The organism is Pseudoalteromonas sp. N1230-9 (assembly GCF_032716425.1).
Taxonomy (GTDB): Bacteria; Pseudomonadota; Gammaproteobacteria; order Enterobacterales; family Alteromonadaceae; genus Pseudoalteromonas.
Window position 1 is genome coordinate 912,672 of the sequence record NZ_CP090419.1, and the last position, 115,343, is coordinate 1,028,014.

General features: G+C 41.3%; 102 protein-coding genes, 7 tRNA genes, 1 other RNA gene and 1 riboswitch (2 of these 111 cut by a window edge). Of the genes, 82 read left to right on the forward strand and 28 right to left on the reverse strand.

Going from position 1 to position 115,343, the window contains the following annotated elements:
• A protein-coding gene (locus LY624_RS04295) for an Ig-like domain-containing protein (RefSeq protein WP_341803932.1) crosses the window boundary here: on the reverse strand, positions 1-218 show its beginning. 2,842 nt of this gene lie to the left of the window's left edge; 218 of the gene's 3,060 nt are visible here — the first part of the coding sequence; it begins with the start codon at positions 216-218; its stop codon lies off the left edge, out of view.
• 498 nt (positions 219-716) lie between these two features.
• Between LY624_RS04295 and LY624_RS04300 the strand changes: the two genes are divergently transcribed.
• From LY624_RS04300 to cyoE, 6 genes are all read left to right on the forward strand, one after another.
• Entirely contained in the window at positions 717-1,136 is a 420-nt protein-coding gene (locus LY624_RS04300; RefSeq protein WP_062570268.1) for a hypothetical protein, read from the forward strand.
• A 237-nt stretch (positions 1,137-1,373) separates the two neighbouring features.
• Positions 1,374-2,288: a ubiquinol oxidase subunit II gene (gene cyoA / locus LY624_RS04305; RefSeq protein ID WP_130151029.1), complete on the forward strand. Its 915-nt coding sequence runs from the start codon at positions 1,374-1,376 to the stop codon at positions 2,286-2,288.
• A gap of 2 nt (positions 2,289-2,290) precedes the next feature.
• Complete coding sequence (gene cyoB, locus LY624_RS04310; protein WP_341803933.1) at positions 2,291-4,279, forward strand: cytochrome o ubiquinol oxidase subunit I; 1,989 nt, start codon at positions 2,291-2,293, stop codon at positions 4,277-4,279.
• Positions 4,276-4,911: a cytochrome o ubiquinol oxidase subunit III gene (cyoC, locus tag LY624_RS04315; RefSeq protein ID WP_193988422.1), complete on the forward strand. Its 636-nt coding sequence runs from the start codon at positions 4,276-4,278 to the stop codon at positions 4,909-4,911. Before cyoB ends, cyoC begins: the two co-directional genes overlap by 4 nt.
• The gene (gene cyoD / locus LY624_RS04320) at positions 4,911-5,270 is read left to right on the forward strand and encodes a cytochrome o ubiquinol oxidase subunit IV (RefSeq protein WP_237119628.1); all 360 of its coding nucleotides are present in this window, start codon (positions 4,911-4,913) and stop codon (positions 5,268-5,270) included. Before cyoC ends, cyoD begins: the two co-directional genes overlap by 1 nt.
• A 142-nt stretch (positions 5,271-5,412) precedes the next feature.
• A complete protein-coding gene (cyoE, locus tag LY624_RS04325; RefSeq protein WP_130151033.1) occupies positions 5,413-6,297 on the forward strand; it encodes a heme o synthase in 885 nt (294 codons plus the stop codon).
• A 72-nt stretch (positions 6,298-6,369) separates the two neighbouring features.
• Here cyoE and LY624_RS04330 read toward each other — a convergent pair whose 3' ends face one another.
• The 5 genes from LY624_RS04330 to ettA form a co-directional block, all read right to left on the reverse strand.
• Positions 6,370-8,220 carry an Ig-like domain-containing protein gene (locus LY624_RS04330; RefSeq protein WP_237119627.1) on the reverse strand — a complete coding sequence of 617 codons (1,851 nt, stop codon included), beginning with the start codon at positions 8,218-8,220 and terminating at the stop codon, positions 6,370-6,372.
• Positions 8,221-8,337: 117 nt separating this feature from the next.
• On the reverse strand, positions 8,338-9,246 hold the full coding sequence (locus LY624_RS04335) for a histone deacetylase family protein (protein ID WP_341803934.1): 909 nt from the start codon (positions 9,244-9,246) through the stop codon (positions 8,338-8,340).
• 53 nt (positions 9,247-9,299) lie between these two features.
• Entirely contained in the window at positions 9,300-9,665 is a 366-nt protein-coding gene (locus LY624_RS04340) for a PilZ domain-containing protein (protein ID WP_341803935.1), read from the reverse strand.
• A gap of 35 nt (positions 9,666-9,700) precedes the next feature.
• Positions 9,701-10,192, reverse strand: coding sequence for a TlpA disulfide reductase family protein (locus tag LY624_RS04345; protein ID WP_341803936.1), 492 nt, complete (start codon positions 10,190-10,192; stop codon positions 9,701-9,703).
• Between the two features lie 116 nt (positions 10,193-10,308).
• Positions 10,309-11,982: an energy-dependent translational throttle protein EttA gene (gene ettA, locus LY624_RS04350; protein WP_130151038.1), complete on the reverse strand. Its 1,674-nt coding sequence runs from the start codon at positions 11,980-11,982 to the stop codon at positions 10,309-10,311.
• Between the two features lie 246 nt (positions 11,983-12,228).
• Here ettA and LY624_RS04355 point away from each other — a divergent pair, with 246 nt between their 5' ends.
• From LY624_RS04355 to metH, 3 genes are read left to right on the forward strand one after another with little or no spacing between them, the layout of a single operon-like run.
• Positions 12,229-13,176 (forward strand): homoserine O-succinyltransferase, encoded by a 948-nt coding sequence (locus LY624_RS04355; RefSeq protein WP_105181396.1) that lies wholly within the window; start codon positions 12,229-12,231, stop codon positions 13,174-13,176.
• A complete protein-coding gene (locus tag LY624_RS04360) occupies positions 13,166-14,233 on the forward strand; it encodes a homocysteine S-methyltransferase family protein (RefSeq protein WP_341803937.1) in 1,068 nt (355 codons plus the stop codon). Before LY624_RS04355 ends, LY624_RS04360 begins: the two co-directional genes overlap by 11 nt.
• Positions 14,234-14,242: 9 nt before the next feature.
• Positions 14,243-16,873, forward strand: a complete 2,631-nt coding sequence (gene metH, locus LY624_RS04365; protein ID WP_341803938.1) for a methionine synthase — start codon at positions 14,243-14,245, stop codon at positions 16,871-16,873.
• A gap of 251 nt (positions 16,874-17,124) precedes the next feature.
• Here the strand turns inward: metH and LY624_RS04370 are convergent, their stop codons facing one another.
• The 4 genes from LY624_RS04370 to flgA all read right to left on the reverse strand — a co-directional run bounded on the left by LY624_RS04370 (position 17,125) and on the right by flgA (position 19,304).
• Positions 17,125-17,550 carry a hypothetical protein gene (locus LY624_RS04370; RefSeq protein ID WP_341803939.1) on the reverse strand — a complete coding sequence of 142 codons (426 nt, stop codon included), beginning with the start codon at positions 17,548-17,550 and terminating at the stop codon, positions 17,125-17,127.
• Positions 17,551-17,738: 188 nt separating this feature from the next.
• On the reverse strand, positions 17,739-18,167 hold the full coding sequence (gene flgN / locus LY624_RS04375; protein WP_228074417.1) for a flagellar export chaperone FlgN: 429 nt from the start codon (positions 18,165-18,167) through the stop codon (positions 17,739-17,741).
• Entirely contained in the window at positions 18,164-18,466 is a 303-nt protein-coding gene (gene flgM, locus LY624_RS04380; RefSeq protein WP_130151041.1) for a flagellar biosynthesis anti-sigma factor FlgM, read from the reverse strand. The genes flgN and flgM overlap by 4 nt, the downstream gene beginning before the upstream one ends.
• Before the next feature lie 76 nt (positions 18,467-18,542).
• Positions 18,543-19,304 carry a flagellar basal body P-ring formation chaperone FlgA gene (gene flgA, locus LY624_RS04385; protein ID WP_341803940.1) on the reverse strand — a complete coding sequence of 254 codons (762 nt, stop codon included), beginning with the start codon at positions 19,302-19,304 and terminating at the stop codon, positions 18,543-18,545.
• A 104-nt stretch (positions 19,305-19,408) separates the two neighbouring features.
• Here flgA and flgB point away from each other — a divergent pair, with 104 nt between their 5' ends.
• The 42 genes from flgB (at position 19,409) to LY624_RS04595 (ending at position 55,950) form a co-directional block, all read left to right on the forward strand.
• On the forward strand, positions 19,409-19,780 hold the full coding sequence (gene flgB / locus LY624_RS04390; RefSeq protein ID WP_062570290.1) for a flagellar basal body rod protein FlgB: 372 nt from the start codon (positions 19,409-19,411) through the stop codon (positions 19,778-19,780).
• Positions 19,781-19,782: 2 nt separating this feature from the next.
• On the forward strand, positions 19,783-20,199 hold the full coding sequence (gene flgC, locus LY624_RS04395; RefSeq protein ID WP_062570291.1) for a flagellar basal body rod protein FlgC: 417 nt from the start codon (positions 19,783-19,785) through the stop codon (positions 20,197-20,199).
• Positions 20,200-20,203: 4 nt separating this feature from the next.
• Positions 20,204-20,860, forward strand: a complete 657-nt coding sequence (locus LY624_RS04400; RefSeq protein ID WP_193988435.1) for a flagellar hook assembly protein FlgD — start codon at positions 20,204-20,206, stop codon at positions 20,858-20,860.
• A 17-nt stretch (positions 20,861-20,877) separates the two neighbouring features.
• The gene (locus LY624_RS04405; protein ID WP_341803941.1) at positions 20,878-22,239 is read left to right on the forward strand and encodes a flagellar hook protein FlgE; all 1,362 of its coding nucleotides are present in this window, start codon (positions 20,878-20,880) and stop codon (positions 22,237-22,239) included.
• A gap of 11 nt (positions 22,240-22,250) precedes the next feature.
• Positions 22,251-22,991, forward strand: a complete 741-nt coding sequence (locus LY624_RS04410; protein WP_062570294.1) for a flagellar basal body rod protein FlgF — start codon at positions 22,251-22,253, stop codon at positions 22,989-22,991.
• 15 nt (positions 22,992-23,006) lie between these two features.
• Complete coding sequence (gene flgG / locus LY624_RS04415) at positions 23,007-23,792, forward strand: flagellar basal-body rod protein FlgG (protein ID WP_062570295.1); 786 nt, start codon at positions 23,007-23,009, stop codon at positions 23,790-23,792.
• A 5-nt stretch (positions 23,793-23,797) separates the two neighbouring features.
• On the forward strand, positions 23,798-24,517 hold the full coding sequence (locus LY624_RS04420) for a flagellar basal body L-ring protein FlgH (protein ID WP_341803943.1): 720 nt from the start codon (positions 23,798-23,800) through the stop codon (positions 24,515-24,517).
• A gap of 9 nt (positions 24,518-24,526) precedes the next feature.
• On the forward strand, positions 24,527-25,636 hold the full coding sequence (locus LY624_RS04425; RefSeq protein ID WP_341803944.1) for a flagellar basal body P-ring protein FlgI: 1,110 nt from the start codon (positions 24,527-24,529) through the stop codon (positions 25,634-25,636).
• Between the two features lie 15 nt (positions 25,637-25,651).
• On the forward strand, positions 25,652-26,128 hold the full coding sequence (locus LY624_RS04430; protein ID WP_341803945.1) for a rod-binding protein: 477 nt from the start codon (positions 25,652-25,654) through the stop codon (positions 26,126-26,128).
• A 5-nt stretch (positions 26,129-26,133) separates the two neighbouring features.
• On the forward strand, positions 26,134-27,468 hold the full coding sequence (gene flgK, locus LY624_RS04435; protein WP_341803946.1) for a flagellar hook-associated protein FlgK: 1,335 nt from the start codon (positions 26,134-26,136) through the stop codon (positions 27,466-27,468).
• A gap of 9 nt (positions 27,469-27,477) precedes the next feature.
• Positions 27,478-28,377: a flagellar hook-associated protein FlgL gene (gene flgL, locus LY624_RS04440; protein ID WP_130151048.1), complete on the forward strand. Its 900-nt coding sequence runs from the start codon at positions 27,478-27,480 to the stop codon at positions 28,375-28,377.
• A gap of 24 nt (positions 28,378-28,401) precedes the next feature.
• Positions 28,402-29,430: a flagellin gene (locus tag LY624_RS04445; RefSeq protein WP_341803947.1), complete on the forward strand. Its 1,029-nt coding sequence runs from the start codon at positions 28,402-28,404 to the stop codon at positions 29,428-29,430.
• Positions 29,431-29,618: 188 nt separating this feature from the next.
• Positions 29,619-30,458, forward strand: a complete 840-nt coding sequence (locus LY624_RS04450) for a flagellin N-terminal helical domain-containing protein (RefSeq protein ID WP_130151050.1) — start codon at positions 29,619-29,621, stop codon at positions 30,456-30,458.
• A 100-nt stretch (positions 30,459-30,558) separates the two neighbouring features.
• The gene (gene fliD, locus LY624_RS04455; RefSeq protein ID WP_130151051.1) at positions 30,559-31,851 is read left to right on the forward strand and encodes a flagellar filament capping protein FliD; all 1,293 of its coding nucleotides are present in this window, start codon (positions 30,559-30,561) and stop codon (positions 31,849-31,851) included.
• Positions 31,852-31,862: 11 nt separating this feature from the next.
• Positions 31,863-32,255, forward strand: coding sequence for a flagellar export chaperone FliS (gene fliS, locus LY624_RS04460; protein WP_062570303.1), 393 nt, complete (start codon positions 31,863-31,865; stop codon positions 32,253-32,255).
• A gap of 276 nt (positions 32,256-32,531) precedes the next feature.
• Positions 32,532-32,843 carry a hypothetical protein gene (locus LY624_RS04465; protein ID WP_341803948.1) on the forward strand — a complete coding sequence of 104 codons (312 nt, stop codon included), beginning with the start codon at positions 32,532-32,534 and terminating at the stop codon, positions 32,841-32,843.
• On the forward strand, positions 32,843-34,258 hold the full coding sequence (locus LY624_RS04470; RefSeq protein ID WP_341803949.1) for a flagellar hook-length control protein FliK: 1,416 nt from the start codon (positions 32,843-32,845) through the stop codon (positions 34,256-34,258). The genes LY624_RS04465 and LY624_RS04470 overlap by 1 nt, the downstream gene beginning before the upstream one ends.
• 16 nt (positions 34,259-34,274) lie before the next feature.
• Positions 34,275-34,712: a flagellar basal body-associated FliL family protein gene (locus LY624_RS04475; RefSeq protein WP_130151054.1), complete on the forward strand. Its 438-nt coding sequence runs from the start codon at positions 34,275-34,277 to the stop codon at positions 34,710-34,712.
• 9 nt (positions 34,713-34,721) lie between these two features.
• Entirely contained in the window at positions 34,722-35,444 is a 723-nt protein-coding gene (locus LY624_RS04480; RefSeq protein ID WP_130151055.1) for a FliA/WhiG family RNA polymerase sigma factor, read from the forward strand.
• 18 nt (positions 35,445-35,462) lie between these two features.
• Positions 35,463-36,326 (forward strand): flagellar motor stator protein MotA, encoded by an 864-nt coding sequence (gene motA, locus LY624_RS04485; protein ID WP_130151056.1) that lies wholly within the window; start codon positions 35,463-35,465, stop codon positions 36,324-36,326.
• Positions 36,327-37,319, forward strand: a complete 993-nt coding sequence (locus LY624_RS04490) for a flagellar motor protein MotB (protein ID WP_237119609.1) — start codon at positions 36,327-36,329, stop codon at positions 37,317-37,319.
• The gene (locus tag LY624_RS04495) at positions 37,312-37,701 is read left to right on the forward strand and encodes a PilZ domain-containing protein (RefSeq protein WP_341803950.1); all 390 of its coding nucleotides are present in this window, start codon (positions 37,312-37,314) and stop codon (positions 37,699-37,701) included. The genes LY624_RS04490 and LY624_RS04495 overlap by 8 nt, the downstream gene beginning before the upstream one ends.
• 27 nt (positions 37,702-37,728) lie before the next feature.
• Positions 37,729-38,613, forward strand: coding sequence for a FliM/FliN family flagellar motor C-terminal domain-containing protein (locus tag LY624_RS04500; protein WP_130151059.1), 885 nt, complete (start codon positions 37,729-37,731; stop codon positions 38,611-38,613).
• 7 nt (positions 38,614-38,620) lie between these two features.
• Positions 38,621-38,950: a FliM/FliN family flagellar motor switch protein gene (locus LY624_RS04505; RefSeq protein WP_341803951.1), complete on the forward strand. Its 330-nt coding sequence runs from the start codon at positions 38,621-38,623 to the stop codon at positions 38,948-38,950.
• A 3-nt stretch (positions 38,951-38,953) separates the two neighbouring features.
• The gene (gene fliP / locus LY624_RS04510) at positions 38,954-39,706 is read left to right on the forward strand and encodes a flagellar type III secretion system pore protein FliP (RefSeq protein WP_062570313.1); all 753 of its coding nucleotides are present in this window, start codon (positions 38,954-38,956) and stop codon (positions 39,704-39,706) included.
• Positions 39,703-39,972 (forward strand): flagellar biosynthetic protein FliQ, encoded by a 270-nt coding sequence (locus LY624_RS04515; RefSeq protein WP_130151061.1) that lies wholly within the window; start codon positions 39,703-39,705, stop codon positions 39,970-39,972. Before fliP ends, LY624_RS04515 begins: the two co-directional genes overlap by 4 nt.
• Positions 39,969-40,751 (forward strand): flagellar biosynthetic protein FliR, encoded by a 783-nt coding sequence (gene fliR, locus LY624_RS04520; RefSeq protein ID WP_341803952.1) that lies wholly within the window; start codon positions 39,969-39,971, stop codon positions 40,749-40,751. Before LY624_RS04515 ends, fliR begins: the two co-directional genes overlap by 4 nt.
• Positions 40,752-41,882 carry a flagellar biosynthesis protein FlhB gene (gene flhB, locus LY624_RS04525; protein ID WP_130151063.1) on the forward strand — a complete coding sequence of 377 codons (1,131 nt, stop codon included), beginning with the start codon at positions 40,752-40,754 and terminating at the stop codon, positions 41,880-41,882.
• A gap of 15 nt (positions 41,883-41,897) precedes the next feature.
• A complete protein-coding gene (gene flhA / locus LY624_RS04530; RefSeq protein WP_445936733.1) occupies positions 41,898-43,970 on the forward strand; it encodes a flagellar biosynthesis protein FlhA in 2,073 nt (690 codons plus the stop codon).
• A 132-nt stretch (positions 43,971-44,102) separates the two neighbouring features.
• A riboswitch (cyclic di-GMP riboswitch) is annotated at positions 44,103-44,188 on the forward strand.
• Between the two features lie 98 nt (positions 44,189-44,286).
• On the forward strand, positions 44,287-45,171 hold the full coding sequence (locus tag LY624_RS04535; RefSeq protein WP_341803954.1) for a MotY family protein: 885 nt from the start codon (positions 44,287-44,289) through the stop codon (positions 45,169-45,171).
• Between the two features lie 15 nt (positions 45,172-45,186).
• Complete coding sequence (locus tag LY624_RS04540; RefSeq protein WP_341803955.1) at positions 45,187-46,497, forward strand: sigma-54 dependent transcriptional regulator; 1,311 nt, start codon at positions 45,187-45,189, stop codon at positions 46,495-46,497.
• Between the two features lie 16 nt (positions 46,498-46,513).
• Entirely contained in the window at positions 46,514-46,837 is a 324-nt protein-coding gene (locus LY624_RS04545; protein ID WP_130151066.1) for a flagellar hook-basal body complex protein FliE, read from the forward strand.
• An 8-nt stretch (positions 46,838-46,845) separates the two neighbouring features.
• Complete coding sequence (gene fliF / locus LY624_RS04550; protein ID WP_130151067.1) at positions 46,846-48,573, forward strand: flagellar basal-body MS-ring/collar protein FliF; 1,728 nt, start codon at positions 46,846-46,848, stop codon at positions 48,571-48,573.
• Entirely contained in the window at positions 48,551-49,582 is a 1,032-nt protein-coding gene (locus LY624_RS04555; RefSeq protein ID WP_237119604.1) for a FliG C-terminal domain-containing protein, read from the forward strand. The genes fliF and LY624_RS04555 overlap by 23 nt, the downstream gene beginning before the upstream one ends.
• Before the next feature lie 5 nt (positions 49,583-49,587).
• A complete protein-coding gene (locus LY624_RS04560) occupies positions 49,588-50,220 on the forward strand; it encodes a FliH/SctL family protein (RefSeq protein WP_237119603.1) in 633 nt (210 codons plus the stop codon).
• The gene (locus LY624_RS04565) at positions 50,213-51,568 is read left to right on the forward strand and encodes a FliI/YscN family ATPase (RefSeq protein WP_341803956.1); all 1,356 of its coding nucleotides are present in this window, start codon (positions 50,213-50,215) and stop codon (positions 51,566-51,568) included. The genes LY624_RS04560 and LY624_RS04565 overlap by 8 nt, the downstream gene beginning before the upstream one ends.
• On the forward strand, positions 51,555-51,968 hold the full coding sequence (locus tag LY624_RS04570) for a hypothetical protein (RefSeq protein ID WP_341803957.1): 414 nt from the start codon (positions 51,555-51,557) through the stop codon (positions 51,966-51,968). The genes LY624_RS04565 and LY624_RS04570 overlap by 14 nt, the downstream gene beginning before the upstream one ends.
• Before the next feature lie 264 nt (positions 51,969-52,232).
• Entirely contained in the window at positions 52,233-52,841 is a 609-nt protein-coding gene (locus LY624_RS04575; RefSeq protein ID WP_341803958.1) for a hypothetical protein, read from the forward strand.
• Positions 52,822-53,265: a GGDEF domain-containing protein gene (locus tag LY624_RS04580; protein WP_341803959.1), complete on the forward strand. Its 444-nt coding sequence runs from the start codon at positions 52,822-52,824 to the stop codon at positions 53,263-53,265. Before LY624_RS04575 ends, LY624_RS04580 begins: the two co-directional genes overlap by 20 nt.
• Before the next feature lie 166 nt (positions 53,266-53,431).
• Positions 53,432-53,974 (forward strand): DUF6795 domain-containing protein, encoded by a 543-nt coding sequence (locus tag LY624_RS04585; RefSeq protein ID WP_341803960.1) that lies wholly within the window; start codon positions 53,432-53,434, stop codon positions 53,972-53,974.
• 275 nt (positions 53,975-54,249) lie between these two features.
• Positions 54,250-54,786: a DUF6795 domain-containing protein gene (locus tag LY624_RS04590; protein WP_341803961.1), complete on the forward strand. Its 537-nt coding sequence runs from the start codon at positions 54,250-54,252 to the stop codon at positions 54,784-54,786.
• A gap of 21 nt (positions 54,787-54,807) precedes the next feature.
• Positions 54,808-55,950, forward strand: a complete 1,143-nt coding sequence (locus LY624_RS04595) for a lipase family protein (protein ID WP_341803962.1) — start codon at positions 54,808-54,810, stop codon at positions 55,948-55,950.
• Positions 55,951-55,991: 41 nt separating this feature from the next.
• On the opposite strand, the gene LY624_RS04600 is transcribed toward LY624_RS04595, so the two are convergent.
• Positions 55,992-56,189 (reverse strand): CsbD family protein, encoded by a 198-nt coding sequence (locus LY624_RS04600; RefSeq protein ID WP_062570328.1) that lies wholly within the window; start codon positions 56,187-56,189, stop codon positions 55,992-55,994.
• Between the two features lie 242 nt (positions 56,190-56,431).
• Here LY624_RS04600 and hrpB point away from each other — a divergent pair, with 242 nt between their 5' ends.
• Positions 56,432-58,852, forward strand: coding sequence for an ATP-dependent helicase HrpB (gene hrpB / locus LY624_RS04605; RefSeq protein ID WP_341803963.1), 2,421 nt, complete (start codon positions 56,432-56,434; stop codon positions 58,850-58,852).
• A 100-nt stretch (positions 58,853-58,952) separates the two neighbouring features.
• Here the strand turns inward: hrpB and LY624_RS04610 are convergent, their stop codons facing one another.
• Positions 58,953-60,269, reverse strand: a complete 1,317-nt coding sequence (locus LY624_RS04610; protein WP_130151074.1) for a peptidoglycan DD-metalloendopeptidase family protein — start codon at positions 60,267-60,269, stop codon at positions 58,953-58,955.
• Positions 60,270-60,667: 398 nt separating this feature from the next.
• Between LY624_RS04610 and tyrS the strand changes: the two genes are divergently transcribed.
• On the forward strand, positions 60,668-61,867 hold the full coding sequence (tyrS, locus tag LY624_RS04615) for a tyrosine--tRNA ligase (RefSeq protein WP_062570331.1): 1,200 nt from the start codon (positions 60,668-60,670) through the stop codon (positions 61,865-61,867).
• Positions 61,868-61,921: 54 nt separating this feature from the next.
• Here tyrS and LY624_RS04620 read toward each other — a convergent pair whose 3' ends face one another.
• The 4 genes from LY624_RS04620 to folE2 form a co-directional block, all read right to left on the reverse strand.
• Positions 61,922-62,875 (reverse strand): cobalamin biosynthesis protein CobD/CbiB, encoded by a 954-nt coding sequence (locus LY624_RS04620; protein ID WP_341803964.1) that lies wholly within the window; start codon positions 62,873-62,875, stop codon positions 61,922-61,924.
• 1 nt (position 62,876) lies between these two features.
• Complete coding sequence (gene mtnN, locus LY624_RS04625) at positions 62,877-63,584, reverse strand: 5'-methylthioadenosine/S-adenosylhomocysteine nucleosidase (RefSeq protein WP_237119594.1); 708 nt, start codon at positions 63,582-63,584, stop codon at positions 62,877-62,879.
• A gap of 124 nt (positions 63,585-63,708) precedes the next feature.
• Positions 63,709-64,302 (reverse strand): DUF2726 domain-containing protein, encoded by a 594-nt coding sequence (locus tag LY624_RS04630; protein ID WP_130151078.1) that lies wholly within the window; start codon positions 64,300-64,302, stop codon positions 63,709-63,711.
• A gap of 77 nt (positions 64,303-64,379) precedes the next feature.
• Positions 64,380-65,300: a GTP cyclohydrolase FolE2 gene (folE2, locus tag LY624_RS04635; protein ID WP_341803965.1), complete on the reverse strand. Its 921-nt coding sequence runs from the start codon at positions 65,298-65,300 to the stop codon at positions 64,380-64,382.
• Between the two features lie 174 nt (positions 65,301-65,474).
• Between folE2 and arcB the strand changes: the two genes are divergently transcribed.
• Positions 65,475-67,802 carry an aerobic respiration two-component sensor histidine kinase ArcB gene (gene arcB / locus LY624_RS04640; RefSeq protein WP_341803966.1) on the forward strand — a complete coding sequence of 776 codons (2,328 nt, stop codon included), beginning with the start codon at positions 65,475-65,477 and terminating at the stop codon, positions 67,800-67,802.
• A 6-nt stretch (positions 67,803-67,808) separates the two neighbouring features.
• Here the strand turns inward: arcB and arcA are convergent, their stop codons facing one another.
• The 5 genes from arcA to trmB all read right to left on the reverse strand — a co-directional run bounded on the left by arcA (position 67,809) and on the right by trmB (position 72,665).
• Positions 67,809-68,525 (reverse strand): two-component system response regulator ArcA, encoded by a 717-nt coding sequence (gene arcA, locus LY624_RS04645; RefSeq protein ID WP_062570337.1) that lies wholly within the window; start codon positions 68,523-68,525, stop codon positions 67,809-67,811.
• A 105-nt stretch (positions 68,526-68,630) separates the two neighbouring features.
• Positions 68,631-69,149, reverse strand: coding sequence for a YfiR family protein (locus LY624_RS04650; RefSeq protein WP_130151081.1), 519 nt, complete (start codon positions 69,147-69,149; stop codon positions 68,631-68,633).
• Positions 69,146-70,771: an ATP-binding protein gene (locus tag LY624_RS04655; protein WP_341803967.1), complete on the reverse strand. Its 1,626-nt coding sequence runs from the start codon at positions 70,769-70,771 to the stop codon at positions 69,146-69,148. The genes LY624_RS04650 and LY624_RS04655 overlap by 4 nt, the downstream gene beginning before the upstream one ends.
• Positions 70,772-70,893: 122 nt before the next feature.
• Positions 70,894-71,922, reverse strand: coding sequence for a methyltransferase (locus tag LY624_RS04660; protein ID WP_130151083.1), 1,029 nt, complete (start codon positions 71,920-71,922; stop codon positions 70,894-70,896).
• 17 nt (positions 71,923-71,939) lie between these two features.
• Positions 71,940-72,665 (reverse strand): tRNA (guanosine(46)-N7)-methyltransferase TrmB, encoded by a 726-nt coding sequence (gene trmB / locus LY624_RS04665; protein WP_341803968.1) that lies wholly within the window; start codon positions 72,663-72,665, stop codon positions 71,940-71,942.
• 148 nt (positions 72,666-72,813) lie between these two features.
• Here trmB and mutY point away from each other — a divergent pair, with 148 nt between their 5' ends.
• Positions 72,814-73,872: an A/G-specific adenine glycosylase gene (mutY, locus tag LY624_RS04670; RefSeq protein ID WP_445936721.1), complete on the forward strand. Its 1,059-nt coding sequence runs from the start codon at positions 72,814-72,816 to the stop codon at positions 73,870-73,872.
• A gap of 33 nt (positions 73,873-73,905) precedes the next feature.
• Positions 73,906-74,178 (forward strand): oxidative damage protection protein, encoded by a 273-nt coding sequence (locus LY624_RS04675; RefSeq protein ID WP_062570343.1) that lies wholly within the window; start codon positions 73,906-73,908, stop codon positions 74,176-74,178.
• Positions 74,179-74,211: 33 nt separating this feature from the next.
• Here the strand turns inward: LY624_RS04675 and LY624_RS04680 are convergent, their stop codons facing one another.
• Positions 74,212-76,980 carry an ATP-binding protein gene (locus LY624_RS04680; protein WP_130151086.1) on the reverse strand — a complete coding sequence of 923 codons (2,769 nt, stop codon included), beginning with the start codon at positions 76,978-76,980 and terminating at the stop codon, positions 74,212-74,214.
• Between the two features lie 387 nt (positions 76,981-77,367).
• Between LY624_RS04680 and LY624_RS04685 the strand changes: the two genes are divergently transcribed.
• From LY624_RS04685 to LY624_RS04740, 12 genes are all read left to right on the forward strand, one after another.
• A tRNA-Phe gene (locus tag LY624_RS04685) sits at positions 77,368-77,443 on the forward strand.
• A 71-nt stretch (positions 77,444-77,514) separates the two neighbouring features.
• Positions 77,515-77,590, forward strand: a tRNA-Thr gene (locus LY624_RS04690).
• 117 nt (positions 77,591-77,707) lie between these two features.
• Positions 77,708-77,783: transfer RNA gene (locus LY624_RS04695), tRNA-Phe, on the forward strand.
• A 57-nt stretch (positions 77,784-77,840) separates the two neighbouring features.
• A tRNA-Thr gene (locus LY624_RS04700) sits at positions 77,841-77,916 on the forward strand.
• Between the two features lie 26 nt (positions 77,917-77,942).
• Positions 77,943-78,018 (forward strand) — tRNA-Phe (locus tag LY624_RS04705).
• A 57-nt stretch (positions 78,019-78,075) separates the two neighbouring features.
• Positions 78,076-78,151 (forward strand) — tRNA-Thr (locus LY624_RS04710).
• 115 nt (positions 78,152-78,266) lie between these two features.
• Positions 78,267-78,342 (forward strand) — tRNA-Phe (locus LY624_RS04715).
• Positions 78,343-78,779: 437 nt separating this feature from the next.
• Positions 78,780-81,602: a PKD domain-containing protein gene (locus LY624_RS04720; protein WP_341803969.1), complete on the forward strand. Its 2,823-nt coding sequence runs from the start codon at positions 78,780-78,782 to the stop codon at positions 81,600-81,602.
• A gap of 133 nt (positions 81,603-81,735) precedes the next feature.
• Positions 81,736-81,909 carry a hypothetical protein gene (locus LY624_RS04725; RefSeq protein ID WP_341803970.1) on the forward strand — a complete coding sequence of 58 codons (174 nt, stop codon included), beginning with the start codon at positions 81,736-81,738 and terminating at the stop codon, positions 81,907-81,909.
• A 147-nt stretch (positions 81,910-82,056) separates the two neighbouring features.
• Positions 82,057-83,463: a TolC family protein gene (locus LY624_RS04730; RefSeq protein ID WP_341803971.1), complete on the forward strand. Its 1,407-nt coding sequence runs from the start codon at positions 82,057-82,059 to the stop codon at positions 83,461-83,463.
• Positions 83,464-83,465: 2 nt separating this feature from the next.
• Positions 83,466-84,764 (forward strand): efflux RND transporter periplasmic adaptor subunit, encoded by a 1,299-nt coding sequence (locus LY624_RS04735; protein ID WP_341803972.1) that lies wholly within the window; start codon positions 83,466-83,468, stop codon positions 84,762-84,764.
• The gene (locus LY624_RS04740) at positions 84,764-87,844 is read left to right on the forward strand and encodes an efflux RND transporter permease subunit (RefSeq protein ID WP_341803973.1); all 3,081 of its coding nucleotides are present in this window, start codon (positions 84,764-84,766) and stop codon (positions 87,842-87,844) included. The genes LY624_RS04735 and LY624_RS04740 overlap by 1 nt, the downstream gene beginning before the upstream one ends.
• A 273-nt stretch (positions 87,845-88,117) precedes the next feature.
• On the opposite strand, the gene ssrS is transcribed toward LY624_RS04740, so the two are convergent.
• Positions 88,118-88,301, reverse strand: a non-coding RNA gene (gene ssrS / locus LY624_RS04745) — 6S RNA.
• A 194-nt stretch (positions 88,302-88,495) separates the two neighbouring features.
• Between ssrS and LY624_RS04750 the strand changes: the two genes are divergently transcribed.
• Genes LY624_RS04750 through LY624_RS04765 form a run of 4 tightly spaced genes read left to right on the forward strand, consistent with a single transcriptional unit; the run spans position 88,496 to position 92,758 of the window.
• Positions 88,496-89,059 (forward strand): UPF0149 family protein, encoded by a 564-nt coding sequence (locus LY624_RS04750; protein ID WP_062570351.1) that lies wholly within the window; start codon positions 88,496-88,498, stop codon positions 89,057-89,059.
• Between the two features lie 20 nt (positions 89,060-89,079).
• Positions 89,080-90,405: a Xaa-Pro aminopeptidase gene (gene pepP, locus LY624_RS04755; RefSeq protein WP_341803974.1), complete on the forward strand. Its 1,326-nt coding sequence runs from the start codon at positions 89,080-89,082 to the stop codon at positions 90,403-90,405.
• Between the two features lie 8 nt (positions 90,406-90,413).
• Positions 90,414-91,595, forward strand: coding sequence for a 2-octaprenyl-6-methoxyphenyl hydroxylase (gene ubiH / locus LY624_RS04760; RefSeq protein WP_341803976.1), 1,182 nt, complete (start codon positions 90,414-90,416; stop codon positions 91,593-91,595).
• The gene (locus tag LY624_RS04765; RefSeq protein ID WP_341803978.1) at positions 91,592-92,758 is read left to right on the forward strand and encodes an FAD-dependent monooxygenase; all 1,167 of its coding nucleotides are present in this window, start codon (positions 91,592-91,594) and stop codon (positions 92,756-92,758) included. Before ubiH ends, LY624_RS04765 begins: the two co-directional genes overlap by 4 nt.
• Here the strand turns inward: LY624_RS04765 and LY624_RS04770 are convergent, their stop codons facing one another.
• A complete protein-coding gene (locus LY624_RS04770) occupies positions 92,759-93,628 on the reverse strand; it encodes an AraC family transcriptional regulator (RefSeq protein ID WP_130151102.1) in 870 nt (289 codons plus the stop codon).
• A gap of 251 nt (positions 93,629-93,879) precedes the next feature.
• Between LY624_RS04770 and LY624_RS04775 the strand changes: the two genes are divergently transcribed.
• The 6 genes from LY624_RS04775 (at position 93,880) to nagP (ending at position 104,409) form a co-directional block, all read left to right on the forward strand.
• Entirely contained in the window at positions 93,880-96,516 is a 2,637-nt protein-coding gene (locus LY624_RS04775; protein WP_341803979.1) for a TonB-dependent receptor, read from the forward strand.
• Positions 96,517-96,551: 35 nt separating this feature from the next.
• Positions 96,552-98,072, forward strand: coding sequence for a tryptophan halogenase family protein (locus LY624_RS04780; protein WP_341803980.1), 1,521 nt, complete (start codon positions 96,552-96,554; stop codon positions 98,070-98,072).
• A gap of 149 nt (positions 98,073-98,221) precedes the next feature.
• Complete coding sequence (locus tag LY624_RS04785; protein WP_341803981.1) at positions 98,222-99,469, forward strand: MFS transporter; 1,248 nt, start codon at positions 98,222-98,224, stop codon at positions 99,467-99,469.
• Positions 99,470-99,492: 23 nt separating this feature from the next.
• Entirely contained in the window at positions 99,493-100,368 is an 876-nt protein-coding gene (locus LY624_RS04790; protein WP_130151106.1) for an ROK family protein, read from the forward strand.
• Positions 100,365-102,908 carry a family 20 glycosylhydrolase gene (locus LY624_RS04795; RefSeq protein ID WP_341803982.1) on the forward strand — a complete coding sequence of 848 codons (2,544 nt, stop codon included), beginning with the start codon at positions 100,365-100,367 and terminating at the stop codon, positions 102,906-102,908. Before LY624_RS04790 ends, LY624_RS04795 begins: the two co-directional genes overlap by 4 nt.
• Before the next feature lie 196 nt (positions 102,909-103,104).
• Positions 103,105-104,409 carry an N-acetylglucosamine MFS transporter NagP gene (gene nagP, locus LY624_RS04800; protein WP_237119574.1) on the forward strand — a complete coding sequence of 435 codons (1,305 nt, stop codon included), beginning with the start codon at positions 103,105-103,107 and terminating at the stop codon, positions 104,407-104,409.
• A gap of 334 nt (positions 104,410-104,743) precedes the next feature.
• On the opposite strand, the gene LY624_RS04805 is transcribed toward nagP, so the two are convergent.
• Positions 104,744-106,894, reverse strand: coding sequence for a TonB-dependent receptor family protein (locus LY624_RS04805; protein WP_341803983.1), 2,151 nt, complete (start codon positions 106,892-106,894; stop codon positions 104,744-104,746).
• Positions 106,895-107,205: 311 nt separating this feature from the next.
• Positions 107,206-108,051 carry a LysR family transcriptional regulator gene (locus LY624_RS04810; RefSeq protein WP_237119572.1) on the reverse strand — a complete coding sequence of 282 codons (846 nt, stop codon included), beginning with the start codon at positions 108,049-108,051 and terminating at the stop codon, positions 107,206-107,208.
• A 124-nt stretch (positions 108,052-108,175) separates the two neighbouring features.
• On the opposite strand from LY624_RS04810, the gene LY624_RS04815 reads away from it, so the two are divergent.
• The 4 genes from LY624_RS04815 to gcvP all read left to right on the forward strand — a co-directional run bounded on the left by LY624_RS04815 (position 108,176) and on the right by gcvP (position 113,603).
• Complete coding sequence (locus LY624_RS04815; protein WP_062570363.1) at positions 108,176-108,775, forward strand: hypothetical protein; 600 nt, start codon at positions 108,176-108,178, stop codon at positions 108,773-108,775.
• 180 nt (positions 108,776-108,955) lie between these two features.
• Entirely contained in the window at positions 108,956-110,038 is a 1,083-nt protein-coding gene (gcvT, locus tag LY624_RS04820; RefSeq protein ID WP_341803984.1) for a glycine cleavage system aminomethyltransferase GcvT, read from the forward strand.
• An 87-nt stretch (positions 110,039-110,125) separates the two neighbouring features.
• Positions 110,126-110,515: a glycine cleavage system protein GcvH gene (gene gcvH / locus LY624_RS04825; RefSeq protein WP_341803985.1), complete on the forward strand. Its 390-nt coding sequence runs from the start codon at positions 110,126-110,128 to the stop codon at positions 110,513-110,515.
• A gap of 199 nt (positions 110,516-110,714) precedes the next feature.
• The gene (gene gcvP / locus LY624_RS04830) at positions 110,715-113,603 is read left to right on the forward strand and encodes an aminomethyl-transferring glycine dehydrogenase (RefSeq protein WP_341803986.1); all 2,889 of its coding nucleotides are present in this window, start codon (positions 110,715-110,717) and stop codon (positions 113,601-113,603) included.
• A 654-nt stretch (positions 113,604-114,257) separates the two neighbouring features.
• Here the strand turns inward: gcvP and LY624_RS04835 are convergent.
• Positions 114,258-114,872 (reverse strand): response regulator, encoded by a 615-nt coding sequence (locus tag LY624_RS04835; protein ID WP_130151114.1) that lies wholly within the window; start codon positions 114,870-114,872, stop codon positions 114,258-114,260.
• On the reverse strand, positions 114,850-115,343 hold the 3' portion of the coding sequence (locus LY624_RS04840; protein ID WP_341803987.1) for a sensor histidine kinase. Its footprint extends 652 nt past the window's final position; only the last 494 of its 1,146 coding nucleotides appear in the window; its start codon lies beyond the right edge, outside the window; its stop codon occupies positions 114,850-114,852. The genes LY624_RS04835 and LY624_RS04840 overlap by 23 nt, the downstream gene beginning before the upstream one ends.

The window sequence follows — 115,343 nt, forward strand, 5'->3', positions numbered from 1 at the left end:
GTTTCATCATTGCCGATGATACTAATAATATACAACCTTTGGCTGTCATCATTAATCATTGCAATGATGTCTTTATTCGAATCATTATCAATATCGATCACTCTAACATTACTTAAATCATCAAAGCTTGAAAAATGCTTCATTTTTTCTACGTCGGCGTATGATGATTGAGTAGTTAACATCAAGCTGAGAAGTGTCGATGTAATAGCAAACTTCATATTATTCCCTTAAAAATAGTTTCGCGTTTTTGTTTTGGACCCTTGTATATTAACAACAAGAGGTAATAGTAAATTAACATACTTTATTATGCTGCGTAACTGAATTAGGGAATGAAAAATAAAAAAGTGATGCTATTTAGAATGCTTCTGGATTTAAGTACTGGTACACAGCTGTCTCAAGCTGCATTACCTTACAGTATTAAGAAGTTTTTATACAATTTCTTTCCTATCTATTTCACTTTGTAATATAAAATCCCCAAATTTTTTAGGTGGTTATCTAAGTTAGTGTTGGTTGTTTACATTTTTTTATAGCTTAATTAAATGCTGGTTAACTGAGCACTGTTAATTTTTTCTTGTATGATAAGTTGACTTTGTTATACTCCACATCGAAATTTCAGTAATTACTGAAACTTTATTGATGAAGATCATGTTACCGCATTAAAAAATAGGGTAGGGCAACTACCTTAAATGTGGTGAAAGTTTTAAAAGGCGTGAGTTTTGCGAGCAATTAATCAGTCACAAGGTGTCAAACAGTCTAGTTTAGCTAGATTGCAATTGGCTGCGCGTGCGTTTTTTGCTGGTAAAGAGCTAATGTCGGTTTTAGCTTTGCTGCTGATTAATTCAGCCATGCTAATCAACGGTACATTAGAAGATGCTCACGGGCTAAGAAGTTTATTAAGCGAAGGTGCTTTATACGAAACACCATTACTTAATGTGTTGAGCTTTTTAGCTTACCCAGTGGTGTCTTGCCAATTACTTATTGGTTTATGCTGGTTGGTCTTCCATTTCTTCCCTGCGCGTCGTGCAGGTGTCATTTTACGTAAAGCGGCCTTCGCAGCGCGTGAAACGATAAAGTCTTTAGTAGTACACAGCGCTCATGGCTGTCGTGCTCCTCCTCGTGTAAATGGTTGTCTGTAAATAAGCTTTGTTGCTTAAGTTCAGCCATTTTAGTCATTTGCTAAGTTGTCTTTACTAAGCACCTAGTGGGCCTTCTGCGTCCAAATTTCAGTCAGCTAACCTAATTATTCCCACATTTTAGCGTGCCGATTTTCTGTGCTCGTTACTTGGCTGGGGATGTCTGTGGCCGTTTTTTGCTACAGAGAAGCGTCGTGTACTTATCGACAAGTGTTAACTTTTAGGTTGTAGGATATTCCTTTGTCAATTCGTAACCTTTGTAATATTGCTCTAGCGTCTTTAGTGCTGGCTTTGTCTGGCTGTAAAGGCGGGGTACTTGATCCAAAAGGTCAAATTGGGGCTGACGAAAAGTATTTAATTATCGTAGCGACGGTATTAATGCTGATTGTTGTAATCCCAGTTATTGCCATGACAATTTATTTTGCATGGAAATACCGTGATGGACGAGACCAAGAAATTTATGCTCCTAAGTGGGCTCACTCAAACAAGATTGAAGCGGTTGTATGGACCATTCCGATTATTATTGTGGTTATTTTAGGTGTGATCACTTGGCAATCAACGCAAGATCTTGACCCTTATAAACCACTTGAAGGGAAGGGTGAGCACCTTACTGTAGAAGTGGTGTCTTTAAACTGGAAATGGTTATTTATTTACCCAGAGCAAGGCATTGCAACAGTGAATGAGTTGGTTTTTCCGGCTAACGTGCCTGTTCAATACAAGATCACCTCAGAAAGCACCATGAATTCGTTTTTCATACCTCAGCTTGGTAGCCAAATTTACTCAATGGCAGGCATGGAAACCAAACTTCACTTGATAGCTGATGAACCAGGAACTTTTAAAGGTTTCTCTGCAAATTACAGCGGTGCTGGTTTCACGGGTATGAAGTTTAATGCCATTGCTACCCCAACCCAAGCTGATTTCGATGCATGGGTAAATAAGGTTAAAAATACAGGATCTGCGCTTACTAAACAGACCTATGTTGAACTTGCTAAGCCAAGTGAGTACGACCCAGTTAAATACTACGCCAGTGTTGATAAAGATATGTTCCATTCAATCGTAATGAAATATATGCAAGCGCATGGCTCACACGGTGCAATGCAACACGCAATGCCAGAGCACTCAGCTCATAAAGGGCATAGCGAGGACGAGGAATAATCATGTCGTTGTTAGGTAAATTAACATTAGACGCAATCCCGTTTCATGAACCAATTATCATGGTTACCATGACGGTGGTTGCTGTCTTAGGCTTGCTAGTGGCAGGCTTAGTAACAAAATATAAAAAATGGGGCGTGCTTTGGCACGACTGGATCACCTCAATTGATCATAAGCGCTTAGGTGTGATGTACATCATTCTTGCGCTTATCATGCTTTTCCGTGGTTTCGCGGATGCCATTATGATGCGACTGCAATTAGCGATGGCTACCGGCGGTGCAAGTGGTTACTTACCACCTGAACATTACGACCAAATATTTACGGCGCACGGGGTGATTATGATCATCTTTATGGCGATGCCGTTCATGATTGGTTTAATGAACATCATTTTACCGCTGCAAATTGGTGCCCGTGATGTTGCATTCCCATTCTTGAATAATCTAAGTTTTTGGTTAACTGCTGGCGGTGCAATCCTAATCAATATCTCATTATTCTTTGGTGAGTTTGCGAAAACGGGTTGGGTGGCATATCCGCCATTATCTGAGCTGTCGTTTAGTCCGGGTGTGGGGGTCGACTATTATATATGGGCATTGCAGATATCCGGCTTGGGTACTTTGTTAACGTCAGTTAACTTCTTAGCGACTGTATTCAAAATGCGTGCTCCTGGCATGACATTAATGAAAATGCCTATTTTTACGTGGGCTTGTACGTGGGCAAATATCTTAATTGCAGCATCGTTCCCAATTTTAACTGCTGTACTGGCAATGCTAACGCTTGACCGTTATCTCGATTTCCACTTCTTCACGAATGAATTAGGTGGTAACGCGATGATGTACATCAACTTATTCTGGGCATGGGGTCACCCTGAAGTTTACATTCTGATCTTACCTGCGTTTGGTATTTTCTCAGAAGTTATCTCAACGTTTGCTGGTAAACGCCTGTTTGGTTACAAGTCGATGGTTTACGCAAGCGGTGCGATTTCTATTTTAGGGTTCATCGTTTGGCTTCACCACTTCTTTACAATGGGCTCAAGCGCTAATGTGAATGCCTTCTTTGGTGTGATGACCATGGTCATTGCAGTACCGACGGGTGTGAAACTCTTCAACTGGTTATTCACTATGTATCGTGGTCGTTTACGTATTACGGTGCCAGTGCTTTGGACTTTAGGTTTTATGGTGACTTTCACTATCGGTGGTATGACCGGCGTGTTACTTGCCATTCCTGGTGCTGACTACGTATTACATAACAGCTTATTCTTAATCGCTCACTTCCATAACACTATTATTGGTGGTGCGGTATTTGGTTATTTAGCGGGTTTTGCGTTTTGGTTCCCTAAAGCAATGGGCTTCAAACTTGACGAGAGCTGGGGCAGAAGATCTTTCTGGTGCTGGTTAATTGGTTTCTTCGTGGCATTCATGCCGTTATATGTACTTGGTTTCTTAGGTATGACACGTCGCTTAAACCACACTAACAACCCTGATTGGAACATTTGGCTATACATTGCAGCTGGCGGTGCAGTGATCATTATGTTCGGTATCTTATTCCAAGTTGTGCAACTGGTAGTGAGCTTCAAAAACCGCGAGCAACTCGATGATACAACGGGTGATCCGTGGAATGGTCATACGCTTGAGTGGGCATCTGCATCACCTCCGCAGTACTACAACTTTGCAAAAATCCCTCATGTTGATGATATCGATGCATGGACAGACATGAAAGAAAAAGGCCTAGCTTACAAGCAAGAAGCTTCTTATAGCCCAATTCACATGCCAAAAAATACCTCTGCTGGCGTGTTAATGAGTGGTGCATTAACAACCTTTTGTTTTGCCATGATTTGGCATATTTGGTGGCTTGCAGCCTTTGGTTTACTGGGCGCTATCGCGGTATTTATCAAACGTTGTTATACGGCGGATGTTGATTACTACGTGCAACCAGATGAAATTGTTGAACTTGAAACGGCGCACAATACCGCCGCGACTAAAGGGGTGAATGCATGAGTTCTATCACTGCTGATTTAAACACCTTAGATAATACTCAAGGTCATGTTGATGCACATGACCATGAGCATCACGATACGGGTGGCAACACGGTTTTCGGTTTTTGGTTGTACTTAATGACCGACTGCTTATTGTTTGCTTCTTTCTTTGCAACCTATGCCGTACTGTTTATGAACACAGCCGGTGGCGTGTCTGGCAAAGATATTTTTGAACTTGATTTTGTTGCGGTTGAAACCGCGGCACTCCTACTTAGTAGTATTACCTTTGGTTTTGCGATGATCTCTGCGCATTCGCAGAAGAAGGCCGCTACGTTAACTTGGTTGCTGGTTACCTTTGCCTTTGGTGCCGTATTTATTGGTATGGAAGTGTATGAATTCCATCACCTAATTGCGCACGGTAATGGCCCACAACAAAGTGCCTTTTTAACCTCGTTTTTCTCTTTAGTGGGCTTACATGGTCTGCATGTGACGGCAGGTTTAATTTGGATGACAATCATGATGATCGAAGTTTTACGTCGTGGTTTAAACCCGCAAACAGTGACACGCCTAAGTTGTTTAAGCCTGTTTTGGCATTTCTTAGATGTGGTGTGGATCTGTGTATTTACCGTTGTTTATTTAATGGGAGCAATGTAATGAGTCACAGTGAATCACATGTCATTAATAATCTAGAAGTACACGCACATAACGCGCAATCACATGGCAGTATCAAAGACTATTTAGTTGGCTTTGTGTTGTCGGTGATTTTAACGGCTATTCCATTTTGGGCTGTAATCAGTGGGTCGTTTTCAAAACCAGCCACCGTATGGTGCATTGTGACGATGGCGGTTGTGCAAATTTGGGTGCATTTAAAGTACTTCTTGCATTTAAGTTTTAAAACTGAAGACGGCAAGGCCAGCTCATTGTCATTTATCTTCAGCGCTATCATTATCGTAATGGTGGTTGGTTTGTCGGTGTGGATCATCTACGAATCGAACGCCATGATGATGTACTAATAACAATTACTTTGTAATTGATTAAAGAGTTTACGAAAGGAGCTGGTTAGTTTGAGGTTGTGTCTCCAGTTCTTACAGTCTGTTACTAGCTAGTTTCTTTCGTAATTTTGCGTTTGTGCGAAATATTAGAGGAGTCGAGGAAGTGTTTCGACGTTATTTAAATGTCACTAAACCTGGCATTATCATGGGCAACTTAATCTCCGTCGCGGGAGGATTCTTGCTAGCCTCTCGTGGTGATGTTGACCCATGGTTAATGATCGCGACCTTGCTAGGGTTATCTTTAGTCGTAGCATCTGGATGCGCAATCAATAATGTCATTGATCGTGATATTGATGTTGCTATGGCGCGCACTCGCAAACGCGTCACAGTCACTGGCGAAATGTCAGCAAAGGCGGCTATGACACATGGCATCGTGCTTGGTGTTTTTGGTTTCTCATTATTAGCAGTGTATACCAACGTAGTGGCACTCTTATTTGCTACGTTTGGTTACGTCATTTATGTTGGTGTATACAGCTTATATATGAAACGTCGTTCTGTGTACGGCACCTTTGTAGGAAGCTTATCGGGCGCAGTTCCACCTGTGGTGGGCTATTGTGCGGTAACTGGGCAGTTTGATGCTGGTGCTGTGATTTTATTGGTAATGTTCAGTTTATGGCAAATGCCTCATTCATATGCAATTGCAATCTTTCGTTATAACGACTACCAAGCGGCCAGAATTCCTGTGCTACCTGTAGCGCAAGGGATTGAGAAGGCAAAGCATCACATTGTTTTATATATCGCCGTGTATGCGTTGGTTGTGATGTTATTAACCATTAGTGGTTATACAGGTTTAGCTTTTATGGCTGTGGCTTGTACAACGAGTTTTTGGTGGTTGCTAATGGCGCTTCGTGGCTATCGTCGCAATATTGATGTAAGCGGCTGGGCGCGCCAAGTGTTTGCTTTTTCGATAGTAAATATTACGGTTTTGAGTATAGCGATGGCTTTAGATTACCATTCGGTAGCTCCACAGCTACTTGTTTTAACTTAGAAAAAAGTTGCTAACATATCCCAATGTTACAGTAGCAAAGGCCCGGTTTTTTCTCCACCGGGCCTTTTTTCGTTATTGTTTTTGTAACAATTTTAATGCTTGAAAGCCACTTCCTTTAGTCTCTCCATTCATTCTATAAAAGTATGAGTAATTGTATAAAGTACTGTTATTGTATTCCCCTAGGTACTCAAGACTTCTAAAAAACACACCGCCATCTTCTGTCGCTTCAGACTCACTTATACATGACTCATATGAAGAAGCGGATGGACAAGAGAAGTTGTGGATCACAAGTATTCGATTATTTTTGATTGTCCAAAAATTGTCTGTTTCTAACTCTGTATTGAGCTCTGGTAAGTCTCCAGTTGTTGAGCTAGAAAATAGTGAGCGTTCATCCTCTGTAAAAGCAAAAAAACTTTTACTATCAGAGTTTGATAAGCTTGGGTCGATATATAAACCTATAACATCTTCATACTTAATTGTATTGGAGCTGTTAACTTCACTGAACAGTGAGCCTTGATAGAAGCCTTGATTATTTTGAGCTAAAAAAATATCACCATTAGCTTTTTGGAAAAACTTGGCTGAGTAATTGTTATTATCATAACTATAACTCAATTTTTCACCGTCATTGTTGATGGTTAAAACGGTTTCTATTTTTTCAGCTTGATGAGGAAAATAAGAGGTAACAGAAAACTCTGTCTGAGTATTTACCTTAAAGACTGGATTTGCCCTCAAAGTGCCATCTTCAGTTTCAAACTCTGATGAGAGTAACCGTCCAGTATATATACTTCCTGAGTTAAGGTCAGGAACTGATATAGGCGCTATCTTTTCTTGTATTATTAAGTTGGTTTGGTTGCTTAAAGCTTTGTCCAATCCTCGAAAGTCTTCAGTATTGAATGTACCAAGATCGGTTAATAGAGCTGCGCTGTGTGATTGCTCTGCAAAGAAAAATTTATCATCCGAGTAAAGTATGTCAATTGCATTTATAGTCACAGCTAATTCTAGAGCTTCATATAGCCCCGTTTTCATGTTATGGAAATTAACTTGGAAAAGCTGTGAGTTGCTATCAGCAGTTATTTGATTATTAGATAGCTTGCCAGTAACTTTTACAGATCTAGAAAAGCTACCATTTCCAGTATCAACTTTTAAATCGCTGTATAAGTGACTATCGCTATCAACTACGCTAATATTTTCAGAAGGGTAGCTTCCTTCATCAGTTAAGTAACTAGGTGTTACTGCGGCTAAATCTTGTACGTGTAGGTTTAGAACGTGTTCTTCAGTTTCGTTTTTGAAGTGTACACGCAGACTTTCATTATCGGACGCAACAACGGTAAGATCTGAAATATTACAGTAAGAATAGCACACTCCGCTGTCATATCGCGTTAGTGCTATATCACCTTCGCTGCTTACTTGGTAATCAAAGCTTGTTAGTTCATTATTTAATATGTGGGCGCCAGCATTATTTTGACCGAATATAAACTTAGTCTTTTCATCACTTGTAGACCAAATGCCAGCAAGCTCACTTGAGGTAAGTTTTATTTTTTGCCACTTACTAGGATCGTCGTTGATTGTGATAGTTAATTGATAATCCTTACTAGCGTGGCCGTCAGATAGTGTTGCCTGAAATGTGTATTCACCAATATCAAAAAAATCTGGTTCAACTTTTAATGTGGCCTCTGTGCCATTAGTGGTTAATGTTAACCATTCAGGTTGATTTGCAATGGCTAGTGTGAGTGTATCATTATCATCATCTTTCATATCTAGTGTGAATGATGCTGATGACATTGCTTTAGTTTCTAGGGTGAGTTGACCTATTAAAGAAGGGGGATTATTTGTAGCTTCTTGCTGTTGCGTTGAATCATCAGAAGAACCACCTCCACAGCCTGCTAAGACAAGTGAAAGGGTAGTTATTAATAATTTTTTCATATTTACTTCCTTTTTTGTAAGCAAGTAGTCTAATCGTTTTCTGAAAATTCATCAATAAAATTAATGTGTTAAATGGTTGTGGTGACTGGTGGTAATCTCTTGTATGTTTATTTAATGTTAGAACTGAGCAGCTTGCTCTACTACTATGCCATGGCGAGCGGCAAGACGACGGTGATCTTTGTCATAGCCACCACCAATTACCGTTGCGACAGGTATATTGCGCTCTAGGCAACGCTTAAGGACTAAATGATCGCGTTGCTCTATCCCTTTCCAGCTTATATCAAGTTTTCCTAATCCATCCTCTTGCCATACATCAACACCTGCATCATAAAACACTAAATCTGGGTTAAGGGTGTTTAATAAATAACTCAGCGTATCGTCAACAACGCCTAAGTATTCACTATCCGCCACATTGGGTGCTAATCCTATGTCTAAATCGCTGGCTGATTTGCGAAACGGAAAATTCTTTTCGCAGTGGATAGAGCAGGTATAGGCATAGGGCTGATGCGCAAGCATTGCTGCGGTACCATCACCTTGGTGAACGTCTAAATCAAAAATAAGTATATTGGTGACTTCTCCACTTTTTATCAGGGTTTCGCTGGTAAACGCCAAGTCGTTTACCATGCAGTAGCCGGATCCAAAATCAGTATGAGCATGGTGGGTGCCTCCTGCTAGATGGCATGCTATACCATGCTTCAAGGCAAGACGCGCCGTTTGCAAGGTGCCAAGTGGGGCGGTAAAAGTACGCGCCATGAGTTGCTCAGACCAAGGCAGGCCGATACGGCGCATTGCTTTTTCGTCAAGGCGGTTATGCCAAAGGTCATAAATATAATTATCGCAATGTACTAGTTCGAGTGGTTCTGGCGTGCCTAACTTTGGTTGGACTAAATTACTATTAATAAGACCAAGGCTTTTTACATGTTCATATAAGTATGCAAATTTGCTCATTACAAAGCGATGCTTCGGATCGAAGTTAAATGAGTAATTAGGATGATAGACGATAGGTAAGTGTGGATTTAAATTCATTGAACACAGCACAGCCAGTTTTTAACTATGGTAATAAAGTTACCTTTAATAGTCTATTCGGATGTATGTATCAGCATAGTTAGCTCTCGGTGTAATAGGTCATCGTCTCCTAGGTTTAGCTCTACTAACCGCTTTAAGTGAGTAATGCTATCAATATCGATATGGACACAGTGTAAGCCTAAATGAAACGGCTCAATATGCCTGATTTCAACAGACATATTAATAGTGACTTGGCTTTCTGGCAGCGAGAAAGTAAGTTCTGCCAGCGCATTTTTATCAGCCAAGAGCTTATCAGGAAGGCTTACCAGTGCCCCATTTAAAGATATATCGAGTAATTCACAATTGTATGTGTGTTCATTCATAACCAATGTTGCTGGTGTAGAAAACAAGATACGCGAATACTTACGGCGATTTTTCATAATAACCCTTAGCGATGCTTAAGCTTAGAGTATAGTCAATCACTCACGAGTTTGGCGGCATTGTCATGAAGTTTTTTATCGTCAGGGTCTGATGTGGTGGTTAGCCAAATAACTTGGCCTTGTTTATTGATAAAAAGCGTTGTGGGTGTTCCTTTTACGCCAAGTTGTTGCGCAATCAGATCTGCCTTTATTGCTGTTTTAAAATGATGCCCTCTGTTTATTAAAGATTGTTGAGGTGTTGCATCATCGTCTTCACGAAAGCTAACACCTATCACGCGAAGGCCGTGACGTTTATATTTTTGATGAATTTTCTCAAGCCCAGGTTGAAGCTTTTTACAGTATGGGCACCACGTTGCCCAAAAGTGAAGAATATAAGGCGTGCAAAGTAATTCAGCCGTTTTAAGCTGGCTTCCATCAGCCATTTCAAGCGTTAGAGGAGGAAGTGGTATGGGGTTTTCAAGTTCAGATGCAGAGGTGCTATTTATAAAGCATGAGAACAGTAGAATAAGTGCTAGCAGGTGTTTCATGAGATTAGTTCTTTTTTAAAGTTGGTACTTTAATAAGAACTAAATGCAAACCTTTTTCTTTCAAAATAAAAAGCCCTGCGTGTGCAGGGCTCTGATAATGATAGCTTAAGTATCAATTAACCTATTTTTTTGTATTTAATACGCTTAGGTTGTGCTGCTTCGGCGCCTAAGGTTTTCTTCAACCACTCTTCGTATTCTGTGTAGTTACCATCGAAGAAGTTAATTTGGCCTTCGTCACGGTAATCAAGAATATGTGTAGCAATACGGTCAAGGAACCAACGGTCATGCGAGATACACATTACACAGCCAGGGAACTCTAAAATAGCGTTCTCAAGTGCACGTAGTGTTTCAACGTCTAGGTCATTGGTTGGCTCATCCAGTAGTAATACGTTACCACCTGCTTTTAATAGCTTAGCTAGGTGTAAACGGTTGCGCTCACCACCTGATAAGTCTTTAACGAATTTTTGTTGGTCGTTACCTTTGAAGTTAAAGCGGCCAACATAGGCACGGCTTGGGAATTCAAAGTTACCAATTTTCAATACGTCTTGACCGTTAGAGATTTCTTGGAAAACCGTGTTGCTCTCGTCCATGTCGCCACGGAACTGATCAACCGTTGCAAGCTCAACTGTGTCACCAACAATGATCTCACCGCTATCTGGCGTTTCTTCACCACTTAGCATTTTGAATAGCGTTGATTTACCCGCACCATTGGCACCGATAATACCTACGATAGCGCCTTTCGGCATTGCAAAGTTTAGGTCATCGATTAATACGCGATCGCCAAAGCTCTTCTTCAGGCCTTTCACTTCGATAACTTGGTCACCTAAGCGTGGACCCGGTGGAATGAATAGTTCATTCGTTTCGTTACGCTTTTGGTAATCGTTTTGCTGAAGCTCAGAGAACTGTGCCATACGTGCTTTAGACTTAGCCTGACGGCCTTTCGGGTTTGAACGAACCCATTCAAGTTCTTGTGCGATTGATTTTTGACGTGCTTTTTCAGATTTCTGTTCTTGTTGTAAACGTAAATCTTTTTGCTCAAGCCACGATGAGTAGTTACCTTCCCAAGGAATACCTTCACCACGGTCAAGTTCTAAAATCCAACCAGCTACGTTATCTAAGAAGTAACGGTCGTGGGTTACAGCAACCACGGTACCTTCGTAGTCGTGTAAGAAGCGCTCTAACCAAGCAACTGACTCAGCGTCTAAGTGGTTGGTCGGTTCGTCAAGAATAAGCATATCTGGTTTTTCAAGTAGTAAACGACAGATCGCAACACGGCGACGCTCACCACCCGAAAGGTGTTCAATTTTTGCATCCCAAGGTGGTAGGCGTAATGCATCAGCTGCACGCTCTAACACGTTGTCGATATTGTGACCATCGTGTGCTTGGATGATAGCTTCAAGTTCACCTTGCTCTTTCGCAAGTGCATCGAAGTCAGCACCGTCCATTGCATACTCGTTGTATACTTCATCTAGGCGATTTAATGCATTTTTAACTTCGCTTACTGCTTCTTCAACTGTTTCGCGAACTGTTTTGTTCTCGTCTAGCACTGGCTCTTGCGGTAAGTAACCGATTTTAGTGCCTGGTTGAGGGCGAGCTTCACCTTCAAAGTCTTGGTCAACACCAGCCATAATGCGAAGTAACGTTGATTTACCTGCACCGTTTAGACCTAGTACACCAATTTTTGCGCCTGGGAAAAAGTGTAAAGAAATATCTTTTAAGATAGTGCGCTTAGGTGGCACAACCTTAGAAACTCGACTCATCGAGAATATAAACTTATCTGGTAACACCATGAAAGGAGCCTTCAATTTATAATAAAAATTAACAGCAAGTATTGTATACCCAAACTACCTCAAAATACAGAATTCAGCGTTTATGATAGGCTTAATATCAAGGTGTTATTTACTCAAAGAGTCATACATTTTAATTAATGACCACTCAGAAATATTACTTCATTTGGACATCTAAACATCTAGAGGTTGAAATTTCTAACTATCCGTTCATAATTAGCAGTCAGATAAGTATGCTCGGAGCCAGCTATGCCCATTACAGTAAAAGATGAATTGCCAGCCATTGCAAAATTACGCCAAGAAAACGTGTTTGTAATGCCAAAAAGTCGCGCGAAAACGCAAGAGATACGCCCAATGCGTTTGGCCATCTTAAACTTAATGCCAAACAAGGTTGAAACCGAAGTGCAGTTTATTCGCTTGTTAGCTAATTCACCGCTACAAGTTAATGTTGAGCTGTTGCGCTTAGATACTCACCGCACCAGTAGTAACTCTGAGCAGCACATGGATACGTTTTATCGCTATTTTTCAGAAGTGAAAGATAATAACTACGATGCCATGATTATCACTGGGGCGCCGCTTGCTCATTTAGAGTATGACGAAGTTGCTTACTGGGACGAGCTAAAAGTTATTTTAGATTGGGCAGAGCAACATGTTACGTCTACGCTGTTTTCGTGTTGGGCGGCCCATGCGGGTCTATATCATCACTATGGTCTTAAGCGCGAACTTAAACCAAATAAATTAAGCGGCGTATTTACCCATAAAAGTTATTTTGACCATGCAGCACTCACTCGTGGCTTTGATGATACCTTTTTAGTGCCACACTCTCGCTATGGTCATATTGATATCGACAAGATCACTGCCTGCGATGATTTGGTGGTGTTAGCTGGATCTGAGCGAGTAGGCGCCTACTTAATTAAAAATAAATCGGGTAGCCAAGTGTATATTACTGGCCATCCAGAGTACGATGCCCATACCTTAAAAGGGGAGTATTTACGCGACCAAGAAAAATCAGCGGATGCGCCTAAGCCAGAAAACTACTTCCCTGACGATAACCCAGACAACGAACCGTCGAAAACGTGGCAAAGTCATGCCTTTTTATTGTTTTCGAATTGGTTAAACTATTATGTGTACCAAACTACACCGTATGATATTAACTTAGTTAGCCAAGATGTAAGGACTAACAACTATGCCGAGTAATGCAGTGAATAAACGCGAACAATTAACCGAGGCGCTAAAACAGCGAATTTTAATCCTCGATGGCGCGATGGGCACCATGATCCAAGAACATAAATTAGAAGAACAGGATTATCGCGGTGAGCGCTTTAAAGACTGGCATGTACTTATTAAAGGCAATAACGATTTATTAAGCCTGACTCAGCCAAAAATCATTGCGGATATTCACCGTGCCTATTTAGAGGCGGGGGCTGATATCATCGAAACGAATACCTTTAATGCCACGACTATTTCGATGGAAGATTACGATATGGCGAGCCTTAGCCGCGAAATCAACCTCGAATCAGCGAAACTTGCACGCAGCGTGTGTGATGAGTTTGAAGCAAACGATCCTAGCAAACCGCGTTATGTAGCTGGTGTACTAGGACCAACATCAAAAACCTGCTCTATCTCTCCAGATGTAAACGACCCGGGTTACCGTAATATCAACTTCGATAAGCTGGTGGCTGCGTATGTTGAGTCGACACTAGCACTGATGGAAGGTGGTGCTGACCTTATTTTAATAGAAACCATCTTTGATACCCTTAATGCAAAAGCGGCTTCGTTTGCCGTAGAAGAAGCATTCGAGCAAGCTGGTCGTAGTTTGCCTGTGATGATCTCAGGCACCATTACCGATGCCTCAGGCCGTACTTTATCAGGGCAAACCACAGAAGCATTTTATAACTCAATTCGCCATATTAAACCGCTATCAATTGGCCTTAACTGCGCCCTTGGCCCTGACTTACTGCGCCAATATGTTGAAGAGTTATCGCGCGTTTGTGAAACCTTTACCTCGGTGCACCCAAATGCAGGTTTGCCAAACGAGTTTGGCGAATATGATTTAGAAGCTCCTGAAATGGCAAAAGAAATTATTGATTGGGGCAAGTCTGGCTTTATCAACATTGTAGGTGGTTGTTGTGGCACCACACCGGCTCATATTAAGGCGTTTGCGAAAGGCCTTGAAGGTGTTAAACCTCGCCAATTACCTGAGCTTGAAGTGCGTATGCGCTTATCGGGCCTTGAAGCGTGTAACTTAAACTAGGAAACCGACATGACTGACCAAATTGCTGTATTTACTAACGTCGGTGAGCGTACCAATGTAACAGGCTCGGCTAAGTTTAAGCGCTTGATCATGGAAGAAGATTACGAGACCGCTCTCGATGTTGCCCGTGAACAAGTAGAAAATGGCGCGCAAGTAATTGATATCAACATGGATGAAGCCATGTTGGACTCGAAAGCGGCGATGGTAAAGTTTTTAAACTTAATTGCCTCAGAGCCAGATATCTCAAAAGTACCTATCATGGTCGACTCATCTAAATGGGACGTGATTGAAGCGGGCTTAAAATGTATTCAAGGTAAGGCCATTGTTAACTCAATTTCACTTAAAGAAGGTGAAGAGCCGTTCATCCGCCAAGCTAAGCTAATTAAACGCTTTGGTGCTGCTGCGGTGGTTATGGCGTTTGATGAAACCGGGCAAGCAGAAACTGCTGATCGTAAGTTCGAGATTTGTCAGCGTAGTTACAAAATACTCGTTGATGATATTGGCTTTCCGCCAGAAGACATAATTTTTGACCCGAACATTTTTGCCGTCGCAACGGGCATTGAAGAGCACGATAACTACGCTGTTGAGTTTATCGAAGGTACGCGTCGAATTAAGCAAGGTTTACCGCATTGTAAAGTGTCGGGGGGGGTATCGAATGTGTCGTTTTCGTTCCGTGGTAATAACCCAGTACGTGAAGCTATTCACTCTGTGTTTTTATACCACGCGATTAAAGCGGGTATGGACATGGGCATTGTAAATGCGGGCCAATTAGCGGTTTACGACGATATTCCCGAAGAGCTGCGCAAAGCAGTGGAAGATGTGATCCTCAATACCGACCCAGGTGCTGGTGAGCGACTAGTTGAACTTGCACCAAAATACTCAGGTATGGCGCAAGCAGAGAAAGTTGAAGATTTAGAGTGGCGTACTTGGCCTGTTGAAAAGCGCCTTGAGCATGCTTTAGTTAAAGGCATTACTGAATACATCGATGAAGATACCGAAGAGTGCCGTAAGAGCAAAGCTAAGCCTATCGAAGTGATCGAAGGCCCGCTTATGGACGGCATGAACGTAGTAGGTGACTTATTCGGTGCGGGTAAAATGTTCTTACCTCAGGTTGTTAAGTCAGCTCGTGTAATGAAGCGCGCTGTAGCCTATCTTGATCCTTTCATTGAAGCCGAAAAAGAAGAGGGTGCAACCAATGGTAAAGTGGTTATGGCAACCGTTAAGGGTGACGTACACGACATTGGTAAGAATATCGTAGGCGTGGTACTGCAATGTAATAACTACGAGGTAATTGACCTAGGTGTGATGGTGCCGGCAGAGAAAATTTTGCAAACCGCCATTGACGAAAAAGCCGACATTATTGGTTTATCAGGGCTTATTACCCCATCACTTGATGAAATGGTGCATGTTGCTAAAGAAATGACCCGTCGTGGTTTTGAATTACCGTTACTGATTGGCGGTGCAACAACTTCTAAAGCGCATACCGCGGTTAAAATTGAGCCTCAGTATGATAAAGGTGTGGTTTATGTCAATAACGCCAGCCGCGCTGTTGGGGTGGTTTCTAACTTATTGTCGAAAGAGTTAAAACCAGCATTTTTAGAGAAAACCAAGGCTGAGTATGAAAAAGTACGTGAACAACAAGCGCGTAAAAAGCCACGCTCAAAACCAGTTACTTTACAGCGTGCTCGTGACAACGCAGTAAAATTGGATTGGGACAACTACACACCACCTGTGCCGAAAAAGCTGGGTGTGACTGAGTTTAAAAATGTTTCGATTGCGACGTTAAGACAGTACATCGACTGGACACCTTATTTCATGACGTGGTCAATCGCTGGTAAGTATCCACGTATTCTTGAAGATGAAATTGTGGGTGAACAGGCTAAAAGCTTATTCGCAGATGCTAATGCAATGCTTGATGAGCTAGAGCAATCAGGTGCACTACAACCTCTAGGTGTCATTGGTTTATTCCCTGCAAACCGAGTAGGGGATGATATTGAGATTTACACCGATGAATCGCGTACAACGCTTTTAACTACATCGTGTCATTTACGTCAGCAAACTGAAAAAACCGAGTTTGCTAACTACTGTTTAGCTGATTATATAGCGCCTAAAGGCACCCCAGATTACTTTGGTGCGTTTGCGGTTACCGGTGGTCTTGAAGAAGATGATCTTGCTGATGCCTTCGATGCTAAGCAAGATGATTACAATAAGATCATGGTTAAAGCCGTTGCTGACCGTTTAGCAGAAGCGTTTGCTGAATATTTGCATGAGCAAGTACGTAAAGAGTATTGGGGCTATGCGGTCGATGAAAACCTTTCGAACGATGAACTCATTCGTGAAAACTACCAAGGTATTCGTCCAGCGCCAGGTTATCCTGCTTGTCCTGAGCATACAGAAAAGAAGAAAATCTGGCAGTTACTTGATACCGAACAACGTATCGGCATGAAGCTAACAAGTTCATACGCAATGTGGCCAGGGGCGGCGGTATCAGGTTGGTATTTCTCTCATCCTGAAGCTAAATACTACGCGGTGGCGCAAATTCAACAAGATCAGGTTGAAGATTACGCAAAGCGTACCAACATGACACTTGCCGAAGCTGAGCGTTGGTTGTCGCCAAATTTAGGCTACGAGCCAGAATAGTAAACAGCCGAGTATGCAAATACTCGGCTTTTTTATTGTGCTTAGATTTGCATGATAGAGTCTTAATTTGAGGGTGTGGTGCTAAAAGCCGATACTCTAAAGCGATACTTAATTGTGAATAAGGCTAAGTACCTAACTTTAACTTTCGTACTTTAAATCTCATACGATGCATCAGGTTAATCCTTCTAACGGATGGGGTTAAACTTTGTAAAGCTTTTCCGTAACTTCATCTCGTTTAATCACTTTCGTTGTTATGAGTTATCTCTACTCTCCATTGATTCAAGCCATAAATTCATTCTTTCTTGTTCATCACACACCGCTTTTTCAAGGTATCGCTCAGAACCATCGAGAAAATACTTGACGGTAACCTCATTTATTATCCAACGATTGTCTTCTTGATTAAACGAAATGTAGTAATCAAGAGGGACTCCGCTGGTATTGGTACCGCTTACTAATAAACACCCATCTTTATCATCAATTGACTCTTTAGTATCAATTATTTTGGTAATTTCTGTGGGGAATTTTGCTAGAGGATCAACAAATGCTGTTTTATCAGTTATGGATCTTGCTTCCACTAAAGCCTCCCAGAGCTCTTTTTTTAGTAAAGTTTGCTCTCTAGGGGTGCCGTACAGGGATTTATATTTATTGAAGGAATCGAGCAAGTCATTATTATGCAAAGTATTATTACTTGAACTGCAGCCAAATAAAAAAGTGCTTAATATGAAAAGTAAATATCTCATTAAACTTAGGTGCGAAAATATTAATTTAACGTCATCTAATTCTAACTTATAAATCTAGATTAGCTTTATTAAAATAGAAAGCACCACACCAATAAACTGATGTGATGCTAGGGGAGGCATAAAAATTAAAAAGGTGATTCAGGGTAAGCGGTTTTGCTTTGTGTGCCTGTTAGTCTGTGCAGTAACTGTTTTTGTCTGGCTAGTAATAAACCTGAGCGTTCGTTAAGTGCCTGACAGTGCTTTGATTTAATGACTAACTGCTGCATTAATGTTTGTGTTGTTTGTTTGATTTCTTTTGGCAACTTTTCAACTAACATCATTAAGCCTTCTTTACCTTGTGCAAGCCCTAAACTTTGTAAATAGCTATCACGGCTTAGATGGTTTTTATCTAAAGACTGTAAAACAGCAGACATCTTGGCGTTGTGCTGTTGTAATGTTGTATCTCGCTCGCTTAGAAGCACATACTGCTGTTCAAGTGCACTAATAAGTGAATCAAGCTTGCGTACATCGTGTTGTAGGCTTTCAATAAACTGCTTAATGCTGTTTATGGTCATTTTTTATGAAACTCTAGTAGGGCATTGATTAATGTATCTTGGTCAAGTGACAGCTCACCATTAGCAATAGCGGCTTTTACTTTTGCTACTTTTTCAAGGTCAACATCAGGCTTTGACGCTAAGTCTTCAAAGGTATTATCGATTGTTTTACTAAGCGAACTAATTTGCTCTGCGCTTGCTTGCTTGTTCGCCGCGGTGTGAGATTTTTTACTGATATCTTGACTGCCCGAATCAATAAAGTTGTTCACTTTTGCAGCTTGCTCAACATGACTACTGCTACCTTTGTTGTTTATGTTCATTATCAATCCCCAATTAATTTTCTACTAATTTTGTAAAGCGACCAAATTTATCGATTTCTTAAATTTATTTTTAAATTTATAAAAGTGTTGCTTTTACAACCCCTTTATCAATCACTTGGCCTTCAACAATTTTACCAGAACTGAGGTTTTTTACTTTGATCATTTGGCCTCTAATTCCTTCCTCAAGTGCAATTGCTTTTACACTTGCAGTAAAGGAGCTTGTGCTGATGAGAAGTTTTATATGCTGCTCTTTATTGACTAAGTAGTTATTTTCGAGCTGTCTGCGAGTGACTAAATCGCCTTGCTTAATGTTTCTTTTAACTGTCATTCCAATCAATTCAGTTGTGCTCGTTTCCATACCGTAAACGTGTTTTGCAATGTTAATGGAGTCATAGTTTAGTAACTCATTGCTCAACACTTCGCCGCGTTGTAAGTCACGTTTAGCAACGACTAAATTGAGCCACAGATCAACTTTTGCGGTGGCTCTAAATTGCCAAATGGGATCTGCACAGCTGACGGTCAGACGAATTCTACCTGCGGGAATGGAATTGGGTTTTACCCTGTTTATTGATAACTGATCACAGCTAAGCTCTTTTGCTGCAGCTGGAATGTATAACGCAATTTTTTTTTGCTGACCTTGCTTGTTTATGCTGCCCAAGTAATGAGTTATTTCGTTATTTATATACCGTTTAATCTCTTTTTGAAAATTGCTTGCTAAGACATTAGCTGAAAATAATAAGGAAATAATTCCAAAAAAGAGGAAAAAAGCACCATTCCGTATCGGAAGTATTGCTTCCGCTTTTACGTGCCTTAGATTGAATTTTTTACAGTAACTCATTGAAAAATATGTCTTATAAAATTTGGCATAAAGGTTGTTAATAGCCTTATACCGAATTCAAAATGTGCAAACGAGCATACAAGACGTAGTCAGTTGAGGCAACAATGGCATTATTTGATAAAGCGTTAGGCGTACACCCATTTGCTATGCAGTTGAGAATAGACAGAGCTGAGGTTATCGCAAGTAACCTCGCAAATGTTGATACCCCAAATTTTAAAGCAAGAGATGTGGATTACCAGCAAATTTTGGGCGATGTCGCAGCGAGTATGGAGCATAACAATGATGTAGGCTTTGCGGGAATTACTGCCAATGAGCTGATGTATCGTGTGCCGTATCAAGCATCCAGTGACGGTAATACCGTAGAGCTCAATGTCGAGCAGGCAAAATTCTCTAACAACAGTATGGATTTTCAGACCAGTATGACCTTTCTAAACATGAAAATCAGTGGCCTGCATAAAGTAATCAAAGGAAATTAATAATGTCTTTTAATTCTATTTATGACATTAGTGGCAGTGCAATGCGTGCTCAAGTCATGCGCTTAGATACCATTGCTTCTAACCTTGCTAATGCTGACACGGCGGCGTCTACCGAAGAGGGCGCGTATAAGGCGCTTAAGCCGGTTTTTTCTGCCATGTATAAAGACTCTTTTGATCAGCAAAATGTGGCGGCTGCTGTCAATACCATGGGTGTGACAGAGTCTAATCGTACTGTTGAGCAACGTTATGAGCCTAACAACCCACTTGCCAATGATGATGGCTACGTCTTTTATTCAAACGTCAATGTACTTGAAGAAATGGCAGACATGATGTCAGCAAGTCGTAGTTATCAAACATCCGTTGATGTTATGTCGCGTGTTAACAGCATGCAGCAAAGCATTCTTAAATTAGGACAGTAGCACCATGGATATCGCAAATACCACACAAAGCAATAACAATGCTGCCAATGTAAGCTCAAGTATTTCAGGGAATGTTAACTCGGCAGAAGAAATGTCGACCATGTTTTTAGAGTTGCTGGTGGCACAGATCAGTAATCAGAATCCGTTACAACCTATGGACGGAACCGAATACGTTAGCCAACTAGCTGAATTCTCAAATGTTGAATCATTGCAAAGTATAAAAAATAACACCAGCGCGAGTTTAGATAACAGTAGCAGCATGTTAGTCCTTGAAGCGACTAACTTAGTTGGTGAAACAGTGACAGTGCCAGCGGATGTGGTTGCTTTAGAAAAAGAGGGCAAAGTGTCGGGTCTTGTTAACTTATCAACACCTGCTGATTCAGTCACTGTGCAACTTTATGACAGTAATGGCCAGTTAGTTGAAGAAAAACAGTTGGCATACAGTGGTGTGGGTTCTTTGAATTTCGAATTTGATGAACAAGATGCGGGTGGCTATTCGATTAATGCTTTTTCGACAACCAATGGTGTTTCACAACGCCTGACACCTTGGCTAAATGGTGAAGTAGAGCGCGTCTCTGTGGGTAGCAGCAGCGACGATATTTTATTGCAAGTTGATGGCTTAGGTAATTTTGCCTTAACCGATATTAATCAAGTTGCCTAGACTAAAGAGGAATAATTATGTCTATGTTTAATATAGGTTTAAGCGGCCTTAAAAGCACTCAAACAGGGTTAGAAGTAACAAGTAATAATATCGCTAACTCATCAACTTCTGGTTATAAAACCGGTAATACAGAATTTGCCGCAGTTTATAATGGTGGTAGTCGTGGTGGTGTACGTGTTTCAGATATCAAAGAAGACTTTGTAACTGGTGGTGATATTGTTAGAACAGGTAACGCACTTGATATTGCAATTGATGGTCAAGGTTTCTTTGCTATCTCTGAAGGTAATCGTATTGCTTATACGCAAGCAGGGCAATTTACCCTAGATAACGAGCTTAATATTGTCAATGCAAACGGGGCAAAGCTGCAAGGTTATGGCGTGAGTGATGCTGATGCGGCTGGCGAAGCTGAGATCATCCCAGGTGTGTTAACGGACCTTAAAGTACAAGGTGCGAACATTCCAGCTGTCGCAACTGATGCAATTGATTTTCATGGCAACTTAAGCTCTGCCAGCGACATTATTTCTTATCCTGTAGCACCGAATAATTTTGATCCTACCGATGGCACACAGTATAACTTTTCACAGTTAACAGAAGTATTCGATTCGCAAGGTAACAGCCATGTATTGACTCAATACTTCAATCATACAGCTGATAACCAATGGCAAGTAATGTACTTTATGGATGGTTCACCACTACCAGCAAGTGCACTGGGTACCCCCGCAGGGGCTGTGACTGATACTCAGGATGTTGTTGTAGATGGCAATGTTGTCACAGCAGGTGTTGTTAATATTACCTTTGATGCCGATGGGCAAATGCAACCGCTTGATCCAGGCTTTACGCCTCCTGCGCCGCCAGCACAAGAAGATGACAACGTTCTTGACCCTTATAGTCAACGTGAAATTACCATGGCTTTCCCTGTCGGGGGCGGTGCTGCGCCAATGTCTTTAACGCTGGATATGGCAAAAACAACGCAGTTTGGTACTAATTTTAATATTCTTGAAAATGATGCCAGTGGCTATTCAGCAGGTACTTTCTCAGGTTTATCAGTTGAAGAAGATGGCAAAATTTTCGCCACATTCACTAACGGAGAATCTAAGCTTCAAGGGCAGGTTGTACTTGCTTCGTTTGCAAACACAAATGGTTTAGAAGCGGGTGATAATACGGTTTGGTATGAAACCCGTGACTCTGGTGGTGCCTCATACAGTGAGCCAGATAGTGGCACAGTTGGCGGATTAATCGCAGGTGCGTATGTTGGCTCTAATGTTGATATCAGTGAGCAGTTAGTCGGCTTAATGTCGTTCCAACAGAACTACCAAGCAAATGCGAAAACCATCAGTAGTGCTGATGAAATGATGCAAATTTTATTTAGTAATACTTAAGGTTTCATCTTATGGAAAAGTTAATTTATACCGCTGTCTCAGGGGCTGAACTAAACAATACAGCCTTAAAAGTAACAGCCAATAACTTAGCCAATGTAAGCACCGCAGGTTTTAAAGCTGATTTAGAGCAAGCGCAATCAATGCAAGTTACAGGCAGTGGGTTTCGCACTCGTTATCACGCACAAATGTTGCCAGTCACTACCGATTTATCAGCGGGTCCTATGATGGACACTGGCAGAAAACTGGATGTTGCTCTTAGCGATGGTGGTTTTTTAGAAGTGATTGATGACAATGGCGAACCTGCTTATACGCGCTCTGGCAACCTTGAAATTGATGCCGATGGTTTCTTAACCGTAAACAATCGCCGTGTGCAAAGCAATATCGGTGATATTCAGTTAGGGGATTTTGCAGAGTTAGAAATTGCTCCTGACGGTATCATTAATGTGGTTCCGCTCGGTGGTGGTGTTATCGCTGAAGAAGCACAAATTAAACTTGCTAGTACCGGTGATGAAGGTGCGGTGATGGTTAAAGGGCGTGATGGTTTATTTCGTGCTGAGAACCTTGAGCCGCTAGACATGGATGAAGCTATTCGTTTGCGTACAGGTGTACTGGAAGGGTCGAATGTGAATGCGGTTCAAGAAATGATTAAAACAATGAATATCAGCCGCCAATTTGAAATGAATATCAACATGATGAAAGCAGCTGATGAACTGGCAAACAGTGGTAATAAGCTGGTTAGCGGTCGCGGTTAGGATGTGGAGTGAATAATGAATTCAGCATTATGGGTAAGTAAAACAGGGTTAGCAGCGCAAGACTTGCGTATGACCACAATTTCAAACAACTTAGCGAATGTGAGCACGGCTGGTTTCAAAAAAGACCGTGCCGTATTTGAAGACCTATTCTACCAAGTACAGAAGCAACCAGGCGCACAAGCAGATGACTTGAATCAGTTACCGTCGGGTATTCAGGTGGGAACTGGGGTGCGTATTAATGGTACGCAAAAGCAATTTACTGAAGGAAGCTTTGAGACAAGCAGCAATCAATTAGATGTTGCGATTGCAGGGCAAGGCTTTTTTCAAATTGAAAGCCCAGATGGTGAGCTACTTTACACGCGCAATGGTCAATTCCAATTAAATTCAGAGTCTTTATTGGTAAATGGTAACGGCTTACCGCTTGCGCAAAATATCGCCCTACCAGAGGGGACAACTAAAGTCACCATCGGTCGCGATGGTACAGTGAGTGCAGTTGTTGATAATGGCGTTGAGCCAATTGAATTGGGTCAGTTATTAACGGTTAATTTTGCAAACCCTGCTGGCCTAGAGAGCTTAGGTGGTAATCTTTACCGTGAAACAGCAGCCTCAGGTGAAGCCATTGAAGGTGTGCCAGGTGAAGAAGCATTTGGTGAATTACAGCAATTTACCATTGAAGGTTCGAACGTCAGTGTTGTTGATGAAATGGTAAGTATGATTGCGGTACAGCGCGCGTACGAAATGAACGCTAAGGTCGTATCTGCAGCTGACGAAATGTTGCGTTTCATTAATCAGAATGTGTGATTGCTATGATTAAGTTAAGTGCTACTGTTTTATTGGTTATGCTGCTAGCAGGGTGTAGCAGTACCGATCATGAACAATATGTGCAATGTAAAGTTGTTCATGGTGAACCCAAGTGCCCGATTCAAAAACAATCCAGAGCACGCGAAGACTATGAAGTCGCTAAAGATGCGTATCAAGTAGGCTTAAATTATGAAAACGGTAGCCTTTACAGTGACAACTATATGTTTTCTCTGTATTCCGATAAACGTGCTTATCGAGTGGGTGACATTTTAACGGTTGTTTTAAATGAGCGCACACAGTCGAGCAAAAGTGCTGATAGTAACTTAGAAAAAAATACTGATGTTGATGTGTCGGTGCCTTTAGCGGGTAACTTGAATGTCGCTGATTTTAATTTAGGAATAGGTTCAAGCACTGAATTTGATGGTGGTAGTAGCGCAAGTCAGCAAAACTTTTTAAGCGGTGCAATTACAGTGCGCGTTATTCATGTGCTTTCAAATGGCACATTAGTGATTAAAGGACGCAAACAGATTCAGCTAAATCAAGGTGATGAATACATTGAAATGGAAGGCCTCGTTCGCCCAGATGATATTGACGTAGCTAACCGCATTTCATCATTAAGAGTTGCCGAAGCACAAATTAGCTATACAGGTAGCGGCACACTAGCCGATGCATCAAGCCCAGGTTGGTTTACTTCTTTATTTAGCCGTTATTTAAACCCATTTTAGAGCGTAGATATGAAACAGATACTTTTACTATTGCTTGTTCTTAGTAGTTGCTTTACGCCAGTGCAAGCAGAGCCGTCTTCACGCCAGCTTCTTGAGCTGGTTGATGTATTAGGAGTAAGAGACAATCAGCTTGTAGGCTACGGCTTAGTGGTTGGTCTAGCTGGCTCTGGCGATAAGGCACAAGTAAAGTTTTCTGCGCAATCTTTGAATAATATGCTTAAACAGTTCGGCGTCACAATGGATGAAAGCCGTCTGCCTAAATCGAAGAATATCGCAGCGGTTGCTGTGCATGCAACACTTCCTCCTATGGCCAACCCTGGCCAAGCAATTGATGTAACGGTTAACTCTTTAGGGGACGCCAAAAGCCTTCATGGGGGGAGTTTAATGCTTACTCCTTTAAAGGGCATTGATGGCAAAGTATATGCACTGGCGCAAGGTAACCTTGTTGTAGGTGGTACGAATGCCAGTGGCCGTAATGGTTCATCTGTCACAGTAAACGTCCCCACGTCGGGGATTATTCCTGACGGTGCGATCATTGAACGTAACACGGCTGATATGTTCAAGTTGCAACCTGATGTAATTTTGAATTTAAAAGAACCCAATTACCAAACCGCTCGAAACATTGTTAAAGCGATCAATAAAGTTTTTGGGCCATCGGTTGCAAGTGCTGAAAACTGGGGGCGTTTAAAAGTCAGTGCGCCAATCGACCCTGATAGCCGCAACACTTTCATGTCAATGCTTCAAGACATTCGTGTAGAACAAGGCTCTAAACAGCCACGTGTTATTTTTAATAGTCGTACTGGTACGGTCGTGATGAACGAGTTGGTAAAAGTGAACCAAGCTGCGGTAAGTCATGGCAACTTGACCATTACGATAACTGAAATGGAAGGGGCTTCACAGCCTAACGCATTTTCGAATGGCAGAACGATGCCATTGCAATCGAGTAATATCGATGTGCAGGAGCAACACAATGGTATGTTACTGATGCCGACAGGGACTTCGCTGGATGAAATTGTAAAAGCAATTAATGCGCTTGGTGCTACACCGAGTGAGTTAATGTCAATTCTAATTGCGCTTGATAAGGCTGGCGCCTTAGAAGCTGAACTACTCGTGATTTAATAAGGGGTCAATACAGTGACTATTGAGTTAACCAAGCCGGATTTTAATACCTTACAATCGCTTGCTATCGATCCTGGTCAAGTTCAGCAGCTTATAGCTAATAATACGCAAGAGGAAGGAATTCAAAAGGCTGCGGAGCAATTTGAAGCTATTTTCTTGCAGTTGGTTTTGAAAAACATGCATGCTGCAACCGAGGCCGTGTCATCACAAAATGGCTTTTTTGCAAGCAAAGAGCAACAGCAATTTCGTGATATGTATGATGCCCAAACAGCTCAGGAGCTAGCTGCAAATAACCAGTTAGGTTTAGCTGAGGCAATCGTTCGTCAATTTAGAGAAAAGTTTACACCGGTTGAAAATAAATTTAAGGAAATGGCACAAGTTGTCGCTGAACATAGTAAAGAGGTGAATGAAGTTGAGGCAGCGCCTGCGCCTGTTGAGCGTTTAAGTGGCCCTGCATTCGCTCAATCACTTAATATTATTCCGATTAGGTAATTGCTATGTCAATGATAAGTAACGCCATGAGTGGCTTAAATGCGGCTAATGTCGCTATGACGGTTGCAGGTCAAAATGTTGCAAATGCAGCGGTTGATGGCTACTCACGTCAAGCTGCAAGTTTTGCTACGAGCAACTCGCCGTTAGGCGGTGTTTATGTTAATTCAGTCGATCGTATTGTCGATGCATTTTTAAATGATGATATTTGGCGCACGCAGTCTGACTTGTCTTATTATCAAAGCAAGCAAACATATTTAGGTTATGTAGAAGAAATTGTTGGTACAGACTCGTTAAATTTTAATGATGCTGTTGGGCAGATAACAAATGCCTTTAATGCTGCGGCAAGTAGTCCTGATTCAAACGCATATAGACAGCAAATTATTTCTTCATCTGAAGGGTTGATACAAGACTTAGCACAAATGAATGGTGCGCTTTCGGCACAAATAGATAAATTGAGCCTAGAGATGACGAACTTAGCAAGTAACACTAGTTCAACAGCTCAACAGATCGCGGACGTGAATCAGAACATAGTGCAAGCTATAGCAAAGAAGCAGCCTACCGCAGAACTCAAAGACAAGCGCGAACAATTAATAACAGAACTATCATCGCAAATAGGTATTGCCATCACTGAACGTGATGATGGTAGCCTTGATATTAGCACTCTAAGTGGCGCGCCTTTAGTTATTGGTACTTCTGCTGCAACAGTGTCAGTTGCGGGAACTGAGGTTAGCACGTCATTAAAGGGGCAATCATTTACACTTAATGACCAAGTCGGTGGTAAGTTTGGTGGCTTAATTAGTGCCGACTTGCAAGTTATTCAACCAACACTTGAAAAACTAAGTGATTTGGTCAAAGACTTTGCCGATGATGTGAATACTGCTTTATCTGAAGGGTTTGACTTAAATGGTGATGCTGGTATTCCTTTATTTACTTACAACGTTGCAAACCCTCTATCGTCAATCGAAATTAATCCTGCAATTACCCCAGAAAAAATAGCGTTAATAGGGGGGGAGTTTGATGCTGGAGGAAATTGGGTTGCAGCAGGCGGGCGTGGCGATAACGCCAATGTCGCCAATATTATTGCGGCTATTCAAAGTAATGATGATGACTTCTCTGTGTTGGTTGGGGATTTGGGGATTGCAAGTAAACAAAATCAAAACAGTGCGACAACCTCGGAAGTGTTAAATAGCAATGCGGTACTTGCTCGAGATAGCCGAAGCGGCGTAAACCTAGATGAAGAAGCTGCTAATTTGCTGCATTTTCAGCAAATGTACAGCGCGAATGCCAAAGTGATTACTACGGCTGATCAAGTATTCAATACTTTACTAACCATGTTTTAGGAGTGAGTCATGCGTATTAGTAGTCACCAATTTCATCTTAATTCAATTAAAAATATCCAGCATAACACTGCAGAATTTAATAAAGCATCAGTTCAATTGTCGACCAATGAGCGTATTTCGAAACCATCGGATGACCCTTTAGGTGCCGTTATGTTGCTAAAGCTTGAAAGTGAAATCGAGTCTTTATCGCAATATCAAAGCAACATGGATGCAGTCAATTACGCTTTAGGCCAGCAAGAAGTACAGCTAACAGGCATTGTAAATCAAAGCTACTCATTACAAGAGCTCATTACGACTGCGGCAGATGGTTCAATGGGCACTGAGCAATTAAAAGCACTTGGACAAGAAATGCGGGTGATTTTTCAAGGAATGCTCGATTTAATGAATGCTCAGGATGGCGAAGGGCGTTATTTATTTTCTGGTAGCGAAACCAATAGTAAGCCTTTTATTCTAGATGCCGCGGGAGATTACATTTATAACGGTGATGAACGTGTTCGCGAAGTGGCAGTGTCACCAGACTCTAGCGTATTAACAAATATTATTGGTAGTGATTTAGACCCTAATGCTGATTTTTTAAACGCCATGAAAGATTATTTGGATTTAATTGACAACCCACCTGCTGCAGGTGTTGGTAATGAGTCACGCACTATGATTAATAATTTATCTGATTACTTAGGTCATATTACCGGCGAAATAACAGTGATCGGTGGCACGATGGCATCAATGGATTCGTTGGCAACCAGCAACCAAGACATCAATACGTTTACGACTAACCTGCGTGATGACATTAGTGCAGTTGACTACCCTGAAGCCTATATTCGCATGAACGAATCAATGGCTGCTTATGAGTCTTCGATGCAAGTGTATGCAAATGTTACACAGCTTTCATTGTTTTCATATATTAAGTAGTTATTGTTTAAGGAATAATTAATCATGCTTGTTCAAGGTAGCGAGAAGCCAACGCAGATTGAATCAGTTAAGTCGAGCAAAGCATCTGTTGTTGAGCAGAAGAGCTCGGTGTCGGCTAGTGATGTAAAGCAATCAGCTAAAAATACAGCTCCTGAACAAGGCCAAGTTGCCGTATTATCTCGATGGGCTAAAAAGGGGCAGTTGAGCCAAGCGATGGCGCAAGTTGAACATCGTGAAATGACGATAAAACAGTTATATTCAGGTCTAGAAAAGCTCGCGCAACAGTTAAAATCAATGCCTAGTAGTGCACCGGTTTCTGCTTTACAAAGCCACAGTATGACGCAGCAAATTACTCAGCTGCAGCAACAAGCAAGCGCACAAAGTTCAGGTCTAAATTCGCAACTTAAAGTGCAGCAGCCAAATGCTCAAGTTGTGCGTCAGTTAAATAGTAAAGTCGATTTGATATCACAGCGTCCGCACGATGAAAGTATTCATTTGCTGCTAGGACGAAGCGGTAAAGCCGTACATTTACAGCTACCGGCTAATCAAAGTGAAGCTGAAAACTTAAATACAATTGCTGAAGCATTCGCCAAGCAGCAAATAAATGTTGAGGTTAACCGCGATAACCGTTTGTTGTTCACTACATCTCCTGAGTACAGTGATACACTTAAAGAAAGTTGGGTCATTACCGGCCAGGGAGTAAGGGTTGCAGCGGGTAATCCTATTTCACTCCAACTTTCAGAGCTCGCCAGTCCGCTTGATCAACTAGAAGAGTCGGTAAAAAAACAGCAAGATGTCAGCGCACATTTAGATTTTATAAATCGTGCTCAGCGTCAGCTAAAGGCTAATTTATTACAAATCCAAGCCCAGCACCGTGAGCTTACAGCCCAATTACAGCAAATAGAAAAAAGTGCAGATGTCTCTGGTGAGCAAATGACGCAACTTAGCCAATCATTAAAATCAAAAATGCTTACGCCAAATGTTGATAATATTGCTGTGATAACAGCACAAGCAAACATGACCCGTAGTATGGTGAAATACGCTTTAGCTTAAAAGATAAATTAGTTTTTAAATTCGTACAGCGTGCCTTGAAGCACGCTGTTGCGTTTTTAATAACAGGCGGTTTTGAACAGATTTAAAAATAAATGAAAAAAATAGAAAAAAAATTTTAGTTTTCACAGTAGGTGGTCGCTCTTAATAAATGAAAGTTAAATAAATAGAATTCACAGGAGAATTTAAAAATGGCTTTATCAATTCAATCAAACATGGCGTCACTTTCTATTCAAAACCAACTTAACCGTAGCAACAACGATCTTTCTGTTGCACTTGAGCGTTTAGGTTCTGGTTTTAAAATTAACTCTGCAAAAGATGATGCTGCAGGTCTGCAAATCGCGACACGTCTTAATGCACAGGTTCGTGGTCAAGAAGCAGGTCTTTATAACGGTAACAATGCAATGTCTATGATGCAAACAGCTGAAGGCGCGTTTGAAGAAATGACAAATATTGCATACCGTATGAAAGAACTTGCAACGCAAGGTGCAAGTGACACAAATGGTGCCGGTGAGTGGACAGCACAAAGTGCAGAGTACACAGCTCTTGCAGCAGAGCTAACTAACATCATGGATAACACGTCGTTTGGTGACGGTACAACACTACTTGATGCAGCTGGTAAATTCGGTGCTGGTCAAGTTGATTTCCAAGTAGGTGCAAGTGCAGCAGAAACACTAAGTGTGGATATCTCAGCTGAGCTTGGCAACGTAACTACTGCAATTGGTAGCGCAGCAGCGTTTACTGATGTAGCAACAGCTCAAGCTCAAATCGCATTTGTTGACACTATCATTGATGAAATTGGTACAGCTCGTTCTGGTTTAGGTGCAACAATGAACCGCCTTGAGCACACAATGAACAACGTTACAAACATGAAAGAGAACACGCAAGCTTCTGCGGGTCAATTAATGGATGCTGATTTTGCACAAGAAACGTCAAATATGACTAAGCAACAGCTACTTATGAACTCTGGTATTTCAGTACTAAGTACAGCAAACAGCACAACACAAATGATTGGTTCACTACTACGTTAATCTAATCATTATAATAAGCACCGCCAATTAAGCGGTGCTTTTCAATAACGAAAGCATTTTTTTGTAAAGTGCTTTCGTTATCGTTAATTGGAGAGCCAATATGACATCAGCGCTTAGCATCGATCCCGCTAATTTAGCGAGTCAATACACGCAAATTGAGCGACAAGCAAAAGATCAGATTTTATCTACGCAATATGCAAAATATAATAATCAAATTAAAGCATTTACTCAGCTTAAGAATGATTTATCAGATTTTTTTGATGCATTAGAAGATTACCAAGACCCTGATACAGGTTTGCTTACTAATACAGCGTCTGTGAGTAGCGAAACAAATATGAATGTGACAGCCTCAGCTGATGCAGTCAGCGGTGACTACGATATTTTTGTTGAGCAGTTAGCACAAGCACACCAGATAGCATTAAGTTTTGATCCAAGCCAACCCTTATCGACCGATGGCGAATTGGCTGTTAGCCTTGGCACGGATAGCTTCTCTGTTGACCTAGCAAGTTTGCCTGCGGGGGCAACGCTTACTGACTTGGCCAGTGCAATCAACAATCATGCTGACAATAGTGGCGTAAAAGCGACGTTGATGCGCTCAGGGAGTGAAACATTTTTAGTGCTGACCAGTGAAGAGTCTGGTGCTGCAAATACTGTATCAACAACATTTACAGCCGGTGCAGATGCAAATGGTGCAAATATTAGTAATGCGATTGCATCACAGCAGGAATTAACCAGTGCGCAAGATGCTATTGTAAAGCTAGGTGCAAACTCAAATATTACGGTGACCTCAACCAGTAACCAACTAGATAATGTTATTGATGGTGTGAGCATTAACCTTACTCAAGCCCAGCAGGCTGGAGAGACACCCATTAAAGTGTCTGTCGCACAAGATAATGAGAAAAGCGTTGAGAATATTCAGCAATTTGTTGATAAATTCAATACATTATTAAGCTCAATAAACGATAACGATGCGTTAAAAAGAGATGTTATGGCATCAGGAATAGGGCGTTCATTGCGTAATGACTTTCAAGGTGAATTTGCAGGGAAAACCTTATTTTCCATTGGTATTGAATTTGACCGTTATGGCAAGCTATCTATTGATAAAGGTAAGTTAGAAGATGCAATTGCCACACAACCAGAGCAACTAACACACATGTTAACAGGTGCTGATGGTTTGATGGCAAAACTCGAGCAGCGTGTTGAGCCATACACAAAAAGCTATGGCTTAATTAATGATAAGAAAAACACTCTGCAAGCGAGTCTAAATCTAGTGACGGATAAACAACAGCGCCATGAATATTCTATGGAGCAGGTTTATAACCGCTACTTATCACAATTTACGCAAATGCAAATAACGATTTCTAAATTAGAGTCATCAATGGGACAATTTTAAGGGTATTAATTATGTATGATTTAAATGATGGCTTTTCAGCTTATAAAAATACTTCAGTAGAAAGCCGTGCGGCTGGCGCTGATATTCATAAGTTAGTTTTAATGTTATTCGATGGGTTTTTAGATGAACTTGAGCGTGTAGCTGGTCATATACAGCAAAAGCGTTTTGATAAAAAAGCTCAGGGCATTGAAAAGATGATGCGTATTCTTGGCGGTTTAGATGCCTCTTTAGATACAGAAAAAGGCGGCGAAGTCGTTGTTAATATGCAGCAGCTTTATGAGTACTGTGGTGGTGCTTTAATGACTGCAAGTCTTCAAAATGATTTATCTGCATTGTCATCTGTACGTGAAGTTATGCAAAACCTACAGCAGGGCTGGGCAGGATTAGGCTCTCAAGCTGCTTAATCACACCTTATTTATAAGTAATGTTATTTGTTCTGAATCCAAAGCCAGCATTTTTAGCTGGCTTTTTTTGTAACTTAGCATTCTCAACAAACGCTTAAGTTCCTCTTTACTTCCTATCTTTCCGATAAGCGGAAATTAAACTTCCGTTCAGCATGTTGTAAATTAATTTTTTCTTTATATATCAATGTTTTGTGTTTTGGAATGCTTTTTGCTCGTTAAGCTGGTGTTAATGCAGCTCTGAATTGTTTACGGCTGCTCGCTTTAATTGAAATGATCATGATGAATAAACAGCAAACAGACCAGAAAATTCAAACCCTATTGCAAGCTATGGCGAAAGCGATAGAAGAGCAGCAGTGGCAACATATTCGTCATTTTGATCAGCAATTAATGCAGATCCTTAATGAGGCGAAGTTAGCACCTTGGTATCCAAGTTGGCAGTCTAGAGTGCGTGAGTTGAAAGGTGAATATTCACACTTTCTAGCATTAATTAATGCGCAAAAAAACGAATTACAAACACGTATGCAGCAACATCAAAAAGATCGTGACGGCATTATTGCATACAAACAATTTACTGATGGTGCGCGTTAATGAAAGAATTAATCATACACCCACATGTTTCAGGGAATAGAGCCGGTGCTGAAAAGGTGCAAGCAAACTTTACTGACCCTGAAACAAGCCAATTCGATTTAACCGACCATGAAGAACACGCACAATCTACTAGTGAGCTTCGCTCTGAGCTTGAGCAAGTAGAGACAGAAAAGCCATTTGAGCTACCGTCTCAATGGCGCTCAGGTGTATATACACAGTTTAAAGCTGAAAATGAGTCAAGCATGTTAGCGTCAGGTATATCTGCATTATCTGAAACATCGCTACAACAAGGTGCTGAAGCAACAGAACAAGAACAAATCAATATGGACCAAGTTGATTCAGCCCTGCCTATTCAACCCGCTTCTCAGGGAGTTACAGAACCACAAGCTTTAGGCTCGCTTCCTGTGCAGAATAGCCTTACTTCAGCTATGCAGGCTGCTGCTGAAAATGAAGCTATATCAGAAAAAATACGTGTGAATGAGCAAAGTCCTACTACACAGGGTGAACTAGCCTCGAAAACCTTGCTTGATGGTTTATCTACTCAGTCGATAGCAAATGCTACAGAGCAAGAGCAGTTACAAGTAACGAGTGCTTCGTACGCTAAAGAGTTACTACAGCCTAGCCCTAATGGTGCTCAAGCTATACCGGCAGCTAATCAATTATTAAACAATGAAACTGTTGAGTTAACTAAAAAGCAAGCACCTTTATTTAATGCATCAAGTTTGAATACGGCTATTGTATCGCCGAGCAAAGAATACCCACTTAGCAGCCAGCAACCGCAAATGCCCCCTGTGGCTGAGTTGGAAACGTTGCGCTCAAGTGAAACTAAAGTAGGACCGGCTTTAACGCTGGAAACAAGCCCAACACAGCCCAGTAAGGTCAAGACAGCGCTTGAGCAGCCCAATTTTGCGATGACAGAATTAAGTCGCTCATTTTCTTTTTCTTCTGCTGCCAGTTCAGAGCAAGCCACACAGATGCAGCAGTGGCGAACTGAGTCGTTATCGACAAATAGTAGTGAATGGGGCCAACGCTTACTGAATGTGCTGCATGACAAGGTGCAGTTGCAAATAGGCCAACAGGTTCAACGCGCGCAAATCCGTCTTGATCCTCCCCAGTTAGGCAGTATTGACATAAGTATTAGTGTTGAGGGAGAAAAAACCACAGTACACATTGTTGCGAGTAATCCACAAATACGTGAAGCCATGCAACAAACGCTTGAGCAACTTCGCCAATCACTCACTAATGCTGAGCAAAGTACTGTTGATGTTGATATTAGCGATAAACATCAGCAGCACAAACAAACACACGAATTTACACAAGAGCAAGATATTGCAGCTAATCAGTTAAATGATTTGCCTACCTCCGTTGAGCCTAGGCAAGCGCAGCAACAAGATTGGTTGAATAGACTGATATAGAAATGGGAGTGGAACTTTGAAAAAAATACAATTAGCAGTACTTGCTGTCGGATTATTAGCACTTGGTTTTTTTGGTGCAAGCTATTTTCAAGAATCAAAAGCAGAGCAAGCCCCGGTGGCCTCCGTTGATAAACCAGACGTTAAATATATGGCAATGGATCGCTTTATTATCAGTGTTGCTGACGATGAATATGCTCGTTATTTAGTGCTCGATTTGAGCCTTGGTTTTGCACCCACCTTACAAAATGAAACAGATGCAGAAACCTTTATGCCAGTACTACGCAATGTGCTTGTAAAAAACTTTGCGAATATGGAGCACGCTACTGTGCGAAGCACATTTACCGATGTAGAGAAAGTTCAAACAGACCTACTTAGTCAGTTTAATAAAGTGTTGGCTAATAAGTCATCGCTTGAATTGGCTGATGTATTAATAACCAATGTTTTCATTCAGTAGAGAACGCGTATGTTAGTTGAACAACAATGGCCATCTTCGGATGAGCAGCAAGCAGGTTTAATGAGTACACATACCGAGGGTGAACTACTCGAACGGTATGCATACTTAGTGAAGCGTGCAGCTTCCCACATGCGAACGCAATTGGGTGTTGTTGTCGACATGGACGATATTCAGCAAATAGGTTTAGTGGCACTGCTTTCGTCAATTCGTCGTTATGGTCGAAATGTCGACGAACAATTTTCGGCATTTGCTTTTAAGCGTATTCGTGGCGCGATGCTAGATGAGTTTCGTCGAATAGATTGGCGAGGACGACAACTAAGACAACAGTCACATCAATTGCGTGATGCTTCGCGCAAGTTATTGAAGCAACTAGGTAGAGAGCCCAGTGATAGTGAGTTGTGCCAAGCATTGGATATTGATTTAGAGCAACTGTTGAAACTGCATTATGCAAGTCAAGCTGAAGCAATTGATAGCCTTGAAGCATTGCTCGGTCACGATGACTCGTTTACTGATGCAGGCAGCCAGTTATCACATACAGAAACAGCGTTAATGCTACAAAAAGCACTCGCCAGCCTACCAGAAAGAAACAAGTTGTTACTGCATCTTTACTACAGCCATGAAATGAACATGAAAGAAATAGCCCTTGCCCTTGATTTAACCGAAGCACGGGTCTGCCAACTACATAAATTGGCAATAGAATCTTTAACAAGAAAACTTCAACAAAGTGAATAACCAACCGGGAAAACAATTATGCAAAGAATATTAGGTTTAGTCGTTGTGCTGGCCGCCGTACTAGGTGGCTTTGCTATTGCTGGTGGTAACTTAGCGAGTATGTGGCAGCCTGCAGAGTTTGTAATCATTTTTGGTGCGGGCTTGGGGGCGCTTATTGTTGGTAATTCACGCCATGTTTTAACTGAAATGTTAAGTCAGTTGAAATATCAATTCTTTGACAATAAAAATCAAAATAACAAAGACTTGTATCATGACTTGCTCATGGTGGTATACACCTTACTTGAACTGGCTCGCCTAAAAGGAATTAAAGAGTTAGATGACCATGTAGAAAACCCTGATACCAGCTCAATTTTTTTAGCCTACCCACAGGTAACAGCCTTCCCTGAGTTAGTAACATTTATTTGTGACAACCTTCGTCTATACAGTATGGGGAAAATTAGCCCACATGATTTTGATGCTATGTTAGAGCAAGAGATCTTTTCAATTGAAGAGCAAAAAATGAAGCCGTCAAATGCATTAGGCGATATTGCCGAAGCAATGCCTGGCTTCGGTATTCTAGCAGCGGTAGGTGGCATTATTATCACGATGCAGCACTTAGATGGCCCTTTGAGCGAAATAGGCTATCACGTTGCAGCAGCACTGGTGGGAACTTTTGTTGGTATTTTTGGTTGCTATTGCCTGTTGGCACCTTTGTCATCGGCTATGCAGCAGTATGTAAAGAAACAAATGACTATGCTTGAGTGTGTTCGAGCTATGTTAGTAGCCCACGCAAAAGGCCATGTAGCTATTGTGGCGACTGACTCTGGTCGAAAACTGATAACACAAGAAAGTAAACCTTCTTTTACCACGATGGAACAGTGGATCAATAACCGAGCAGCTTAAATGAATAATTCTAACCCAGTAATTATTAAACGTGGTCGCCGCTCAGCAAAGAGTGGAAAACACAGTGGTGCTTGGAAAGTAGCCTTTGCTGATTTCACATTAGCGATGATGGCGTTCTTCATGGTGCTATGGATCATGGCTATTACCAATGAGCAAGAGCGAAAAGATATTGCTCATTATATGCGTACACATTCAATCTTTGATGGTAGTCCCGCATTATTTGAACCAGGCAATAGCCCTTTTCCTGTCGACTTAGGGGGATCTCCTTCTGTTGTTGACCATAAAGCATCAAATCGCTTGCCACCTGATAATCCTCGCCCAGGCATGAGTGAATATTTAAAAGTACCTAAAGGCGATCATGCGCCTTTAGCGGGTAAAGGCGATAAGCTTAATTCAGTGATAGACAGTGAATTTGCAGCATCGAGTGAGCTGAGTTTATTGCTAAGTAGTTTTCAAGATTTAGCCAAAGAAGAGCTATTACAGAACAATCTGCACGTTGAAAAAGTCAGTTCTGGGCTCAGAGTGATTATTCAAGATGATAAAAATCATCAAATGTTTGCGCGTTCAGAGCAAACGATGTCGCCATTTTTTGAAGATTTATTTTTACACTTAGGTGGCCTGTTCAGAAGTATTGAAAACAAAATCATTATTTCGGGTCACAGTGATGCCAGTGCATTCAAAGGAACTCAGTCGAATAACTGGGACTTATCAGGTGCACGTGCATTTCAAGCAAGAAAAATCATGGCCGCAGGTGGGATGCCAACAAACCAAGTTATGCAAGTTAATGCTTTTTCTTCTAATAGACCGATTAATCAAAAAGATAGATTTGCGAGTGAAAATAGACGTGTCGAAATCCTGATTCTGACCAAAAAGGCAGAATCAGAGTTAGAGGCGTTATTCGCTGAGGATAACATCAATAACCCTGTTAAAAAGGCCGCCAGTGCTGCAACAGCAAATCAGCCCGTATTACGCTCTCAGGAGTTATATGAATAAGTCAGAAGAGTCGAAACGAACTCACCCTCGCTGGCCTCTTTGTGAGCAAGATACTCAACTTCCTGCGGCAATGCAGCAAGGTGGCATTGCCGTGAAGCTGCATCATTCATGGTTGTTTAACTACTTTATATGCCGTGCTGTGGTTAAAGATATTAGCGTAGGTGGGGCTGGAATGTTGGTGCCTAATGAGCATAAGTTACCGGGCAAGGTCCGTGTAGCATTTAATGATAGTAATACTTTTATTGGCACAATTCGTTATACGCACCCCGTTACAGAGAAATTGAACTTTGTTGGTATTGAATGGCAAAAGAAAGATGAATTAAGGCGTATAGAGTTAGTTGCTGAGTTACAAAAGCAGGCTAATTACACAACGACTTTATAGCCACACTTTTGGATATTGGAAAATTTTATGAAGCAATTTGTTAAGCCAAAAATAAAGCTCTTCAAGGCTGAACAAGGTAAAGAGTTTAGGCCGTATGCGATCACGCAGCAACAACGTCAATACGAAATTGCCCATCAGCGAGCGGGTGAGTTTAGTTTGCATAAAGCCATCGAATTTGAGTTAGGACAGCTATTTAATGATAGTCAGTTTGCCGTTGATATTAACTTATGTTCACACAGCACCTTGCAAAGCTGGCTGGCTGAAGCGAAACGCGTTTTCTTTAAAAGTGCTGTTTTTGAGCCAATAGACGCTGATGCTTATATCGCATTGGATTACACAAGTGCTCACAGAATGGCTGATTTATGCCTCGGTGGTGATTTAAGCCAAGCTAATAAGGCTGTAGCAGAAGAGCCGCCAGCAGAATTAACGCGCACAGAAAGCCGCATTTGTGCACGGTTATTACAAAAACAAGTTCAAGGTATTCAAGAGCTTATTTTTAAAGAGCGGGCATGCTTACTCGCTGAACCATGTAGCACTAACAACTTACCGAGCGCGGTCAATTACCTTGCATTTAAAGTACGGTTGATTCTTGATAACGATGTGATCAGCTGGTTCATTTGGTTACCAGTGGCTTTCTTTAGTAAACCGCAGAATGAGCATGACGAACAACAAACACACTTATTAAGTATGGAAAAAAGCAGCCAATTTTTAGTGAAAGGACATGTTGAAATGGCGCGCAAAAAAGTCACGTTAAGGCAGCTAAAAGCGGCATTAAATGGTGAGGTATTGCCTATTCAACTTAGTGAGCCTGCTTCTTTCAAGTTAGGTAATAAAACCTTCTTTACAGGTCAAATTGTACAACAAGATGCCAGTTTGACTTTCCAAATTACAGATAACACAAATAAAGAGTAAATGAATTATGACTGACAACCTTGATGATGCATTAGCAGGTTTAGATCTTGATGGCTTAGACGACTTAAGCGCTGAGCCAAGCAATGAGAATGATATGTCTGTATTTGCTGATGTGCCGTTAACTATTACGCTAGAAGTCGCGAGCACAGAATTAACGTTAGGTGAGTTATCACAAGCCAAACACGGCGATGTTTTACGCTTAGACAAAGCCGCAGGTGAGCCGATGGATGTGAAAGTGAACGGTGTATATTTTGCGAAAGCTGAAGTTGTACTGGTTGATGGCCAATATGGCATTAAGTTTATCAGCCAAGATGAGCAAGAAAAGGCGGATAGTTAAGTAATGAATTTACGCAGTGCATTCAACGTCGGGTTTGGTTTACTTATCCTTCTTTTACCAACTTGGTTAAACGCGCAAGAATTAACATTGTTCTCGTTGCAAGACACAGAGCAAGGGCAAGACTATAACGTCAAGCTGCAAATTTTGTTAATGATGACAGTGTTGAGTTTAATACCAGCGTTGTTAATGGTACTGACCTCATTTACTCGGATCATTGTTGTGCTCGCGATTTTGCGCCAAGCAATGGGTCTACAGCAAAGCCCTCCAAATCGTGTCTTAATTGGTATTGCATTGATGCTTACCATGCTTATTATGCGTCCGGTTTGGCAAGATATATATCAAAATGCGTATAAGCCTTTTCAGGCAGAAGAGATGGGATTAGAGCAAGCACTTGCTCGAGCTGAACAGCCTCTACGTGCATTTATGCTTAAGCAAACACGTGAAAGCGAGCTACATCAAGTGCTTTTAATTGCTAATGAGCCCACCAACTTAAAAGCGGATGAAATTCCATTTGAAGTGCTTATGCCTGCTTTTGTGCTTAGTGAGCTGACAACCGCTTTTCAAATCGGTTTTATGCTATTTATTCCCTTCTTGATTATTGATTTAGTGGTTGCCAGCGTATTGATGTCGATGGGTATGATGATGCTATCCCCTTTGATTATCAGCTTACCATTTAAGCTGATGGTGTTCGTACTCGCTGATGGTTGGTCAATGGTGGCAGGAACGCTGGCTGCGACATTCGGAGGGCCAATATGAGTCCTGAGATGGCCACGCAACTGATTGCCGATGCAGTCTATACCATTATAGAGATGATTTTGGTACTGATAGTACCAGGGCTTATCTTGGGTATTGTGGTGGCAGTTATACAAGGCGCCACCTCTATTCAAGAGCAAACGTTAACCTTTCTACCTCGTATGTTGCTAACACTGTTAATGGTGGTGTTTGCAGGGCATTGGTTAGTACGCACCTTATTGACGTGGTTTGAAGATCTTAAGTTTATGATCCCAGGGGTTTTTGGTTGAACTCCTTAATTGCTTTAACCAGTAACGACATTGTTAGCTGGATGGGTACCATGTGGTGGCCATTTGTTCGGTTTTCGGCTTTGCTGTGGGCAATGCCAGTATTTGAAAACCCTGCAGTGACTCCACGCGCGCGAATCGCTGTAGCTATGATGTTGGCCTTTTTAGTGGCAGGGCAATTACCACTCGCGCCAGCCGTTGATATTTTTTCGTTAGATGCGGTCGTGCTGACTGTTGAGCAGATCATTTTTGGTGTCTTAATGGGGCTTGCCTTGCGGTTGTTGTTTGAAGTGATGTCTCTGGTTGGTCTTGTGTTGTCGATGCAAATGGGTTTATCGATGGCTTTGGTAATGGACCCAGGCAGTGGTAACCAAGTTGCATTGTTAGGGCAGTTATTCTGGATAATGGCTGCGCTTTTGTTTTTTGCCGCTGACGGTCATTTAATTACTTTGCACGTCATGGTCGAGAGTTTTACTGTTTGGCCTATTGGCAGCAGTATTTATAACTTAGACATTATGGCTGTCGTTAATTTATTTGCTTGGTTATTAGCCTCTACTTTACTGCTTGCACTACCTGGCGTGATTGCCATGATGTTAGTCAATCTAACGTTTGGTGTAGCAAGTCGCGCAGCTCCTTCTTTGAATATCTTTGTTTTAGGCTTTCCGATGGCCTTAATAATGGGTTTCTTTTGTGTATTTATGACGCTTAGTTACACAGGCAATGCATTTGCTAACCTGACCTACCATGTTTTAACCGTATTTAAAACGGCGATGAGAGGGTAAATGTCAGATAACAGCGCACAAGAAAAAACAGAACAGCCCAGTGAAAAGCGCCTCAAAAAAGCACGTGAAGACGGCCAAGTAGCGCGTTCTAAAGAACTTAATACGGCTATTTTATTAATGGTGAGTGTGGCAGGGCTATTGTTTTTCGCTAATTTATTTTATGACCTATTTATTGGTTTGATGCGCACAAGTATGCAACTGGATCATAGTATTATCGATAATACGAAACTCATGCCAAATGCCATTGCTCAAGCAATACTCGATATGCTGGCAACTTTAGTGCCTTTTTTATTGCTCGCGTTCTGTGCTATGTGGATCACGGGTGTGTTACCTGGTGGGTTTATTTTCTCAAAAAAATTACTTGCACCTAAGTTAAGTAAGCTAAATCCTCTCTCGGGTTTAGGAAGAATGTTTGGTAAGCAAGTTTTGACTGAGCTGTTAAAGTCGATGATTAAAATTGCCTTGTTAGCTATTTGCTTATTCAGCTTTTTGACTCAGCTATGGCAACAGTTGGTAGCCTTACAAAATCAAGATTTGCTGGTGGCTCTTAATCAAGGTATTAGCTTGCTATTTTTAGCTATGATGATCACTGTAACTTTGCTGTTATTTGTGGCTGTGATTGATGTGCCTATTCAGCAAAAACAAATTCTAGATAAAATAAAAATGACCCATCAAGAAGTCAAGGAAGAGCGCAAATCATCCGATGGTAACCCCGAGATCAAAAGCAAAATTAAGCAAATTCAATATCAGCAAGCAAATAGGCGTATCGAAGAGCGGGTCCCCACAGCAGATGTAATTGTTACAAATCCAACACACTATGCGGTTGCGATTCGCTATAACGAAGAAAAAGCCAAAGCCCCTTATGTTGTCGCTAAAGGTATGGATGAAATGGCACTTAGGATCAGAACATTAGGGCGTCAGCACAATAAAGAAGTCATTGAGTTACCTGCTTTAGCGCGGGCTATCTACTTTTCGACACGCATCGACCAAGAAGTACCTAATGGACTTTATAAAGCGGTTGCTTATGTACTTACTTATGTAATGCAGCTAAAGGCTTACAAGCAAGGGCGAGGTCAAGCGCCAGCGCCATTGCCTGAACTTGAAATTCCCAAAAATTTACAAAAACCATAATGGTGGAGAATGACTTTGAATTGGCGTAGTTTAACCCGACCTTACACCGCTATACCGGTATTGCTGTTAGCTGTTTTATCTATGGTTATTTTGCCATTACCCGCATGGCTACTGGATACCTTATTCACCTTCAATATTGTACTTTCTGTGATCGTGTTATTGGTTGCTGTTTCAAGTTCAAAGCCGCTCGATTTTTCTGTTTTCCCAACCATTCTGTTGGTTGCAACCTTAATGCGTCTTACCCTAAATATCGCATCGACGAGGGTTGTTTTGCTACATGGTCATGAAGGCTCTGATGTGGCAGGGCGAGTCATTCAAGCATTTGGTGAAGTGGTGATTGGTGGCAACTATGTTGTCGGTATCGTCGTATTCATTATCCTAATGGTGATTAACTTTGTCGTAATCACCAAAGGTGGCGAGCGTATCTCTGAAGTTGCAGCACGTTTTACTCTTGATGCAATGCCGGGCAAGCAAATGGCAATTGATGCTGACTTAAATGCGGGATTAATTGGCCCAGAACAAGCTAAAGAACGACGTGCCACCGTGGCACAAGAAGCTGATTTCTATGGTTCAATGGATGGTGCTTCTAAGTTTGTACGCGGTGATGCAGTAGCCGGTCTGATCATCTTAGTGATCAACTTACTGGGTGGTGTCAGTATCGGGGTATTTCAGCATGACTTAAGCATGGCTGAAGCATTTCAACGTTTCGCTCTTTTAACAATTGGTGACGGCTTAGTTGCGCAAGTCCCTTCATTACTGCTGGCTGTTGCTGCAGCAATTATTGTTACCAGAATGAACGATGAAGGTGACATGAGTGAAGCGGTGGGAAGCCAGTTACTTGCCTCACCAAGAGTTATTCTAACCGCCGCCTTAGTCATGTTGGTGTTAGGTATTGTGCCAGGTATGCCAAGCCTTGCGTTTATTGGCTTTGCATTGCCTCTTTTGTATGTTGCTTGGCGACTTTACAAAAAGACACCACAAGGGCAGTTAGAAGAAGCGCAAAGCATTACAGATACAATTGCCCAAGAACAAGCAGCTCTGAGCTGGCAAGATATTCCGCATGTCGATACTTTAAGCGTTGAGCTTGGTTTTCGTTTAGTTTATTTGGCCGATAAGGAAAAAGGCGAGGAACTAGCAAAAACAATACGTGGTATGCGTAAGAGCTTATCTGAACAACTTGGTTTCTTGTTACCTGAAATCAGAGTTAAAGATAATCTAAATCTTAATCCTCAAGAATATAAAATCAAACTAGCGGGAGTGGCCGTTGCGTCTGCTCAACTGAATGCCAAGCAGCTACTAGCTTTAAACACCGGCGATACTTACGGCCAGTTAGATGGTGAACTAACGACAGATCCGGCTTATGGCTTGGAAGCGGTGTGGGTTGATGAGCAAAATAAAGCCAAGGCACTGAATATGGGTTATTCAGTTGTCGACTTAGCCACTGTGATCGCAACGCATATGGGCAAAGTGATAAAAGAGCATTTAGATGAGCTGTTCAGTTATGAGGATATTCAAAACTTACACGAAAGATTAAAGGCTGTATCACCTAGTTTGGCTGATGCGCTTGAAAAGTCTTTACCAATTAACCTGCAACTAAAAGTGATGAGAATGCTACTTAAGGAGCATGTTGCGATTGGTGATATCGTGACTATTGCAGGCACTTTAGTTGACAGTATTGAAGTCACAAAAGACCCGATTCTACTTGCTGCCGATGTACGCTGTGCACTAAAACGTGTGTTAGTAAAACAAGTGATGGGCAGTCGTGACGAATTAGCTGCTTATAGCTTAGATGAAAAACTAGAGCAAACGATGCAGAGTTCGTTAGAGCAAGCAATGCAAGCAGGGAAGGTAGCATTGGATAGTTTTGCTGTAGACCCTAATTTACTTGGCCAGTTTCAACGAGCCATGCCTGTGATTGCTGATGAAATGAAATCTCAAGGTGTTAACCCTGTGTTGATTGTTATTCCGCAGCTAAGACCGTTACTGGCGCGCTATGCGCGTTCATTTACGAAGGGAGGTTTATCTGTACTTTCTTATAACGAAGTGCCTGATAACATTAAAGTTAGTATTATCGGTTCCCTAGGATAGTATGAGGTGTATGAATTTAATATGAATAAATACCCATAATGTTGCTTTTTGGTTTTTTTTATCTATAATCATTAAGAATTAGGTACTTGTTAACTGTTTTATAATAACAGTTACTTAGTTGGAAACACTAAGACAATTAAATGGCAAACTACGCCGAAAGGGTAGGACGCAAAGCTTCCAGTCTAAAACCGCAAGGTCATGATAGTGGGGTTACATTAACTTAGCGGCACGTCTATTCGCCTCTTCAGGCAATTTGTTCCGCTTATTATACACGTTAAAGCTCTTAATTGGGCTGTTTATGATAATTGGAATACGAATGAATAACTCACATCAGCTTGTTAAGGCAACTTTTTTAATTGTTGTAGGCATTATAACTGCTTATGCACTGCCTGTGAAAGCTGAACGCGTAATTACCCAAAATTATGAGCAGGCAACATGGTATGTCAGTGGCGATGCTTTTTATTGCCAGCTTAGCCAGAAACTAGATAGTTATGCACAATTATCGATTATCAGCGAGCCTTCAGAGCCACAGCATCTGGATTTTAAGTGGCTGTTAACTGAGCGTGATATCACGGATGTACAGGTATTTGCTCGTACAGCAGATTGGCAAGATAAACGAGCGATTGCCCCTTCTATACAATTCTTTTCAGCCAATATTGAACAGCAACAGGTTACGTTTAACAAAGGTGTTGCACCTATTTTAAGCGCCATTAAGCAGGGCTACTGGTTAGATACAATCGTCGGGTTTGGTGATGAGCAGCTCAGACTGACTTTTCCTACAACTCATAGCGATAACGCGATTGATCAATATCAGCAATGCCGTGAAAAATTAGCACCTTTGTCTTGGCGACAAGCGAGAGATTATGAAATTAATTTTGACTCAGGAGAGCGTGTTGTTAAACGTGCCGCAGACCTGAGTTATTTAGAGAAACTAGTTCGTTATATTCAACTCGATCCTAAAGTTAAGAAAGTCATGATTGATGGACATACAGACAATGTAGGTTCTCCGCTTGCCAATCGTTTGTTATCGAAAGAAAGAGCAGATGATGTGGCATCCCGACTTATCGAGTATGGGATCGATGCAAAGTTAATTGAAATCAGGGCTCACGGAGGACGCTATCCCGTGGCAAGCAATTCAGATTCGAACGGTCAGTCGTCAAATAGACGCGTCTTAATTCGTCTATTTCGTCAAAAAAGCTAAGGTGTGAGAAGGAATATGGATCAGAAACATCTACTATGGCTTGCGCCAGAACAACCATCACGTGAAATTGAATTGGCGATCAATGATGAGCAGTATCAACTTCTGTACACAGATTCGATCCCCGATGCTATTGGTTATTGTTTGAGTTATCAGCCTGAACTGGTATTAATTGATGCTCAACAAGCACAAATGAACTTGGTTGACTTGGTAAAACTAGTTAAAAGAACTCATCAAGGTGGACAAATTATCACGCTTGTGGAATCGAACCAAGGTGAGCTTGCTTCACAGTCACTTAATAATGGTGCTGTCGACTTTTTACTTAAACCGTTTTTTGCTGATCAACTAAAACTAACCATCCGCAACGCTGATTCTATGAAGCATGGTGTGAGTGACTTAATTGCTGTGTCACTGAAATCACAGCAAGTGCTGAGACTTGCCAATCGTGCAGCACAAACATCTGCAAGCGTACTGATTATGGGTGAGTCGGGCACAGGTAAAGAAAAGTTAGCTAACTTCATTCATCAATCTTCTCCACGTGCAGATAAGCCATTTATTGCGGTTAACTGCGCAGCTATTCCAGAAAATATGCTGGAGTCTATGTTATTTGGTTATAACAAAGGTGCATTTACCGGTGCGGTAGCACAGCAAGCGGGTAAGTTTGAGCTTGCAAATGGTGGCACTATTTTACTGGATGAGATAACCGAACTGCCTTTAGAGCTGCAAGCCAAATTACTTCGTGTCCTACAGGAGCGAGAGGTTGAGCGATTAGGCAGTCATCAACGCATTAAACTCGACATTCGTGTGATTGCAGCATGCAATAAGCCGCTGCGTGAGCAAGTAGAGAAAGGCCTTTTTCGTGAAGACTTATTTTACCGCTTAGATGTATTGCCGTTAATGTGGCCAGCATTACGTGACCGAAGTGACGATATTTTACCATTAGCAAAGTATTTTATTGCTAAATACGGAGATGAGAAGTTTCACTTTAGTCAACAGGCAGAGCAGTTAATGTATAGCTATCACTGGCCAGGTAATGTTCGTGAGCTGGAAAATGTAGTGCAAAGGGCATTAGTGATGGCTCGCGGTGTTGAAATCCAAGCGGCAGATCTAAACCTACCCGAAAACGTTAAAGCACTAACGACAACCAGTGCGTCACAGTTAAAACATAGCAAGAAACAAGCTGAATTTGATTATATTTATGATTTACTTAGCCGTTTCAAAGGACACAGAACCCAAACCGCAGAGGCACTCGGTGTGAGTACCCGAGCTCTTCGATACAAAATAGCCGCCATGCGTGAGTATGGCATGGATATAGACGCAATCGCTTAATTTAAGGAACAGAGTAATGTCACCTATTGAAAGTCAACGCCTTCTGCTTGGAAAAATGACTGATATGCAGCAACTAGCTGCGGCAGAGACCATTGCGCCTGCAGCAAGTAAATACCAAGATGCAGCAATTAGTACTGAATTCAAAACAGTTGTTCGCGCGGTTAATGAGCAACAAAATATCTCATCGCAAATGATGCATGCGGTAGATACGGGGCAAACAGATGATGTTGTTGGGGCGATGGTCGCCAGTCAAAAAGCGAGCCTAAGCTTCTCAATGTTAATGGAAGTACGCAATAAACTACTTAATGGCATTGATGATGTCATGCGTATGTCACTGTAGAGGTTGTTATGAAAGGCGAATTAACTAAAGCTGTACCGCCGATGTCTGGGGAGACAAACCTACGTGAAAAAGTCGTAAACTTCTCAAATAAAATAAACTTTTCAAATAAAAGCCATGATAGAAATGTCGCGACAATCGCTTTGTTAGCGACGTTAGTAGCGGCAACTATCGTTGTTATTTTGTGGACATCAGCAAAGAACTACGTGCCGCTCTATGGAAACCAAGAAAGTTACGATAAAGCCAATATTTTAGAAATATTGGATAAAGAACAAATTGTATTTCGCATTGATAACGACACAGGCAACATTTTAGTTCCTCAAGAAAAACTAGCAGACGCACGGATCACTCTAGCGGCACGTGGTATTAAAGCTTCAATGCCTGAGGGCGTTGATAACCTCAGTGCTAAAGTATCGATGGGCACAAGCCAGTTTATGGAATCGATGCAATATCAACATGCTTTGGAGGGAGAACTTGCCCGCACCATTATTAATATGCAAGGTGTTCGCAATGCGCGAGTACATTTAGCAATACCAAAGCGTAGCTTATTTATAGGCAGGGAAGAGCAAAAATCAGCTGCATCTGTGATGGTTGATTTAGCGCCAGGGCATGAACTAAAACCTGAACAAGTAGAAGCTATTATTTCACTCATCATTGGCTCAGTACCTGGTTTAAACCCGCGAGATGTATCAGTAGTCGATCAGCGCGGAAAGTTACTGTCGGGTGATTTATTTGATACCACTCCCGTTGGTAAAGAAAGTGATAAGAAGCTCGCTTTTATCGAAAAGGTCGAACGTAACATAGAGCAACGCGCTGAAATTATGTTACTGCCTATTTTAGGTGAAGGAAATTTTCGAATTCAGGTTTCAACAGATGTTGATTTTAGCGTTGTTGAAGAAACACGTGAAGCGGTAGACCCACAAGGGGTGTTAAAGCAAGAATTGGTTAAATCAGATTCTCGACAAGACCAATTTGCCGGTGGTATTCCAGGTTCACTGGCTAATCAACCTCCACTGCCAGATCAAGAAGGTGAAGAGGCTGAAAATGAGCGAGTATCTGAGCGCAGTGAAAGTAGCCGTGAATATGAAAATGGCCGCTCTGTTACCCATACTCGTTTTGAAGTTGGACGCTTAAGCTCAATGAGCGTATCTGTACTTGTTAATGAACAAGCCGCTGCCACAGCTGAAGGTTGGAGCCAAGAAGGCCTAAATTCTTTAGGCGAAATGGTTAAAACAGCTACCGGTTTTAATGAGCAGCGTGGCGATCAGTTCAATATCACCAGTTTTGCATTTGTTGAAGCAAAACCTTTTGTACCGTCTGACGGATTACAATGGTGGCAAATGCCTGAAATTCGAGAGTATGCTCGTTACATTTTCGGTACTTTTATTAGCTTAATGCTTATTTTCTTTGCGGTAAGACCGCTGGTAAATCATTTGATTAAAGGCAAAACAACAGCTTCACCACCAAGCGAAAATGAGCAAGAAAAATTAGCTGCTGCTAAAAGCGATGCTTATGAAAGACAAAGTACACCTCTGGATGGCGCACTTGAGCGAGATAGCAAAAATGAACAGCCTGAGCAGGAAGGTGAAAATATTGCATTGCCTAAGATAGGCAGTGATTTTGAAGAGCAAATAGCACACATGCAGTTATTAGCAAGCCGAGAAACCGAGCGTGTAACCTCTGTGATTAAATATTGGGTAGAGCAAGGAGTTGAAGTTGAGTCAAGTAAATCAAGATAATGTGACAATGTCAGCACCTGCTCGTGCGTCACTCGATAGAGCTGCTATTTTACTGCTCAGTATGGGCGAAGAAAATGCAGCAAGCGTGATCCGTAAACTCGGTCGCCGTGAGGTACAGGCAATCTCAGAGCGAATGGCCAGTATTTCTAACATTACAAAAAATGATGTAGCTGACACGCTCACCAGTTTTTTCGATTGTTACCGTAACGAAAGTGGGGTTAATGGCGCATCAAGGCTGTATCTTGAAAGAGCACTTGATAAAGCCGTTGGACGTAAGCTCGCACGTGGCATGTTAGATGATATTTATGGTGGCGCGATGAGTGATGATCTGCGTCGTTTAGAGTGGATCCCACCTGAGCTAATTGTACGTTTCTTAGAGCATGAACATGTGCAAATGCAAGCGCTGTTTTTAGCGTTTTTACCCGCCGATCAAGCTGCTGCTGTCATTGCATTGTTTCCTGAAGCAAAGCACGAAGACCTGTTATACCGTATTGCCAGCTTACGAGAAGTCAGTGAGCATGTGATGGATGATATTCGATTAACCATTGAAGCTTGTATTGAATTTGTTGGCAAGCAAGTCGGCTCTCAGGTAAATGGGGTTGATAAAGTTGCTGATATTATGAGTCGATATAACGGCAATAAAAGCCAAATTATTGAAGTTATTAAAAAGCATGATTTACAAGTGGCAGATGCAGTACAAGAGCGTATGTATGACTTTGCCAGTTTATTACTGCAAAGTGATGAGACCCTTTCTCAATTAATGAACGATGTACCTGACGAGCTTTGGTTGATGGCATTAAAAGGTGCAGATGAAAAAATTGTTGCGCGCCTTTTGGGGGCATTACCAAAACGCTTAGCGCAAGTTTATCAACAGCAGTTAGAAGCAACAACATCACAGCCGGTGAGTAAAGTGGATGCTGCACGTCGTGAAATCATGAGCATTGTACGTGATATGAGCAAGCGAGAAGAAATCACTTATCAGCTATACGAAGAAGAGACCGCGGGTTAAGTGCTATGCAAGCTTATCAGTTTCCAACATTAACAAAAGAACAGCAGCACCAGAGTGTTCAGCAGCGTATTGACGCAGCTGAACAGGCTGCTTGGCAAAAAGGCTTTGATGAGGGATTAAAGCAAGGTCAAGCGGCGCTACAAGCTGATATAGAAAAGCGGGTCTCGCAGCAAGCTGAACTATTATTACAAGAGCGTGAACTAGAATTAAAGCAGCAAATGCTGGCACAATTCGATGTGCTAACACAGCAAACAAAGCAACAACTTAATCTGCTGTCTAATGAAGTACTAAAAGATCTTAGTGTGTTAGTTGCGAAGGTCGCGGAGCAGGTAATTGCCTGTGAGTTAACTTTGCAGCCTAATTGCTTAATTGATTTAGTCGAACAGGCCCTCAATTTATTAGCAGGGCGAGATGATGTTAACGAAATTGTGTTTTCTAGCGCTGATGCGGCTCTTTTTGACGATTCAAGCTTTGATAAAATACCCCTAACAGTGAGTTTTGAACCTCAACTTGCAAGTGGCAGCGTAAAGCTTATTTCTAGTGAGCAAAGCCATAGCTTATCTCTTTCAGAGCGTTTAGATGCTGTACTTACTGATATAACGCCAGCCCTTCTTAACGGTCAAGTTATTCATGAGTAATACCGTGTTATCTCATGTTCTTAGTACTGCGACAAAACAGCTGACAGCCCCGCCTTTAATTCAAAGTTACGGTCGTCTTGTAAGAGTCAATGGTATGACATTAACAGCTGTCGGCGGGCAGTTTTTAATGGCAAAAAAATACCAAGTCGAGAGCATTGATGGTACGTGGAATGATGCTCAAGTGATTGGTTTTGATGATACCAAAGCGTTCTTGATGCTACTAAATAAAGCAGATGGTTTATACGCTGGTGCGAGAGTCAGAGCTGTTGCTGATACACAAGCGATAAAGATTGATATGTCTTTACTCGGAAGAGTAATTGATGCACAAATGCAACCGATAGACGATTTAGGTAACTTAAGTCGTGTTGATTTAGGAGCTGATTGCGTTCTAAAAAAACAACCCTCTTTAAATCCGTTGCAGCGTAAAGGGGTGAGCGAACCCTTGGATGTGGGAGTCCGCTCAATAAACGGCCTTTTTACCGTTGGAAAAGGCCAGCGTTTAGGGCTTTTTGCAGGCTCAGGTGTCGGTAAAAGTAAGCTACTGGCCATGATGACTCGCTTTACCAGTGCAGACGTTGTAATTGTGTCTTTAGTTGGTGAGCGTGGCTGGGAAGTCAAAGAATTTATAGAGCAAAGTCTTGGCCCAGAAGGGCTCAAAAAGGCCATCGTAATTGCTTCCCCTGCTGATGATTCACCGCTTTTGCGAGCAAAAGCGGCGGAGTTAAGTCATCAATTGGCTGCTTTTTATCGCGACCAAGATTTAAATGTTCTGTTATTGATGGACTCTTTAACTCGCTATGCGCAAGCACAGCGAGAAATAGGCCTTGCGGTTGGCGAGTTGCCTGTCGCTAAGGGGTATCCGCCATCGGTATTTAGTAAGCTGACTCAGTTAGTTGAAAGCTCTGGAAACAGCGAAAAAAGTAAAGGCTCAATGACTGCCATCTACACGGTATTAGCAGAAGGGGACGACCAGCAAGATCCGATTGCGGACAATGCGCGGGCTATTTTAGATGGCCACATTGTATTGGACCGAACGCTTGCAGAAAAAGGTCATTATCCAGCTATTAATATTGGCGCATCTATAAGTCGTGTTATGCCTAACATTGTCTCCTCTGAGCAACTTGCCTTTTGTTATAAGCTTAAAAAGCTCTATAGTCGATACCTACAAGTGCATGAATTAATACCGCTTGGTGCCTACCAGGCAGGGAAAGATGCTGAATTGGATTTAGCTGTACACTTGTATCCACAAATAGAAGCATTCTTATGCCAATCATTAAATGAAAAAGCAGATTTTGCGACTACAAATCAACAGCTTTCGCAGTTAATAGGAAAACATGATGCTAGATAAGTTTAAAGATATGCAGCAAGAAAAGCTTGATAACATGCTCTCTGAGCAGGCTGTTTTGAAACAGCAAACCGAGGTAGAACAACAGCGATTAGCCCAATTAAAGCAATTTATCGACGATATGCAAACAAACAACCAGATGGGTAATGCAATTGGTTTGCAAAATTTAGCAGGCATGAAACACATTCTACATGGGTTATCGCAGCAGCAGGCCGAACGAGTCACGCAACTACAAGGCGATCAATCACGTCAACAACATGCTTGCATCCAACAACTTTCATTTACGAAGGGGTTAGAGGGCGTCATTGCTAAAAAAGCACATCAGATCAAGCAAAAACAGGCTCGTCAGCATCAGAATCAACTTGATGAGTTAGTCGCGCATGCAGCCGTTCGTCGTAGTTAAAATAACCAGCCCTATAAAGAGGGCTAACCTCTCACTTGTCTGGCTCTCAGTTTTGATAGTGCTATAAGTAATTAATTTATAGAAACTTTGCTCCTGTTTAAGGTAAAAATAACCTAGCCTTAATGAACCAAAAGGTCGGTATTTTTAATACTTTATTCTTTTTGTTAGGCATTTAGCATGTGAAAAGCTGTATTACGCCTTCATTATTAGATATTTGTGTTAAAGTTATTTAGGAATAAGCAATAATAAACGCAAGGCAAAAGTGTGATCGATACAGTCAATGCAAGTCAGCAAGATAAAGCACGGTTTTTACGTGTATTTGCATTCATTGGGGCCGTTACCTCTTTTTTTATGTCTATTACTAGTTACTTAGATGGCTACACCGTTCTTAGTACTATGCTAGTGGTTGCAGTGGGTGTATTTGTCAGTCCGTTTATTATTAAAAATCGTGACCATACAATTGCTATTCTGATGCTTTACACCTTGTATGCGATTATGTGCTTTTTGATAGTGTCTGGCGGTAATCATGGTACAGGTCCTTTATGGTTATTTATTGCTTCGCCTGTGACCTTTTTTATTCGTGGCTTAAAGCGCGGAGCGATAGATTTAATCGTACTTGCTTGTGTGATTTCAACTCTCTTTTATTACACGGACAAATTGGGTTATTACAGTTATCCAAGTCATTACTTTCCTACACGAGTTATGCTGTGTTTCTCAATTTTATGCATTCTTGGTGCGTTCTATGAGTATTACCGAAATAAGTATAGTCGTGAGCTCATAGCGCAACTTAAAATAAACAAAAAGCTGGCCCGCCATGACCGATTTATCAAACCGACATTATGCGACGGAGTGTATGCAAAGTCGTTGCTTTGAAGAGGGGGCCGTGTTTCTTTTAATTGATGTTGATAACTTTAAACAAGTGAATGACACCTATGGTCACCAAGTGGGTGACGAAGTGCTTATCTTTATTGCCGATATCTTTAAGAAAGTGTGTACCGATGAAGACATTAATTCACGTTGGGGTGGTGAAGAGTTTTTAATTGTAATCCCAAAAGGGCATGAACTTCGCGCACGAAACGTTGCTGATGAAATACACACACACCTAGCAAATAATACATTTAAAAGTGGTGAGCATTCCTTCAATGTGAGTTTAAGTATTGGTTTGTATCAGCGAACCCATATGGACAGTATTGATCAGTGCTTAAATATCGCTGATAAGCGATTATACAAAGCAAAATCTCAAGGTAAAAACCAAACAGTTGCTGAGCCAGATTTGGCCAAACACGAGCCAGCCTAATAAGCCCCGCCGACTCAATTATTTTTACTGATGCTACTTTTTATCACTAAGTTGTGTACTATGTGCTCATTATTTACAAGGGCATGTGAATAGTGAGTCAAGATAAGGAATATCATCAACATCTTCTTCGCGTTAAGTTCACAGCCTGTTTTGAGGCTCATTTTTAATGTCACTCTTAGAATCATTTAAGAAGTTGGGTAACTATTTTGGTGCATACAAGGTACACCTATGCCCCGAAGTTAAAGGCCAAGTGAGTGAAAATGGTGAACCTTTAATTAACGCAAAAATAGAAAGAAGGCTTCGTTTCTCTGATGGGAAATATGTAGAAGATTTTGCCTATACCGATGATAAAGGCGGCTTTTCTTTTCCAGAAGCCAATATGCGCTCTAATCAACCCGCAGTGCCATTTGCAGAAATTTTTACTTCTCAGTCACTTCTTTTAAAACATAAAAGTAAAGAGTACTGCTTATGGGGGGCAAGATTGTCAGGTTTTAGTTTTCGTGAAGAATATGCCAAGAAGCTAGGACGTTTAGTTGCAGATATTTCTAGTGATAAAGTACTTTTTAAATTTGAGAACACTAAGGGTGAAGATTATAAATTTGAAGCTGTAAGTATTGGGCGTTGGAATGAAGACTTCGAGATTATAGATTTAGATTCTTATTTTGATTTATCGGACATTGAATCTGATGATGAAGAGTGTCAGTTATAACACTTAAGCCTCATCATAGCGTTAACTTCTTTCCTTTAAATAACTCTCAATATCAATTTTCAAGCAAGTTTTAAAAAGCAAAATACCTAAAGACTAATCTGCTTGGCATAGTTTTGCGGCACAATTATTTACAATGATACTATTCTTTTTTATCGCTCAGTTGTGTACTATGTGCTCATTATTTACAAGGGCATGTGAATAGTGAGTCAAGATAAGGAATATCATCAACATCTTCTTCCCGTTAAGTTCACAGCCTGTTTTGAGGCTCATTTTTAATGTCACTCTTAGAATCATTTAAGAAGTTGGGTAACTATTTTGGTGCATACAAGGTACACCTATGCCCCGAAGTCAAAGGCCAAGTTAGTGAAAATGGCAAACCTTTAATTAACGCAAAAATAGAAAGGCTACTTTGTTTCTCTGACGGAAAATATGTAGAAAACTATGTATATACTGATGACAAAGGCGGCTTTTCTTTTCCAGAAGCCAATATTCGCTCTAACCAACCAGCTGTGCCATTTGCAGAGCTTTTCACATCTCAAATTATAACGCTTATTTATGAGGGCACTAAATATATTTTATGGACATCTAGGCTTTCAAATATTAAATATCGTCATGAATACGCTAAAAAATTAAGCTGTTTAAGAGCAGACTTATCAGATGAGGAGGTCTTTTTTCATTTTAAAAATAATCAAGTTCCGGGTTATAAATTTCGAGCTGCGAGTATAGCGCGTTGGGATGAAGACTTTGAAGTTATAGATGTAGATTCTTATCTTGGTATATCGGATATTGAAACGGATGACGAAGACCATTAATTAAATTATAAGGACATAAGTATGAGAACACTAACCCCAGCTTTTGCTGCAAACTTTGCAGCACTTGCCTATGAAACTTTGGAAAAAGCACCCTTAGTGTATACAGACTATTATCGGCTATTAGAGAATAGCTTTTCATTTGAATTAGAGCCTATAAAAGGTGTCAGTGGCTCTATTCTTGAACGCGTTTTTACTCATTCGACCAACTTTGGTTGCATTGCAAAAGGCAAAAAGGGACTGTTTGAAGGTGATTATGTCTTAGCACTACGCGGCACGGCAAAAATGCGAGATGTGATTACTGACCTTAATTGTGGTTTAAGTACCTGTAGTAATAGTCAGCCTGTGCATGCGGGGTTTAATCACACTTTTAACTCATTTAGAAAGCAGTTAGAACAATTTTTTAGTAAAAAAGCGAGCAAAAAGCTAAATATACATGTTGTGGGTCATAGCTTAGGCGGTGCTTTGGCTAATTTAGCTGCGAATTGGTTAAAAAATCACTTTGGTGCAAATGTGAAGCTTTATACTTTTGGTGCTCCACGAGTTGGTTATCATAGCTTTGCTATACAGACAGAAGCTGCAACAAATAACCATATTTACCGCTGTGTGCATGCCGCCGACCCCGTACCTTTAGTGCCAGTCTGGCCATTTATGCATACGGAGCAAGAATATATTTTAAATGGTGCTGCAACAATTACTCCAAAAGCCCATAGTATGACAGACCAGACGCCTGGCTACTTACATACTGCGAGTAATTTTAAAAGTTATGCTGCAATCAATAAAGGTATGGAAAAACGGATTCAAGAAGAAGTTAGGCTTGATTATGATAAGCGATTAGAGTGCAGCCGTACTTCAAGATGGGCAAGAAAAATAGGCGCTGCATTAATCACATATTTACGTGATACAGGCAAGTTATATGCGATACAAAACCACTACACGAATACGCTTACCGTCTATGACCAAATTGCTAAAGCATTAACCGACAGTATCGATCTCTCTAAAAATTATACGAGTGATGTGAAGGGGATTTTAGGTTACATGCTGGCTTTTTGTGGCTATCCATTTAAAGCAATCTCGTTTACGTATGCATCCATCAGGCATATTTTAAAGTTAATGCTTAAAAATGTGTTTTCTCTTGCAGGCCAAGCAATAGCACTAACAAAATAAGTACAAAAGCCGCCGATGGCGGCTTTTGTTAGGCTGCAAAATTAATGGCTTTTCTCAAAGTCATTAACTTCACGCTCTGCTTCTTCTTTCGATTTGCCGTATTTTTGCTGGATTTTACCAACAAGCTCTGTACGGCTACCTTCGATTCTATCTAAATCATCATTGGTAAGGTCGCCCCATTTACGTTGCACTTTACCTTTCAACTCTTTCCAATTGCCTTCTAAACGATCGCTGTTCATCATTATCTCCTTACTTTTTTAAACATTCACTTTAATAAAAGCAATTGATATGCCATTCAATTAAACTTATTAAACTGTTGAAATTATTGCAAATAATCAGCCTTGTCTATAAGGCGTTTATTTTTTACTGCAATTTGTTCTTAGTTATTTATAAAACTCTGTAACTTTTTCTTGCAAGGGAGAGTCATTGTCGTCGACTGTTTTTTGTTACAATAGCTAAAAATAAAGTAAGAGAAAGAAACGTGCTGCCCGTACAAGATATTTACCAATCATTGTTAACAACGATACAAAATAACCCTATGGCTTTGCTGCAAGCGCCACCAGGGGCAGGTAAATCAACATGGCTGCCATTAACGCTGATGCAAGCAGGCCACTTCAAGCGGATTGTTATGCTTGAACCTAGGCGTTTGGCTGCACGTAATATTGCTCAATACTTGGCGTCTTTACAAAATGAGGCCGTTGGTGAAAGTGTTGGTTTGCGCATTAGGGGTGAATCAAAAATTAGTAATGCAACCAAGCTGGAAATTGTGACAGAAGGGATGCTGACACGGATGCTACAAAATGATCCTGAGTTAACCGGTGTCGATTTACTTATTTTTGATGAATTTCATGAGCGCTCGATTGCCGCAGACACTGCGCTCGCTTTTGCGCTTGAAACACAAGCAGCCCTTAGAGACGATTTAAAAATCTTACTCATGTCGGCCACCTTAGACGGTGAGCGGTACAGTGAGTTTTTTGACTGTCCAATAATATCATCTGAAGGGCGAAGTTACCCAATTGATGAAATTTATGTTCCACTTAAAGATGAAAGCCGATGGTTAGAGGATATACCTACGGTTATTAAGCAAGCACTCAATGAGCAAACTGGTAGTGCTTTGGTGTTTTTACCAGGTCAGCGAGAAATTTTACGTGTAAAACAGGCATTGAACGATCTTGCTGATGATTGCGAAGTGTTTACTTTATTTGGTGAACAAAGCAAAGGAGAGCAACAAGCTGCTATAGCTCCTGCACAACAAGGTAAGCGAAAAGTCGTGCTGACAACAAATGTAGCCGAAACTAGCTTAACGATTGAAGGGATCCGTATTGTTGTCGATAGCGGTAAGCGCCGTGCAGCCAGCTTTAACTTAAAAACTGGGGTAACTGAACTTGTAACCCAAAGCATCTCTCGTTCCTCTGCGGTACAACGTGCAGGCCGTGCAGGGCGTTTAGAAGCAGGTGTGGTATATCGACTAGGTAGTAAGCAAACGTTTGAACGTCGTAACAGCCATGACGCCCCAGAAATCCTAACAAGTGATATTAGCCAACTACTGCTTGAAACTAAGCAGTGGGGCGCAGTTGTTACTGAACTAAACCTTCTTGATGCACCAAGCCCACAGCAAATTAAACACGCAACAGCACTTTTAAAAATGCTTGAAGCGCTTGATGAAAATGAAAAACTAACAAAGCTTGGTAGCCAAATGCTTAGTTTTGGGGCGGATATTCGTTTATCACATATGCTTATTAAGGCTAAGCAACTTCAAGCAAGTATGCCGGGAATTTATGAACTCGCTGTATACTTAGTGGCGCTGCTTGAGAGTCGTGTGAGTATACCAGCTGATCTTAAGCTTGCACTTCACAGCATGCATACAAAGCCTCATCCACTGTTTAAGCAACAATTAAACTATTGGCTATCACGTTTAAATTTGAAGGCAGTGCGTGAGCTAAATATGCAGCCCCTTGCTTTGCTGGTGGCTTTTGCATTCCCAGATCGCTTAGCGAAAAAGCGTGGCAACGGCTATTTGCTCGCCAATGGTGCGGGGGCCGACTTAAGTGATGAGTTTTGGCATAACGATGACTATCTCGCTATTGCCAGTATGGGCGGCCACAAAGGGAGTCGAATATTTGCGGCAGTCGCATTTTTACCAAATGAACTTGAAGATCAGCTAGGGCATTTGTTTTCAGAGCAAACTCGCTGTGAATACGATGAAAAATCTGGACGTTTTATTCATCAAGAGGAACTAAAGCTAGGGGCAATTACAGTAGCAAGCCAGCCAAGTAAACAGCCTCTTGATAAGGCCGAGCGCACTAAAGCATGGCTAAATTTGTTCAATAAAAAAGGTTTTTCACTATTTAATGAGCAAAGCGAAAGTGAGCAATTACTAATTAGAATGAGCTTAGCGAGTAAATTATTGCCGCAGTCATTTCCTGTTATTAGTAGTGACGAATTGACGACTAATAATCAGTGGCTTGCACCTTTCCTTGATGAGATAAAAAACGTAGAGCAATTAAAAAAGCTTAATTACAGTGAAGCTTTAAAAAATTGTTTTGATTGGCACCAGCAGAGTTTACTAAATGAGTTGTTGCCGCTGCGTTTAACCGTCCCCAGTGGCTCAAATGTGAGAATTACATACCAGCTGGATGGGCCAGCAAAGCTGAGTGTACGCATGCAAGAAGTTTACGGCATGACTAGCACACCCTTGCTTGCACAGGGCAAGTTACCTCTACTAATGGAGCTATTGTCGCCAGCAAGGCGGCCACTACAGCTCACTCAAGATTTAGAAAATTTCTGGCAAACTAGTTATAAAGAAGTACAGAAAGAGATGAAAGGTCGTTACCCCAAACATTTTTGGCCAGATAACCCTGCTTTAAGTCAGGCAACTAACAAAGTAAAAAGCAAGATGTAATCTAACTCGCGCTATGTGTTAGTTCAGAGATACAGTGTAGTTATAAAGCAAAACCCCAGTAACTTAATTACTGGGGTTTTTAATTATTCAACTTTAGCGATTACTTGTTAAGTGCCAGTTGTAGCTCACGATTGCGTTCAAGCTGCGCTAAGAAGTTGTCTGCAATTGGTTTAAACTTAGCTAACTCATCACGTGGTAGTGGCTCTGACTTAGGCAGTTTAACTGTTTTAGGGTTGCGGTGAACGCCATTTACTAAAAACTCATAATGTAAGTGAGGGCCTGTAACACGACCTGTTGCACCAACAGTACCAATCTTTTGACCTTGTTTTACTTTTTGACCTGTTTTAACGAGCTTTTTGTTCAAGTGTAAGTATTTAGTCACGTATTGAGTGCCGTGGCTAATAAATACATAGTTACCGTTATACTTACTGTAGCCAGCTTTAACCACTTTACCATTACCAGCAGAAACCACCGGTGTCCCCGTACGAGCAGCGTAGTCAATACCATTATGTGGCTTTACAGTCTTCGTTACTGGGTGTAAGCGACGTGGGTTGAAGCTTGAGCTTATATATTTAAAGTTAACAGGGGCACGCAAGAATGCTTTTTTCATACTACGGCCTTCAGGTGTGTAGAAGTTTCCATCAGTATGACGAATTGCAGAATAGCGTTCGCCTTGGTTGATAAATTCAGCGGCAATTATTTTGCCGTCGCCTATGTACTCGCCATCAACATAATGCGCTTCGTAAATAAGACCAAACTGGTCGCCTTTACGAATGTCGTTTGCAAAGTCAACATCCCAACCAAAGATGTCAGCAAAATTCATTATTTGGCGTTCACTTAACCCTGCGGCGATACCTGAGGTCCAAAAGCTATTGCTGATTTCGCCACCGGCTGACTTACTCAAGGTTTCGATTTCTTTACTATCGATTGCTGTGTCGTAGTTACCTTCATCATTTAAAGTAACGTACAGAGTATCTGTTTTTGAAATTACATAACGAAGCTGTGCGAGAGAACCGTCATCAGCTGTAGCAAAACTCAAAATTTCACCAGGGTGAATTTTGGTTAATTTACGCGTTTCGGCATTTGTGTTGATTAGTTTATGTAATGTTTGCGCTGAAAAGCCCGCGCGTTTGAAGATAAGTGCTAGATTATCGCCGTTACGTACTTGATGATCGACAAGGTCGTATTCTGGTAATTTAGCAGCTGCTTGCTCTGAATTTAGTTCAGTTAGTTTTTCGTTATCATCAACTTTAACTTGTAATTCGTAGCGTTTGCCAATTTCAAGTGCGTCGGCACTGTTATCCTTTGAAGCGGTGGCTTTTTCTGACGGTAATAATGCTAAGCCGATAATAGCAGAAACCAAACCGAGAATAAGCAGTTTGTGTTTTTTGGGGAGTTTATGCACTACGTGAACCATAACGTGCCTTTTTCTGCTGTCAAGAAAATTAATTACTAATATTGCAGGATATACCTAAAATAGAGCAAATACCAGTGTTTTGTAGATTTAAACTAGCGCTATTTTACGCTAGAATTGCTCAGCGTGTTAATCTTTTTTGGTTAAATTTGCAGCATATGTCTGATGTTAAGCTAAATATGCATTAGTTAACTAAAGTACCTTCATAAAAATGCAATAACGCGGTATAAAGAACAATCACGCGCGCTGCTCCACTAGGCTGATGCTTAAAATACTTAAGTTGGCTTGCTCTTGGTGCAGTTTTTCTGGAGCTAACTTGCTAAATTTAATCATTTTTAGCTCTATTTTTAACCCTGATAGGCCACCACGCCCGGTAAGCTGAATTTTTGGAGTAATACACAGTGGATTTACAAACCGCTCTAGCTGAGATAAAACGCGGTGCAGAAGAGATATTAATTGAAGACGAATTAGTTGAAAAACTAAAGTCTGGTAAAAAGCTTAAAATTAAAGCGGGTTTCGATCCAACGGCGCCTGATCTGCATTTAGGTCATACGGTTTTAATTAATAAAATGAAAACCTTTCAAGACTTAGGTCATGAGGTTATTTTCCTTATTGGTGACTTTACCGGCATGATCGGTGACCCAACGGGTAAAAATGTGACGCGTAAGCCGTTAACTCGTGAAGATGTACTTGCTAATGCAGAAACATATAAAGAGCAAGTATTTAAGATTCTAGATCCTGCAAAAACAACTGTTGCATTTAATTCTACTTGGATGGAAAACTTAGGTGCAGCAGGTATGATCAAACTGGCTGCGCGTCAAACAGTAGCACGTATGCTAGAACGTGATGACTTCAAAAAGCGTTATGCCGGTGGTCAATCAATTGCTATCCACGAATTTTTATACCCACTGGTACAAGGGTGGGATTCAGTTGCATTAGAAGCAGATGTTGAGCTTGGTGGTACAGATCAACGTTTCAACCTACTAATGGGCCGAGAGCTACAAAAAGATGAAGGTCAAAAACCGCAAACAGTGTTAATGATGCCACTGCTTGAAGGTACTGACGGCGTTCAGAAAATGTCTAAGTCATTAGGTAACTACATTGGTATTACTGATGAGCCTAATGATATGTTTGGTAAAGTGATGTCTATTAGCGATGAACTAATGTGGCGCTACTATGACTTATTAAGTGCATTATCTATCGAAGAAATTGCAGCTCTTAAACAGCGTGTTGCTGACGGTGCAAACCCGCGCGACATTAAGATTGAGCTTGCGAAAGAAATGATTGCACGTTTCCACAGTGAAGAAGCGGCAGAAGGTGCTCATCAAGATTTTATTAAGCGTTTCCAAAAAAATGCTTTACCCGATGAGATCCCAGAAGTAACAGTAACGATTGCTGAAGACACTGTATTTATCACTAATTTACTAAAAGAAGCTAATCTTGTTGCAAGTACGTCTGAGGCTATGCGTATGATCAAACAAGGTGCTGTAAAAATAAATGGTGAAGAAAAAGTAACAGATACTAAGCTTGAAGTTGCTAAAGGCAGTACTGAAATTTACCAAGTAGGTAAACGTAAGTTTGCTAAAATCACCGTCGCTTAAGCGTTAATTAGACGTATTATAAAAACCAGCCTCGGCTGGTTTTTTTTGTATTTGTTAGGCAAAGGCCAGAAATGTGATTATCTCAATACAGATGATAAATAGTAGCCAAAATGCTTTAGCCTGATTTAGTCGCCTTATAAGAATAGGAATGTCATCTGCACAGGGTAATCGCTCCGTACCCACACGCATTTTGTTAAAGCGCACACCTTTGTATAAAGCAGGCCCCCCTAGTTGCACACCCAGTGATGCCGCACTTACGCTAAGTAGCCAGCCAGTATTGGTTTGGTAAAAATGGCGTCCATAATGTTTAATGTAATGCAGGCTTTGTTTACTCGCGTTTGTTGCTGCAAGTGTAATGGCAAGGAGTCGAATAGGTATCCATTCAAGTACAAATAACAGCTTAGCAATAGGTATTAAAAAAGGGCTGTTAGGTAATTGTTTTTCGCGCCATGCTTGGTGAATAAGGGTTAATAAACGGTAAGTCAGGCATATTATTGCGCCGCCGACCAAGTAAAAAAAGATTACGGCAAAATACTGCCGTGCGCTTTGTAGCAGTAAAGACTCCATACATGCTTTGCAAATCCCTGGGGCTGATAGACGAGATACATCTCGTGCAACTAAACCCGCGAGTAATTCTCTGGCAGCCGCTTTCTGATTTTTTTTAACTAAGCGCGCAATTCGAAGTGTCTTCTTTTCTTGTCCACGGCTATTGAGTAATAGGTAAAGAATTAGCCCGTTGAGCAGCTCAGGATAAAAGGCAAACTCTAAAAATAGCATGACCAGTACTACAATCAGCAAAGTTGTAAGCATAAATGCAAGTATTGACGATAAATACTGATAGCTTCTTGGATTATGTTGATCGTAAAGGCGATCGCCAAGTGAAGAAAAAATAACACTCAGTAGTGTATTGGGGTGATACCAGCTTACTAAAGGGAAAAAGCGCTCAGCAAGGAGCGCTATAAAAAATACAATAATGTCCAAATGGGTTTGAACAAAACTTGCAATCACCTTATAAACTCACCGACGTCAGTTTCTCTAGTAGAGCAACAACCATTTTAGATGAATTAATAGAGGCTGTTTCGATGTACTCTTCAAATGATTGTGGAGACTCTTTACCAGCAATATCAGACATAGAGCGGATAACCACAAAAGGAGTGTCTAGTGAGTGACAGGCTTGAGCAATTGCTGCGCCTTCCATTTCTACTGCAAGCATGGTTGGGAAGTCTGCACGTGCTTTATCGATTCGCACCGGATCACACATAAATGAATCGCCTGTGCAAATTAGACCAATCATGGTTTTTACATCGCTGATTTGGCTTACGCTTTGTTCAGCAGCTTCAATTAATTTAGGATGTGCAGCAAAACCTGCTGGCATTTGTGGTACTTGGCCAATTTCGTAACCAAAGGCTGTTACATCAACATCGTGGTGACGAACTTCAGATGAAATAACGACATCACCCACGTTAAGAGAAGCCTCAAAGCCGCCAGCTGAACCTGTGTTAATCACACAATCTGGAGTGAAGTTGTCAATTAAAAGCGTAGTAGCAACTGCAGAAGCAACCTTACCAATGCCTGATTGAACAAGTGTTACAGTATGACCTGCTAACTCACCTGTATAAAATGTGAATCCAGCTTTTGTCATTACACTTGGGTTAACCATGGTTTCGCGTAAAATTTTTACTTCTGGCTCCATCGCGCCAATAATACCAACATGCATAATATTTGTTTCCTTAGATTGAATAGGGTGATTATATACCCAACCTTAAGTAGTTACGAGAATTCAGCAAGTGTAAAAACAAAAAAGCAGACTTAAAGTCTGCTTTTGCCAAAATTATGACACCTTATATTTCTGCCAAGGCTGTTGAGTGAGCTTTTGCCTGAGAAGGTGACAACACGGCCGGTTTTGTTACGCGGTTGCGAGTTGGTCTTAGTGGCGCTGCGCTAGGTTTACCGAGTTTAAACATAATCGCATCACGCACTTCTTTAGGTTGGTAGCCCGCTTTTACTTTCATGCGGATATGTGGAATACCTGCTGCTTCAAGTGCACCACTTACAAACCAATCACGCTGTGCTTTGTGTCCATCCTTGTTCGTGTTATTCACAAGGTCAACTGCGGCAACAATGGTGAGCTTATCTTTATCAATTAAGACATAGTCTAATTGCTTGTTTTTGGCTTTAGTAATTGCAGCACGTTTAGCTTTAGGCGAAAGCCCTTGTTTGCAGTCAATTAAGTCGATGAGTTTAACACGACTTACGATCTTATATTGATCGCCTACTGCACGTTCAAGAAGGTTTAAAAACGCACTCTCTACTTGTGTAAATACACTTTGTTTACGAGTGAAAGGGTATGGGTTTCCGCCATCATCTGTATACTTTGACGCAACAACAGAAGCCCCTACGACTAAAACTAAAATTGATAATAAAGCGAATTCCATCTGGTAACTCCACAACAACAAATTGACACTGAATTGTATTAGCAATTTATGTGCCTAAGTTGTGAGGAGTTACTAAATTAAGCGGTATATCCGTTAGCAACACCTTTTACCGCAATGGCAACGGCGTCGTGCGCATGCAAAGATTCATAGTGATTAATTTGCAACCAATAATCAGCGTAGCTTTGTGCCTCAAGCAGGGCTTTAATTTTGCGGGCAGCGTCTTCACAAAACATCAGGTTTTGACCATTTAAGCGAGCAAATTCTTGCTCATCTTCACGTTTTACGGCTGCTTGTACTGGGGTTTTCAGTTCGCTTTCAATGGCATCTATTAAACCAACAACATCAAAGCTCTCAATGCTGTTATCAAGCTTCACTTTTACATTGGCAATCGAACGTTGTGAGTGTGGTGTTGCTACTATTCCCTCTGTGCTGCCAAGCCACTCATGGACAGCTTGTTTATCAAGTTGACTGTCAGTAAATTTTTCAGCAAAGGCATTTTGAATTAACTGACGAGCAAGTGCAGCAGAGCATGGGCAAGTTGATGAGTAAGTAACATCAACCATTAATTCAAAGCTTAAGGTGCCTTGGTTTATTTTTGCTATAAGATGAATAGGGTAGTTTTTCCAGCCTACTTTACCACTTAACAGTGATTTACGACGTAGCGGCAGTTCAAACTTAAACTCAATTTGTGCACGGTCGCTCAAATTATCATGGCTAGTAATAAAAGCATCGAGTGCTTGTGCTAATGTCTGCGGGTTAACGTGTTGCTCAGTCGATAAGGTATCAAGCGCCAAAAATAATCGCGACATATGGATGCCTTTGGCATCTTCTTTGTATAAGTTTACAAAAGCACGTGCCTTAGCAATCACATTTACAGGGGCAATATTGTGAGATTCAAAAATAAAAGGGAGCTCAATTTCACCCATGCCAACCCAGTCTAATTTACCAGTTTGTAAAGCAGGTGCTGTATCAGCAATGTCAGGCATTGTGGTTTGCATGGTTATACTCATTTCTTTGCAGTTATTAAAGCGCGGTAGTTTACATGAAAAAATATAAAAAATCGGCGTTGATGAAAAAATTCTGTGTTTATCGCACAATATGAATATTTCTAAAGGAATAGTGGTAAAATTAACTATGCTGTTTTTTTTCAATTATGTGCCTAAGCTTTATCTATGATTGATTCGTCTTTGAGTCCGTGGGCTCGCACACTCTCAAGCTTGATCTCCAAATATGGTGAGTTTAAAACTGCCGCAGTTTGTTATGCCTTATTGTTAGTCATGTCATTAATTCTGTCATGTATGTTTTATTATGTGGCAGTAGGTACAGTAACCTTGGTTGATGTTCTTGCAGTGATGTTTTTTACCGCAGTCGTATCGCCACTTTTAATTTCTGTATTATTAAACTCAATTCGTCAATTAGAAGCCTCTTACAGTTATTTGGATAGTGCAACTAAGCAAGAAAAGCTGTTAAACCAAACACTAAAAGACAATATCAGTCGCTTAAATGAAGAGATTGATGAACGTAAAATGGCTTTTCATGCAAAGCACAGAGCAATTGAAGAGCTAAGGCGTGAAATCGCAGAACGTAAAAAAACACAGCAAGAGCTGGCACAGCAAGGGATGTTACTACGCTCAATCGTCGACTCCTCTCCCGATTTATTTTATTACCGCGACAACAATGGTGTTTTTGCAGGCTGTAATAAAATGTTTGAACAAGTGATGGGTAAAAGTAGTGAAGAGTTAATAGGGAAGAGCGTTGAAGAAATCTACCCTAGTGATTACCTTCCTGAAGTGCTGTGTACAGATAAAAAGGTAGCACAAACTCACCAAGCACTTACCTTGGATGTTGAATACCCTGTGGATGGTGAAAAACGCTGGTTTGAGATGCGTAAGTTACCGTTTATCAATGAAAAGGGTGAGTACATTGGTTTGCTCGCTTTCGGCCGTGATATTACTAGCCGTAAAGAGGCTGCTCAAGCTCTTGAAGCGGCATATAAAGATAAAGGGAAATTTATTGCCACCTTAAGTCATGAGCTAAGAACTCCCTTAAACGGTATCGTTGGTTTAACCCGTATGTTACTTGATACTGAGCTCGATAAGCAGCAGCGTAGCTGGTGTAATACAGTTTTTTCTAGTGCTGAAACGCTTGGCAATATCTTTAATGATATTATTGACTTAGACAAAATTGATCGTGAGCAATTAGATATTGTCACGGATTCTGTGAATGTCGCTGACTTTATCAACGATGTAGTGAATTTTGCAGGCCTTATTGCTGAGCAAAAAGGGCTTGAGTTTAATATTAAACGTAAAGGCACGCTGGATGTTTATGCGTCGCTCGACCCAACTCGCTTACGCCAGGTTGTTTGGAATTTAATTAATAATGCGGTGAAGTTTACTCAGCAAGGTCATGTTGAGCTTGAGTGCCGCCGTGAAAACCGCCCTGATGGTCCTTGGCTTGTTATGCGAGTCACTGATACTGGGCAAGGGATCCCACGAGAGCAACTACACCGTATTTTTGATATGTATTATAAAGCACCAGATGTGAATGGTACCAATGCAATTGGCTCTGGCATTGGGCTAGCGGTAACGAAAGCACTTGTAACTGCAATGAAAGGCGAAATTCACGTGAGTAGTACAGAGGGCGAGGGAAGTGTATTTGTTGTGGAAATACCGCTTAAGCTTTGTATTGCACCGACAGAGAAAAGCTATGCTGTGCGTAGTTTAAATATTTTATTGGTTGAGGATGTTCCTCTTAATGCTGAAATTGCCACTAACTTACTTGAGCAACGAGGGCATGAGGTTATTTGGGCGGAAACCGGTGAAGATGCATTGTCGTTCGTTTATACCGAAGATGATTTAGATCTCGTATTACTTGATATGCAGTTACCAGACATTAATGGTGACGAAGTAGCTCGCCAAATCCGTGAGGATGAACATTTTGATGGCCTGCCTATAGTCGCGTTGACTGCAAACGTTCGTAGTGCTGAAGAAGAGCTTGCAGGGATTAACATTCAAGGGGCACTCGCTAAGCCTATCAACACCACTAAACTTGATAAAATGCTCGGTGAGCTATTTGATATTAAGCAGCAACAAAACTGTCAGCCTGAGCCAATTAAAGCCGTGACTAGAAAAGACTTATCGGGTATTCGCGTTGAGCTTCTCGATATAGAAACCATTGAGGACTTTGTTGGTTCAATGGGTTTAGTTATCTTTAATCGTAGCTGTGAGTTATTCAATAAGTTGAACCCGCAGTATCAAACAGAGCTTGCAGATGCTTTGGCATCAGATGATAGAGAAGAGTATAAGTCTGTTGCCCATAAACTAAAAGGTGCGGCTGGCTCTGTGGGCTTAAATGATGTGCAGTTACACGCGAAGAAGATGGAGCACGGCGCGCTTGAACAAAGTAGTGAAGAGTTACAACAGTGGCTGGATGTTTTAGCAGTTAAAATAAATGAAGGGCGTGACGCCCTCCAATCATTTTTACAACAGTTAGAAAGTTAATTCTAATTAGCTGTCGATTTTACCAATGAAGCGATAGCCTTCACCATGGATGGTGCTAATAAGCTCAGATGTGCTGTTATCGCTTTCAAAGTGTTTTCTGATACGACGAATAGTAACGTCTACAGTGCGGTCATTAGCACGCAGCTCACGACCTGTCATGTGCTTAATAAGTTGCTCACGGCTGAAGATACGACCAGGAGAGTCAAGCATTAGACGCAGTGCACGGTATTCACCTTTAGGTAAACGTTTAGCATCACCACTTGGCGATGTTAAACAACGGCTGTTTTCATCAAGTTCCCAACCGTTAAATGTAATCACACCATTTGTTTCAAGGTTTGTTTCTTCACCACCAAGCGCTGTACGTGTAATAAGGTTACGCGCACGAATTGTTAATTCGCGAGGGTTGAATGGTTTTGTGATGTAATCATCAGCACCAATCTCAAGACCTAAGATGCGGTCAACGTCGTTGTCACGACCTGTTAAGAAAATTAGACCAACGTTGCGTTTTTGGCGTAGCTCACGTGCTAAAATTAGCCCGTTTTTACCTGGCAGATTGATGTCCATAACTACAAGGTTCACATCATCATTATTTGTAAGCTTGTCATGCATATCATCGCCATCAATGGCTTCAATAACTTTGTAACCTTCAGCTTCAAATAAACTAACGAGGTTTAGTCGAGTTACGTCTTCATCCTCTACGATCAGAATGACTGGCGTTTGCATTGTATATTAACCTTTTCGGAAATTTTATTTACAAAAATTCGGTATTACCAAGCAAAACCGAATACTAGAGATTATAGGATTAGATCCAATTGTTAACAAGTAAAATCAATTTGGATAAAACTTAGCCATAGCTAACAATCGAGATTGCACTTTAAAGTTTTGCTGCAATACGTGCTGCTTATTGATATACAGTCGGATTTTATTTCCTTCTTGAACCAGAGAGGCTATACCGCCGTTTTCTAAAAAACTGATACTTTCACCTATGGTTAAAGTATCCAATGAAATTGTATCGGTCCAAAGTGGAAGTATATCATTTTCTAATGTTTCATCAACGTATGTGATATCACAAACCTGAGAAAGTTCAGAAATTTGCTGACTTTTTTTCACTAAAATAACCTTGATTGGTTTTTTGTTAATTTGCAGTTCATTTCTATCTTTTAGGAACGCACCTGGTCCGTACTCTAAGTCATAAAAACAAAATGAAATAGGGCGGGTTATATCATCGTGGGTAAACTCGACAAACTTTGCAATCTGAAACAAAAAAGCAGATTTAACTTGATCTGGAGATTTAGCAAAAACCGACCACGATGAAAACAGCAGCAATATAAAAACAATACTTCTCATCGTATTCCACCTTCACTCATTGGTAAGGTGATAATGAAGTGTGCCCCATCTTGCGCTAACTCGTCATACACAATACTGCCACCAAGCGCTTGAGTGACTAAATTGTAAACTAAATGCATGCCTAAACCACTGCCACCTTCACCACGCTTAGTGGTAACGAATGGATCGAAAATACGTTTTTTTACTGACTTCTCAACACCGATACCATTATCAAAATAATGAATAGTGAAGTTTGATTCATTCTTTTGTACGTTAAAGGTGATTTCGTTGTCTTTATCATCATTAAATGCGTGAATCACAGAGTTACTTAGGAGTTGCTGTAAAACTTGCTGTAAGGGCCCTGATTTGGTTTCTATATTCAGGTCTTTGTCACAGTTTATTATTATGTTAGGGTTGCGGTACTGTATTTCTGAACGCATAGAAAGCACCACATCACTTAATAAGTTATTAAGATTAACTTGTGAGGTACTCTCACTATCTTGATTCACTGCGACCTTTTTAAAGCTTGAAACAAGTTCTGCTGCTCGATTCAGGTTTCGATAAATGAGATCGAGGTTTTCAATGCCATCGTCAATAAAACGCTTTAAGTGAGTTGAGGTTAAGGTTTTTTGTTCAAACTGTGTACAAATTTCTGCAAGTTTATCGCGTAATAGGGTGGAACCGGTTATACCTAGTCCAATAGGGGTATTTACCTCATGGGCAACACCCGCAACCATTTGCCCAAGCGAAGCCATTTTTTCATTTTCAACAATTTGGTTTTGATACTGGTGCATTCTTTCTAGGGTATTAAGAAGCTCTTGATTTGCCTCGCGTAGGGCTATTGTTCGTTGGTTAACTTTTTCTTCGAGACTTTGGTTGAGTTGCTTTATTTCTTGCTTATCTTTTTCATGACGTTCAATTTGCTTTTGTGTGCGAGCAAGCATGATATTTAAGCTAGCAGCAAGTTGATTTATTTCATCGATATTTGTCTTTTTCGCCCGTGTTTCGTAATTATGGTTCTTTGACACATCTTGCAGTAATACACTGAGCTCGTCGATTGGGTTAGCAATACGTCTTTGAATCTGGCGCGCGACAAAGTACACCAACACTAAGACAAAAAGTATCAGAAAAATATCAATAATGATTTTTCTGTTGATGTATTGGTTTAATCTGTCTAACCCACCTCGAACATACACGTAGCCTATGGTGTTGCCTTCGTAAACGATGGGGGTGATAAGCTCAATGACCTTATCTTTTATATGAGGCTCTAATAGTTCATTTATGCTGCTGACTTTAATGGGCACTGGCGGCGTTTTGCTGGCATTAAAGCTACTAAAGAAGACGGGCTCGTTAGATAACTCATCAATAGAGTAAATATGGATATTTTTGATTAATGGAACAGACTCAAATGACTTTAAGCGTTCAGTTTCTGTGTCATTATCGTCGAATAGCACAGTCACTTGGGCATTATAAGAGACAATCTTCGAGAGGATCGTTATTTTATCAATAATAAGGCTTTTTTGTTCTTTAACATCAAGATAAGTCGAAATTGAGATCGACAATGACAAGCATAATGCTGTGACTAACATAACGGCATTAGTCAATGCTTTACGAATACTTGTTTGTCTTTTGAATATTGACATATGCCTTATTAAGCCAATCTTTTTTATATTATTAGTAACTGTTTAGTCTAGCAAAGACAATAGAAAGTAACTAAATATTAGGAAAAATATTTAGTCACGGAATAGGCTATTAGGCATTTTTGCTACTTAGCAGAGTAAACGGCAAATTTGGTATTCTTAAAATCTGTGTTGAAACTAGCAAACTGCGCCTCGAGGATGGGCGGGTATTTTAAAAAGCTATTAGCAACAATCGTTAATGAACCTTGCTTGGTTAGGTGTTGTTTAGCATTAGCTAAAAATGCTTCGGCAATACTGTAATCTGTGGCGATACCTGTATGGAATGGCGGGTTGCTGATGATTAAATCAAATTTGCCACTAATATTTTCAAGGCCATCACTTAATAAAGCTTCACCTTTGAGGTTATTTAGCGCAAGCGTTTGCTCAGTGGCATAAGTTGCCAGCGCACTTACATCGCTACACACAAATTCAAGTTCAGGCTGCTTGAGTCCTAAGTAAGTAGCAATAACACCTGCACCACACGCGAAGTCGAGCACTTTACCCGTGTTAATATGAGGCGCATTATTAAGAAGTACTGCTGTACCCACATCAAGTGCACCGTGGTTAAATACCCCAGGCACGCTAATAGCTGTAAATTCTAGATCGTTTGTTTTGACTTGGAATTGTTTGTGATAACGGCTGATATCAAAGCTATTGTTTAGCGTAAGCTCAGAAAATAGATACAAAATGCAGTGTTTGGCACTGTCGATTTTGTTACTAAAGCCAGAGTAGTCTTTTAATTGCTTTTCTGCTGATTTAACGCCGCTTTTATTTTCACCTACCACAAACAACTGGGCATCTTGGTGACATACAGCACGAATGTTATCAAGGCACATTAGTGCTTCAGGCTTCGCCTTTGGATAATAGTAGATAACTAAATCATAGTTGCCATTGGGAATAGTGTGATCAACCACGGCATGTACACCGGCAATTTTGCTGGCATACATGGCATTAGCGTGATTATAACTGAACGCAGTAATTTTGGCGTCAGGGTTTAGCGCTGTAAGCTCGCGTAAAAAGCCATCTTGCTCGAAGTTAACCACTAAAATGGACTTTCCAACAAGCTCGTCTTCATTTCGAAGCAATAATAAACTTGGGTTGGTTAACTTGCTCATGCTGCTTTTACCTTATATTACTTTGTACGCTCAAACATTAGATCCCACACGCCGTGACCTAAACGGTGACCGCGTTGCTCAAATTTCGTCAACGGACGAGAATCTGGGCGAGGAACATAATCATTCGTGTCTGATTGGTTTTTGTAACCTTCAGCAACCTGCATTACTTCAAGCATATGCTCCGCATAGTTTTCCCAGTCAGTTGCCATGTGAAAAACACCACCAATTTTTAATTTGCTACGTAATTTTTGTGCAAATTCAGCCTGTACGATACGACGCTTGTGGTGACGTTTTTTGTGCCATGGATCAGGGAAGAATAACTGCAACTTAGCTAAGCTTTCATCAGCGATACAATCGGCCAATACTTCAACCGCATCGTGCTCGAATACGCGTAAATTAGTAATACCGGCTTCGTCAGCATCCATTAAACAAGCGCCAACACCTGGACGGTGTACTTCAATACCAATGAAGTTAAGTTCTGGAGCGTTTTTAGCCATTTCAACCAGTGACTTACCCATACCAAAGCCGATTTCTAGCACGACGTCATTATCGTTACCAAATACATCTTTAAAGTCGAGCATGCCATTTTTGTACTCAAGGCCCATTGTTGGCCAACACTTTTCGATGGCGGCTGCTTGGCCTTTTGTTAGGCGACCTTCGCGCTTAACGAAACTACGAATTGTGCGGATATATTTACCCTCTTGCTTTGCTTGCTCGAGGTTTGGGTTACTTGAGTCATTCATATAATTTGGCCTGATAAAAACACTGACTATAGAAAAAGGTTGCGTATTATCCCTGACCTGCGCCTTGAGTACAAGCTTTTAGCTTGCTTGGCCTAACTAACTGCAATAGACTGAGCCGCAATGAGCTTCAGCAAGTAAAGATGTTATTTTGAATTTAAGCAATAAGGAGTCAACTTGGTTCGCTAGCCAAGTGGTTGACTGGTATCACCTTCACGGCCGTAAAACTCTTCCATGGCAGTTAAATAAAACCCCTTATAAAGTGTGGATCTCTGAGGTTATGCTTCAGCAAACTCAGGTCGTCACTGTCATTCCGTATTTTGAAAAGTTCATGCAGAGCTTTCCTGATATTATTGCACTGGCCGATGCCGATGAAGATCAAGTGCTGCATCACTGGACTGGCCTTGGTTATTATGCTCGCGCACGTAACTTACATAAAACGGCAAAAATAGTCCGTGATAAATACCAAGGTGAGTTTCCAACCACGCTTGAAGAAGTAATGGATTTGCCTGGTATTGGTCGCTCAACAGCGGGGGCTATCTTATCGTTATCGCTTGGTCAGCATCACCCAATTTTGGACGGTAACGTTAAACGTGTACTCGCGCGCTTTTTTATGATCGAAGGCTGGTATGGGGTTAAAAAAGTTGAAAACCAACTGTGGTCATTATCATCACAATTAACGCCTAAAGAGTCGGTTACCGAGTTTAATCAAGCAATGATGGATTTAGGGGCAAGTCTGTGTTCACGTAGCAAGTTTGACTGTGAGCCTTGTCCTTTAAACAGTAAGTGCCTTGCTTTTAATGAAGGTAAAGTTAAAGAGTTTCCGCATTCAAAGCCTAAAAAGGCTGTACCGAAAAAGTCATGTCATCAGCTTATTTTAGCCTGTGACGATAAAGTACTTATGGAAAAACGGCCTAACTCAGGAATTTGGGGAGGCTTATTTGGCTTTTTCGAGTTTAGTGAGTTAAGCGAGCTAGAAACATTTTTAGCCCAGCATGGTTTAACGGCTAATACACAGGAACTTGAAGCGTTTACTCATGTGTTTTCGCATTTTGAGCTGACCATTAATCCACATGTTTTATCATTGCCAAGCATTCCAGATCTCATTAATGAGCGTCAATTGGTTTGGTATCCGCTTGATGAGTCTGTTGAAGTCGGCCTTGCAGCCCCAACGAAAAAGCTGGTTAAACAATTACGCGCAATAGATTAGAATAACATCACGCAATAAGAGTAGAGAGCAATTATGGCACGCACAGTATTTTGTCAAAAGTTACAAAAAGAAGCTGAAGGCTTAGGCTTCCAACTATATCCAGGTGAGCTTGGTGAAAAGATTTTCAACAACATCAGTAAAGAAGCGTGGGGCCAATGGCAACACAAACAAACGATGTTGATCAACGAAAAGCATCTAAATATGATGGACCCAGAACATCGCACTTTTTTAGAAGAGCAGATGGTTGGCTTTTTATTTGAAGGTAAAGACGTTGAAATTGAAGGTTATCGTCCACCTGAAAAATAAGTACAGAAATTAAAAAGGGCCGATTGGCCCTTTTTAATTTTCACTTTCTTGGTCGGCTTTTTTGATTTGTTCTTTTAAGAACTGTGCTACTTTAGAGTACTCGATTTCGAACTCGTCGCGCAGCTCAATTAGATCGTCACTTGTTAGCTCCTCTTCTTTACAGCGTTGTTCAAATGCTGCTGCAAGTTCGGCAATTTTCATTGCCCCAATTGTTTTGGAAATTGACTTTAATTGATGGCATGACGAAATGATGGTTTCTAAATCATGATCGATCACCCCTGCATTTACCTCTTTAGTTAGTTGATTACTTTGTTCAAGGTACATTTTAAAGAAACGCAGTTTTTTAGCTTCATCGTTATTTATGTATTTACCAAGCATGCTCATATCAATTGGCATGGCAGGTTGTTTTATTTCAAGAGGAGTACGCTCTGGGTCGACTTTATGCGACCACTTTAGCAATGTTGCCTCAAGTACGTTGAGTTCGACAGGTTTTGTAATGTAGTCGTTCATGCCAATACTTAAACAACGTTCTTTTTCCCCTTTCAGTGCATTAGCGGTAATAGCAACAATATAGGGTTGGGCGTTGATGTCAGGAAGCAAAGAGGCTTCGCTGCGAATTTTTTCAACCATGTCATAGCCTGACATTTTTGGCATGTGTAAGTCGGTCAAAATGATCGAGTAGTGGTTTTCACGCCACATTTCTAATCCTTGCTCACCGTTTTCGGCCAACTCGACACCATAACCTAATAAATGTAATTGATCTGTCAGCACTTGCTGATTCAGAACATTGTCTTCAACCAAAAGGATTAATTTATTTTCTTCACGGGCTTGATCCACGCTCAAATAGTTATTGAGTGTTTTTGCAGAGGAAATTTGTTTTGGCTGATGAAGGCCAGCAGCAACTAATAACGACACCATAAAGTTAGACTTACATAGTGGTGCTGCATTTAAATAAAAAATATTTTTATGATTAACTGCGGCTTCATCTAGCTTACTTAATACAATCACTTGTTGATGGTTGTCTTCTAAGGTGTAAAGCAAACGGCGTAGTATGTAGTTAATATCCTCCATGCTTTCGATGCCATCGAGAATCCAAATTATGTCTTTTTTATCTTGCTCTGCTTCTATTTTTTCATTGCTATTGGCAATGATTGTCGTAGCGCCCATAAATGAAAGATAACGAGTTAACAAGCTTTGTCTGCTTTCGTGCTGAGTTACAACAACCACTCGTTGGTTTTTCATCACCTGTTTGTGAGCAAAGTTAACTTTTCCTTGCGTGCTAAACGGCAGCTCAACGATAAATTCACTACCGATCCCCAAATCACTGTTTACAGTAATCGTACCTAGCATCAACTCGGTAAGGCTCTTACAGATCGAAAGCCCAAGACCTGTGCCTCCATACTCGCGCGTAATAGAGCTTTCGGCTTGAATAAATGGGTTAAATATTTCACGAAGCTGTGTCTTGGTCATGCCTTTACCGTTGTCGGAAACGCTAAAACGCAAGGTGTAATGATCCGTTGTGTTTTGCGCGACTTCGACAGATATTTTTACATGACCTTTTCGGTTATCGTCTGTGGTTGTAAATTTAATCGCGTTACTACATAGGTTATAAAGCACTTGGCGTACGCGCACTGTATCGCCAATTAAGTTAGTCGGAATATCGGGTGCTATGGCAAGTTCCAGATCTAAGTTACGCTTTTTAGCTACAGAAGACAGCACACGGGCTACTTCTTCGATAGTATCTGAGACCGAAAAAGGAATGTTATCGATATTGAGTTTTCCAGCTTCGATTTTAGAGAAGTCAAGAATGTCGTCTAAAATGCCAAGCAAGGAAAAGGCAGAGTCACGAATTATTGTACTAAGTCTATGTTGTGCACCATCGAGCTCTGTTTGGCGCAGTAAATCAATAGTCCCAATCACCCCATTCATTGGTGTTCTTATTTCGTGACTCATCGTTGCTAAGAAGGTTGTTTTAGTTTCGTTGGCTTGCTCTGCTTTTAATGTTGCTTGTTCAAGTGCCAGTGTTCTGTTTTGTACTTCAGTTTCAAGGCTACTTTGTAGTTTTTGTAGGTCTTGTTGTGCTGCTTTATTTTCAGTAATTGCAGACTGAACTTTACTAAGTAAATGGTTAATGTTTTTAGCTACAATATCTAAGCCAAAGTCAAGGGTTTCAGTAACATGAGTGTGGTAATTTTGGTTTTCTGTAATAGCTAATAGTTCATCGCTAAGTAGTTCACTACTTTTCAGAAAACGTTTATTAATATACACATTTAATAATATAGACAGAAAAATAAGTGCAATCAGAGCAACAGCAGCTAATACATATGACATTACAGCTGATTCAACAATAGGCTGTTCTTGTGAATGCTGCTTTACGATTAACTCGCCAACGGGTTGGTCGTTAAATTCAAGCACTTTGTGAATTATGCTGGCTTGTTCTAATTGCTGATTTACTTTCGTTACAGCGATGAGTTCTTCTTTATTGTTTGCAAATACCAAAGACACATCACCATTCACCTCGTACCTATATAAGTAGTAATCAAAGCCAGCATTGAGTAAAAGGCTAAGCTCCAGTACTTCTTTGACCTTATCTTGGCCCGGCATTGTGAGTGCACTTACTAAGGGTGGTGATAATTGTTCCACTACTTGCACAGCATTTAGGCTAGGGTATGTGACTTGAGTTTTAGAATCCTTTGTTGGGTAAAAAGAGTAAGCTACAACCGCGAAAAGTGTAATAACAAGGTTTGTTATAATAAATAACGGTAATAGCCCTTTTACAGGAGATGTTGATTTACTCGACATGGCTTTTATCCAACAATTTTACAGCAGTAAGAAGTAGTTACTTGATTGATTAACACAATCCTACCATCAACGAAGAAAAATTCACCACGTTTTTACTTAACCAAAGTAATAATCGTTGGAGGAAACTATTAGAATAGGAATTTTTGCTGCATAAGCAACCGTAAAAGTACGAAAAATAGCAATCTTGATTGAAAACTGTTCAAACAGTCAGAATCCTTAAAAAAAAGTTGACTTGAGAGGGCAAAACCCGTTTAATACGCCGCACGCCCAGACAGCGACAACTAGGTTTGTTGCCTAAAGGTTATTGCCCAGATAGTTCAGTCGGTAGAGCCATTTGGAATTGCATTGAAAATCCTCTTTGGATGTTCAGCACAAAAACCGAATATTGCCCAGATAGCTCAGTCGGTAGAGCAGAGGATTGAAAATCCTCGTGTCGGTGGTTCGATTCCGCCTCTGGGCACCATTATTTAATATATTGGTGTTGTATCTAATAGTGAGAACATCAGTATTGTGCAAAGCACACAAATTTAGTGTGCCGACTTAGCTCAGTTGGTAGAGCAACTGACTTGTAATCAGTAGGTCATCCGTTCAACTCGGATAGTCGGCACCATTTATTATCCTAGGCAGCAAATTGCAGTCAGGAACTTAGCCCAGATAGCTCAGTCGATAGAGCCATCGGGAATTGCATTGAAAATCCTTGTTGATATTCTGCATAAAACTAAATATTGCCCAGATAGCTCAGTCGGTAGAGCAGAGGATTGAAAATCCTCGTGTCGGTGGTTCGATTCCGCCTCTGGGCACCATTATTTGATAATCTCTTTTAAAGTGATTATAGTGCACAGCGCACACAAATTTAGTGTGCCGACTTAGCTCAGTTGGTAGAGCAACTGACTTGTAATCAGTAGGTCATCCGTTCAACTCGGATAGTCGGCACCATTTATTTTTAAACGAAAGTTTAGAATGCCCAGATAGCTCAGTCGGTAGAGCAGAGGATTGAAAATCCTCGTGTCGGTGGTTCGATTCCGCCTCTGGGCACCATTGTTTTATAATCTCTTTTAAAGTGATTATAGTGCACAGCGCACACAAATTTAGTGTGCCGACTTAGCTCAGTTGGTAGAGCAACTGACTTGTAATCAGTAGGTCATCCGTTCAACTCGGATAGTCGGCACCATTTATTTAAACATCAAGCTTCTAGCTTTTTGTTACGCCCAGATAGCTCAGTCAGTAGAGCCATTGGGAGTTGCATTGAAAATCCTCTTTGGATATTCAGCATAAAACCGAATATTGCCCAGATAGCTCAGTCGGTAGAGCAGAGGATTGAAAATCCTCGTGTCGGTGGTTCGATTCCGCCTCTGGGCACCATCCTTTACTACTTCAAACTATTTCCCTATATTAAAAATTCCTAATTAATTTAGTTATTTTAAAAAATAACTACCTGTTTTTTAACTGTTTGTTTTCCTAATTCCAAGAGTTAGAGTTTTATTCAATAAATTATTGCTCAAAGATTATGCTTTTTAGTTGAGTTATGCCAACATGTGATAGTATTTTGTCATTTTTAGGAACTTGATTAGGTGCTACTTATCATAAAAATCATTGTCATGATCAAATTATGCGAAAAGAAAAGATATAGCAAAATTGTCGAAAGTGCCTAAATAACAAAGCTTGTTTTTCAAAACAACGCACTTAACTAAGAAGGTTAGGCCTAAATTTTATATTGGTTTAGTTATATGATTTTAAATTAAATAGTCATATTGTTAAACGTTATGGTAAGCATATTTAAATGGAAAGGAATATTTAATATGGATATTAAAAATATCGCACTATCTATCACATTTAGTTTTTTATTTTTAGTCGGTTGTGGTGGTAGTAGTGGTGAAGACAACCCTCCACAAAGCATTCCAGAAGCGCCTACTGATACCCCAGTGGCGAATACTTTACCCACTTTAAGTTTGAGTCCCGAAGTAGAAGTTAATGAATTAACTGAGGTTATAATTAATGCAGAGGCAACAGATTCCGATGGAACAATTACTTCAATAAAGTGGGAACAAATTTCAGGAGAGCCAGTCTCTTTAAGTGATACTGATAAGTTGATACTTTCGTTCACATCACCAAAAGTCTTAGCTTATGAAGTTGAAAAGTCGTTTACTTTTAAGTTAGTTGTTACGGATGATCAAGCTGCATCCGCTGAAGCAGAAGTGAATGTTAAAGTTATCCCTACTAACAACGTTCCTGTTGCTGAAGCTGGAGATAATAAGACTTTCCTAGAAAATGAATTAGTCAGCTTAAGTTGTGATGAAAGCTACGATCCAGATGGTTCTGCTATAAGCTATAGCTGGGAACAAGTAGAGGGACCTCAGGTTAAAGTACTTAGTGCAGATACCTGTAACCCCTCATTTGAATTGCCTCAAGGGGCAAGTCAGCTAAGTTTTAAGTTGACAGTAGAAGATGAGGATAAAACCACCTCTTCTGACTTAGTGAGCATTGTTGGTAAGGAGTATTCGGGTACAGTAAATAGCTTTAATAAAGAAAGTTTAATTTTTCGTGATGAGTACTCTAGTGACTCAACCTACTCTTTTTCTGCAAGTGTAGAAAAAGGCATCGCTTTTACCTCGGATAACAGCCGATTAAAAGCTTTAGATATATCTGACCCTTACAATATTCGAGCGTTCGGTTGGGAGAGTGCTCAAAATGGTTATCAGGCGAGTGTAATTTTTGATGATCTATTGATTGCTGAGGGAAGAACTGGACTTTGGTTCTATGATATAAGCGACATTTCAAATATAAATCTTGTAAGTTCTATTGAAAATGCTTTCCAAAACAAAAAATTTGCTAGGTATAAAAATATAGTTTATGTATCTTCAAGTGAATTTGGGATTGAAGCGATTGATATTTCTAATTTAACATCGCCTCGCTATATAGATAGCAATACCTTAAATGAGAGTCTTTCTGGAGTTAATGACTTAAAAATTAAAGGAGATTTTTTATATGTTGCAACTGAAAGTGAGGGGTTGAAGGTATTTAATGTATCAACGCCACTTGAGTCTATTTTAGTGGCTGAGTTACCTTGTGATTGCTCTTTCAAACAAATCGAAATAAATGAGAATATAGCAGCATTAACTGGTTCAAAACAAAGCTTGCTGCTCGTTGATATTTCATTACCTACACAATTGAGCGTCATTTCAGAAACAAGCGTATCATCCCAAAATATTGCTATGGCTTTTGCTAAAAACGTTATTGCGGTTGGTGATAGCTCCGAAAGTGTCCGTTTTTTAGATATATCTGATCCTAAATTTCCTAAATGGGTAGGTAAGTTACCAAACACTATAGCCTCAAAATGGCTAACTTTTCATGAAGACACTTTGCTTTTAGTAGACTATTTTAGTTCAAGCCTAGAAAGTTTTGACATTTCTTCTCTTTCAGGTCCTCTAACAAAAGAATATCAAGTTGATCAAAATTTTCAGTTAAACTCACTGGTCGTTGAAGATGAGGTTTTATACTTATCTAGCAAAGATAATAGATTAATTATTAAAGATGCCTTTAATTATGAACAGCCAGAAGTATTAAGTGAAGTTACAGTTTCTAAAGCGAATAAACTTCTAATTAGTGAAGATTTATTGTTTGTTGGTACTCAGAGCGAAGGTTTACATATCCTTAATGTTAGTGATAAGAGAGCTCCTTTTTCAGTGGGTAATATCCCATCGGCTAACCCAGTAAATGCTTTGGCTGTGAAGGGTGATAAACTTCTAATTAATACAGCTAATTCAAACCTAGTTTTATATGATATAAGTGAACCTAGTGAATCAGTAGATAAGTCATTATTACATGGTTTAGCATCTAGAGGTGGGGCAATTTCTGATATATCCATCTCTGGAAATACAGTTCACGTTGCTGCTGAAAATGAAGCTGCGATTATCAATATTAATGAAAATAATGAGCTCAACAAACAAGGGTATTTTTTTAAAGATTGGTTTGGAGATGATAGCTGGCACTATGTCTCAATTGTTTCCTATAAAGATTACGTATATTTGTTGAGTAAATATTATGGACTAAGGATACTGAACATTTCAGAACCCGAAAACATTATTGAAGAAGCACGCCTACTGAATATTTCTGGAACTAGTTTAAAGTTAATTGGTAATGAGCTGTATGTGGTTGATCCAGAAACTGGCATTTCAAAGTACTCTATAAAAGCACCCAGCAGTCCAAAATTGTTAAGTAGTTACATAACAAGTGATTATGTTACAGATATAGCGATTCAAGGAGATAAGATCTTTAATATGGAGTGGAGTAGGGATCCGACTGCTTATTATTACAACTACTCTTTGCCTAAGAATGGATACTCTGTTTTTGATTTTGATAAGTTACTCAACGTGACTGGTGGTAAAGCAAGAGCAACTGCAGGTTCGAATTTAACTTATGATGTAACTTGGGATTTTGACGGTAAAATAAAGCTGGATTGTATTGTGAGTGGAGGGGAATGTGAAGTGGCTCTCGATACACAAAATAACAGTGCTAAAGTCTTGTGGAACACTCCTGTTAGTAAAGGTGAATATCAAATTTCGATATTAATAGGTAATACCAGCTTTTTTAACTCATATGAAGACATGTTAATTTTAGATTGAGTTTTTACTAGATGTTAAAATGCGTACTCTCCCTGTAACTAGGGAGAGTGCTTCAAGTATTAGGTTATCCTTTTTAAACATTACCACTAAAGCTTTAGCGCTCACTTGGCATAAGGAGCAAGGTCACCGTGTAGTGATAGTTTCAGGAGAGTGTGCAACAAAAAATTGCTTTGGACCTGAAAAAGTTTCGAGAATTAAAACCGCTTATACTCTCTCTGAATTTGAACATATTTATGCTTATGGCGATAGCTCTGGTGATACAGAGCTTCTTGAGTTAGCAGATACGTCTGGTTATCGGATTTTCTAGTTTAATGTTTTCGTTTTTTATCTCCAGAGTTTAGCCCCTTATCGTATGCCTATGTCAGGCAGTGTAATTTTATGTAAAGTCAGTTGAGCAAAACTTAACGTGGTGCTTGAATAACATTCATAAATTGATGTTTTTCAGGTTTTTAGAATGAATTGGCAATATAAGCCGAGTTTATTGGCTTTAAGTGTAATTTTGCTAAGTGCATGTGCGAGCCAGCCGACTCACAATGAGCGAGTTGCTGAGCTTGAGACTGTGCCAAGTGCATGGCAGCAATTACCAGCGAGTGACAAGGTGCTTGCTGTTGAAGATAACTGGTTGCAGCAATTACACGATCCTCAAGTTTTTACTTTAGTTGAGCAAGCATTAGCCCATAACCAAACGATTTTACAAGCGGGTTACGATGTAGCGATTAAAGAGCAGCAGCTTATTGCTACTGGGGCAGATTTATGGCCCAGCCTTGATTTATCAACACGTGCTAGCCGAAGTAAAGATAATCGTCCTGTTAGCTACAACAACGCCAGTTCAGCATCATTAGAGTTAAGCTACGAAGTTGATTTATGGGGTAAATTATCGGCTTCAGAACGACAAGCAAACCTTGAATACCTAGCTGAAAAAGCCACATTTGCGCAAAGCAAACAAAAATTAGTGGCTGATGTAGTATCAGGTTGGTTTGATGTAATCACAAATCAAAAACTGCTCGAACTTTATAAACAGCGCGAACAAAATGCCGAACAGAATCTATCGATCATTGAGTCTGGTTATCGCCAAGGTTTAAATGAAGCGCTCGACGTCTATCTTGCTCGTAATGAGCTAAATACTGAGCGCTCGAACATTGCCGCGCAGCAAGCAACTATAATTAAATCGATCCGTGATTTAGAGCGTTTAACAGGCCAATACCCTACTGGCGCGTTAAGCGTTAGCGCAGATTTACCACTACTCGATAGTGCCATTCCACTTGGTTTACCTTCAGAGCTTATTACTCGCAAACCGGAGTTAATGGCAAGCTGGTATCAATTACTTAGTACCGATGCTGGGCTTGCTTATGCGCATAGACAGCGTTTTCCGAGCTTAAACCTTTCTGCATCAATCAGTGATAGCACAGATAGAGTGAGCGACTTATTTTCGCCTTCAAGCTTAGCGTGGTCGTTGATTGGTAGTATTTCGATGCCGCTTTTTGAAGGTGGCCGCTTAAAAGCCAATGAAGAACAAGCAAGGTTAAACGTTAAGCGCCAAGAGCAGGCGTATCTTGCCACACTTTATGATGCCTTTAACGATGTTGAAACAGCCATCAGCCAAGAACAAGCGCTTAAAGTACGCTACGAAAAAACCTTAGAAGCGCAAGAAAACGCTATTGCTGCAGAGCGTTTGTCTTTTGAACAATATCAAAGTGGTTTGGTTACCTACACCACGGTACTTGATGCGCAAGACCGTTCGTTCAATGCGCAAAGTTCGGTAATCGAAATTAAAAACCAGTTAATTATCAACAGAATCAACTTACATATTGCCCTTGGTGGTGATTTTAGTGAAGCAAACAGCGAAGTAGCAGAGCAATAATCATGAATAGCAAGACACGTAAAATTTTAATTCCATTGGTAGTGATCGTTGTAACGGTACTGCTTGTCATGTTTATAAAAGGCAACCCGCCAAAGGCTAACCGCTTTTCTTCACCGCCAAAAGCAAAAGTGAATGTGGCTGTTAAAACCTTAACACCAGAAACCTATCAGGTGATGATTGATAGTTTTGGCACCGTAAAACCACGTACGCAAAGTATGCTAGTCGCGCAGGCTTCAGGGCAAATTATCGAAATTAGTGAGCAATTTCGTGAAGGTGGCTTTTTTGAAAAAGGCGATGTGTTGTTGCAACTAGATGATAGAGATCACCGCGCCGAAGTAAAATCAGCACAAGCGGCTTTATTAACCGCTGAGCAAAGCCTACTCGAAGAGCAAGCGCGTGGTCGCCAAGCAGTTACCGATTGGGAACGCTTAGGTAAAGGTGAACAAGCAAGTAGCTTGGTACTGCGTAAGCCACAACTTGCAGCGGCCGAAGCAAGTGTGTTGTCTGCTCAAGCGACGCTTGAAAAAGCAAAACTTGATTTAGAGCGTACAAAAATCACGGCACCATACGCGGGGCGAGTTTTAAGCCGCAGCGTAGATTTAGGTCAAGTGGTGAGTAATAACATGGAACTTGCCAGTATTTATGCGATTGACCGTGTTGAAATTCGCTTACCAATCAAAAATAAAGATCTGCCGTTCATTAACTTACCAGAACAATTTCGTGATGGTGCTAAAAATAGTGCCGGTTCACTCGTTAAATTTAGCTCAGATCTTGTTGGTAAACAGCAATGGCAAGGTCAAGTTATTCGCACCGAAGGGGCCATTGATGAAAGCGCGCAGCAGCTTTATGTGGTTGCACAAATTAATGACCCTTACAAAGCCACTTCAGCTAATCAATACCCAATTAAAATTGGTCAGTACATCAAAGCACAAATTACCGGCAAGGCGATTGAAAATGCCATTGTGATCCCAAACAGTGCAATTTACCAAGGCACCTATGTTTATGTTGAAGAGCAAGGTGTACTGCGTCGCAAAAACATCTCACTGGCTTGGCAAAACGCGACTCAAGCTATGGTTGCCGAAGGCTTATCAGCAGGAGATCACTTAGTGATTACGCCGCTAGGTCAAGTTAGCTCAGGTACCCAAGTGACGGTAATGGGAAGCGAAGCGTATCAAGCTACGCGTGGTAAAGCACAGCGTCCAAGCCGTGAAGAGCTTGAAAAGCAAGCAAAAGAGCAAGGTATTACCGTTGAAAAATTAATTGAACAACGCCGCGCTGCTCGTAAGCAAGGAGCGCAATAATGATAGCTTGGTTTACAAAGAATCATGTTGCAGCAAACTTATTGCTGATCAGCATTTTATTAGCGGGGCTATTTAGCGTTTCGACGCAAATACCACTTGAAGTGTTCCCATCATTTGAAGCAGACCGCATTAGTGTTAGCGTGACCCTACGTGGCTCAACACCTGAAGATGTTGAAAAAGGTGTCGCTATCCGTATTGAAGAAGCGGTGCAAGATCTCGAAGGCATAAAGCGTATTACTAGCCGCTCATCAGAAGGGTCTGCCTCGGTATCAATTGAAGTCGATACTGGCTATGACCCACGGGAGCTATTAGCCGATATTAAAAGTCGGGTTGATGCCATTAACACGTTTCCGGTCGATGCCGAAAAACCAGTTGTTGCCCTCGCGCAGCGTACCCGTGAAGTAATAGCGGTAACTGTGTCGAGTGAATATGGCGAAAAAGAAACCCTAGAATATGCCGAGCATGTACGTGATGACTTATTACGCTTGCCAGAAATCACTCAGGTAGAGCTAAGTGGGGTGCGTGATTACGAAATTGCCATTGAAGTAAGCCAAGATACATTACGCCAATACGATTTACGCTTATCGGACATTTCTTCAGCAATTAGTAATTCAAGTACCGATGTTTCAGCGGGTAACTTAAAAACAGAAGGGGGTGATGTACTCATTCGTTCAAAAGGCCAAGCCTATCGTAAAGATGAGTTTGCCCAAGTTGTGGTGAAGTACCAAGCTGATGGTACCATTATTCGCTTAGGCGACATTGCCCGTATTACCGATGACTTCGAAGAAACCCCAGTTCGTACTCGCTTTAATGGTAAGCAAGCGGCGTTTATTGATGTGTATCGCATTGGTCCACAAAGTGCGATTGAAGTTGCTGATGCAGTAAAAAATTACATTACCGAGCATCAAAGCCAGCTGCCTGAAGGGTTTGAGTTAAGCTTTTGGGATGACGACTCTGAAATCGTGAAAAGCCGTATTGCGACGCTAACAACCAATGCTATTCAAGGTGGTATTTTAGTTCTTGCATTACTTACCTTGTTCTTGCGTCCTGCTATTGCGTTTTGGGTGTTTATTGGTATTCCTGTGTCATTCATGGGGGCGTTTTTAGCCATGCCGATTTTTGGTATTACGCTTAATGTAATGAGTTTATTTGGCTTTATTTTGGTACTCGGTATTGTTGTTGATGATGCCATTGTGACCGGTGAAAACGTCTACACCCACCTAAAAACAGCCGAAAGTGGTGAACAAGCTGCTATTCGTGGTACGCAAGAGGTGGCAACTCCCGTTACCTTTGGTGTACTTACAACGGTTGCCGCATTTTTACCATTAGCTTTTATCGAAGGTAACCGTGGTGCCTTATTTGCGCAAATTCCTGTTGTCGTTATTCCAGTATTACTGTTCTCTTTAATTGAGTCTAAATTTGTTCTGCCGGCTCACTTAAAGTACTTAAAACTACGTAGTGAAAAAGCAAATCCGTCAAAACTGCAGCAGTTTCAGCAGCGTTTTGCCGATGGCTTTGAACACGCCATTATGAAGTACTATCAGCCGCTACTAAATGTTGCGTTAAAGAATAAATTAGCAACGGTCAGCTTGTTCGTCGGTATTTTCTTTATCATTTTGACCCTGATCACCAGTGGTTGGACGAAGTTTATATTCTTCCCGCGTATTCCAAGTGAAACCGTTCGCGCAGAGCTAACATTCCCTGCTGGAACACCGTTTGAAGTGACCAACAAATACATCATCGATATGTCAGATAAGGCCAAAGAGCTACAAGACAAGTATCGTGATGAAGATGGCCAAAGCGTGATTTTAAATATTTTGGCAACCACGGGTGGCCGAGGTGGTTCGTCAAATACAGGTAGTGTGCGTTTTGAAATTACACCAGCCGAAAAACGTGAATCAGATATTGGCTCTCGAGAGCTTGCCAGTGAATGGCGTGACCTTATTGGTATTATACCTGGGGCTGAGAGTGTAACTTTCCGTGCTGAATTTGGTCGCAGTTCAGATCCTATTGATGTACAGCTAAGTGGCAGCTCAATCGACACCCTTGAAGCTGTGGCAGAAAAAGTTAAAGAGCGTTTAGCGACTTACCCAACTGTGTATGAAATTGCCGATAGCATGTCAGATGGTAAAGACGAGCTGCAAATTGAGCTAACAGAGCAAGGTTTAGCGCTTGGTTTAAACCGTGTTGATGTATCGCAGCAAGTGCGTAATTCGTTCTTTGGTGCGCAAGTTCAACGTATTCAACGTGGTCGCGACGATGTACGTGTAATGGTGCGTTTGCCAATTGAAGAGCGTCGCTCAGTTGCTGATTTAACCGATATTTTAATTAAAACACCAACGGGTGGCACAGTGCCATTGTCGCATGTGGCGACCTTAGTGCCGGGGCAAAGTCCATCGTCTATTTATCGTATTGATCGCTATCGCACGTTGAATGTGACAGCTGATGTCGAAAAATCAAATACTAACATGACGGTGCTGCAAGCAGACTTAAAAACCTACTTAGATGAGCTAATGGTGCAATACCCAGGTGTTGATTACTCGCTCGAAGGTGAAGCCAAAGAGCAGCGAGAATCATTTGGTTCACTCGCTTGGGGCCTCGTGTTTGTATTCTTTATTATTTATGCGTTATTAGCGATACCGTTTAAATCATATATGCAGCCATTAATTGTGATGAGTGTTATTCCGTTTGGCATGATTGGAGCGGTAATGGGTCACTGGGTAATGGGCATGGAGTTAACCATTATGAGCCTACTTGGCATGCTAGCCTTGATAGGTGTTGTAGTGAATGACTCACTAGTATTGGTCGATTTTATCAATAAGAAGCGTGAAGAGGGCGGCGATTTACTTGAAACTGTGAAAATGGCAGGTGCGGCTCGTTTTCGCCCAGTAATGCTAACCAGTTTAACCACCTTTATTGGTTTAATGCCGTTGTTATTTGAAAAAGCAACGCAAGCACAATTCCTTATTCCAATGGCTGTAAGCCTTGGCTTTGGAATCATCTTCGCAACGCTTATCACCTTACTATTAGTGCCAGTTAATTACCTATTAATGGAGCGCTTTCAGGGATGGTTTAAATAAGGTGTGAAGTTAAAAATTGGCGCTTGGTTGAGACTAGGTGCTAGGACGTGGGGTAAACCCGCTGCTACAGGTAACGATGTGGCGGCGGATTTATCCCACCGAAAAATATAAGAGTTACTAGATATTAGTTGTCAGAAGTTAGATTGTGCCTGCACACAGTTAAAGTGAAATGCTCACCCGTAGGCGTGAAATTTATTTCGCGCGAATAAATCAGTTATTGTAAAAGCGAAAAAAACAGAGAAGATTTCGATATCTGATAGATAAAAAGAAAAGGTGTTCCCCAAGTATGCGGTGCCCGGTGTCAGTCCTGAAACCTTGAGGTTTCAGGGCGGGAATCTGCGGTTTACCGTAGGCTTCTCGGTACATGCCGAGCTTGCACAATAGTAGACGAACAGAAACCCTAACATAAAATTTATCGGCTCAGGGACTTAACCAAGCTCCTGCACCCTAGGGAACACCTTCAGTATATAAGACAAGTTTCAATCCTTAAACCATAGAAGTAAAAAAAGCGAATCGTTCGGGTAGTTTTTCCCCACCTTTAACTGCTTATTTACTTTTCAGATTGCTTTTTGACCTCAATCATACAATTAATTGGAGTTGCGATTTATCGAGTGGTAGCATGGTGTTACTTAGCCGAACAAAGAAAAAGTTATGAGCACGTTACCTGATTACCAACAAGCCCAATTGTTATTAGAAAAGAATGAAATTTTTGTCGCACCAGCCGAAGCTCATGGTGTGATCAGTGGTTTATTAGCCTGTGGCATCAATATCGAAGCCGACGAATACTTAGGTTTATTAAGTGATGTATTCAACGATGGCTTAGCCTTCAATAAAGATTTAAAAGCATTTTTTGCTGATGTGTATTCTCAGGTTGTTGCCAGCTTTAGCGATGAAGAGTTTCAATTTGACCTATTCCTACCAAGTGACGACGAAACACTGATCGATTTAGCTAATGGCTTAGTATCTTGGGTATCGGGTTTTATGCTTGGTTTTGGTTTAAAACAAAAAGATTACGGCAAGTTATCTGCTGATGTGAAAGAAGTGATCAGCGATTTTAGTGAAATTACCCGCCTAGACACTCTATTTGAAGAGACCGAAGAAGACAGCCAAGCACTGCACGAAGTGATTGAGTATGTGCGTGTTTCTGCGCTGCTATGTTTTGCTGAGCTAGGTAAAGAGCCCGCAGATAAAAACCCTAAGAAGACCCTTCACTAATCAAATTACAGAGGTTTAGCATGTCGTCTATTGCAATCGATAAAGCTGAATTTAAAGCCCGTCGCGAGCGCTTGCTTGCGATGATGGATAAAAACAGTGTCGCTATTATTCCTGCGGCAGGAGAAGTAACACGTAGCCGTGATACTGAATATGCATTTCGCCAAGACAGTGACTTTTTCTACCTAACAGGCTTTAACGAACCGGATGCGGTTTTAGTGCTTTGCCCGTCGAGCGATACACCAAGTACCCTAATTTGCCGTAACAAAGACAAACTAGCTGAAATTTGGCATGGCCGTAGAATTGGCTTCGAAAAAGCTAAATCTGAGTACTTATTCGACGCAACTTGCCCACTTAGTGAACTAGATGAACAATTATTAGATTTGGTGAACGGCCAGCAGATTTTATTTTATGCACAAGGCACTTACGCAAATTTTGATGCAAAAATTTGGGATTTATTAAGCACACTTCGCGGCGCACCTAAAAAAGGCTATAAAGCCCCACATACCATTAAAGATATTCGTGGTTTAGTGCATGAGATGCGTTTGTTTAAATCTGACGCAGAATTAAACATTATGCGTACAGCGTGCGAAATTAGTGCACAAGGCCATATTCGCGCTATGCAGTTTGCCAAACCTGGTGCAACTGAATACCAATTAGAAGCTGAGCTTCATCATCATTATGCAATGAATGGTGCTCGTCATCCTGCTTATGGCACGATAGTCGGCAGTGGCGATAACGCCAATATTTTGCACTACACACAAAATGATGCTGAGCTAAAAGATGGCGATTTAGTATTAATTGATTCTGGCTGTGAACTTGAAGGGTATGCGGCAGATATCACACGTACTTTCCCAATCAATGGCAAGTTTAGCGAACCACAAGCGGCGCTTTACAACATTGTATTAGCAGCTCAAGAAGCTGCATTTAGCCAAGTAAAGCCGGGCGGTAGTTTATCGAAAGCCAATGAATTAGCCTCAACAGTATTAACGCAAGGGCTGATTGATTTAGGTATTTTAACCGGCGAGCTTGATGAGCTAATAGCAAACCAAGCCTGCAAAGCATTTTACATGCATGGCCTTGGTCACTGGCTAGGGTTAGACGTACACGATGTTGGCGAATATAAGCTTGATGAAAAAGAGCGCGTATTTGAGCCAGGCATGGTGCTCACCATCGAGCCTGGTTTATATATTAGCGAAGATGCAAAAGTACCAGAGCAATATAAAGGCATTGGTATTCGTATTGAAGATAACTTACTTGTCACTGAAGATGGCCATGAAAACCTGACTATTTCGGTTCCTAAAACCATTCGTGACATTGAAGCAGTGATGCAAGCAAACAAAGGCTAGGAGCAAGCGTGGCAAAGCAGTTTGATGTTGTCATTATCGGCGGTGGAATGGCGGGTGCAAGTTGTGCACTGGGCCTAAAACAGAGCAACAAGCAGTTATCAATCGCTGTAATTGAGGCAAATGAAGTAAGCGCAGACTATCACCCTAGCTTTGATGATAGAAGCATTGCGCTTGCTCAACAGTCTGTTCAGTACTTAAAATCAATCAATGCCTTTGATTGCCAAGCACCATTTGCGGCAGCGATTAAAAAAGTAACTGTCTCTGACCGTGGTCATTTTGGTAAAACGCATATTGATTGCCAAGAATATGGCCATGATGCCCTTGGTTATGTGGTCGAAGTAAACCCATTTGGGCGTAGCCTTCATCAGCAACTTACGCGTACTGATGTTAGTTTGTTTTGCCCTGATACGGTTGCCAAGCTTGAATACCAAAGCGACTGTGCCAACATCACGCTGAGCTCGGGCGAGCAGTTAAGCGCAAAGCTTGTGGTGATTGCCGATGGCGCTCATTCGCAAAGCCGTAAACTGGCTAATATTGAATTTAATACCCGCGCATATCAGCAAGCGGCGATTATTGCCAACATCGAAGTAGCTGCTGGTCATCATCATCATGCTTTTGAGCGTTTTACTGAGCACGGCCCAATGGCGTTGTTGCCAATGAGTAATAACCGATACTCACTGGTGTGGTGCATGGAACCTGAGCAAATTGAGCACACTATGGCGCTTGAAGACGATGCCTTTTTAGCTGAGTTACAAAAAGCATTTGGTTACTGCGGCGGCTCATTTAGCAAAGTGGGTATGCGTGCAAGTTATCCGCTTGTGTACGGTAAAGCCGAATCATTGAGTAGCCATCGTACAGTATTAATTGGTAATGCAGGGCATGCTATTCACCCAATTGCCGGGCAGGGCTTTAATTTAGGCCTGCGTGATGTGCAATTATTGTGTGATATGGCAAATAGAAGCGATCTTGGTGATTACGCCTTTACCCGTTATTACAGCCAAACTCGCAGTAAAGATATTACGACCGTGATGACACTCACAGACAGCCTAGTGCGTTTGTTCTCTAACTCATCACGATTGCTCGCGCTGGGTCGCAGCATTGGCCTTTTCTCAATGGATTTATTCTCCTCGTTAAAAACCCCGCTGGCAAAACAGCTTATGGGTCAGGTTAAGCAAGGTAAACGGATATGAAACAAGCACAAGTTTGTATTGTCGGTGGTGGCTGTGTTGGCCTTACGCTAGCACTTGGTTTAGCAAAAGCAGATATCAGCGTTGTGGTGATTGATGCGAGTAAAAATCAAACCTTACCGGGTGATGATTATGCACTTCGCGTGAGCGCATTGAGCTTGGCTAGTCAGGGTTTATTTGAGTCATTAAATGTATGGCCAGAGATCATTAAACAACGTGCTACACCCTATACGTCGATGGATGTACGTGATCAAGACAGCTTTGGCAAAATTCATTTTGATCATAACGATCTCGACTTACCGCAGCTAGGTCATATCGTCGAAAACGACATTATTCGCTACGCTTTAATTGGCGAACTTGAAAAGCAAAGTAATGCCACTTTATTGTTCGAAACTCGCTATCAGCAAATTCATCAAACCGACTCTGATGTGTTTATTACCCTTGAAAGCGGCGAGCCTGTGATTGCTAAACTATTAGTGGCGGCTGATGGTGCTAACTCGGCTATTCGCAAGCAGTTTAACATGCCAATTACTTTTAAAGATTATGACCATCACGCCATTGTTGCCACGGTTAAAACTGCTGAAGAGCATAACAACACCGCACGCCAAGTGTTTTTGCCAACTGGACCGCTGGCGTTTTTACCCTTGCCAGATAAACATACGCACTCAATTGTTTGGTCAACAAGTCCAGAGCATTGCGACACACTTTTAGCGCTTGATGATAGCAACTTTAATAAAGCGGTTATGGCAGCCCTCGATGGCCAATGTGGTTTATGTGAAGTGCAAAGTGAGCGCATGGCGTTTCCACTTAAGATGCGTTATGCCCAGCAGTGGGTGTCGGGCAAAGTGGTATTAATGGGCGATGCAGCGCATACCATTCACCCATTAGCCGGTTTAGGTATGAACCTTGGTCTTAAAGACGCCGCGTATTTAATTGAGCTATTAAGTAATGAGCAAGGCGAGTTTGCAAGTGCACGTACGCTGCGTGATTATGAACGTACTCGTAAGCTTGATGCACAAAAACATATTGCCATGATGCAAGGCTTAAAAGAGCTATTTGCAGGCGCTAACCCACTGAAAAAACTTGTCCGTGGCGTTGGCTTAAGCCTTGTAGACAACCTTGGGCCAATTAAGCACTTATTTGCCAAAGAGGCCATTGGTAAATAGCTATATTAGCGATTTTTGTTTCAAACGTTTTCTAAATTGGCTCGGTGTCGAGCCTTTTAACGTTAAAAAACGTCGATTAAAGTTTGATGCGTTTTTAAATCCGCACTGATCGCTAATTGCTGTGATAGAACGATTTGTATTAATCAGTAACTTGCATGCCTTACCAATTCTAAGCTGATTAATAAACTCAGTGAGCGTTCGCTCCATTCGTTTTTTAAAAAAACGATGAAAATGGTTTGTACTCATATGTGCCATTTTAGCGAGTTGCTCTGCGTATAGCGGCTCTGTGTAGTATTGGTAAATATATTCAATTACTTTATCAAACTTATCTTTGCTAGGATCTGTTCTGTCGGTATATCGAAACCCAGAGCTTGATAACGACAAGGCACTGTTATCTTGGCTCATAAGTCTTAGTAATTTTAATAGTCCTAAATATTGCTCAAACGGTTCACTGTGTTCAATTTCTTCAAAGTATGATTTAGCATGTCGAGCACATGCTTTTGAAAATTTTAGTCCTTGATAAGAGTCTAGGAGTAACCCTTCTAGGGAGTGTAGCTCTGGGTGGCTATCAATCAGTTGAAATAACCATTGCTTGGGGATTTGTGCAACATGAACAACTTGGTTGCTCTGATCCTGATTGGGTGTTGATTGCCATGTGTGGGGCAAATCAGGGCCAAGTAAAACTAAATCTAACTCGTCATAAGGCGCAATATAATCACCAATATGACATACACCTTGGCTATTCAGTGTTAAACAGACTTCAAATTCTGGGTGGTAATGCCAATTAAATGGAATGTAATCAAGCTGATATTTACAGTATCGCCACGATGAGTTTGTATTGGGGATCACTTTTTCGCACATTGCACGCATTGAATCAGCCTATTATTATTTTTAATTTCCTTATTTGAGCAAATGTTAAGATTGATAGTGATACTATTCTATTACCTTTTGGTATTAACCTGCTCCAAGCTTACTCTTATTTATTACCATGGTTTAAATTTTCGTCATAAATAGGCATTAATTGATAGAAAAATACTAGAACAGGTAAGAATTGTACCTCTTAACGTAAGGTTAACGGGATAACCTAGTGCCGCTTTTATAACAATAAATAGGGACTAGGAATGAAGATTAAACACACCAAAGCACCATTTCGACTAAGCATATTGGCAATATGTACTTCAACATTATTTAGCGCACCAACAACAAGTTATGCTCAAGAGATTGATGCTAAAGACGACATCGAAACCATCGAAGTAAGAGGCATTCGCCGCTCATTAGAAGCGTCTATGAATACCAAACGATTTGCCGACGGTGTTGTCGATGCTATCACCGCAGAAGATATTGGTAAGTTTCCTGATAAAAATATTGGTGATGCACTGCAACGTATTTCAGGGGTAACTGTTGACCGTCAATACGGCGAAGTAAGTGGCGTGACAATCCGTGGTACAGCACCAGAGCAGTCACGTGTGTTATTAAATGGACAAACAGTGGCAAGTACATCTTGGTATAACTTAGGCCCTGCCACACGTACTTTCAATATGGAGCTATTATCGGCTGAGCAAGTATCTGCTGTTGAAGTGTTCAAAACGCCGGAAGCAAATATTGAAGAAGGTGCTCTAGGCGGCACGGTTAACTTAACAACGCGTAAGCCTTTAGACCTTGATACAAATACGCTCATGGTGTCGGCTGAGCTGGCAAGAAGCTCGCTGTACGATGAAACGGATCCAGGCGGTTCTGTGCTATTCAGTTGGAAAGACGATAACGAAAAATTTGGTGTGCTAGCAGCCTATTCATATGAACAGTTAACATCTGGTCGTCATGTATTAGAGTCCATAGGTGGCTATTACGAGTACTTCGCAGAAGATCAAGGTACAAATCAACAATCGACGGTAGGTGCATGGAGTATTGGCTCGCAAGCATTTAAAGCTGAGCGTGAGAGAACAAGTGCGCAACTCACGGCACAATTTACACCAACCGATAATACAGAGTTTGTCGTTGATTATTTTCGTTTTGAATTCGATAACCCGCATGTAAACCATAACTTTTTAACAGTCAGTGCGCGTGGTATGGGCTCATCTAATGTTGTTAATAATTCATTAGGGGGAACAGAGCAGGCAACAATCGAGCCTGGGTATGCATCTATTATATACAACCCTGTGGTGCGTAATGCCGTTAACATGAAGGCTGATGTATTAAACCTATCGGGTAAATATGTAGGCGATAGCTTTACTTTATCAGGGGTTATTGGTCAGTCGACATCCGATGGCGGTACTCAGTTTGGTGCATCTTCTTGGTGGATCCCCGCAACAGATGAAGGCGATAAAATTGGTGATCCGGCATTTCCTGATGGACAAAATAGTACCGATGGAGGTTTTACCTATGATGCAACAGGACCCTACCAAGTATGGTTAACATCACTTGATGCGACAGATGCTTCGCAGCTTAAGCATGCACAAGAAGCTAACTATGAAACCACAGTGCAAGAGCATGAAGTGAGCTATGCGCAATTAGATCTTGAATTTATCCTAGACGGCCAATTTTTTACTGCGCTTGAAACCGGTATTAAATTTAATCGCAGTGAGTTTTCTCGGGTCGCGTTTAATCGTAATCCCGATGAAATAATTGGTTTTGTGCCAGACGGTAATTTTGCAAACTGGAGTGGCGGTGTTTTTACAGGCCTACACTCACAATCTTCAGGCCACACACTTGATTCATATGCCTATCTTGATACCGACAAATGGTGGGGGTTTATTTCAGATAAGTACAAAGCCGGTGCGCTCACTGAAGTTGCAAATCTAGGTAATACCTTCTCGGTTGATGAAGATATGATTGCTGTGTACGTAAAAGCCGATTTCAGTGGTGAAAACTATCGCGGTAATATGGGTGTGCGCTATGTTGAAACAGAGCAAACATCACAAGGTTTTGCAGCAGGTCAACAGTTTGAAGAAACCATCGATTACGATAACTTCTTACCAAGCATTAACTTTGCCTATGATTTAACAGATAACATTATTATTCGTGCGGCAGCATCGCAGGTAATGGCGCGTACCAACTACAGTGATTTAAAACCTGGTTTAGCTATTAATGAAAACTTTGGTAATGCAACAGGTGGTAATCCAGATTTAAAACCGTATGAGGCTGATCAAGCTGATTTAGGTATAGAGTATTACTTTACTGATGCATCAATGTTTTCAGCAGCGTTATTTACTAAGCAGATTGAGAATGTTGTTTTCTCAACAGAAGCGGTTGAAACCGTTGATGGCTGTGGTGCGAGCCCAGATCTTTATGATCAATGCCGTGTTACCAGACCGCGTAGTAATGGTGACGGTGAAGTAACAGGTTTAGAGCTACAGCTTCAGCATAGCTTTGATAATGGGATTGGCTTTATAACCAATTACACTTACGTTGATAGCGAAACCAATACCCCTGATAACACCAAAGAAATGGTGCCAGGGGTGTCGGAAAATAGCTTCAATGCGTCATTGTTTTATGAAAATGCTTACATCAGCACTCGACTTGCGTACAACTGGCGCAGCGAGTGGATTGGTGTTGGTGCGGCCCAAGCTGTGAAAAACGATGATTATCAGCAAATTGATGCTTCAATCATTTGGCATGCGATGGAAAATCTTGATGTCAGCCTTGAAGGTGTAAACCTTACCAACGAGGTTATCCAATCATACGATACCAACTATGGTCTTACACAAAATACCATTGAATTTGGTTCTCGTTACTATCTAAGTGTTAGCTATAAATTTTAATGGAGTTAGGCCGTGTAATACGGCCTAAACACCCTATGAAAGAAATTAAAAAGTTAGCAATTTTAGGGGGTGGTACAGCCGGTTGGATGTGTGCTGCTTACCTAAGCAAATTCCACACTGATCTGGATATTACCCTGATTGAGTCGAGTAAAATCGGCGCTATCGGTGTAGGAGAAGGATCTACACCTCATTTAAAACAGTTTATGCAACAGTTGGGGATTGCTGAGCAGCAGTGGATGCCTTATTGCGATGCGACATTTAAAGCGGGTATTTACTTTAAAAATTGGAATGGTGATCACCGTGCTTATTTTCATCCCTTTTATAGTGAGATGGATATCAACACCGCGGAGGTATTTTTTGTAAATGCCAATGCAAGACGTCGCGGTCATGAGCAGTGGTGTGGCCCCGATAGTTATTTTTTAACAGGACATCTTGCAAAAAACGCGTTAAGCCCGAAAGCCAAAAGCCCAATGGTGCGTGAGCAGCACTATGGTTATCACTTTGATGCCAAAAAGTTAGCTCATATTCTAAAGGGCTATGCAATCGAGCGTGGTGTTACACATATTGATGATGAATTTGTTGCAGCAATAACAAATGCTCAAGGTGAAATAAGCGAGCTGAAACTAAAACACTCAGCACCGGTTAATGCTGATTTTTATATTGATGCAAGTGGTTTTAACGCGCTCTTAATTGGTGAAACACTCGGCTGTAGGTTTCAACCTTTTACAGATCAGCTATTAAATGACAGCGCTGTAACTGTAGCGTGCCCACAAAATATGAATCAGCCGCTACAAGCTGCGACACATTCAACTGCGTTGAGTGCAGGTTGGCTTTGGCAAATACCTTTAACCTCACGAGTTGGCACAGGCTATGTTTATAGCTCGGCTTTTCTCTCAAAACAACAGGCAGAGCAAGAGCTTGCAGCAACGCTTAATATTTCAGTGAATGACGTTGAGTTCAGACATGTGTCCATGAAAGTAGGGGCACGCTCGTCTGCATGGCAAAAAAATGTCATGGCAATAGGCTTAGCACAGAGCTTTATCGAACCTCTTGAGGCGACATCACTGATGGTTACCCAGCAATCTATTTTGTGGCTTAGTAAGGCTATATCAAAAATTCAAACAAGTCCTACACAAACTGAAAAGCTAAGACTACATACCAATCAGCAACTCCATTATTTAGTGAATGGGATTAAAGATTATATTTGTGCGCATTATGCGACATCAAAGCGTCGTGATAGCGCTTATTGGCGTGCTGTAACACAGACTACCGAGATACCAACTAGGTTAGAGCCATTGTTAGCAGCATGGCGAAACGGCGATGATTTTGATGCTTATTTATATCATCAATACCCAGAAAGCGTTTACTCAAGGCCGAGTTGGTACAGCTTACTGGCAGGTATGGACTATAGAGATAGCGCGTTAAATGCCCCCACTGAAAGCGCTCAACAAGAGATCGATTTAGCCGCTCATGCCTATTTAGAGTCGTTATGTAGCAAGCACTTCGAACCGCACATAATGCAGCTTAAGGCAATGCAGCAAAACAACTTTGAATAGTATTAGTAATCGCTTGATAAATGTCACATGGCTTTAATTTTTTAAGCACACTAAGAATTAAGAGTGGTGATTACCACCCCTTGGATCATTTTGTTTGTCCGCCCACAAGCAAATGCAATCACCACTCTGCTTAATTTAGGTATATAACAATGAAAATTAATTACTTATTAGTAACTTTGTTACTTTTTACATTTTTTACTATCTCTTTTATCACTAACTTGCTGGCACCTTTGTTTCCGGCATTAATAGAAAGCTATGACATAGGCTTGGCACTAGCTGGTTTCTTTGCATTTGCTTTTTTTATTGCGTACGGCGTGATGTCAATTCCCGCGGGCTTATTGGTGCAGCAATTTGGTGAAAAGAAAATCATGCAGCTAGCGTTTTTATTAGCGCTGATTGGCAGTGTTATTTTTGTAACTATGCCGACCTTTTTTGTTGCTATGCTCGCGTTATTTTTGATTGGTTGTTCAATGGCGATGCTGCAAGTTGCTATTAACCCGTTACTCAGAGCCAGTGGCGGTGCACATAACTTTGCGGTGTTATCGGTTGCTGCTCAACTAATGTTTGGCCTCGCTGCGAGCATTTCTCCATTAGTGTATAGCCACATAGCGGGCTCTGCCAACAGAGGTGAGAAGAGTTGGTTACTACAGTGGGTGCCAGAGAATATGAGTTGGCTCAGCATGTATTTAATCTTTGCATTGGTATGTGCCGTGATGTTGTTTGCTGTATCACTTGTACCTATGGCGAAAAAGGCCGACGACAACAGCGAAACGTTACATCTCACAGACAGCTTAGCGCTTTTAAAAGACCGTACTGTGATTAAGTTCTTTTTTGCTATTGCTGCTTATGTGGCTATTGAACAAGGCGTTGCGAATTCAATTTCAGTTTTTCTAGAAAGATATCATCAAATCGATCCACAAACTCAAGGCGCACAAGTCGTCAGCCATTTTTGGTTAGCACTCACATTAGGCTGTTTATTGGGGATTATATTATTGAAACTGTTCAACGCTAAGCGTGTATTACAAGGTTTTAGTGTTGCTGCTAGTGCCTGCTTTATTGCTGCAATATTCGGTAGTAAAGAGGTTGCAGTGATGGCTTTTCCTGCGGTTGGATTTTTCTTATCTATTATGTGGTCCGTAATATTTTCTCTTGCCCTGAACTCAGTGTCATATGGGCATGGAGCTGTATCAGGTGTTTTATGTACAGGGATTATCGGTGGAGCGCTTGCATCGCCAACCATCGGTTTGATTAGCGACCTGACTAATAGCTTGCAGTTGGCTCTATTGGTTGTACTTATTCCACTGGTTTACTTATTCAGTGTGGGAATATGGGCCAAGCCACTTGTTAATAATCACACCATTAATATTTTTAAGCGTAACGCGCAAGCGTCGATTTAAATAAATTTAGAGTAGAGGCTGAGATGTCAGACACCATTTTATGCGTAGATTTAGGTGGAACTAAAGCACTGGTTGCTCAAGTTGATGAGCAAGGGATCAAGGAAAAACATTACTTTGACGTTGATAGCCATTTAACTAAGCAGCAGATGAATCAATTTTTGTATCGCATAATTGATCACGTGATAGATAAACATTGCAAAGGCATCGTTGTTGGCGTGCCAAGTATGGTGTTACAGCCGACAGGTGTGGTTATTGAAACGATCAATATTCCCCATTGGTATGATGTTCCTTTAAAAACATTATTAGAGAATCGTTTTAACTTACCGGTTCTGATCCATAACGATGCAAATTGCTTTGCGATGGGGGAGTATAAATATTCTCAGGTAAACCCAGACGATAATCTTGTTGGTGTCTGCATTGGCACAGGGCTGGGGGCAGGGCTTATTTTAAATGAGCAACTATACACAGGTAAGCATTCTGCGGCAGGCGAGTTTGGTAGTTTTCCCTATTTAGATGGCATTATCGAAGACTACACATCTGGGCAGTTTTTTAAAAATCAACAAACCACAGGTCGCGCAGCTTATAACAACGCACTTAACGGCGACACTCAATCACTGCGTTTATTTACGCAGCTAGGGCAGCACCTTGCACATGCTATTAATCAGGTAATACTTGCCTTTAATCCAGATAAAGTTGTGTTGGGTGGGTCTGTTGCTCAATCCCACGCGCTATTTATGCCTGCGCTTAAATCGGAACTCGCCTTACTGGTGCAGCCCATTATTATGCAGTCGCTGCAAATTACCATTAGTGAGCTTGGTGACAATGCGCCATTACTCGGTGGTTATGAGTTATTTCAACTTGCTGCATCTGAAACGAATTTATTGGAACAAGCATCATGAACAAGGTTATTTTATCGGTTATAGCAGGGTTGCTATTGCTGAATCATTCAGCCCAAAGTGCGACTCAAGCAGAGTTAAATCATTTAGCAGAGAGTCTACAAGTAAATTATCAGTTGGTAGATGCAAACCCCGTAAACTGCCCAGCTCCACATGAAAAGCAGTGTTATTTTTCAGCGCTTACATTTACCTCTAGCACTGATATTGACCCACAACAGTGGCACATTTACTTTAGCCAATTAATGCCTGTTTATAAGGTCGATTCGAAGTGGTTTGATATTGAACATATCAATGGCGATATTCATCGTATTTCGGCTAAACAAGCATTTAAAGATATGCCGGCAAATGCCGCATTTGCAGTACAGTTTTATAGCCAAGAGTCGCAAATTACTCGTTCAGAATTTTTACCTAACTTTATACTCGCTGCACCAGGGCTTGATAGTAAGGTTATTGCCAGTACTAAAACATCTGTCGATAATGAAACACAACTTGAGCTACAGCCGTACTTGCAACCATTTACCACTGATGCACAACTACAAGTGAGCGATGACGATGAAACGCCTTGGATGGGCGCAAATTATCTTTATGATAGCTACACAAAACCGACATTTAAAACAGCTCCGTTAGGGTTAATCCCTTCACCTATAAAACTTGAGCAGCTTTCAAGCTCGCGTATTGATTTGAGCAAAGGCATAAAGGTCGTAGCTAAAAAGTCGCATTATATTGCTCTCATACCGGCATTAAAGCGATTAGCCAAGTTAGGAGTACCACAATCGAAAGAGGGGGTTGTGATTAATGTATCGCAGCAATTAACGTCTCAGTTACCTGATGCGTATGAACTTACCTTACGTAATAACGCTATAACTATAAATGCAAACAATACAAGTGGTGCTTTTTATGCCTTACAAAGTCTTGCAGCCTTAATAAGCTTAGATGATTTAACCTTACCTGAGTTGAGAATTACAGACGGCGCTAGGTATGAGTACAGAGGCATGCATATCGATGTGGCCCGTAATTTTAGATCAAAGGCTTTTATTTTAAATACGATAGAGCAAATGGCTGCGTATAAATTAAATAAGCTTCATTTACATCTAGCTGATGACGAAGGCTGGCGTTTGCAGATTGCGGATCTTCCTGAACTAACCTCTGTAGGAGCAAATAGGTGTTTTGATTTAACAGAGCAAACTTGCCTGCTACCTCAGCTTGGTGCTGGCATAAATGCTAACTCTGGAATAAATGGCTACTATAGTCGCGCTGACTATATTGAAATTTTACAGCACGCTAAAAAATATTTTGTTGAAGTGATCCCCTCATTTGATATGCCTGGGCACTCTCGAGCAGCAGTTGTTGCAATGGAGGCACGTTTTAATCATTTTATGGCATTAAATAAACCAGCCCTTGCAAAGCAATATCGACTTACCGAGCCTGAAGACACTACCGCATATAGCTCTATCCAACATTACAAAGACAACACGCTAAATGTATGCCTTGATACCACCTATGACTTTATCGATAAAATCTTAGACGAGGTTATTACACTTCATAAAGAAGCGGGTGTGCCTTTAAACACATATCATATTGGTGCCGATGAAACAGCAGGAGCTTGGCTACAATCACCAAGTTGTATCGCATTACAGCAAAAAAACAAGATACACTCGTTCAATGGTTACTTTATTGAAAGAATTGCTAAGCTCGTTGCTGATAAAGGCTTAAATGTGGCGGGGTGGAGCGATGGTTTAAGTGATGTGAATGTAAACAATATGCCCAGTAATGTGCATTCCTATGCGTGGGCAACATTAAGTGACGAAGGTCACAAAGTCGCGCATAACCACATAAACAATGGTTGGAAAGTCGTTGTGACCAGCCCTGATGTTACCTATTTTGACTTTCCTTATCAGTCACACCCACAAGAAAGAGGAAATCATTGGGCAAGTCGTGCTATAGACAGTAAAAAAGTCTTCTCTTTTATGCCGGATAACTTACCCGCACACGCGCAAATTTGGCGCTCTATGAAGCATCAAACCTACGTCGCCGATGATAGCCAATCAGCAAGAACGGCGGATGCATACGGCATTCAAGGACATTTATGGTCTGAACTATTACGAAGCGATCAACAAGCTGAGTACATGATGTACCCTCGTTTGTTTGCTCTTGCCGAGCGAGCATGGCACAAAGCTGAGTGGGAACTTGATTATAAAAAGGAAGGCGCTATTTATAGTCATAAAACTCAACAGTTCACTCTAGCCATGCAGCAACAAAAAGAGCAAGACTGGCAACACTTTGCAGCCCTTGTTGGGTTTAAAGAGCTTGCCAAGCTTGAGCAAGCAGGGCGCTTTTATCGTATTCCCACAGTCGCAGCCAAAAAGACGGACAGTGGTATTGATGCGTTTGTTCCCTATCCAAATATTGCTATCGAGTATCAAGATAAGTTAGGAAATTGGCATCGTTACGATAGCCATAATAAACCTTTGCAAGCTGTCAAAGTAAGAGCGAAGAGTATCAATAATGACAGGGCTGGTCGTGCTTTAAAACTAACTAATTAAATCAAAGTACTGTCGATTTTTAAAGCCGCAATTAGCCTGCTGATTGCGGCTTTTTCATGTTGTGTATACAGTAAAATGATAGCGCTGTCATTTTTGTTAGTGTATGATTAAATTTTTGTGATTGGTATGGAAATTAAACGGCAGAAAGCTGCTATTATGACCCGCCAAATAAAAATAATTAACCAAGAGAACAATTATGGAAGCAACGGTTGAGTGTGACAACAACACAAAACAAAGCATCTGGCTGCCAATGGTATTGGCCGGCTCGATGTTTTTTATTCTAGGGTGTATAACCTGGCTTAATGGCGCAATTACACCATTTTTACAACAAATGCTTGAGCTATCGCCGTTACAAGCTTCGTTTATTATCTCCTCATTTTATATTGCTGTAACCGTTGCCGGTATTCCATCTGCAATGCTTATAAAACGAGTTGGATATAAAAACGGTATGGCGATTGGTTGCGCTATTATGGCCTTGTCGGCGTTAATGTATATTCCGGCCGCTAAACTGCAAATGATCGAAATCTTTTTGTTTGCTCAGTTAATGATTGGGGTTGGACAAACTGTTTTACAAACTGCTGTTAACCCGTATGTGGTTAAAATGGGCTCTGAAAAGTCAGCCGCAGTGCGTGTTTGTATTATGGGCTTATTAAATAAGTTTGCGGGTGTGATCGTGCCTGTTATTTTTGCCGCTGTGGTTGTAAGTGGTGTAGTGGATGGTGCGGGTAAACTATCGCAAGAACAAAAAGACATGATGGCGAACAGCCTTATCATGCCTTATGTGTTGATTGCTGGTTTAATCATGCTATTTGCGGCATTTGCTAAATTTGCCCCATTACCTGATTTAGTGTTTGATGAAGATGAATCATCAAATGGCAAAGGCGAAATTAAAGAAACTCTTGCACACCCACATTTGGTTTTAGGTGTTGTTGGTATTGCGCTATACGTTGCTGTTGAAGTGATTGCCGCTGATACTATCGGTTCGTACGCGTTGCAAATTGGTGTAGCTGACTACTCAGTGATGACCTCATATACCATGGCGTGTATGTTAATTGGCTATGCAATTGGTATTTTAACTATCCCACGCTTTATGAGCCAGCAAACTGCGTTATTAATGTCGGGTATTGCGGGTATTATCACAGTCTTGTTAGTGGTTATGGGTAGCAACGACTCATTCATCATCTCAAACTTTTTATTAGTGCCATTTGGTGGCCCAGAGCTTCCAGATCCTCTTTTATGTATTGCTTTACTCGGTTTTGCTAATGCTATGGTGTGGCCTGCAATTTGGCCTTTAGCGCTTGCAGGCTTGGGCCGTTTAACTGGCACAGCCTCAGGGTTATTGATCATGGGTATTGCTGGTGGTGCATTAGGTCCTTTATTAATTGGCCTTGGGAACGTGGCTGGCCTTGGTGCACAAGGCGCATACATTGTGATGATCCCAAGCTATGTATTTATCTTATTCTATGCCTTAAAGGGTCATAAGATGAGAAGTTGGAAATAACTTGGTGTAATAATTCAAGTTAGGCAAAGCCGCGGTACGCCCATCACCGCGGCTTTTTTATTTCGTATAGATTATCGTATGGTTATGCTTTTATAAACGCGCCATGCAAGCATAACGCCTACGCAATGGTAGAAATGCCGTTGTAGGCGTGAAATTTATTTCGCGCGATTTGTCTTATAAATTTTGTTCATATAAACGCGCCATGCAAGCATAACGCCTACTCAATGGTAGAAGCGCTATCGTGGGCGTGAAATTTATTTCGTGCGAATTTATTCCACAAAAAAGCCGTGGGATTTTCATCACACGGCTTTTAAACTTTCGCTAAGTCGTTTTATTAGAACGAGTAGCTGTAACCTAGTTGTAGGGTACGTGGTTTACCTGTTTGAATACCACCATGAGCGCGGTTTGCAACGTAAGTCTTATCAAACAAGTTATCTACAGTTAGATATACTTTTTGTTTGTCGTCGATAAGGTATTTAGCTGCTAAATCCCATACTACACGGCTGTCGATTGCATTGCGGCCTGAGTCTGATAGATCTGCATGCGCATCTGAAACATAGCGCATTTGCGTATCGAATACGAAGCTTGAGAATGCAGCACCAACAGAAAGGGCTAGCTGGTTTTCAGGCACGTATGGCATTTCATCACCGTTTGTTACACTTCCCCATAGGTCAGATTCAAAATCGTTTTCGAACTCAGAGTCTGTGTATGTGTATGTTAAGCGAACAGGGAATGATGCTGCATTGCTTGTAAATACTTTACCCGCGCTTAGCTCAAAACCAGATACTGATACTTCACCATAGTTGTATTGGTCGCCAATGTTGTCATCGCTACAACCTACAGCTGCAGTACAGTTACCATGCATGTTGCTGTAGTCAGAGTTAAAGTAAATGACTTCACCAGTAATACCAGCGTAATCATAACGACCACCAAGCTCAATATTTACACTCTCTTCTTCTTCTTGGTCAGCGTTACCAGGCGCTGCTGGAGCGTAACCTTTTTGAATACCAGCAAGCAGCGTAAGGTTGTCGTTTAATGTATAAGTTGCGCCAAGTGAAGGCACTAAAATATCGCTGTCGTTGCTGATATCTTTTGTTAGGCCATTAGAGCGTGTTGGATCAGACTTAGACCACTCTTCACGTGTAATCGTAATATCTTCGTAGCGTAGGCCAGCATTAATGATTAATGCGTCAAGAGTCCATTGATCTTGGATAAAAAATGTTGTCGCCTCAGCGCTATCTACGCGGTTACTATCAGAACCACGTACGCCTCTTTCAGTTAGCGTCATTGAAAGGTCTTGATTTAGCGTGTATGTGTCTTGCCACTGAAAGCGGTCCATCTCGTCTTCATGGTAACGAGCGCCAACAGTAATGTAGTGGTTACCTGCTGGAATGTGGAATTCAGTTTGTAAGCCTTTTGCTTGGTAGTCACGGTTATTCGCTTTTACGCCAATGCCTTCGATACCTTCGCTTGTTGGGTTTGCTTCAAACTCGCTGTATTGCTCAAGGTAGCTTGTACCCACTTTACTTGCTTTATACCAGTTACGGTGAAAGTCGTTTACATAAGCCGTAGCCAGTAGTTCGTAACCGTCACCAAAACGATATGCATAGTTTAGTTGATACGCATTGTGGCGTGTATTCATTTCATCGTTTTGTGATGCTGCATAACGACGGTATGGACTTTCTTTGTAATCTGCATCTGTTAAGCCCATATATGTTTCATCAGAGCGCTCATCAGAATACTTTAGTTTCATTTCTAGGCTGTGGGCTTCGTTGTCGCCAAAATCAAAACCAAATTTTAATAGTAAGTCATTTTTCTCAAAGCCAGTGTTGTCACTGCCAACAGGTAGATCTTTAAAGCCATCAGCACCATAAGAGAAAACTTCAACTAAGCCAGCGGCATTGTTTTTCTTTTTACCGTAGTAAGCGTGGCCTTTATAAAAACCATCACTACCAAGCTCGGCATTAAACAATCCTTTAGAGCCTTCTGTTGGTAAACTACGAGAAACTAAGTTTAAAACACCACCTGTTGTACGAGGACCATATTTAACAGAGGCTGCACCTTTTAGTACTTCGATAGACTCCATACGACCCATAGTAGGGAAGTAATAAGCTGAAGGGGCAGAATATGGAGCAGGGGCTACAAGTACGCCGTCTTCCATTACAGATATTTTATCATTACGAGAAGTGCCCGTGCCGCGCATGCCAATATTTGGGCGAAGGCCATAGCCATCTTCCTCTTGTACATAAACGCCAGGTACTGAGCTTAATACACGTGAGATGTCAGTGTATTCAAACTTTTCTAGCTCTTGCTCGCTAATAAACGTTGCTGAACCTGGAATATCATTAATAGCCGCAGCTGAGCCAATTACAGTAATTTGCTCAAAGCTTTTTTCTTCTTTTGTTGCATCTTTTGCAAGTGCATTAGCGCTTAATGATAACGCGATTGCAGTCGAAAGTGCTGAAACAATAAACTTAGATGTCATTGTGTGTCCTGTCTGTGCTTGGTTTTGAAACGCTGTAATTTAAACATGGAAAATAATACGAATCAATCCTATTTGTACTAAAATAGGTACTAATGATTAAGTTTTTGATATAAAAGAGTAAAATGGCTTTATAGTAGTATTGTAATACTATACTTTAGCTAGTGTTTTAGGGTGGTTTTACAGGTGGCTTTTAAGTTTTTTGTACAGGAAAGTGCAATAACTTAATGGTTGATATCAATATACAGTTTTAACCATGCACGATATTTTGGCTTTTTTTGTGTCGCAAATACTGTTTTTATCCTGATTCAACCTTAGGTTAAGCGTAAGGCTATAAACTCAGCGAGTTTATCTACTGCGTTACCAGCTTCATCAGCACGTTTTATTAAACTAATACCGATTTGACCCAGTTCAGGGAGGTCTTTGGTTTGCAGTTGGTAGCTTAGCTCATTGGGTACGGTACTTTTTGCGAGCACCGTAATGCCTAAGCCTTCTTTTAAAGCGGCAGTTAGGCCTGTTAAGTCGGCATTACTGTAAGCTATGCGGTATTTAATACCCGCACTTTGTAGTGCTTCGATTGCACGGCGGCGATAAATACACCCTTCAGGGGCGGTTACAAGCGTTACCACATCATTTTGGGCAAGATTTAAATCACCCACCCAAACTAGTTGGTCTTGCATAAAAATAGGGAACTTGGCTGATTCGAGCTCTTCGTTTAATGCCAGTACTAAATCGAATTGATCTTGGCGCGAGACCGACAATAAATGCTTACTCAATCGCGAGCGCACTTCGAGCGATACGTCAGGGTAGAGGGCAACAAAGTCACCAATGATCGAGGGGAGAATACGTGCAGCAAATTCACTTGGGATCCCTAAGCGCACTTTACCGGTGACGTTTTCGCTGGTGAACTGCTGTAAAATGGCATCGTTTTGTTGCAGCATTTGTTTAGCTAATGGCATGAGCAATTCGCCATACTGGTTAAGCACTTGGCGCTGCCCTTGTTTTTTAAACAGCTTGTGGCCAAGCATGTCTTCTAGGCGCTTTATTTGTAAGCTCACAGCTGGTTGTGATAGCCCTAATAACTCACCCGCTTTGGCAAAGCCGCCTACTTCAACAACGGTGACTAGGGTACGTAAACTGTCGGTAGAAATATTTTTCATAAAAAAAATCTATTTATAGGGCTATATATATAAGCATTATTTATCAATTGATAAATAATTACAATTTGTTGTTGTATGCACGGCGCAATATACTTCAAGCATTAACGATTGATAGGTGTCACATATGACTTTTACGCCAATAATGTTTGCTCGCCACAGCCAAGCTGAGACCCCAGCAGACAACGTGCTACAAGCAAATAACGATACTGCCATTATGGACTTTAGTGGCACTGAAGCAATCCCATTTTTAACGGCTATTTTAGGTCTTGATATTAATAAGCTAACCGCCAGCGGTTTAGGCTTACGTAGTTCATTAGACGATGACCTAACAAGCAGCTACGCTTACGCCCTGTACTACTTTAATGAAACCGCATTTCGTTTTGTGCTAGGTAAAGATGCCAGCGTGCAATTACAGTCGCTTATTAATGAGCAACAACTACGTTACGACATTGATTATGTAATGCGTGACGACTTAAGCGCGTTAACCTTAAGTGGTGAGCAAGCGTTTGATGCCTTGGTCGACAGCTTTAAACTTACGCCAGGGCTGCGTTTATCAGACATGCGCAGTTGCTATGGTGCACAAAGCGGTGAAGTATTTATAACCGCTATAGACAACCAAGCAACACAGCAATTTCAGCTGGTGGCGCGCCAAGCAGAGCTTGATAAATGGCAAACGCACTTACAGCAGCTCGGCTTTGATTTAGCCTTAGCCAACGTTGCTTAAAATAGAAAGTTTTTAAAACAGCTATACACTTGGGTGTTTAGCTGTTTTTTAGTTACAAAATCGCAATTTGGGTGTGACAACTGTGCAACTAATGTATAATCGCCGCCCATGTTATTCCCCCTCATTAAATTGAGGCCACGCCCCACAACTTGTGGGTTAATTTAAAAGTGAAGGAATATTATGACTTCTAAAACAGTTTTACATGCTAAGCACCTAGAAGCTGGCGCAAAAATGGTTGATTTTCACGGCTGGGAAATGCCAATCAACTACGGCTCACAAATCGAAGAGCATAATGCGGTTCGCACAGATGCAGGTATGTTTGACGTATCTCACATGACAATTGTTGATGTTCAAGGCGAGCAAGCACAAGCGTTCTTACGTAAGCTAGTTGCAAACGACGTTGCTAAGTTAACTGTACCGGGTAAAGCACTTTACACAGGTATGCTTAACGAAGAAGGCGGCGTAATCGACGACCTTATCATCTACTTCTTCTCAGAAACTGACTACCGTTTAGTTGTTAACTCAGCGACACGCGAAAAAGATTTAGCGCATTTAGCTAAAGTGTCGGCTGATTTCGCCGTAACAGTTACTGAGCGTCCTGAGTTTGCAATGATTGCCGTTCAAGGCCCTAATGCACGTGCTAAAACAGCAACAGTACTTAACGCAGAGCAACAAGCTGCTGTTGAAGGTATGAAGCCTTTCTTTGGTGTGCAAGCAGGTGATTTATTTATTGCGACAACAGGCTATACTGGCGAAGATGGTTATGAAATCGTAGTACCTAACGATCAAGCTGCTGATTTATGGCAACAACTTCTAGACGCAGGCGTAGCGCCAGCTGGTCTAGGTGCGCGTGATACATTACGCCTTGAAGCAGGTATGAACCTTTACGGCCTAGATATGGACGAAAGCGTTTCTCCACTTGCTGCAAACATGGCGTGGACAATCGCATGGGAGCCAGAAGATCGTAAGTTTATCGGTCGTGAAGTATTAGAGCAGCAACGCGCTGACAAGAGCACAGACAAACTAGTTGGTTTAGTGCTTGAAGAAAAAGGCGTATTGCGTAGCGGTTTAAAAGTCATCGTTGAAGGTGGTGAAGGGGTGATTACCTCTGGTACATTCTCACCAACGCTTGGTCACAGTGTTGCGCTAGCACGCGTTCCGCGTTCAACTGGCGAAACAGCCCAAGTAGAGATGCGTAAAAAACTGGTTAACGTTAAGGTTGTTAAACCTTGCTTTGTACGTAACGGCAAATCAGTTATCTAAACTATAAAAATTTGGTGTTATCACCTAATAATGCCAATCATGTTGAGTTGTTAGCATGATTGGTAACAGAACCAAAGGAACAAAAAGATGAGCAATATCCCAAGCGAATTAAAATATGCTACTTCACACGAGTGGGTTCGCGACGAAGGTGACGGTACGTTTACTGTAGGTATCACTGAGCACGCACAAGAACTTCTTGGCGACATGGTATTTGTTGAATTACCAGAAGTTGGTGATGAAGTTGACGCGGGTGAAGACTGCGCAGTAGCTGAGTCTGTAAAAGCAGCATCAGACATCTACGCACCAATCGGCGGTGAAATCGTTGCAATCAACGAAGATCTTGAAGATTCGCCTGAAACAGTAAATAACGACCCGTACACTGACGGTTGGTTATTCCGTATCAAAGCATCTGACACATCAGAGCTTGATAACCTGTTAGACGCTGAAGGCTACACTAACACAATCGACGAAGACTAATTAATTAGTCACGCCGACTAAAAGCCCCGTCTAGATACCTAGCTAATCAACTGCCTAGCTTGGGTTTTACTGGGGCTTTTATGATTTTATAGCTTACGTTTCCATACGCTGTAAGTTACTAAATCAACACGTTTTTAAGTTATTGCCAGTTACCCATTGGCAGTAACCACTTTTTTTTGGATCATAGGAATCTGGACAAATGTCAAACGCCAAATCTCTTGAACAATTAGAGCAAAAGCAAGATTTTATTCGCCGTCACATTGGGCCAAGCCCAGCGCAAGTAAGCGACATGCTGAGCGCTCTTGGAGTATCGAGTGTTGAAGAGCTGATCGGTCAAACGGTACCTGCAAGCATTCGCTTAGAGCAAGGTTTATCAATTGGCGAAAGCCGCACTGAAGTTGAAACACTAAGCTACTTAAAATCAGTAGCAAGCAAAAATAAAGTGTTCAAATCATACATCGGTCAAGGCTACCACCCAACTCACGTACCACACGTAATTTTACGTAACGTGCTTGAGAACCCAGGCTGGTACACTGCGTATACACCATATCAACCAGAGATTGCACAAGGTCGTTTAGAATCATTATTAAACTTCCAGACTATGACCCTAGACCTAACGGGTCTTGATTTAGCAAGCGCGTCATTACTTGACGAGTCAACGGCTGCGGCAGAAGCAATGGGCCTTGCAAAGCGTGTTGCAAAGTCTAAAGCGAATGCATTCTTCATTGCTGATGACGTACACACTCAAACAATCGACGTTGTTGCAACACGTGCAGAGCAGTTCGGTTTTGACGTTATTGTTGGTAAAGCAGCTGAAGCACTAGACCACGACATTTTTGGTGCATTATTCCAATACCCATCAACAACGGGTGAAATCACTGATGTAACAGATTTAATCGCTGGCGTACAAAGCAAAAAAGCGATTGCCTGTGTTGCTGCAGACATCATGAGCTTATTACTGCTTAAAGCACCAGGTAAACTAGGTGCAGACGTAGTGCTTGGTTCAGCACAGCGTTTTGGTGTACCTATGGGTTACGGTGGTCCACACGCTGCATTCTTCGCAACACGCGACAAGTACAAGCGTTCACTACCAGGTCGTATTATTGGTGTTTCTAAAGACCGTTTAGGTAACGACGCACTGCGTATGGCAATGCAAACACGTGAACAACACATTCGTCGTGAAAAAGCCAACTCAAACATCTGTACAGCGCAAGTACTACTAGCGAACATGGCAGCGTTCTACGCGGTTTACCACGGTCCACAAGGCCTTAAAACGATTGCTGAGCGTATCCACCGTTTTGCAGACATCTTAGCGGCAGGCTTAAAAGCGAAAGGCGTAAACCTTAAGCACGACACATGGTTCGATACACTGACTGTTGTTGCAGATAACAAAGACGAAATCGTTGCACGTGCAGTAGAGCACGGCGTTAACTTTGCCTCTAACCGCGCAGGTGAATATTCAATTTCTGTATCAGAAACAACAACGCGTGCAGACGTAGCAGAGCTATTCGACATCATCTTAGGTGAAGACCACGGTCTGAGCGTTGACGCACTTGCAAACGAAATCGAAGTAAACGGCAGCAACTCTATTCCTGCAAGCCTAGTACGCGATGACGAAATTTTAACGCACCCTAACTTCAACTCGTACCACAGCGAGACTGAAATGTTACGTTATATAAAGCGCCTAGAGAACAAAGACTTAGCGCTTAACCACTCAATGATCTCATTAGGTTCATGTACAATGAAACTTAATGCGACAGCTGAGATGATCCCAATCACTTGGCCTGAGTTTGCAAACCTACACCCATTCTGCCCACTTGATCAGGCAGCGGGTTACCAAATCATGATGACAGAACTACATGATTGGTTAGTAAACATCACAGGTTACGATGCAGTTTCACTACAACCTAACTCAGGTGCACAAGGTGAGTACGCAGGCTTAATCGCTATTCGTAAATACCACGAGTCACGCGGTGAAGGTCACCGTAACGTATGTTTGATCCCAAGTTCAGCGCACGGTACAAACCCTGCGTCTGCACAAATGGCAAGCATGAAAATCGTGGTTGTTGACTGTGATAAAAACGGTAACGTTGATATGGCAGACCTTAAAGCGAAAGCCGAAGAGGTATCTGAAAACCTATCTTGTATCATGATCACTTACCCATCTACACACGGTGTTTACGAAGAAACAATTCGTGAAATCTGTGACATCGTGCACCAGCACGGCGGTCAAGTGTACATGGATGGCGCAAACATGAACGCGCAAGTAGGTGTTACAAGCCCAGGTTCAATTGGTTCTGACGTATCGCACCTTAACCTACACAAAACATTCTGTATTCCACACGGTGGTGGTGGTCCAGGTGTTGGCCCTATCGGTGTTAAATCTCACCTAGCGCCATTTATGCCTAACCACAGCGTGATTAATGTAGCTGGCACAAACATCGGTAACGGTGCGGTTTCTGCTGCTCCTTACGGCTCAGCAGCTATTTTACCAATTTCGTGGGCATACATTGCCATGATGGGCTCTGAAGGTTTAAAACAAGCAACAGAAATGGCTATCGTGAACGCTAACTACTTATCTGAGAAGCTAAGCGAGCACTACCCAATTTTATACCGTGGCCGTAACAACCGCGTTGCGCACGAGTGTATTGTTGACCTACGCCCACTTAAAGAGCAAACAGGTATCTCTGAAATGGACGTAGCTAAACGTCTACAAGACTACGGCTTCCATTCACCAACTATGTCATTCCCAGTAGCTGGCACACTCATGATTGAGCCAACTGAGTCTGAATCTAAAGTTGAGATCGACCGTTTCATCGAAGCAATGGTGTCAATCAAGTCAGAAATCGACCGTATCGCATCTGGCGAATGGTCAATTGAAAACAACCCGCTCGTGTTTGCACCGCACACACAAGCAGACGTACTAGGCAATGAGTGGAACCGTGCATACGACCGTTTCTACGCAGCATTCCCAGTACCAAGCGTAGCAAAAGACAAATTCTGGCCTACAGTAACGCGTATCGATGACGTATACGGCGACCGTAACCTAGTTTGTTCATGCCCAGCGGTTGAGACATACCGTGACTAAGGTTTGATTAAATTCAAATGCCAAAAAGCCGTTGCAGCAATGTAACGGCTTTTTTGTGTCTTGGGGAAAGTTAGCGAGTTGCAAGGGGGAAAGAGTAAAGAAGCTTTAAGCCATAAGTTTTAAGTTAGATTTTGCCTGCACATTGCAACGGTTAAACCCGATACCGTAGGCGTGAAATTCATTTCGCGCGCAATGTTGTTTGTAGGAGTTGGCTTTTGCCGTGACTATTTCGACATTAAAAACCTTATTCAAGGTTTGTCGCGCTGGCGACGGCAGCCAAAGAGGGGTTGCCACAGACTCCTAACTGGACTCTCCCAGTCACCCGAGCATCACGCTATTTCCTTCAAAACACAATTGATATGAATGAAAACGGCTAAGATAGGCCATCCATGGCTAGTTTCGCCCAATCGCGCATCCATGCGCGATATTACTCTCAATTGCTTATTTTCAGGGCGTGATGATGGGGGAGGGTGTTAAACGTGAGATTAGTGTTTGGTCTTGGTAAAATTCAAGACCTGACCTCTAGATTTCTTTTACTCTTACTTTATGTTGATTGCACCACTTAAGCATAATGACAAATGGTAGCGCTTAGAAAGCGCTCTTTGTTCATCAACATACCCTAATCAAAAATAGTAATTTGGTGCTGTTCGCGTGTTAAATTAGGTTTTGATTAATGGCTTTTATAACGGCCTGAGTACGGTCTTTTACGTCTAATTTAGCAAGGATTTGTGACACATGATTACGAATAGTTCCCTCAGAGTTATCTAATTTTTCGGCAATCACTTTGTTCGACATACCTAAAGACAAACACTGCAATACAGTTTGTTCTTTGTCCGTTAAGCAGAGCTGAGGGCTTAGTTGCTTTTTGAGTAAAAAATCAGTCACCGCACTTTGCAATACTCGCTCACCTGCAACGACCTGCTTTATAGCGCGAATGAGTTCTTCAAGTTCAATGTTTTTAAGCACATACCCACGTGCACCTAGATTAAGGGCTTTGACTAATACATCACAATCTTCAAATGTGGTAATGATTAGCACGGGGGTTTTATCACCCTTCTCGCGCATTTTTTGCAGCACGCCGAGCCCGTCTAAATTCGGTATTCTCATATCGAGTAAAGCAATGTCAAAACTATGCTCAGCTAATAGTGCAAGCGCTTGCAAGCCATCTTCAGCTTGGGCTTCTATATTAATGGCGCTATCGAGGTTAAGTAAATTAGCGAGGCCTAAACGAACTAAGGTCTGATCTTCAACTAGTAGGCACTTTATCATGGCTTTTGTCTTCTAAATTTAGTGGTAATGTCATGGTATTGATCAGTGTTTCTTGTTCAAGATGTTGTGAAAATTCACCGCCAAATTGTGCCATTCGCTCATTTAATCCTGCTAATCCGTTCCCTTGCTTTGGTAAATGGGTCTCTGGTTGATTGTGATACGCTTTTGCAATTAACAGCGGGTGTTGGCTAATGTGGGTGACATTCACATGCAAAGTAAAATGGTTTGCTTGGGTATGTTTAAGGGTGTTGCTGATCATCTCTTGGGTAAACCGTAATATACACAGGGTGTAGTCTTGAGAGAGCTGCTCTGTCTCCTCACTTAGTTGGAGATCACAGTGTAAATTAGGTGTTAGTTCGCAAATAGCCTCAAGAGCCTGCTTAAGTATCGTTTTGTCATTGCGTTGAGTGGAAACGATTTCGCGTACTTCTGCCAATATTTCTTGGCTAAGTTGGTGGCAAAGAGACAGAG

What these genes read in the sequence shown, in the direction of transcription:
- cyoB (WP_341803933.1), top strand. Translation starts at nt 2,291, where the DNA reads ATGTCGTTGTTAGGTAAATTAACATTAGACGCAATCCCGTTTCATGAA.
- cyoC (WP_193988422.1), top strand. Translation starts at nt 4,276, where the DNA reads ATGAGTTCTATCACTGCTGATTTAAACACCTTAGATAATACTCAAGGT.
- cyoD (WP_237119628.1), top strand. Translation starts at nt 4,911, where the DNA reads ATGAGTCACAGTGAATCACATGTCATTAATAATCTAGAAGTACACGCA.
- LY624_RS04330 (WP_237119627.1), bottom strand. Translation starts at nt 8,220, where the DNA reads ATGAAAAAATTATTAATAACTACCCTTTCACTTGTCTTAGCAGGCTGT.
- LY624_RS04335 (WP_341803934.1), bottom strand. Translation starts at nt 9,246, where the DNA reads ATGAATTTAAATCCACACTTACCTATCGTCTATCATCCTAATTACTCA.
- LY624_RS04340 (WP_341803935.1), bottom strand. Translation starts at nt 9,665, where the DNA reads ATGAAAAATCGCCGTAAGTATTCGCGTATCTTGTTTTCTACACCAGCA.
- LY624_RS04345 (WP_341803936.1), bottom strand. Translation starts at nt 10,192, where the DNA reads ATGAAACACCTGCTAGCACTTATTCTACTGTTCTCATGCTTTATAAAT.
- ettA (WP_130151038.1), bottom strand. Translation starts at nt 11,982, where the DNA reads ATGGTGTTACCAGATAAGTTTATATTCTCGATGAGTCGAGTTTCTAAG.
- LY624_RS04355 (WP_105181396.1), top strand. Translation starts at nt 12,229, where the DNA reads ATGCCCATTACAGTAAAAGATGAATTGCCAGCCATTGCAAAATTACGC.
- LY624_RS04360 (WP_341803937.1), top strand. Translation starts at nt 13,166, where the DNA reads ATGCCGAGTAATGCAGTGAATAAACGCGAACAATTAACCGAGGCGCTA.
- metH (WP_341803938.1), top strand. Translation starts at nt 14,243, where the DNA reads ATGACTGACCAAATTGCTGTATTTACTAACGTCGGTGAGCGTACCAAT.
- flgN (WP_228074417.1), bottom strand. Translation starts at nt 18,167, where the DNA reads ATGACCATAAACAGCATTAAGCAGTTTATTGAAAGCCTACAACACGAT.
- flgM (WP_130151041.1), bottom strand. Translation starts at nt 18,466, where the DNA reads ATGAACATAAACAACAAAGGTAGCAGTAGTCATGTTGAGCAAGCTGCA.
- flgA (WP_341803940.1), bottom strand. Translation starts at nt 19,304, where the DNA reads ATGAGTTACTGTAAAAAATTCAATCTAAGGCACGTAAAAGCGGAAGCA.
- flgB (WP_062570290.1), top strand. Translation starts at nt 19,409, where the DNA reads ATGGCATTATTTGATAAAGCGTTAGGCGTACACCCATTTGCTATGCAG.
- flgC (WP_062570291.1), top strand. Translation starts at nt 19,783, where the DNA reads ATGTCTTTTAATTCTATTTATGACATTAGTGGCAGTGCAATGCGTGCT.
- LY624_RS04400 (WP_193988435.1), top strand. Translation starts at nt 20,204, where the DNA reads ATGGATATCGCAAATACCACACAAAGCAATAACAATGCTGCCAATGTA.
- LY624_RS04405 (WP_341803941.1), top strand. Translation starts at nt 20,878, where the DNA reads ATGTCTATGTTTAATATAGGTTTAAGCGGCCTTAAAAGCACTCAAACA.
- LY624_RS04410 (WP_062570294.1), top strand. Translation starts at nt 22,251, where the DNA reads ATGGAAAAGTTAATTTATACCGCTGTCTCAGGGGCTGAACTAAACAAT.
- flgG (WP_062570295.1), top strand. Translation starts at nt 23,007, where the DNA reads ATGAATTCAGCATTATGGGTAAGTAAAACAGGGTTAGCAGCGCAAGAC.
- LY624_RS04420 (WP_341803943.1), top strand. Translation starts at nt 23,798, where the DNA reads ATGATTAAGTTAAGTGCTACTGTTTTATTGGTTATGCTGCTAGCAGGG.
- LY624_RS04425 (WP_341803944.1), top strand. Translation starts at nt 24,527, where the DNA reads ATGAAACAGATACTTTTACTATTGCTTGTTCTTAGTAGTTGCTTTACG.
- flgK (WP_341803946.1), top strand. Translation starts at nt 26,134, where the DNA reads ATGTCAATGATAAGTAACGCCATGAGTGGCTTAAATGCGGCTAATGTC.
- flgL (WP_130151048.1), top strand. Translation starts at nt 27,478, where the DNA reads ATGCGTATTAGTAGTCACCAATTTCATCTTAATTCAATTAAAAATATC.
- LY624_RS04445 (WP_341803947.1), top strand. Translation starts at nt 28,402, where the DNA reads ATGCTTGTTCAAGGTAGCGAGAAGCCAACGCAGATTGAATCAGTTAAG.
- LY624_RS04450 (WP_130151050.1), top strand. Translation starts at nt 29,619, where the DNA reads ATGGCTTTATCAATTCAATCAAACATGGCGTCACTTTCTATTCAAAAC.
- fliD (WP_130151051.1), top strand. Translation starts at nt 30,559, where the DNA reads ATGACATCAGCGCTTAGCATCGATCCCGCTAATTTAGCGAGTCAATAC.
- fliS (WP_062570303.1), top strand. Translation starts at nt 31,863, where the DNA reads ATGTATGATTTAAATGATGGCTTTTCAGCTTATAAAAATACTTCAGTA.
- LY624_RS04465 (WP_341803948.1), top strand. Translation starts at nt 32,532, where the DNA reads ATGATGAATAAACAGCAAACAGACCAGAAAATTCAAACCCTATTGCAA.
- LY624_RS04470 (WP_341803949.1), top strand. Translation starts at nt 32,843, where the DNA reads ATGAAAGAATTAATCATACACCCACATGTTTCAGGGAATAGAGCCGGT.
- LY624_RS04480 (WP_130151055.1), top strand. Translation starts at nt 34,722, where the DNA reads ATGTTAGTTGAACAACAATGGCCATCTTCGGATGAGCAGCAAGCAGGT.
- motA (WP_130151056.1), top strand. Translation starts at nt 35,463, where the DNA reads ATGCAAAGAATATTAGGTTTAGTCGTTGTGCTGGCCGCCGTACTAGGT.
- LY624_RS04490 (WP_237119609.1), top strand. Translation starts at nt 36,327, where the DNA reads ATGAATAATTCTAACCCAGTAATTATTAAACGTGGTCGCCGCTCAGCA.
- LY624_RS04495 (WP_341803950.1), top strand. Translation starts at nt 37,312, where the DNA reads ATGAATAAGTCAGAAGAGTCGAAACGAACTCACCCTCGCTGGCCTCTT.
- LY624_RS04500 (WP_130151059.1), top strand. Translation starts at nt 37,729, where the DNA reads ATGAAGCAATTTGTTAAGCCAAAAATAAAGCTCTTCAAGGCTGAACAA.
- LY624_RS04505 (WP_341803951.1), top strand. Translation starts at nt 38,621, where the DNA reads ATGACTGACAACCTTGATGATGCATTAGCAGGTTTAGATCTTGATGGC.
- fliP (WP_062570313.1), top strand. Translation starts at nt 38,954, where the DNA reads ATGAATTTACGCAGTGCATTCAACGTCGGGTTTGGTTTACTTATCCTT.
- LY624_RS04515 (WP_130151061.1), top strand. Translation starts at nt 39,703, where the DNA reads ATGAGTCCTGAGATGGCCACGCAACTGATTGCCGATGCAGTCTATACC.
- flhB (WP_130151063.1), top strand. Translation starts at nt 40,752, where the DNA reads ATGTCAGATAACAGCGCACAAGAAAAAACAGAACAGCCCAGTGAAAAG.
- LY624_RS04535 (WP_341803954.1), top strand. Translation starts at nt 44,287, where the DNA reads ATGAATAACTCACATCAGCTTGTTAAGGCAACTTTTTTAATTGTTGTA.
- LY624_RS04540 (WP_341803955.1), top strand. Translation starts at nt 45,187, where the DNA reads ATGGATCAGAAACATCTACTATGGCTTGCGCCAGAACAACCATCACGT.
- LY624_RS04545 (WP_130151066.1), top strand. Translation starts at nt 46,514, where the DNA reads ATGTCACCTATTGAAAGTCAACGCCTTCTGCTTGGAAAAATGACTGAT.
- fliF (WP_130151067.1), top strand. Translation starts at nt 46,846, where the DNA reads ATGAAAGGCGAATTAACTAAAGCTGTACCGCCGATGTCTGGGGAGACA.
- LY624_RS04560 (WP_237119603.1), top strand. Translation starts at nt 49,588, where the DNA reads ATGCAAGCTTATCAGTTTCCAACATTAACAAAAGAACAGCAGCACCAG.
- LY624_RS04565 (WP_341803956.1), top strand. Translation starts at nt 50,213, where the DNA reads ATGAGTAATACCGTGTTATCTCATGTTCTTAGTACTGCGACAAAACAG.
- LY624_RS04570 (WP_341803957.1), top strand. Translation starts at nt 51,555, where the DNA reads ATGATGCTAGATAAGTTTAAAGATATGCAGCAAGAAAAGCTTGATAAC.
- LY624_RS04580 (WP_341803959.1), top strand. Translation starts at nt 52,822, where the DNA reads ATGCAAAGTCGTTGCTTTGAAGAGGGGGCCGTGTTTCTTTTAATTGAT.
- LY624_RS04585 (WP_341803960.1), top strand. Translation starts at nt 53,432, where the DNA reads ATGTCACTCTTAGAATCATTTAAGAAGTTGGGTAACTATTTTGGTGCA.
- LY624_RS04590 (WP_341803961.1), top strand. Translation starts at nt 54,250, where the DNA reads ATGTCACTCTTAGAATCATTTAAGAAGTTGGGTAACTATTTTGGTGCA.
- LY624_RS04595 (WP_341803962.1), top strand. Translation starts at nt 54,808, where the DNA reads ATGAGAACACTAACCCCAGCTTTTGCTGCAAACTTTGCAGCACTTGCC.
- LY624_RS04600 (WP_062570328.1), bottom strand. Translation starts at nt 56,189, where the DNA reads ATGAACAGCGATCGTTTAGAAGGCAATTGGAAAGAGTTGAAAGGTAAA.
- LY624_RS04610 (WP_130151074.1), bottom strand. Translation starts at nt 60,269, where the DNA reads ATGGTTCACGTAGTGCATAAACTCCCCAAAAAACACAAACTGCTTATT.
- mtnN (WP_237119594.1), bottom strand. Translation starts at nt 63,584, where the DNA reads ATGCATGTTGGTATTATTGGCGCGATGGAGCCAGAAGTAAAAATTTTA.
- LY624_RS04630 (WP_130151078.1), bottom strand. Translation starts at nt 64,302, where the DNA reads ATGGAATTCGCTTTATTATCAATTTTAGTTTTAGTCGTAGGGGCTTCT.
- folE2 (WP_341803965.1), bottom strand. Translation starts at nt 65,300, where the DNA reads ATGCAAACCACAATGCCTGACATTGCTGATACAGCACCTGCTTTACAA.
- arcB (WP_341803966.1), top strand. Translation starts at nt 65,475, where the DNA reads ATGATTGATTCGTCTTTGAGTCCGTGGGCTCGCACACTCTCAAGCTTG.
- arcA (WP_062570337.1), bottom strand. Translation starts at nt 68,525, where the DNA reads ATGCAAACGCCAGTCATTCTGATCGTAGAGGATGAAGACGTAACTCGA.
- LY624_RS04650 (WP_130151081.1), bottom strand. Translation starts at nt 69,149, where the DNA reads ATGAGAAGTATTGTTTTTATATTGCTGCTGTTTTCATCGTGGTCGGTT.
- LY624_RS04655 (WP_341803967.1), bottom strand. Translation starts at nt 70,771, where the DNA reads ATGTCAATATTCAAAAGACAAACAAGTATTCGTAAAGCATTGACTAAT.
- LY624_RS04660 (WP_130151083.1), bottom strand. Translation starts at nt 71,922, where the DNA reads ATGAGCAAGTTAACCAACCCAAGTTTATTATTGCTTCGAAATGAAGAC.
- trmB (WP_341803968.1), bottom strand. Translation starts at nt 72,665, where the DNA reads ATGAATGACTCAAGTAACCCAAACCTCGAGCAAGCAAAGCAAGAGGGT.
- LY624_RS04675 (WP_062570343.1), top strand. Translation starts at nt 73,906, where the DNA reads ATGGCACGCACAGTATTTTGTCAAAAGTTACAAAAAGAAGCTGAAGGC.
- LY624_RS04680 (WP_130151086.1), bottom strand. Translation starts at nt 76,980, where the DNA reads ATGTCGAGTAAATCAACATCTCCTGTAAAAGGGCTATTACCGTTATTT.
- LY624_RS04720 (WP_341803969.1), top strand. Translation starts at nt 78,780, where the DNA reads ATGGATATTAAAAATATCGCACTATCTATCACATTTAGTTTTTTATTT.
- LY624_RS04730 (WP_341803971.1), top strand. Translation starts at nt 82,057, where the DNA reads ATGAATTGGCAATATAAGCCGAGTTTATTGGCTTTAAGTGTAATTTTG.
- LY624_RS04735 (WP_341803972.1), top strand. Translation starts at nt 83,466, where the DNA reads ATGAATAGCAAGACACGTAAAATTTTAATTCCATTGGTAGTGATCGTT.
- LY624_RS04740 (WP_341803973.1), top strand. Translation starts at nt 84,764, where the DNA reads ATGATAGCTTGGTTTACAAAGAATCATGTTGCAGCAAACTTATTGCTG.
- LY624_RS04750 (WP_062570351.1), top strand. Translation starts at nt 88,496, where the DNA reads ATGAGCACGTTACCTGATTACCAACAAGCCCAATTGTTATTAGAAAAG.
- pepP (WP_341803974.1), top strand. Translation starts at nt 89,080, where the DNA reads ATGTCGTCTATTGCAATCGATAAAGCTGAATTTAAAGCCCGTCGCGAG.
- LY624_RS04765 (WP_341803978.1), top strand. Translation starts at nt 91,592, where the DNA reads ATGAAACAAGCACAAGTTTGTATTGTCGGTGGTGGCTGTGTTGGCCTT.
- LY624_RS04770 (WP_130151102.1), bottom strand. Translation starts at nt 93,628, where the DNA reads ATGCGTGCAATGTGCGAAAAAGTGATCCCCAATACAAACTCATCGTGG.
- LY624_RS04775 (WP_341803979.1), top strand. Translation starts at nt 93,880, where the DNA reads ATGAAGATTAAACACACCAAAGCACCATTTCGACTAAGCATATTGGCA.
- LY624_RS04780 (WP_341803980.1), top strand. Translation starts at nt 96,552, where the DNA reads ATGAAAGAAATTAAAAAGTTAGCAATTTTAGGGGGTGGTACAGCCGGT.
- LY624_RS04785 (WP_341803981.1), top strand. Translation starts at nt 98,222, where the DNA reads ATGAAAATTAATTACTTATTAGTAACTTTGTTACTTTTTACATTTTTT.
- LY624_RS04790 (WP_130151106.1), top strand. Translation starts at nt 99,493, where the DNA reads ATGTCAGACACCATTTTATGCGTAGATTTAGGTGGAACTAAAGCACTG.
- LY624_RS04795 (WP_341803982.1), top strand. Translation starts at nt 100,365, where the DNA reads ATGAACAAGGTTATTTTATCGGTTATAGCAGGGTTGCTATTGCTGAAT.
- nagP (WP_237119574.1), top strand. Translation starts at nt 103,105, where the DNA reads ATGGAAGCAACGGTTGAGTGTGACAACAACACAAAACAAAGCATCTGG.
- LY624_RS04805 (WP_341803983.1), bottom strand. Translation starts at nt 106,894, where the DNA reads ATGACATCTAAGTTTATTGTTTCAGCACTTTCGACTGCAATCGCGTTA.
- LY624_RS04810 (WP_237119572.1), bottom strand. Translation starts at nt 108,051, where the DNA reads ATGAAAAATATTTCTACCGACAGTTTACGTACCCTAGTCACCGTTGTT.
- LY624_RS04815 (WP_062570363.1), top strand. Translation starts at nt 108,176, where the DNA reads ATGACTTTTACGCCAATAATGTTTGCTCGCCACAGCCAAGCTGAGACC.
- gcvT (WP_341803984.1), top strand. Translation starts at nt 108,956, where the DNA reads ATGACTTCTAAAACAGTTTTACATGCTAAGCACCTAGAAGCTGGCGCA.
- gcvH (WP_341803985.1), top strand. Translation starts at nt 110,126, where the DNA reads ATGAGCAATATCCCAAGCGAATTAAAATATGCTACTTCACACGAGTGG.
- gcvP (WP_341803986.1), top strand. Translation starts at nt 110,715, where the DNA reads ATGTCAAACGCCAAATCTCTTGAACAATTAGAGCAAAAGCAAGATTTT.
- LY624_RS04835 (WP_130151114.1), bottom strand. Translation starts at nt 114,872, where the DNA reads ATGATAAAGTGCCTACTAGTTGAAGATCAGACCTTAGTTCGTTTAGGC.